The organism is Paenibacillus sp. SAF-068 (assembly GCF_051967555.1).
Classification (GTDB): domain Bacteria; phylum Bacillota; class Bacilli; order Paenibacillales; family Paenibacillaceae; genus Paenibacillus.
The window spans coordinates 3,126,489-3,241,831 of sequence record NZ_JBQCJX010000001.1; the positions used below are offsets into that span (position 1 = coordinate 3,126,489).

The 115,343-nt window shown below is 44.8% G+C and carries 98 protein-coding genes, 1 pseudogene and 1 riboswitch (1 of these 100 only partly in view); of the genes and pseudogenes, 10 read left to right on the plus strand and 89 right to left on the minus strand.

The annotated features are described in order from the left end of the window. From ACTHPG_RS13560 to ACTHPG_RS13775, 44 genes are all read right to left on the minus strand, one after another. On the minus strand, positions 1-2,087 hold a 2,087-nt coding region (locus ACTHPG_RS13560; protein ID WP_440389924.1), incomplete at its 3' end, for a collagen-like repeat preface domain-containing protein. A 193-nt stretch (positions 2,088-2,280) separates the two neighbouring features. After that, positions 2,281-3,678 (minus strand): ATP-binding protein, encoded by a 1,398-nt coding sequence (locus ACTHPG_RS13565; RefSeq protein ID WP_440390245.1) that lies wholly within the window; start codon positions 3,676-3,678, stop codon positions 2,281-2,283. Positions 3,679-3,733: 55 nt separating this feature from the next. Beyond that, positions 3,734-4,450, minus strand: coding sequence for a response regulator transcription factor (locus ACTHPG_RS13570; protein ID WP_017687664.1), 717 nt, complete (start codon positions 4,448-4,450; stop codon positions 3,734-3,736). Positions 4,451-4,589: 139 nt separating this feature from the next. Next, positions 4,590-5,852: a cytochrome c biogenesis protein CcsA gene (gene ccsA, locus ACTHPG_RS13575; RefSeq protein WP_440389926.1), complete on the minus strand. Its 1,263-nt coding sequence runs from the start codon at positions 5,850-5,852 to the stop codon at positions 4,590-4,592. Continuing rightward, entirely contained in the window at positions 5,849-7,522 is a 1,674-nt protein-coding gene (gene resB, locus ACTHPG_RS13580) for a cytochrome c biogenesis protein ResB (RefSeq protein WP_440389927.1), read from the minus strand. The genes ccsA and resB overlap by 4 nt, the downstream gene beginning before the upstream one ends. A gap of 14 nt (positions 7,523-7,536) precedes the next feature. Further along, positions 7,537-8,064, minus strand: coding sequence for a redoxin family protein (locus ACTHPG_RS13585; protein WP_124116191.1), 528 nt, complete (start codon positions 8,062-8,064; stop codon positions 7,537-7,539). A 134-nt stretch (positions 8,065-8,198) separates the two neighbouring features. Next, positions 8,199-8,948 (minus strand): pseudouridine synthase, encoded by a 750-nt coding sequence (locus ACTHPG_RS13590; protein WP_124116190.1) that lies wholly within the window; start codon positions 8,946-8,948, stop codon positions 8,199-8,201. Positions 8,949-9,144: 196 nt separating this feature from the next. Beyond that, positions 9,145-9,963 (minus strand): S1 family peptidase, encoded by an 819-nt coding sequence (locus ACTHPG_RS13595; RefSeq protein ID WP_440389930.1) that lies wholly within the window; start codon positions 9,961-9,963, stop codon positions 9,145-9,147. 63 nt (positions 9,964-10,026) lie between these two features. Beyond that, complete coding sequence (locus ACTHPG_RS13600; RefSeq protein ID WP_440389932.1) at positions 10,027-10,560, minus strand: spore maturation protein; 534 nt, start codon at positions 10,558-10,560, stop codon at positions 10,027-10,029. A 6-nt stretch (positions 10,561-10,566) separates the two neighbouring features. Further along, positions 10,567-11,193, minus strand: coding sequence for a nucleoside recognition domain-containing protein (locus tag ACTHPG_RS13605; RefSeq protein WP_440389934.1), 627 nt, complete (start codon positions 11,191-11,193; stop codon positions 10,567-10,569). Between the two features lie 31 nt (positions 11,194-11,224). Next, positions 11,225-12,412 (minus strand): D-alanyl-D-alanine carboxypeptidase family protein, encoded by a 1,188-nt coding sequence (locus ACTHPG_RS13610; RefSeq protein WP_440389936.1) that lies wholly within the window; start codon positions 12,410-12,412, stop codon positions 11,225-11,227. A 165-nt stretch (positions 12,413-12,577) separates the two neighbouring features. After that, on the minus strand, positions 12,578-13,381 hold the full coding sequence (locus ACTHPG_RS13615) for a sigma-70 family RNA polymerase sigma factor (protein WP_440389938.1): 804 nt from the start codon (positions 13,379-13,381) through the stop codon (positions 12,578-12,580). A gap of 142 nt (positions 13,382-13,523) precedes the next feature. Continuing rightward, positions 13,524-13,739, minus strand: coding sequence for a hypothetical protein (locus ACTHPG_RS13620; RefSeq protein WP_440389940.1), 216 nt, complete (start codon positions 13,737-13,739; stop codon positions 13,524-13,526). Further along, positions 13,736-14,110 carry a hypothetical protein gene (locus ACTHPG_RS13625; protein ID WP_440389941.1) on the minus strand — a complete coding sequence of 125 codons (375 nt, stop codon included), beginning with the start codon at positions 14,108-14,110 and terminating at the stop codon, positions 13,736-13,738. Before ACTHPG_RS13625 ends, ACTHPG_RS13620 begins: the two co-directional genes overlap by 4 nt. A gap of 67 nt (positions 14,111-14,177) precedes the next feature. Then, positions 14,178-14,576, minus strand: coding sequence for a hypothetical protein (locus ACTHPG_RS13630; RefSeq protein WP_440389943.1), 399 nt, complete (start codon positions 14,574-14,576; stop codon positions 14,178-14,180). A 135-nt stretch (positions 14,577-14,711) separates the two neighbouring features. Beyond that, complete coding sequence (locus ACTHPG_RS13635) at positions 14,712-15,278, minus strand: sigma-70 family RNA polymerase sigma factor (RefSeq protein ID WP_440389945.1); 567 nt, start codon at positions 15,276-15,278, stop codon at positions 14,712-14,714. 612 nt (positions 15,279-15,890) lie between these two features. Next, the gene (locus tag ACTHPG_RS13640) at positions 15,891-16,307 is read right to left on the minus strand and encodes a Na-translocating system protein MpsC family protein (RefSeq protein WP_440389947.1); all 417 of its coding nucleotides are present in this window, start codon (positions 16,305-16,307) and stop codon (positions 15,891-15,893) included. A gap of 234 nt (positions 16,308-16,541) precedes the next feature. After that, complete coding sequence (locus ACTHPG_RS13645) at positions 16,542-16,739, minus strand: hypothetical protein (RefSeq protein WP_440389949.1); 198 nt, start codon at positions 16,737-16,739, stop codon at positions 16,542-16,544. After that, positions 16,708-17,031 (minus strand): hypothetical protein, encoded by a 324-nt coding sequence (locus ACTHPG_RS13650; protein WP_440389951.1) that lies wholly within the window; start codon positions 17,029-17,031, stop codon positions 16,708-16,710. Before ACTHPG_RS13650 ends, ACTHPG_RS13645 begins: the two co-directional genes overlap by 32 nt. 159 nt (positions 17,032-17,190) lie before the next feature. Next, complete coding sequence (locus ACTHPG_RS13655; protein ID WP_440389953.1) at positions 17,191-18,105, minus strand: hypothetical protein; 915 nt, start codon at positions 18,103-18,105, stop codon at positions 17,191-17,193. A gap of 14 nt (positions 18,106-18,119) precedes the next feature. After that, positions 18,120-18,515: a hypothetical protein gene (locus ACTHPG_RS13660; protein ID WP_440389955.1), complete on the minus strand. Its 396-nt coding sequence runs from the start codon at positions 18,513-18,515 to the stop codon at positions 18,120-18,122. Beyond that, complete coding sequence (locus tag ACTHPG_RS13665; RefSeq protein ID WP_440389956.1) at positions 18,512-19,072, minus strand: hypothetical protein; 561 nt, start codon at positions 19,070-19,072, stop codon at positions 18,512-18,514. Before ACTHPG_RS13665 ends, ACTHPG_RS13660 begins: the two co-directional genes overlap by 4 nt. Before the next feature lie 14 nt (positions 19,073-19,086). Beyond that, positions 19,087-19,878 (minus strand): hypothetical protein, encoded by a 792-nt coding sequence (locus ACTHPG_RS13670; RefSeq protein ID WP_440389957.1) that lies wholly within the window; start codon positions 19,876-19,878, stop codon positions 19,087-19,089. Between the two features lie 16 nt (positions 19,879-19,894). After that, positions 19,895-20,848, minus strand: coding sequence for a hypothetical protein (locus ACTHPG_RS13675; RefSeq protein ID WP_440389958.1), 954 nt, complete (start codon positions 20,846-20,848; stop codon positions 19,895-19,897). Between the two features lie 3 nt (positions 20,849-20,851). Then, positions 20,852-21,916, minus strand: a complete 1,065-nt coding sequence (locus ACTHPG_RS13680) for a hypothetical protein (RefSeq protein WP_440389960.1) — start codon at positions 21,914-21,916, stop codon at positions 20,852-20,854. Between the two features lie 13 nt (positions 21,917-21,929). Continuing rightward, positions 21,930-22,271 (minus strand): hypothetical protein, encoded by a 342-nt coding sequence (locus ACTHPG_RS13685; RefSeq protein WP_440389961.1) that lies wholly within the window; start codon positions 22,269-22,271, stop codon positions 21,930-21,932. Positions 22,272-22,284: 13 nt separating this feature from the next. Continuing rightward, positions 22,285-24,051, minus strand: a complete 1,767-nt coding sequence (locus ACTHPG_RS13690) for a hypothetical protein (protein ID WP_440389962.1) — start codon at positions 24,049-24,051, stop codon at positions 22,285-22,287. Between the two features lie 59 nt (positions 24,052-24,110). Then, positions 24,111-25,244 (minus strand): hypothetical protein, encoded by a 1,134-nt coding sequence (locus tag ACTHPG_RS13695; RefSeq protein ID WP_440389963.1) that lies wholly within the window; start codon positions 25,242-25,244, stop codon positions 24,111-24,113. 16 nt (positions 25,245-25,260) lie between these two features. Beyond that, positions 25,261-29,910, minus strand: a complete 4,650-nt coding sequence (locus tag ACTHPG_RS13700) for a hypothetical protein (protein WP_440389965.1) — start codon at positions 29,908-29,910, stop codon at positions 25,261-25,263. Between the two features lie 45 nt (positions 29,911-29,955). After that, positions 29,956-35,754 (minus strand): hypothetical protein, encoded by a 5,799-nt coding sequence (locus ACTHPG_RS13705; protein WP_440389966.1) that lies wholly within the window; start codon positions 35,752-35,754, stop codon positions 29,956-29,958. Positions 35,755-35,855: 101 nt separating this feature from the next. Beyond that, positions 35,856-36,992, minus strand: coding sequence for a hypothetical protein (locus ACTHPG_RS13710; protein WP_440389967.1), 1,137 nt, complete (start codon positions 36,990-36,992; stop codon positions 35,856-35,858). A gap of 13 nt (positions 36,993-37,005) precedes the next feature. After that, positions 37,006-38,961, minus strand: coding sequence for a hypothetical protein (locus ACTHPG_RS13715; protein ID WP_440389968.1), 1,956 nt, complete (start codon positions 38,959-38,961; stop codon positions 37,006-37,008). 11 nt (positions 38,962-38,972) lie between these two features. Then, the gene (locus ACTHPG_RS13720) at positions 38,973-39,383 is read right to left on the minus strand and encodes a hypothetical protein (protein WP_440389969.1); all 411 of its coding nucleotides are present in this window, start codon (positions 39,381-39,383) and stop codon (positions 38,973-38,975) included. Between the two features lie 18 nt (positions 39,384-39,401). After that, a complete protein-coding gene (locus ACTHPG_RS13725; protein WP_440389970.1) occupies positions 39,402-39,818 on the minus strand; it encodes a hypothetical protein in 417 nt (138 codons plus the stop codon). Then, positions 39,818-42,958 carry a M23 family metallopeptidase gene (locus ACTHPG_RS13730; RefSeq protein WP_440389971.1) on the minus strand — a complete coding sequence of 1,047 codons (3,141 nt, stop codon included), beginning with the start codon at positions 42,956-42,958 and terminating at the stop codon, positions 39,818-39,820. The genes ACTHPG_RS13725 and ACTHPG_RS13730 overlap by 1 nt, the downstream gene beginning before the upstream one ends. A 15-nt stretch (positions 42,959-42,973) precedes the next feature. Next, complete coding sequence (locus tag ACTHPG_RS13735) at positions 42,974-44,311, minus strand: hypothetical protein (protein ID WP_440389972.1); 1,338 nt, start codon at positions 44,309-44,311, stop codon at positions 42,974-42,976. Between the two features lie 115 nt (positions 44,312-44,426). Further along, the gene (locus ACTHPG_RS13740) at positions 44,427-45,077 is read right to left on the minus strand and encodes an S-layer homology domain-containing protein (protein ID WP_310341049.1); all 651 of its coding nucleotides are present in this window, start codon (positions 45,075-45,077) and stop codon (positions 44,427-44,429) included. Positions 45,078-45,100: 23 nt separating this feature from the next. Further along, complete coding sequence (locus ACTHPG_RS13745) at positions 45,101-48,928, minus strand: hypothetical protein (RefSeq protein WP_440389975.1); 3,828 nt, start codon at positions 48,926-48,928, stop codon at positions 45,101-45,103. 67 nt (positions 48,929-48,995) lie between these two features. Then, the gene (locus tag ACTHPG_RS13750) at positions 48,996-49,328 is read right to left on the minus strand and encodes a hypothetical protein (protein WP_223199730.1); all 333 of its coding nucleotides are present in this window, start codon (positions 49,326-49,328) and stop codon (positions 48,996-48,998) included. A gap of 20 nt (positions 49,329-49,348) precedes the next feature. Further along, the gene (locus ACTHPG_RS13755; protein WP_076331342.1) at positions 49,349-49,828 is read right to left on the minus strand and encodes a hypothetical protein; all 480 of its coding nucleotides are present in this window, start codon (positions 49,826-49,828) and stop codon (positions 49,349-49,351) included. Positions 49,829-49,955: 127 nt separating this feature from the next. After that, a complete protein-coding gene (locus ACTHPG_RS13760) occupies positions 49,956-50,777 on the minus strand; it encodes a hypothetical protein (protein WP_440389977.1) in 822 nt (273 codons plus the stop codon). Between the two features lie 212 nt (positions 50,778-50,989). Continuing rightward, positions 50,990-51,628 (minus strand): hypothetical protein, encoded by a 639-nt coding sequence (locus tag ACTHPG_RS13765; protein ID WP_440389979.1) that lies wholly within the window; start codon positions 51,626-51,628, stop codon positions 50,990-50,992. After that, complete coding sequence (locus tag ACTHPG_RS13770) at positions 51,612-52,703, minus strand: glycosyltransferase (protein ID WP_440389981.1); 1,092 nt, start codon at positions 52,701-52,703, stop codon at positions 51,612-51,614. The genes ACTHPG_RS13765 and ACTHPG_RS13770 overlap by 17 nt, the downstream gene beginning before the upstream one ends. Beyond that, positions 52,681-53,340, minus strand: coding sequence for a glycosyltransferase family 2 protein (locus ACTHPG_RS13775; RefSeq protein ID WP_440389983.1), 660 nt, complete (start codon positions 53,338-53,340; stop codon positions 52,681-52,683). The genes ACTHPG_RS13770 and ACTHPG_RS13775 overlap by 23 nt, the downstream gene beginning before the upstream one ends. Positions 53,341-53,530: 190 nt before the next feature. On the opposite strand from ACTHPG_RS13775, the gene ACTHPG_RS13780 reads away from it, so the two are divergent. The 4 genes from ACTHPG_RS13780 (at position 53,531) to ACTHPG_RS13795 (ending at position 55,504) form a co-directional block, all read left to right on the plus strand. Continuing rightward, positions 53,531-54,271 carry a GT-D fold domain-containing protein gene (locus ACTHPG_RS13780; protein WP_440389985.1) on the plus strand — a complete coding sequence of 247 codons (741 nt, stop codon included), beginning with the start codon at positions 53,531-53,533 and terminating at the stop codon, positions 54,269-54,271. Between the two features lie 185 nt (positions 54,272-54,456). Next, positions 54,457-54,726 (plus strand): hypothetical protein, encoded by a 270-nt coding sequence (locus tag ACTHPG_RS13785; RefSeq protein ID WP_036607821.1) that lies wholly within the window; start codon positions 54,457-54,459, stop codon positions 54,724-54,726. A 174-nt stretch (positions 54,727-54,900) separates the two neighbouring features. Then, the gene (locus ACTHPG_RS13790; RefSeq protein WP_105599493.1) at positions 54,901-55,128 is read left to right on the plus strand and encodes a hypothetical protein; all 228 of its coding nucleotides are present in this window, start codon (positions 54,901-54,903) and stop codon (positions 55,126-55,128) included. A 187-nt stretch (positions 55,129-55,315) separates the two neighbouring features. Next, positions 55,316-55,504: a hypothetical protein gene (locus tag ACTHPG_RS13795; protein ID WP_440389987.1), complete on the plus strand. Its 189-nt coding sequence runs from the start codon at positions 55,316-55,318 to the stop codon at positions 55,502-55,504. A gap of 24 nt (positions 55,505-55,528) precedes the next feature. Here ACTHPG_RS13795 and ACTHPG_RS13800 read toward each other — a convergent pair whose 3' ends face one another. The 17 genes from ACTHPG_RS13800 to ACTHPG_RS13880 form a co-directional block, all read right to left on the minus strand. Beyond that, positions 55,529-56,296 (minus strand): peptidoglycan recognition protein family protein, encoded by a 768-nt coding sequence (locus tag ACTHPG_RS13800; protein ID WP_440389989.1) that lies wholly within the window; start codon positions 56,294-56,296, stop codon positions 55,529-55,531. Continuing rightward, complete coding sequence (locus ACTHPG_RS13805; protein ID WP_440389991.1) at positions 56,293-56,718, minus strand: phage holin family protein; 426 nt, start codon at positions 56,716-56,718, stop codon at positions 56,293-56,295. Before ACTHPG_RS13805 ends, ACTHPG_RS13800 begins: the two co-directional genes overlap by 4 nt. A 160-nt stretch (positions 56,719-56,878) precedes the next feature. Next, positions 56,879-57,367, minus strand: a complete 489-nt coding sequence (ytfJ, locus tag ACTHPG_RS13810; RefSeq protein WP_440389993.1) for a GerW family sporulation protein — start codon at positions 57,365-57,367, stop codon at positions 56,879-56,881. A 150-nt stretch (positions 57,368-57,517) separates the two neighbouring features. Next, entirely contained in the window at positions 57,518-58,246 is a 729-nt protein-coding gene (locus ACTHPG_RS13815) for a DUF2953 domain-containing protein (RefSeq protein ID WP_440389995.1), read from the minus strand. A 216-nt stretch (positions 58,247-58,462) separates the two neighbouring features. Beyond that, entirely contained in the window at positions 58,463-59,119 is a 657-nt protein-coding gene (scpB, locus tag ACTHPG_RS13820; RefSeq protein WP_440389997.1) for an SMC-Scp complex subunit ScpB, read from the minus strand. Further along, positions 59,088-59,888 (minus strand): segregation and condensation protein A, encoded by an 801-nt coding sequence (locus ACTHPG_RS13825; RefSeq protein ID WP_440389998.1) that lies wholly within the window; start codon positions 59,886-59,888, stop codon positions 59,088-59,090. Before ACTHPG_RS13825 ends, scpB begins: the two co-directional genes overlap by 32 nt. Before the next feature lie 104 nt (positions 59,889-59,992). Continuing rightward, positions 59,993-60,460, minus strand: coding sequence for a 6,7-dimethyl-8-ribityllumazine synthase (gene ribH / locus ACTHPG_RS13830; protein WP_017687651.1), 468 nt, complete (start codon positions 60,458-60,460; stop codon positions 59,993-59,995). Between the two features lie 102 nt (positions 60,461-60,562). After that, positions 60,563-61,795, minus strand: coding sequence for a bifunctional 3,4-dihydroxy-2-butanone-4-phosphate synthase/GTP cyclohydrolase II (locus ACTHPG_RS13835; RefSeq protein WP_440389999.1), 1,233 nt, complete (start codon positions 61,793-61,795; stop codon positions 60,563-60,565). Positions 61,796-61,827: 32 nt separating this feature from the next. After that, complete coding sequence (gene ribE / locus ACTHPG_RS13840) at positions 61,828-62,496, minus strand: riboflavin synthase (protein WP_440390001.1); 669 nt, start codon at positions 62,494-62,496, stop codon at positions 61,828-61,830. Positions 62,497-62,522: 26 nt separating this feature from the next. Then, complete coding sequence (ribD, locus tag ACTHPG_RS13845) at positions 62,523-63,626, minus strand: bifunctional diaminohydroxyphosphoribosylaminopyrimidine deaminase/5-amino-6-(5-phosphoribosylamino)uracil reductase RibD (protein WP_440390002.1); 1,104 nt, start codon at positions 63,624-63,626, stop codon at positions 62,523-62,525. A 324-nt stretch (positions 63,627-63,950) separates the two neighbouring features. Continuing rightward, a riboswitch (FMN riboswitch) is annotated at positions 63,951-64,117 on the minus strand. Between the two features lie 164 nt (positions 64,118-64,281). Beyond that, on the minus strand, positions 64,282-65,586 hold the full coding sequence (locus ACTHPG_RS13850; RefSeq protein ID WP_440390246.1) for a hypothetical protein: 1,305 nt from the start codon (positions 65,584-65,586) through the stop codon (positions 64,282-64,284). 182 nt (positions 65,587-65,768) lie between these two features. Further along, complete coding sequence (locus tag ACTHPG_RS13855; RefSeq protein WP_433744884.1) at positions 65,769-66,200, minus strand: peptidylprolyl isomerase; 432 nt, start codon at positions 66,198-66,200, stop codon at positions 65,769-65,771. 250 nt (positions 66,201-66,450) lie between these two features. Continuing rightward, positions 66,451-67,782, minus strand: coding sequence for a diaminopimelate decarboxylase (lysA, locus tag ACTHPG_RS13860; protein ID WP_440390003.1), 1,332 nt, complete (start codon positions 67,780-67,782; stop codon positions 66,451-66,453). Between the two features lie 104 nt (positions 67,783-67,886). Next, positions 67,887-69,554, minus strand: coding sequence for a spore germination protein (locus tag ACTHPG_RS13865; RefSeq protein WP_440390005.1), 1,668 nt, complete (start codon positions 69,552-69,554; stop codon positions 67,887-67,889). Between the two features lie 24 nt (positions 69,555-69,578). Next, the gene (locus ACTHPG_RS13870; RefSeq protein ID WP_440390007.1) at positions 69,579-70,007 is read right to left on the minus strand and encodes a stage V sporulation protein AB; all 429 of its coding nucleotides are present in this window, start codon (positions 70,005-70,007) and stop codon (positions 69,579-69,581) included. After that, entirely contained in the window at positions 69,988-70,644 is a 657-nt protein-coding gene (locus ACTHPG_RS13875) for a stage V sporulation protein AA (protein ID WP_440390009.1), read from the minus strand. The genes ACTHPG_RS13870 and ACTHPG_RS13875 overlap by 20 nt, the downstream gene beginning before the upstream one ends. A 445-nt stretch (positions 70,645-71,089) precedes the next feature. Further along, positions 71,090-71,998, minus strand: coding sequence for an AraC family transcriptional regulator (locus ACTHPG_RS13880; RefSeq protein ID WP_440390011.1), 909 nt, complete (start codon positions 71,996-71,998; stop codon positions 71,090-71,092). Positions 71,999-72,105: 107 nt separating this feature from the next. On the opposite strand from ACTHPG_RS13880, the pseudogene ACTHPG_RS13885 reads away from it, so the two are divergent. Further along, positions 72,106-73,019 (plus strand): annotated as a pseudogene (locus ACTHPG_RS13885) (DMT family transporter). A gap of 101 nt (positions 73,020-73,120) precedes the next feature. Here the strand turns inward: ACTHPG_RS13885 and sigF are convergent. The 11 genes from sigF to ACTHPG_RS13940 all read right to left on the minus strand — a co-directional run bounded on the left by sigF (position 73,121) and on the right by ACTHPG_RS13940 (position 81,851). Beyond that, on the minus strand, positions 73,121-73,876 hold the full coding sequence (gene sigF, locus ACTHPG_RS13890) for an RNA polymerase sporulation sigma factor SigF (protein ID WP_036607856.1): 756 nt from the start codon (positions 73,874-73,876) through the stop codon (positions 73,121-73,123). A gap of 14 nt (positions 73,877-73,890) precedes the next feature. After that, positions 73,891-74,346: an anti-sigma F factor gene (gene spoIIAB / locus ACTHPG_RS13895; protein ID WP_421886473.1), complete on the minus strand. Its 456-nt coding sequence runs from the start codon at positions 74,344-74,346 to the stop codon at positions 73,891-73,893. Next, positions 74,343-74,696, minus strand: a complete 354-nt coding sequence (gene spoIIAA / locus ACTHPG_RS13900; RefSeq protein ID WP_017687636.1) for an anti-sigma F factor antagonist — start codon at positions 74,694-74,696, stop codon at positions 74,343-74,345. The genes spoIIAB and spoIIAA overlap by 4 nt, the downstream gene beginning before the upstream one ends. Positions 74,697-74,839: 143 nt before the next feature. Beyond that, positions 74,840-76,015: a D-alanyl-D-alanine carboxypeptidase family protein gene (locus tag ACTHPG_RS13905; RefSeq protein ID WP_440390014.1), complete on the minus strand. Its 1,176-nt coding sequence runs from the start codon at positions 76,013-76,015 to the stop codon at positions 74,840-74,842. A 247-nt stretch (positions 76,016-76,262) separates the two neighbouring features. Further along, complete coding sequence (locus ACTHPG_RS13910) at positions 76,263-77,087, minus strand: purine-nucleoside phosphorylase (RefSeq protein ID WP_062835238.1); 825 nt, start codon at positions 77,085-77,087, stop codon at positions 76,263-76,265. Between the two features lie 178 nt (positions 77,088-77,265). Continuing rightward, the gene (locus ACTHPG_RS13915; RefSeq protein ID WP_440390016.1) at positions 77,266-78,156 is read right to left on the minus strand and encodes a tyrosine recombinase; all 891 of its coding nucleotides are present in this window, start codon (positions 78,154-78,156) and stop codon (positions 77,266-77,268) included. 75 nt (positions 78,157-78,231) lie between these two features. Further along, positions 78,232-78,474 (minus strand): DUF4227 family protein, encoded by a 243-nt coding sequence (locus ACTHPG_RS13920; protein ID WP_017687632.1) that lies wholly within the window; start codon positions 78,472-78,474, stop codon positions 78,232-78,234. Between the two features lie 159 nt (positions 78,475-78,633). Beyond that, a complete protein-coding gene (gene fur, locus ACTHPG_RS13925) occupies positions 78,634-79,101 on the minus strand; it encodes a ferric iron uptake transcriptional regulator (protein WP_090922447.1) in 468 nt (155 codons plus the stop codon). A gap of 107 nt (positions 79,102-79,208) precedes the next feature. Continuing rightward, positions 79,209-79,838, minus strand: a complete 630-nt coding sequence (gene spoIIM, locus ACTHPG_RS13930) for a stage II sporulation protein M (RefSeq protein ID WP_124116446.1) — start codon at positions 79,836-79,838, stop codon at positions 79,209-79,211. A 196-nt stretch (positions 79,839-80,034) separates the two neighbouring features. Further along, complete coding sequence (locus tag ACTHPG_RS13935) at positions 80,035-81,255, minus strand: endonuclease Q family protein (RefSeq protein WP_440390019.1); 1,221 nt, start codon at positions 81,253-81,255, stop codon at positions 80,035-80,037. 2 nt (positions 81,256-81,257) lie between these two features. Continuing rightward, a complete protein-coding gene (locus ACTHPG_RS13940) occupies positions 81,258-81,851 on the minus strand; it encodes an NUDIX domain-containing protein (protein WP_440390021.1) in 594 nt (197 codons plus the stop codon). 123 nt (positions 81,852-81,974) lie between these two features. Here ACTHPG_RS13940 and ACTHPG_RS13945 point away from each other — a divergent pair, with 123 nt between their 5' ends. Next, positions 81,975-82,109: a Z-ring formation inhibitor MciZ gene (locus ACTHPG_RS13945; protein ID WP_278294300.1), complete on the plus strand. Its 135-nt coding sequence runs from the start codon at positions 81,975-81,977 to the stop codon at positions 82,107-82,109. Positions 82,110-82,255: 146 nt separating this feature from the next. Here the strand turns inward: ACTHPG_RS13945 and ACTHPG_RS13950 are convergent, their stop codons facing one another. Then, positions 82,256-83,389 (minus strand): M20/M25/M40 family metallo-hydrolase, encoded by a 1,134-nt coding sequence (locus ACTHPG_RS13950; RefSeq protein WP_440390023.1) that lies wholly within the window; start codon positions 83,387-83,389, stop codon positions 82,256-82,258. A gap of 78 nt (positions 83,390-83,467) precedes the next feature. On the opposite strand from ACTHPG_RS13950, the gene prli42 reads away from it, so the two are divergent. Then, positions 83,468-83,569 (plus strand): stressosome-associated protein Prli42, encoded by a 102-nt coding sequence (gene prli42, locus ACTHPG_RS13955; protein ID WP_017687624.1) that lies wholly within the window; start codon positions 83,468-83,470, stop codon positions 83,567-83,569. Positions 83,570-83,595: 26 nt separating this feature from the next. On the opposite strand, the gene lipB is transcribed toward prli42, so the two are convergent. The 5 genes from lipB to lpdA all read right to left on the minus strand — a co-directional run bounded on the left by lipB (position 83,596) and on the right by lpdA (position 89,531). Then, positions 83,596-84,303 carry a lipoyl(octanoyl) transferase LipB gene (lipB, locus tag ACTHPG_RS13960; RefSeq protein ID WP_440390025.1) on the minus strand — a complete coding sequence of 236 codons (708 nt, stop codon included), beginning with the start codon at positions 84,301-84,303 and terminating at the stop codon, positions 83,596-83,598. Positions 84,304-84,413: 110 nt separating this feature from the next. Then, entirely contained in the window at positions 84,414-85,865 is a 1,452-nt protein-coding gene (locus tag ACTHPG_RS13965) for a dihydrolipoamide acetyltransferase family protein (protein ID WP_440390027.1), read from the minus strand. Positions 85,866-85,949: 84 nt separating this feature from the next. Further along, entirely contained in the window at positions 85,950-86,936 is a 987-nt protein-coding gene (locus tag ACTHPG_RS13970; protein WP_210108620.1) for an alpha-ketoacid dehydrogenase subunit beta, read from the minus strand. Positions 86,937-86,938: 2 nt separating this feature from the next. Beyond that, positions 86,939-87,967, minus strand: a complete 1,029-nt coding sequence (locus ACTHPG_RS13975; RefSeq protein ID WP_440390029.1) for a thiamine pyrophosphate-dependent dehydrogenase E1 component subunit alpha — start codon at positions 87,965-87,967, stop codon at positions 86,939-86,941. A 139-nt stretch (positions 87,968-88,106) separates the two neighbouring features. After that, positions 88,107-89,531 carry a dihydrolipoyl dehydrogenase gene (gene lpdA / locus ACTHPG_RS13980; RefSeq protein WP_440390030.1) on the minus strand — a complete coding sequence of 475 codons (1,425 nt, stop codon included), beginning with the start codon at positions 89,529-89,531 and terminating at the stop codon, positions 88,107-88,109. Positions 89,532-89,755: 224 nt separating this feature from the next. Between lpdA and ACTHPG_RS13985 the strand changes: the two genes are divergently transcribed. After that, a complete protein-coding gene (locus ACTHPG_RS13985) occupies positions 89,756-90,073 on the plus strand; it encodes a DUF2627 domain-containing protein (protein ID WP_278294295.1) in 318 nt (105 codons plus the stop codon). A 63-nt stretch (positions 90,074-90,136) separates the two neighbouring features. Beyond that, positions 90,137-90,484, plus strand: a complete 348-nt coding sequence (locus ACTHPG_RS13990) for a potassium channel family protein (RefSeq protein WP_278294294.1) — start codon at positions 90,137-90,139, stop codon at positions 90,482-90,484. A gap of 8 nt (positions 90,485-90,492) precedes the next feature. On the opposite strand, the gene ACTHPG_RS13995 is transcribed toward ACTHPG_RS13990, so the two are convergent. Beyond that, the gene (locus ACTHPG_RS13995) at positions 90,493-90,705 is read right to left on the minus strand and encodes a hypothetical protein (protein WP_440390033.1); all 213 of its coding nucleotides are present in this window, start codon (positions 90,703-90,705) and stop codon (positions 90,493-90,495) included. Positions 90,706-90,880: 175 nt separating this feature from the next. Here ACTHPG_RS13995 and ACTHPG_RS14000 point away from each other — a divergent pair, with 175 nt between their 5' ends. Then, entirely contained in the window at positions 90,881-91,480 is a 600-nt protein-coding gene (locus ACTHPG_RS14000; RefSeq protein ID WP_339307205.1) for a thymidine kinase, read from the plus strand. Positions 91,481-91,597: 117 nt separating this feature from the next. On the opposite strand, the gene ACTHPG_RS14005 is transcribed toward ACTHPG_RS14000, so the two are convergent. The 10 genes from ACTHPG_RS14005 to ACTHPG_RS14050 form a co-directional block, all read right to left on the minus strand. Further along, positions 91,598-92,074 (minus strand): hypothetical protein, encoded by a 477-nt coding sequence (locus ACTHPG_RS14005; protein ID WP_440390034.1) that lies wholly within the window; start codon positions 92,072-92,074, stop codon positions 91,598-91,600. 532 nt (positions 92,075-92,606) lie between these two features. Continuing rightward, positions 92,607-93,257: a hypothetical protein gene (locus ACTHPG_RS14010; RefSeq protein WP_440390035.1), complete on the minus strand. Its 651-nt coding sequence runs from the start codon at positions 93,255-93,257 to the stop codon at positions 92,607-92,609. A gap of 205 nt (positions 93,258-93,462) precedes the next feature. Further along, positions 93,463-94,500 (minus strand): NAD(P)/FAD-dependent oxidoreductase, encoded by a 1,038-nt coding sequence (locus tag ACTHPG_RS14015; RefSeq protein ID WP_440390037.1) that lies wholly within the window; start codon positions 94,498-94,500, stop codon positions 93,463-93,465. A 160-nt stretch (positions 94,501-94,660) separates the two neighbouring features. Next, complete coding sequence (locus ACTHPG_RS14020) at positions 94,661-96,631, minus strand: AraC family transcriptional regulator (protein ID WP_440390039.1); 1,971 nt, start codon at positions 96,629-96,631, stop codon at positions 94,661-94,663. A 516-nt stretch (positions 96,632-97,147) separates the two neighbouring features. Next, positions 97,148-98,131, minus strand: a complete 984-nt coding sequence (locus ACTHPG_RS14025) for an alpha-ketoacid dehydrogenase subunit beta (RefSeq protein WP_440390041.1) — start codon at positions 98,129-98,131, stop codon at positions 97,148-97,150. Positions 98,132-98,152: 21 nt separating this feature from the next. Beyond that, on the minus strand, positions 98,153-99,160 hold the full coding sequence (locus tag ACTHPG_RS14030) for a thiamine pyrophosphate-dependent dehydrogenase E1 component subunit alpha (protein WP_440390042.1): 1,008 nt from the start codon (positions 99,158-99,160) through the stop codon (positions 98,153-98,155). Positions 99,161-99,265: 105 nt separating this feature from the next. Beyond that, positions 99,266-99,976 (minus strand): thioesterase II family protein, encoded by a 711-nt coding sequence (locus tag ACTHPG_RS14035; RefSeq protein ID WP_440390043.1) that lies wholly within the window; start codon positions 99,974-99,976, stop codon positions 99,266-99,268. A gap of 90 nt (positions 99,977-100,066) precedes the next feature. Then, on the minus strand, positions 100,067-103,210 hold the full coding sequence (locus tag ACTHPG_RS14040) for a non-ribosomal peptide synthetase (RefSeq protein ID WP_440390045.1): 3,144 nt from the start codon (positions 103,208-103,210) through the stop codon (positions 100,067-100,069). Continuing rightward, entirely contained in the window at positions 103,150-107,103 is a 3,954-nt protein-coding gene (locus tag ACTHPG_RS14045; RefSeq protein WP_440390047.1) for an amino acid adenylation domain-containing protein, read from the minus strand. Before ACTHPG_RS14045 ends, ACTHPG_RS14040 begins: the two co-directional genes overlap by 61 nt. A gap of 123 nt (positions 107,104-107,226) precedes the next feature. Continuing rightward, positions 107,227-115,343, minus strand: partial view of an amino acid adenylation domain-containing protein gene (locus ACTHPG_RS14050; RefSeq protein ID WP_440390049.1) — the 3' portion only. 1,633 nt of this gene lie beyond the right edge of the window; 8,117 of the gene's 9,750 nt are visible here — the last part of the coding sequence; its start codon lies beyond the right edge, outside the window; it ends in the stop codon at positions 107,227-107,229.

Sequence of the window (115,343 nt, forward strand, 5' to 3'; positions counted from 1 at the left end):
GTAACTCCGGTACTTCCCGTTACCCCAACTCCGGTGGCTCCTGTAATACCTGTCGCTCCTGCACCTGCAAGCAACGTGTAATCCGGCGACGTACCCGGCGTTCCCGTGGGTGAAGCTACATTTGCAATATACGTACTGCCATTGAACGTTACAACTTGACCCGCGGGGTACGTTGGGGCTACCGCTGGATCAAAAGGTAGGATACCACTCAAACCTACACCCGTCGCTCCCGTTACACCTGAAGTCCCTGTAACTCCGGTACTTCCCGTTACCCCAACTCCTGCGGCTCCTGTAATACCTGTCGCTCCTGCACCTGCAAGCAACGTATAATCCGGCGATGTGCCCGGCGTTCCCGTGGGTGAAGCTACATTTGCAATATACGTACTGCCATTGAACGTTACAACCTGACCCGCTGGATAGGTTGGGGCTACCGCTGGATCAAAAGGTAGGATACCACTCAAACCTACACCCGTCGCTCCCGTTACACCTGATACACCTGTAGCTCCTGTAGGTCCTGCACCAGCAAGCAATGTATAGTCGGGTGAAGTATCTGGTGTTCCCGTAGGAGAAGCCACATTCGTTATATACGTACTGCCATTAAAGGTAACGACCTGACCTGCTGGGTACGTTGGAGCTACTGCCGGGTCAAACGGAACTGTACCATTGAGGCCGATCCCCGTAGCTCCAGTTGCACCTGTAACTCCAGACCCTGCTAACAACGTATAATCTGGCGAACTGCCGGGTGTACCTGTTGGTGATGCAACATTCGTAATGTAGGTACTGCCACCAAACGTGACGATCTGACCTGCGGGATAGGTTGGTGCCGATGCTGGATCGAACGGGACGATACCACTTAATCCTACGCCTGTGGCTCCAGTTGCCCCTGTTGTTCCTGTTCCCGTCGCTCCTGCCGCCGCAATCAGTGTGTAATCCGGTGAGCTTCCTGGCACTCCTCCCGGACTAGCAACATTCGTAATATAAGTACTCCCGTTATACGTAACGACCTGGCCAGCTGAATATGTCGGGGACTGAGCTGGATCAAAAGAAGTTACTCCAGTTAGGCCAACACCAGTTGCACCTGTCGCCCCCGCAGCAGCAATTAATGTATAATCCGACGAAGTTCCCGGTGTCCCCAAAGGACCAGCAACACTTGTAATGTAAGTACTCCCGTTATACGTAATTACCTGACCTGCAGGATAACTCGGTGCGAGCGCTGAATCAAATGCTAAAGCACCCGTTAAACCTGCTCCGGTTGCTCCTGTGGCTCCGGTCGTTCCGCCTGCCAACAAGAGAGTGTAATCTGGGGAACTGCCGGGTATACCCACGGGACCGTTTACATTGGCAACATAAAGATTGCCCTCATAACTGACGACTTGGCCCTGAGCATATGTCGGTCCAAGTGCAGGATCATAAGCAGTAATATTGTTCAAGCCAACACCAGGTACACCTGCCGGACCTTGTGCTCCCTGTGGACCAACGGGTCCGACAGGCCCGACGGGCCCAACGGGTCCAATGCCTCCCGCAGCTCCAGTAGGCCCTTTCACCCCAGGAACGCCTGGTACACCTGGTACACCCGGAACTCCTGGTGCTCCCTGTGGTCCAGCAGGCCCTGTAATGCCTCCAGTTCCAAAAGTCGCCGTCGCCCGACTTAGGGACAACGATATCGATCGGATTAACCCCACAAGTTTATCTTTTTCTGCAGGAGGTACTTCCAGAAGTAGCGTCACACTTAACAAGTCATCCAGTAAGTTTTGCAGGTTTCCTGAGAGATTAATAAGAGGAACAGGAACAACCTCTGAAGCTGCAATCGTTAATTCTAATACTGCTTGTAATTCTGCCTTTACCCCGGCACGAAAACCAGATTGATTTACAAAATTAAGTAACTGACGTAATCCGTTCTGCAATGACTGTATATTGGCAGAGGTTGGCTGACTTACTGCAGCAGGAATAGCTACAGCCAAAGAACGAAGTATGGATTCAAACTGCTCCAGTTCTCTCGTGGTTATCGGAATAAATGGAGAGCCCGCTCTAAAAGACCTGCCTTCCAAAAAAGCTTTAATATTGACCCTTTTTCGATCATCGGACATGCTTAGCTCAATCCTCCTCTATGTTACTTGCTTTTCAAGCTTATGTAACATCGGAAGGAAAATTATCTTGGACACTCTTTTTAGTCAAAAAAAACCATTCATGTTCCACGTTAAACAAGATTAAACGGTACTCTTCAACAAAAAAACACCCTCCATAAGAGGGTGTTTTCGCACTTTTTGTATGAAATTCAGGCTATTTCGAAGAATCCAAGGGAAATTGCAAAATAAACTCTGTTCCTTCGCCAAGTACACTATTGACGGTAATCATGCCTTGATGCGCATCAACGATATTTTTCACAATCGCTAAACCAAGCCCGGTGCCTGCACTTTCTCCCCGAACACGAGCCTTGTCTGCTTTGTAGAATCGTTCGAAAATAAACGGCAAGTCGGATGAAGGGATACCCACACCCTGATCCTTCACAGAAACTCTGACAAATGGCGCACGAAGATAAGTAACCCGTTCAGCTGAGATCATTACATTTTTGCCAGTAGGCGTATGCCTGAACGCATTATCCAGTAAATTCGTAAAGACTTGCTCAAGTCGATCCTCATCTGCCTGTTGAAGTACGATGGTTGGCTGTTCAAACTCAAAGTGCAGTTGTATCCCCTGTTCCTTCGAACGCACCGAAAACTTCCGATATACACGTTCAAGTAGTTCTCCGAGGTCAACTTCCTTCATCACCATATCCGTGTGACCAGCTTCCATCCGGGCAAGATCAAGCAAGTCTTTAACAAGTCTGCCCATCCGCAGGGACTCATCATGAATGACCTGAATCAGTTCTTCGCTCTCTTCCGGTGAGGTTGCCATGCCGTCCAGAAGGGCTTCACTGTAGCCTTGCATCATGGATAGCGGAGTTCGTATCTCATGGGACACGTTAGCCACGAAATCACGCCGCATTTTCTCCAGACGCACTTCTTCTGTGACATCTCTCAACACAGCCACAGCGCCTCTGACAACACTGTCAGCATACAACGGTGCCATTTGAACAGACCAGACGCCTTGCTGTACATGAACATTGGAGTTCTGGTCCCCACCTTGTTCCATAACCATTCTGAATAAAGGAAGGAGGGGCTCAGGTACATCACGCGAAGACTTGTCAGACTGCTCGAAATCTTGTCCTTCGTCCACTTTCGCCCAATCCAGATCATACCAAGTCTGCATAATCTTCTCTCCTGGCGGATTCGTCAGAATAACTTTGCCTTCCCCATCAAAAGTAACCACAGCATCGGTCATGCTGCGCAGCACACTCGCCAAATGTTCCTTCTCATGGTTAAGGTTTCGAATATTATCTTCCAGTTGGGCAGCCATATGATTAAATGTGTTGGCCAGTTCACCAATCTCATCGCTTGTTACCAGGGACAGACGTGTTCCGTAGTTTCCTTTGCGAATCGCATTGGCTGCCTGAATCAATTGCTGCATCGGCTGCGTTATTTTGGTGAATAGAAACAATGCAAAAAAAGTGGTTAAACTGAATCCAATAATACAGATATAGGTGAACAATCGCTTAATATCTCTAGATTCGGATTCTGCAAAGTTCGTATCAATGTAGGGCAGCAAAAAAAGACCCAGCGCTATAAGTACACAACCCACAAGGCAGATAATAGTGATCCATAACTTCCCGACCAGTGATCTCCAGAAACTAAAACTACTTCGGTACTTCCAGTTTATAACCCACACCCCACACCGTCGTAATCATGGCCGCCGATTCAGGCGATACCTTGTTAAGTTTCTCGCGAAGACGCTTTACGTGCGTATCCACGGTACGAAGATCGCCAAAGAATTCGTAATTCCATACATCTTTGAGCAATTCTTCTCTGGAGAAAACTTTGTCGGGAGATGTTGCCAGGTAGTGCAGCAATTCATATTCTTTTGGTGTAAGACTAATCTCTTCGCCACCAGCCGTTACCCGGTGGGCATCATGCTCAATAACCAGATGCGGGAACACGATGTTGTTACTCGAATTGCTCTCCTTGGAGAGATAAGCTGTCGCGGAAGATCGACGTAAAATCGCTTTGACACGATAAATCACTTCACGTGGACTGAATGGTTTTACAACATAGTCATCAGCGCCAACTTCGAAGCCTTGAACCCGGTTAATCTCTTCACCTTTTGCAGTGAGCATCAAAACCGGCGTTGATTTTACCTGACGCAGACGGGTACATACTTCAACTCCATCCATCCCAGGCAACATCACATCCAGCAAAATCAGCCCGTAGTCCCCTGCTGTTGCTTTACGCAGCGCAGTTTCTCCATCCTCGGCTTCATCGATTTCATAACCTTCTTTTTCAAGATACATTTTCAGAAGCCTGCGGATTCTCTCTTCATCATCCACGACCAGTATTCGGTTCTCATGTTCAGCCATGCCTCTCCAGCCCCTTTACAATAACTCCTCAGTACTTCTATTATGTTCGATCTGGCGAACAATATTTGAATACCCTTCAATAAAAAGGTACGTTTGTGTTTCCCGTTTCTAAACCCAACCTTTGCAAGACGAGTCTGTCCTAGTCCGCTCCAGCGTATGAGTGTAATCCGGCAATAATCAGATTCACACCAACCAGCGTAAACATGACGACCAGGAAGCCGAGAACTGCAAGCCATGCAGACTTTTGACCTTGCCAGCCTTTGGATAAACGCAAATGCAGATACACACTATAATATAGCCATGTAATTAATGCCCACACTTCTTTGGGGTCCCAACCCCAAAAGCGACTCCAGGCAATCTGAGCCCAGATCATGGCAAAGATCAATGCTCCCAGTGTAAAGATCGGAAAACCAATGGCTATCGCACGATAACTAATCTCATCGAGATCATCGGCATCAATTCCGTCCATCATCGGCTGTAATGCTTGTCCGAGTGGTCTGCGTACAAGAAGTCGTATAATTCCATACAGGATCAGACCTACAATAAGTGACCAAACCACCGTATTCAGCTTGCGCCCGGCATTAACCCCGTTCATCCAGGAAGGCGTCTCAAGTAAAGGTTTTTTCATGCCAAGAAACGGTGTCATGCTCTCCACTTCGCTATTATATGGTGCAAAAATTGGTGGCATGCGATAAATCACTTTCTCTATTGTACTATTTTCCTGTACCTCTGTGTCAATGCTGACCGTTTTCTGTACAAAAACCGCCTCGTAACCAGCTGAACGAAAGGCAAATACCGTTCCAATAAATCCGATAACTACAACGATCGTAACAAGGGTGAATTCAACCCATCCTCGTTGCCGTCTTGAAGACTTGTCTTTACCACTGAAATCAACCGTGCGGAGCAAATACATGAACCCTGCGGCAAAACCGACAGCGAAGAATGCTTCACCAAGCGCGGCCAACGTGACGTGAATTTTCAGCCAGATGGACTGCAGTGCCGGAATTAATGGTTGTACCTCCTGAGGAAATACAGCAGCGTACGCCATAATAATAATGGTAAGTGGTAGAGCAAACAAACCCAATAATGACTTGCGGTATATGGCATATACAACAATAAATGCAACCATGATCATCATCGACAGAAAAGACATGAACTCATACATGTTACTAACCGGGATATGACCTGCCCCAGCCCATCGGGTTACAAAAAATATGATATGCGCCGCCAAGGCGACAGTCGAAGCGATGAACGCTCTTTTACCCCAGCGATTCATATGGTCCAGAGGATCACGATTACTCCATTTTTTGCCCATTACCGCGACAGCATATAACAAGAATGCAGCACAATAGAGAAAGAAAGCTACGATAAATGCGTCGCTGCTGAAATCCAATAAATTCATGCCTGGTTCCCCCCGTTATCCAACGACTTCTCTTCCACTTCCAGATTCATCTGTTTCAACACAGCCGCAACTTCACGCCTGAAACCAAACCAGTTTTTGTTGGTATGTCCACCCAAGGTAAGCTGTTTATCGTCAAAACGAATCCAGATACGGCGATGGTGCCAATAAAAACCCATGACCAGACCTAACATGACAATACCTGCTCCTACCCACACAAAAGGCATCGCCTTATCCACTCTTATATTGAGATAACTTACGGACTGAATAATATCGACCTTGTCCATGCTGTCTACTTCAAGCTGTAAAGGTACCTCAGCACCTATTAGCTGTTGGTTAATCGCATCTTGTTGAAAACGTTGTTTATCAATCTGCTTCGCAAAGTAAAGATATTGTATCCCCTCGTCGGGCAGATCTGGCCCCTTAATGAGAAAGAGAAAAGCAGGCGCATTAGGTGAAGGTGATTTTGATTTTGGCTCACCATTCTCGTCCAATCCAAAGTCCATAAACTTTTCTTTTACCGTTAGGTTATACGGACCCGCTTCGAATGTTCTTTGGGTATCTACCATATCGATCTTAATGGCCCCGTATACTTCACCCGTCTTGGTATTGACCAAATCAGGCGTTACGGATCGAATGGTAGGTGTCAGATCATAATCAAACTGATAGGCTTTCAAACCGTTATAATTTAATGGATGATTCACGCGTACATCATGTCTGGCCACCTCAGCTAACTGAGGTTTCTTCGAGAGATCCGAACAATCTGCTGTACATTCATACAAAACAACTTTTGTTTCGAACAGTTTTGGAACGGTCTTATTCAGGTTACGGAATTGTTCAGGTACTTCTTCCTCACTGTAGAATTCAACATTAAACTGTTCATTTTGCAGATACATCGACGTATTCGGGATCTTTTTGATCTCACCTTCTGGAAAAGCGACATGCTCATCCAGATTCAGTCCAGGTAGTCCTCGTGCCAGCACCGCCAGCAGAAAAATAATGAGTCCAATATGGATGACATATGGGCCCCATCGACTGAATCGCTGTTTCTCGGCGAGTAATGCATCACCCTGGGTGTGCACGCGGTATCCTTTCTTTTTCAGCGGCGTAACCGCTTTCTTAATCCAGTCTTCTGGTACCTCTTCGATAGTCCCTTGGTATACCAGACGCTGTCTCGTCAGGAATTGCGTATGTTTACGTATTTTCTGTTTATTCAGTGCTTTGTAGAGCGGTAGAACGCGATCCAGACTGCATATCACCAATGATGCTCCAATCAGCACCAATAATAAGATAAACCACCAGGATTCGTATGTATGGGATAAACCCAACAGATAATAGATATGACCCAACTGACCGTATGTTTCTTTGTAATATACGGAAGGATCAATATTCAAGAAGGTACTTTCTTGCGGATAAACCGTACCAAGCATGGAACCTACAAGCGTGAAAACAATCATATAGACAGCAATTTTGACGGATGAAAAAAAATTCCATATGCGGTCAATGATGTTGGGATTACTACGCTGCGAACGGCGCGCCATGCCATCATAACGCATTTCCAGCACTGCATTCGATTTAGCTTCAGACTCCTGTAGCGGTTTCCCACATGCTTCACATAGGACAGTGCCAACCGGATTCTGATGTCCGCACTCACATTTGGTATTTTGGAACACGAATAGACCTCCTGTCAGGGCTGCTTCGCCAGTTGCGAAATTTGAGCGTCAAGTGTGTCCAAATCAAGTTGCCCGATATGAATGGTAGAGATTTTGCCCGTGTCAGACACAAAGAATGTCGTTGGCATCGGAGAGATCCCGAAATCACGAACCGAGTTTTTCTCACGGTCTAACATGATTGGAAACGTAACCCCAACCTGCCGAACAAAATTATCCACGGTCATCTGATCTTCTCCAACATTAATTCCGACAAATTGTACTCCCTGATCCTTCCATTTGTCAGCTTGCGCCTGAAGTGCAGGCATTTCCTTAACACAAGGCTCGCACCATGTGCCCCAGAAATTGATCACCAAAGCTTTTCCTTTGTACTCGTCAGACGTATGAACTTGACCATCCAGGCCCAGCAGTTCAAAAGAAGGAGACTTGTCCCCTTCCTTTGGCTTGCCATTCGAGCCGGATACCGATGTGGTAATCGCATATCCGCCCAACACCAGGATCAATGTCAAAATGACGATTTGCACCGTTCTTCTTGATTTCCCCATGTGCTGCTCCCCTTTTAAGTGACTATAACACTCGCATATCATTGAACTAAGACAACTGTGAACATCCTATGAACAATTATAGCGAATTTCGTCACAAAACTGCGGCGGTTTTATGAAAATTATGTGTCCTCACATTACCTTTTTTTCATTTTTCTGGCTGGTTCTGATTGTGCGAGGGTAATCAGGTTGTTGACTTCTTCTTTGGTCAGATTACGCGTCAAACCACGTTTAAGGTTTTGTAGCAAAATGCCACCAAACGAAATCCGTTTCAACCGGGTTACTGGATGGTTAATCGCCTCGAACATGCGTCTAACCTGACGGTTACGCCCTTCATAGATCGTAATGGAGATCACCGACTCATTCGCCGCTGTATCCACATCTTTGTACTCCACCTCTGCAGGAGCAGTCATGCCGTCATCCAGCATAATGCCTGTCTTTAATTTTTCCAGAGCCGAACCATGCGGCACACCTTTGACCGTTGCATGATACGTTTTGGGTACGTGATGCTTCGGATGCGTCAACAAATGTGCAAACTCACCATCATTGGTCAGAATCAACAAGCCCTCTGTGTCATAATCCAAACGACCCACAGGGTATACACGTTCCTTGACACCTTTCAGGTAGTCGGATACAATTTTCCGACCTTCCGGGTCAGATGCACTTGTAATTACGCCTTTTGGCTTATTCAACATCAAGTACACTTTTTTCTCACTGCGGATCGGTTTTCCATTAACCGTAATCATATCCTCTTCGGGGTTCGCTTTCGTACCCAGTTCGGTTACGACCTCCCCGTTAACTTCTACTTTGCCGGACAGGATCAGTTCCTCGCTCTTGCGGCGGGATGCAATGCCTGCCTGTGCGATAATTTTTTGTAATCTTTCCATGTTTGTCATGTCACCTCACACTAATGATACCCATCACGCAAGGAAATCACAAGGATAATCCAAGGATTTTGTAAACTGGGGACACGAATATCCATTTTAGACTCCCTTACCCTTTAAGATGGATGCAAAAAAAGCCTCCCGTTACACGACCTGTTGTACACAGATAGCGCAAAGGTAAGCCTTCTCCTCAAATCATTTAATTAGAAACCTTGCCGGCAACTGCAACCTGTTTTTTGGCAGGCGTAGCGCTTTCTTTAATGAAAGACTGCAATGTTTTGGAAGTAATATAATAGGTACGTCCACCGTATACAAATGTCATCATACCAATGACCCGGTTGTTCTGATCCAGAACAGGGCCACCTGAATTACCTTGTGCCATGGATTTTACAATACTGCCGATCCCCTTCTTACCCGGAACATCCGAGGCTTGAGAACTGAACACTCTGCTTTTGGCTATTGTATTGTAGGTTGAAGGAAAATCTTCATCCAGGATGACAAGATCACCAGCAGGATTTTTGGGGAACCCAATCGTATAGACAACCTGGTTATCCCTTGCATTTGCAAATGAGACCGGTTGGGCGTCTATTTCCTTATCCAGCTTCAGTAGTGCCATGTCTGTCACCGGATCGGTCTTCATAATCTTTGCCTTTACTGGCTTACCTAACGAGCCTGGACTCGCAACAGTCAACGTACCTTCATCACCATCTGACAATTCAGCATAACTCTGAACAACATGGTAATTCGTTAGCACTTCATCCTTCGAGATCAGGATCGAGGTACCTACATCATAATATACCATATCGGGTTCATCCTGCTTGACAACACGCACATTCACGACTGGAAAAGAATCCGCTGTGACTGCCATTTGTGCACGCAGCTGTTTGTCAAAGTAACCTGTAAAATGTATCGTCTGAACGGCTTGAGCCGCCACCAGCCCCGTTGACCCTGCAAGCATTGCAATGGCAAGCACGCCAGACATTCCAACACGGAGTATTCGTTTCCAACTCTTCTGCATGACTCACTCTCCTCCGCTATTATTCTAGCATATCTAATATATCGGAAGGAAAGGAGATATCGTTTAACCAAAAACGAGCAAACAAATGGCGAGGGCAGCAATAAAACCAACGACATCGGAAAACAACCCTACTTTGAGTGCATACCGACCGTTTCTTATGCCTACAGCCCCAAAATAGACAGTAAGTACATATAACGTGGTATCTGTACTCCCCTGAATCGTAGATGCCATACGTCCAATCATGGAGTCAGGGCCATGGGTTTTGATCAGATCGGTTGTAAACGCCAGAGAGCCTGTCCCCGTCAAAGGACGCAATATTCCAAGTGGCAACACTTCGCCCGGAACACCCATCCAGGACACCAACGGAGTAAATAGGCTAATCACAAAATCCAGTGCACCTGAGGCACGAAATACACTAATTGCGACCATCATGCCCACGAGATGCGGAATAATACTGATTGCAGTAGAGAATCCATCCTTGGCCCCATCAACAAAGGATTCGTAAACCGGGACCTTTTTGGTAAACGCATATAATGGAACAAACGCGATAATAACCGGGATGGCCCAGACGGAGATCCAGTTGATGAAGGTTAACAAAGGTGCTCATCCTTTCATGCCGGGATTGCCACTTTTCTGTATACGCGGCGGTTTGTGTAAAGCCCTGTTCCGATACCAGCGATCGGCGATGATAGCAGCAAGTGTAGCGATAATGGTAGCCATTAATGTTGTTCCCACGATCTCTGTTGCATTGGCGGAATGATAGTTTAAGCGGATGGCGATCAGCGTTGTCGGAATAATCGTAATGCTAGCCGTATTCAGAGCCAGTAATGTGCACATGGCCGGAGAAGCGGTCTGTTTATCCGGATTAAGCTCCTGCAGTTGTTGCATGGCTTTGATCCCCATAGGTGTAGCCGCATTTCCCAGTCCCAACAGATTGGCACTCATATTGGAAAGAATATAACCCATTGCCGGATGATTTTTGGGCACATCAGGGAACAGGAAGCCCACAACCGGACCCAGCAGCTTCGCAATCCGGGCCATGAGGCCGGCATCCTCAGCCATTTTCATCATACCCATCCAGAACACAAGCACACTGATCAGTCCAAAACAGACTGTGACTCCCGTCGCCGCTCCGTCGAAAGCAGCTTGCGTGACCACTTCAATATTGCCGTTGACGGCTGCAAAAGCAAAACCGATTAAGATCATAAGCAACCAAATTAAATTGATCATTGGTTATATCCTCCCTTCAACGACGATTTAACTAAGGAGACAACAGGTGACTTAACACCAAACGCCATGCTGCTGCCCAGGAAGAGACGTCTCCGATTCCCCCCATCGTTGCCTCATCTGTCTTCGGTTCAGGAGGAATATAACTGCCTTTGCGATATACGGGAATCGAGCCAACAAGTTTACCGTCGAGTTGCATATCGATGCGTCCTGCCAATCCAAACGTAGGGTCTGTTAATTGTTTATTGTCTTCCGTTTCCGACTGGGTGCGATTTGCGTACAGAATCAACTTTTTGGTCAATGAACTTTTCTCACTCTCAGCCAGTGGGTACCAAAATCCCCTTCCTGTAACCACATCTGTATTTTGCACAGGTTGTTCTTGCTTCGCAATCTCTAACAATGGGAAGAATTCAAACCCGAAATCAAGCATCCGAGCATGATCATTCCAATCGTTTCCATCATTTAGCGTTACCGCGGCCAGCTGCTGTCCGTTGCGTGTAGCCGAGCTGACCAAACATCTGAAAGCTTTCTTGGTATAGCCGGTTTTCACTCCATCCGCGCCTTCATACATCCGCAGCATTTTATTTTTGTTATGCCAGGAGTATTCCCAGCTTTCATTGGGATTGGGTGCGGATTTATCCTCCGTGGCTACGATGCGTTTGAAAACAGGATTGTGTAGCGCATATGCCGTTAATCTGGCCAAGTCATTGGCTGTGGAATAATGCCCTTCTGCATCCAGTCCGTGAGGGTTCATAAAATGGGAATTGGTCAGACCGATTTGCTCCGCTTTTTTGTTCATCAACAGAACAAACCCTTCTTCCGAACCACCTACATGTTCCGCGATTGCAGAGGCCGCGTCATTGCCTGAACGGAGCATTAACCCGTACAGCATGTTCTCAAGTGTCATTTCTTCACCTAACTTCAGATAGAGGGACGATCCTTCTTTGGCAAAAGCCGTGGGGGACACTTTCACTTTCTCATCCAGCTTGCTGTGTTCGATAGCTACGATCGCTGTCATGATTTTGGTCAGGCTGGCAATTCGTAGTTCCTTATCCCCATCCTTGCTGTATAAGATCCGGCCTGATGTGACATCAATGAGCGCAGCGCTTTGCGCATGTGTAGACGGACCTTGAATTGTTGCCTGGGCTTGAGTAGACCCTAATGAAGACAGCAAGAAGACAGGTATAAGCATGCATGCAAGAACTTTCGTTATTTTTCGCATCAATTCATTCCTCCGGGTCACTTGGAATCTTGTACTATCTTATGTTCGGACAACTTGGAGTATGTCCCATAGGGCAAAAACAGCAAAAATCCCTCACCGCTGGAATGCAGAAGGGACGTTATGTATGAGACACGTTATATATGATACGAAGGGCTATGACGACGATCACGCCTGTTTCGGTTTCTCCAGCATTTTAGCCACTTTTCGCATAATTCTGGAGACTCTCATCTGACTGATGTCTTCCATATCTGCGGTCTGGGTTTGATTAAATCCGTCTACTCGATGCTTCAACACAGTTACTTCTTTCTCACTAAGCTTGCGCTTGACTGAATCAATAATCGCATCCACGTACAGCTTGTCCAAAACACCTTCTTCAATGTTCTCCCCACTATAGATGGTATCCATCAACGTCACGGATTGAGTTTGTTGATCATCAGCACCGACAGGCTCGTCCAGGTACTTCACACCTTTACCCACTTGAAGCGCTTTGTTGATCTTCTCTTCTTCCTCATCTAACAACAATGCAATTTCATGTGCTGGTGGCAGATAGCCCATATCGTGCTCAACTCGATTGATTCGGTTGATTAATTCCGTAGCTGTGCGAGTTGGACGAATAATACTTGCACTGTCTCTTAGGAAACATCGGATTTCTCTGACAATCGCAGTGACGGCAAACGAACTAAATTTCACGCCACGCCCAGTATCAAATGCTCTAATCGCTTTAATAAATCCCAGACGGCCAAGTTGAAGAATATCATCCTTTTCTACACAATGATTTTTAATAATCATTTCGGGCTTTCCAATATACTTATGAACGGAATGCCAAATCAGGTTCTCATTGACCAGAATACAATCTCCGAGGAAATATTCATCGAGCTTACAACGTTCAATATTCTCTACGTCATCCATAGTGTAATGTTTCTTGTCTACTTTCAATTTCGTGCTAATATGTTCTGGAAATTTTCCCATTTGGATCTCCCTATGTAAAATTGATAAACGAACTTTTGGTATTCCAATTCTATTGTTAACTGATGTTTATTGATCTTTTCATATTTCAAGCATCTCGGTATGGTGTTCCTACACTTGTTAGAAGAAATACTCTCGTACACAGTTAGGATTGGTCATGTTCACTTGGCTGATATACGATGATTGCTGCAAATTCCAATATGCCGCTGAGTGGATCAACAGTGGAGGTAAATTCCAGTCCGGTAACGAATGTGTGGGGTTTGGATAACATCCATGCGTTGATCAATTCTTCCACACCTGCAGCGCTAGCGGACACAAACGTTTTTACAGCTAAATCCGAGGCGTAGTTTAACACCTTCATTGCTCTTCACCTGATGAATCTTGTTCCTCTTCCTTTTTCTCTTCAATGAGTTGATTAAACTCCTCTTCGGTAAGTTCATGAATCTCCAATTCGTAGGCACTTGTCAGAATGTAGCCCATACCATCCGTTAAATGAACGTTATAAAATGTTTGTGGTTCTTCTTGAAAGACACCCTCTTCATAATTGAATCCAATAACGGCTTTTTCGTAACCTGCTACACTGCCAGCAAACCATACGTTAGCCTGGGTTGTTGCTCCGGTTGGCGTCTGGACCTCATGCATATTGGTTGGTGCGTGAATATACTTTCCAATCATACTTGCTACGATTTCTTCCGTTAATGTATCTTCTTTTGCTTTGATCATATGTGTCATCGAATTATTCCTCCATTAAGTTAAAGTTTAGTACACATTCTTAGCCCTACATTCTCTATACGTGTTATCAGAGCGGTAGTTTAATTCGAGGCGCAGATGAAGTATTAGTTCCGCTGCTTAGAACCATATAGTTTGTCCGCATATGGAGTACAGCCGTGTCCAGATCAGTCACCCGTTTGACGATAAAATCTTCAATAACAGGTTCCAATGGCCTGAAACCAACACCTATGATCGGTTTTTTATGTATATAAGCAAGATGCATGATTACAATATCAGTCGAAGTCAATTGATCCATATCCAGATTAACCAATACGGCATTAGCCTGTACAACTACTTGTTCAATGATCAAGGCATACTCCCTGTTGCTTAGATCAGAAGCTGTCGAAGAATCATGACTTGCCCAAGCGATATCCGAATATCCCTCCATACGCTCCACAGTAAATCCTAAAACCACCACACTAAGCATCTTGTTCCACCTTTCTCTCTGTACTAGTCTCTCTATACGACATAAAAAAGCACCCAGTTAAGGGTGCTCTCTCTGTTCTATGTAGGTTACTGAATCTATCTTCATCAAACTCAGGCTATTAATTGCCACTTATGACTACAATGCTTCGTATTTCTCACGAATCGCTTTCCATAACTGGGATATACGTGCCTTGGATACACCTAACATTCCTGCAATCTCTACAAATTCATACCCCGAAGTCCGAAGTTTAAAGATCTGCTTCTCACGTTCGTTCAGCTTCATATTCTCCATAATATCAGTGACAAACTCAAAATTTTCATATGCAAACCCAGTGTGACCAAGCGCTAATGCTATATCGGTGCCTTCTGATTCATCACCACCAGTCTGATCCGTACATATAATCTGTGAAGCGTTAACCACACTGAGATTTTTTTCAGACATGCACTTGCGGTACATGTCCTTGATTTTATTTTCGATAAGATGATCAATAAACGTCGACATTTTGGCTTTTTCTGCATCATACTTGTCCAGGGAGTTAACTAATTTGATCATAATCTCCTGGGTCACATCTTCTTTCTCCATCCCGGCAAATGTTTTCCCTCTAAGCTTGTGACGACACTTCTCCTGCGCTTTATTCAGGAACATGTCTATATCCCCAATCTCAAATAAATCATCAAAACCCATAGCAGTTGTAGCAGACATTATACATTTCCCCCATTAACTATTTAATGATTAGTCGGTCGTATTCTTTCTTCACAATCTATTTGCTATCCAACATGATCTTACTCTACATTCTCGCTATTACTCTCGAAATCTCATATCCCATATGTAGTCTTATTGCATCAAATTGAAACTAAGTAAGTCTATTATATATATATGTACAATCAAGCAATCTCCCTTTGATCCGCCTCCTCATTCCCATCCTATTACATTCAGAATAACAAATACGAACTAATGTTCGCAACATTTATTTATTTCGTTCGCTTATAGTCCTTTTACGGACTATATACGAAGTAGACGGTGAAAGGTAAAGCACCATTTTTAAACAAACAAACAAAAACAAAAAGACCAACACAGAGCGCACCACTGGAAAATACCAAAATGGTGGAATGTGTCGGTCTTGGTCTGACATCTATTTCGTCCCAATTACCGAAGATATGGCCTTCAAGTTCTTTAACAAGGTTATAGGCTTCGTCAAGATTATTAATCTATTCAATCGCCATAAGGGTAGTATAAGGAAATATGTAGGATATTGTCAACAATAAAATTAGTTCCTAAGAACCTGTCCAGTATTTAAACGTCTGTTAATAGGTCTTAAGGCATGTTTATCTCATCGTTTTTAAGCAGCACTTCAACATCCTTGTTCATCTTGAAGACTGTGATCTGTTCTGTAAAATCATGGCCAAAAAATGTTGTTTCGATGTCTTCAATCTTCAGACCCATGTTGATATAGGAGAAAACGGGGTTGAAATCTTCTCTCATCATATGTGCAAGTTTCATCTTGTATTCAGCGAAAATTTGACTTGAGTGTGATTGCATATGTTCCAGCATGAATGCTTCAGGCTTGGTGAATTTTGCTGTAAACTTTAAGATGATAAAATGATTCATGATAGAGACTCTGGTATCTACCGGCCCGCGTTCAGTAAAATCTTTTCTTATTCTGGATGCCAGCTTTGCGAGCTCTCTTTCCAAGTCTTTTATCTCAATGTCCCATCCCTCCTTGCCAATCATCCTGATCCCTTCTACTGCCCTTGAACATATGAATTCAACCTAGTTTAATCAAAACTGCTTGTGCAAGACAAGTTTCAATGGAAGCATTAAATCAAGTCACTATCAAATTTTCATGAAAAAGGAATAGACCCCAGAACTAGACTTGGGGTATATCACTTTATTAACTATATTTTATATTTTTTCAAATAGATTAGAAGTTGGTGCTAAAAAGCTAACACTAGTTAGCGCGAACGCTTAATTTTTCTTTTCATTGGTAAGCTCTATTTTGAGCAAGCTAAACGCAACCAGGTTCAAAGCGACATTGGCTCCATAGTTTCTTTCAATCCAATCGAATGCTTCTTCCGTCGCTCCAACCAGGTCCTCCTTATCCGAAGTGATCTCGGTAGTGACAATTTCCTCGTCATTCAGTGCGAAGGTCAGCCTGTACAGCATTTGTATTCCCCTCCTCAGAAGTCAATTCAATATTTCGGACATCGGTAAGATCAATGATATGAACCACATCGTCTGTATCTTCCAACGTGATCGATTTCCCCTCGTTCTTGTGTTTGGTGAAAAGTCGTCGATATTCTTGCTTAACCTCATCCGCAGTTAAAGGGATTTCGCGTACGACCTTATCCGAATCTTTCTCTTTCTGTTGTAATCTAGGATTATCTTCTATCCAGTTCACCGTTTTCTTCTTCCCACTTCCCTTGAAATAGAAATGAGCAGTCAGTTCAATATTCATCGTGCACTACCTCCCGATATAATTACATTCTCATACTACTTTCTCTATACGCCTTGATCAGCCGACTGTTAATGCTAATCTAATCTTCATATGTAAATGTGGGCTACATAAATTATCCGTTGTTAAAAGAAAAAGGATAGCACATGCTATCCTTAGGTATTAGTATTTCTTAACCGCTATGCGATTGCCGAATGAGTCATATATATATTGGAAGTTGGTTTGTACAGGTGTTGATCCCATCCTGGCGATGGACTTTGCCACCAATCTTCCCTCACCATCATACTGATAAATGACATCAACCAACGGTGGAAGCTGCACAAAGTCCAGACCATCATATCGATATATCTCACCATTGGAAATGACCAAGAAGGAATCATTCTGTGCGTAGCCTTCTGAAGAAGTCGGCATGGTCAGTACAGGTCCTCTAACCAGCTGCTCGGTGTACTTGTCCGTAACGACTTGTCGAATAACTCTTCCCTGTATATCATAAGCAAAATATGTAACCACATCTGTATAATCCACCAAGTCGCTGATCGATTCCCACGGATCAATGACATGAAGGCGTTTTCGTTCACTCCAAGTCATGCTCACATGTGTTTCTCCATCACTGATCATATCAGCACTATGTGTATCAGGATGTGTGTAATGATTGGCGTCACGATCGATATTGGACAATTTTTCACGTTCGTCCAGAGTCATGATAACATTATGAATTCCATCTGTTATCATATCAGCACTGTGTGTATCAGGATGGTTATAGATCACCGTTCTGGTGCCGTTAAGATTAATGGTTCCATTCTCCGGATGGTTCGAAACTCGATCCCCACCCACCTTTACATATTCCCCTCTGCTGTATGTATAGGTCGTTGATTCATTTTGATTGCTTGAGTCTTGGCGCACCAGATATAATCTTCCTGATTCACCTATGGTGGGCAGTTCTGTTTTGAGCCCAACCGAGACCACGTTTCCCACTGACACCGCATTCAATCGGCCATCAAGTGAGGCATAAGAATCCCTGGCTTGTTTAACTTCACGTTCTATTTTGGCAGCTTTGCTGAATGAAACAATATCCATGTGGTGCCCCCCTCCTACCTCGTAGTCAAACCAACGACCTCAATATCGAAGTTGGTCACATCTGTACCCAGATTTTTTAACGACAAGTGAAGTGTTGAAGTCCCATCTACGTCCTCATATGGCAAATCGATCATATCATAAATTCCTTCCAAAAAATTTCCTGTTGAGTATTGGGCATTGTTGAAATAGAGAACTTCTGGATGTGGACCCGCACTGTTCAACACATGGACTTCCACATTCGTCTCTCTGGACGGAATGACTCTGATCGTTTTGATCATGAATCGAGGATGTTCCATGGGAATATCAATCATTGCCTTCGCCCCACCGCCAACATACTCTATTCTTTGGGCAAACGATACCGGCAATAGCACTTTTCTCATCTCCTCCATCAGTTTCCATGTCCTGTTCAAGCGTCTTCCCTCCTTCTAGGAATATGTGTATCCGGATACCGCCGTGGACGAAGATGATTGCCAGACGTGTTGCCACTTCCGCTGTAAGACCAATCCCCCCACGTTTTCCCTGCTAATCCCGCCTGCTGGACAGGAATCTTGACCTTAATACACCAATCGAGCCCCGCAAAATTTTGTTTTGCTTTTAGTCCTCTTATGGTGTCTCGAATTAAACCTACTCCACTGGATTGGGTCAAAAATTTATGCTTCAATATCCTATTTTTTTCATTAGGAATTCCCACTCTGGTTCGTGGTCCATAAATATATTTATCCGTAACGTATCCAATTAAAAGATCGTTATGGTTATCCAGCACCCTCCAAGTACCCCAACGATAGATGTCAATTAATTCAGCCGTAGTGGATAACGTTCCTAATGTATAGACCATTTCTTTACCCTCAACGGTTAACGGAACAGCATCCAGATCGTATCCAATGCCATGGAAGACCACCGCCTTATTCTGGGTAAAAAGAGAACCGCTCTCGTCGGTCCCTACAACTTTCCCTTGATGTATTGCCATGTCCATTCACCACCTTAACTCATCAGGACAGCAACCGTAGCTCCTGATAAGAAGCTTTGTCCACCAATCGACAGAGAGTATACCTTATATGTTTTGGTGCCCACTTTGATCTCATCTCCATGAGAAACTCCGGCAGAAGGTACCGCATAGATATCCATAAGTTCGCCTCTCGGGCCTTCCACCCCATTACACATAATAACCGGAGCAAGATGATAAAGAGACCCCCAGCCTGGATTAACAGGAAGCATGGCAGAGTAGGCATCATAAATGTTATTCACCATCTGTTTATCTTTATCACGCAACGTCCGAATCCCGTTATCTCCGTTGTAACTGAGCCCTACACTCAAACTCGAGGAATCTGTCTCTGTGGCATACCTGTTCAGAATTCCGAAGTAACCCAGATTGGATATACCGGTAACCGAGTTCACATCCCCCTGCAAATAAATAATAATACGGTTTGGTTGAACTGAAACTTGGTAATCAATTAATAGATTCGTATCAACGGCACTCGTATGACATAGGAAGTCCTTCTTCACTTCAGCTCGGCCTATAGGAATACTGCCATCTGTTGCCATCACATCTTCAGCCACACTCACGGTCAATTTGTTTCCCGTAGTTCCCTTCGTGTTTCCAACCTCTAGTCTGAAGAACAGTTTATCTGAGCCGGTTGTGCCCACCGATTTCAGCACGATCACACTCGCTGTCTCGTAAAAAACGGACCAGGGAGAACCCGCAATCGTTTTAAATCCCTGAACAATATTCGCGAATAATTCATTCATCTTCACTTTACCTGTGAAATTAGCCATCCCTCATCGACACCTCCTATATTTGGAAAAGTAAAGCTCTTTGCCCGCCACCAAGCAGTCTGGCTCCATGGAAGAACTTTGGCCTTGAATACACTGGAACTTGGTTCGAGTTGTAGTAATAACGTCCATAGTCTGTATTCGGGTAATCCTGATCTACGACATGAAATACGTAGTACTTGCCATCATTGCCAAGATCGAGGATCGATCCGTCCGGGTGCTGTGCACTGTTTTTAAATACAATGGAGCGCATACCCTTGAATTCACCCCTAGCCCCTTCAGATGGATGATAGACCATGAAAGGTGTAACATAATATCTGGAACCCACACCTGGGGAAGGAATCGACTCTGTTCCAAAATTATAAAGTGCATACTCCGTTCCATTCCGTGAAGTCATAACCACACCCCTCGGTGTATCATATTGATCTGCTATGTTGTTATCCGAAGCGGATAAAGGCATATGTGGGAAAACGCCATAAAATTTATTGGCAATCGCCGGGTCTTCTTGCTCTAGTGGCTGGCATTTGCCTAGGAATATTCGTACTGGGTACGCTCGTTCCGGGTAACTCAGACTTTCTCCATGGATAAACAGGATGTCCTCATTCGTAATTACAGACCACTTATAGTTCACATTGTACTGCACGTTATGACACAAAAATGGCGTTTCCGTCATGAATTTATCTGTGTCCACGGGCGGATTTACGAATAGATCTGGTGATGCCACATTGCTTCCCAGGTTCTTCAGTCCCCAGCGAATGTTGACTCCTCTGGCGTGTGCCCAAACACACATGGTAAAACGCATGGATGTATTTTTTTTATTGGTCAGCAGCGCATTTCCCCAGTTGGCATAAGTCGTTTCGGCCGTATGTAGGGTGTCCCAGTAAGGATCAAGTGCATCTTTCAATGTGTTAACAAGTGTTGAAGTAAATAAGCCTAGCGTACTGGTAAACTCGTGTCTGCGAATCATGGTCATGCCCTACACCTCCTTCTCAATTTCGAAAAGCAGCACCCGCTGCCCACCACCGAGGAGTAAGGCTGAATCGAAGAAGTAGGGTTGGCCCTCAATATATTTCCCGCCAGTTGTAAACCACCCCTGAAAAGTAGAAGGATGAGCTTGAGAATTGGTATGAAATACATAATATCTCTCATCTCCGAGATCTAAAATGGATCCGTCTGGATACTTGCTAGCGTCTTTTAATACAGCAGTTCGAATTCCATAGAATTCGCCTCTAGCACCTTCTGTATCATGCCAAACATAAAAAGGGGAGATGAAGAATCTACCACCTACTCCAGGTGATGGTACCTGACTACTAGTGGCTAAATTATACAAGGCGTTAGGAGTTCCATTACGAGAGCTCCTAACATAGCCACCACCTGCTCGATACTTCAACTCATCTGCTGAGTCATTCAGTCCCATTGGAAAATGACTAAAAACACCAACAAAATCATTTGAGATTAATGGGTCCTCTTCTTCAAAGGGCTTCAGTCTTCCTAGGTAGAGTCGAATAGGATATGCAACCCCTATATTGTTTTGAGGTTCCCCATATAAAAAGATATATTGTTCACTGGTGAACAAGGTCCATTTAAAATAGACATTTGTATGAGAGCTTGTTGTATTGCTGCTGGCTATGTATGAATCGCCTGTATGTAATGGAATTTCACTTAGATGACCAACTTGTGTATATAAATCAGGAGTTATTATATCACCGTTATTACGTAAACCTGCTCGTAATACATAATTTTTGTAATATACACGATCGGACCATGCATTCGTTTGTGCAAGATTAGTGCAAATTGTGAAAAACATACTAGGATCTTTTTTATTTTTCGCTGTAATAGTCCCATTGTTTGCTGATGTGTAATTGGAATTATTCCAAGCTCTGGGGGTAGCGTAAGTATTATTGTTACTGAACGTCCACTCCCAGTGAATATCTCCATATAGATCCTGTGTCACCGTATCATATAATGTTTGAATAAAAGTTGTACAATACGAATAAAACTCATATCTCCTCAAAGCACCTAACAAAATATTTTCAGCCAACTATCTCACCTCCTTAAGCACCAAATCGGATTTTCATTTCGTGAAAGATGTTCTCTTTAAGTGCGGTAAACAAGACTGTTTTCACCATGTCGCTTCTCTCGGTTATGAGATCTTCATAGTAAGACTGCTCTTTGTCCCCAACTCCATCCTCTGTCTCCACGCCACCAGCAGCAGCCTCATGAATTTCAGGTAGCCCTTTAAGTGAAGGCAGAAATTTATGAGCCACATTATCAAACAGGATATTGCTTTCAAAAGCGAAAATCAGGATTTCAATGTCCTCTGTACTGAATGGCTCTGAGTGATTGCCCACTAATTTATCCATAATGGTATGTAGAGCAAATTTCACATCCTGCACGGTCCTCGTCACGTCAAATCACAACCTTTCTAATTTTTACTTGTTTGATGTTACCGCTAGCATCGTATTCAAATGCCTTCTGAACTCCCTGGCCGTCATAGATCATGGTTTCGGTCTTAACGGTACCATCTGAATTGTAAGTAAACGATGTTTTTTTCAATAGCTGCGGAGTTAGATCTGCGGAGAACACTTCTTCTGACTCGATGTCACCATTAGAGGAGTAGTTATACACGACATCAAGCTCAAGTGCACTTCCTTCAAGAAAGACTAGCCTTCTCCGGATATCCGTGTCATCGAAGGTAGCACCTCCTTGAAGCACATAATACTCTGCACCATTGTTAATTTCACGCAGTACTTTACCCGTAATGTCACGCTGATACTCAATGGACTTAATCTGTCCGTTACTCTCCGTAACCTCTTGTCGTTCCAGATTTCCTTCCGGGCTATAGAAGTGCTCAATGGTACGGTTAATCCCTCCGTCAATCTTCTCAGTATGTACTTTTCCATCTGGATAATAGGTATACTCGGTTACGGAAGTGGTGTTAATAATAGACCCACGACCTATGACCGTTACTCGGGCTTCCTTGGGCACATCAAAATTAAATCGTATAAGCGTATCATTATATTCAATGTAATCGTCTCCTGCATCCATGCGTATTCCATCCAGAAATACCTCTGCGGAATTCGAACCAATCACATATCTGGGCACTTGAAAATCTCTAGTCGTCGACAACCTGCTGTTAGGAGCAGAAGTGAAATGGAAAACGGATTGATGCTCCATCGTGCCTCGACTCTCAGCAAGTTCAAGACGGCTTTGCATGTTGTCGAGCCTGTCCTTGAGAGCATCATAGACGACTCCGTTTTTATCTTCTCTTGAACCCTCAACCTCTTCAGCAGTTGCTTCTAATTGAGCTTCCATCGCTTCGATCGCCGTATGATGTGAAGCAATTGTTGCGGATTGCTCACCAACGGTTTTTTCCAGATCATCTACACGAATTCCCAATAGAGACATGTCATTTTCAATAGAACCCTTTGTTAAGAAATACCTGAAATCCAAAGCCGTGAGTGAAGTTGTTGGAGAAACTCCTACATCGAGTCCACCAATAATCATGGCATCCTTGGGTTCTTTTTGATTTGAACTGTAAGAGTACTCCCCATTCTCATGAAGAAAAAGATAATATGTCGTATTTGCCACAATGTCTGGAATGCGGAATGTCTGAGTAAACTGATCCACAATAACCTTGTTGATACTGGCTCGTCCTGCATTAATCGTAACTTGAACACTGTTATTTGTATCTAGATATGTGGGGTTGGTAACACTGAGATCCTGAATGGGTTGCTTCTCAACAACTCCAATCGCTTTCTCCAACGTGTCAAATCGATGATCTATGGATGCCTCTGCTCCACGTGCTTCTTTTATTTCCGTCTCAGCGAGGCTCAATCTCTTCTCATGGTCATCCTGACTCTTGGAAAGGGAATTGACATCTGCTCTTGCTGTCAGAATATCCTGCTGAACATCATCCAATCGTGAGCTGTTTGAAATAACCTTTGTCTCGACATCGTCTATCCTCTGTTCATGATCTTTTACAGCTTCTCGGCTATCACTTGCAGACTCTTCTATGACAGTGATTCGTTCACCTAGACTGAGTGCAGACCCTCTGGCTTCATCCAACTCTGCAAGATAGGAATCAATCTCATCATGCGTATGCTCCCCAATATCCCTCAGTTCCTTATGACTCTTGGCGGATGATCGATGAGACTGGTTAATTCTTACTGACATGTGGCCACCTCCATTCATGCCTTACTTGATCTATACGTAATTACTCCCATACGATTAAGTCATATGTATGTCGAATACATCTGTAGCGAAAATTTGACCTGAGAAGCATACCTGTCTTGAGATTCTTCCCTTTCCATTCGCAGCCAGAATCGATAGGACGCTCCTGGTAAAATGGTAAACGCGGTAATTGAATGGCTGAAGGAACCAGGAATGCCTTCAACATCAGGCGCAATCTGCACTTTATCCGTCCCGCTTGTGAGCGCAAAAGTTACATTTTTGAAGTCTCCTGATATCATGGGGTTTTTGGCAAACATTCGAACTTCTTGTGTAGCAGAACCACCTGCCGTTAAATATCCTAGAAACCGATCCGTATTGGGATAGAGAAGCACATCGAAATCTTCTCCTGTTTCAGGATTTGACTCTTTGTAATATAAGTCTGGTGTAACCTCAAAATACATTAGATCTCCCTTATATAACTTTATGGAATCCATGGCCTGAAACCGATTTTCATCCGGAAGTTTAATCCCAAAATTGCCTTCAAACGGATATGGGTATCGATCCATGTTAAAATGTACAACCGTTTCTTCAGATCGGCATACCCTGGACTCAAGCACAACACCATTCTGATCGATTAGATCAACTACAGTTCCTTTGATTAGATTATCTACGGCAATAGATGTTCCTTTGTTGATTCGAATATACTGAACATGCATGGGATGATCCCCCTCACCCTTCAGATAGAGACCAATTTTAGGAGCTCCCACCAGTTCTACAGAACCAATGATGTTCCACATCGCGCCATCATCCGACCAATACGCCGTGTAATAGTTGTAATCTCGAATCAGACGTATCCACGGGTAGGTCTTTAGCAAAGGCATTGGCAAAGACACATCCAAAAACTCTTCAATCTCCATGTAATTATGTTCGTCTATCAAAACAATAACCCCACCATAGCATCCCTCTGTATCGGGATTATAATTGTTCTTCACATCCATGACGAATTGCTTCATATCTGTCAGCGGTTTATAGAACATATACAGTGGATCTTGACCATGTTTGAGCACTAAACTGCCACTACCCGCTTCATAGCGAGTAGCATCGTTAGGGAGTACTTCCCATTTGGAATCCAGGTTGGAGCTTGCGAACGCATCCTCATATATCCTGCCTGACTCTTTCAATCTCGCAACACCCATACAGCTCCTCCTTTCTTTACGTGAATAACCAGATGCGTTTACCGATTACACACATCTTAGGCCTTGCTTTCCAAACTTCCAGCAAGCATTTAATAAGCGCTTCAACACACTTGTCTCCCCCACCGCCTTCGCAGTAAGGAATGACATAGACGTCATCACAGATCCAGTTGGTCAGTTCCATCCAGTCCAGATTAGCGTATTCGTAACTACGCGTGCCCACTTCCTGAAGCGAGGTGAACACCCATTTGAATTCATGTTTGCCTTTGGGCACTGGATGTGAAAATGTATAGTATCCACCCTCCTGAGTGAATGTTTTGATCAGTTCATCGTCAATGAAGAAATCCAGTTGACAATCAAACGGCTCTGGTACCCACACCCATCTTTCGTAGGCTTTGAAGTCATGCACCCGGAAAGTGGTCAGATATCGTTTTCCTGTCCAGTTGCTGATCTGTCCCTTCTGATCCGTTGTAATCTCCACCTTATACTTGCTATATGGCTTGGGAGCCAGATCATTCAGTTCGAAGCCACGATATCCGTCACCGTAATACTTTTCATCCCATAACACTTTTCCGTCCTCACGTGTAATTTTCACGCGCATATTACTGTTATCGCAGCCGCCCATCCAGATGGGTTTGTTATTCCAAACTTCGAAGTGGGTCACTTCTGCCCAGGATGGATCTAATTTGCTAATATCGTCAAGTTGCATCGATCCGCCCCAGATCATGGCGCCATCTCCAGGGCAGTCCTGCTCGAATCGAACACGCACCTCGTAATTTTTTTTCTGATCTGAGGTATTCTCGACTTCAATGGAGATGATCTGATCATCTTCATTTGTAACTTCTCGTGGTGGAATTAACAGTTGACCATTCTCATAAGTTTCAATGACAATTTTGGTTCCTCGACAAACCCTATCTTTATTCTCGTACAATCGAATAACGTCGAGCCAGGCATGACTGCCACCATCTGGCGCAGTCGTGCCTGGGCCAGGTGGATTCCATGTATCCTCCCCAGGATGTGGTGATTGTCCTTCCAAATAGAAACGTCCCTGTGAATCTGTACAGTACGCATTCCAATATTCTCTAAAACGTCCTCCACTAAGTGTAAATCCTCCAGCATCCAAGCCACTACCGCCAGCTGCACCTGATGCTTTATGCAAACTGTATTGAACTGTGTATGCCTTACCAGGTATTGTATAAGGAGTAAAATCCATATTGTATGTCTGTATCTGTCCATTACTTGCTGGGTAGCGATAGGAGTAAAGCGTTGAACCTGCAGTTTTATCGATTAAATCAACCAATACATACGTCTCACTATCCGTTCTGTTAGGATAAACCAGATTGCCGCCGTTCAATCCAGCAGAATCTTTTGTTTTAATGGATAGATTCTTAATAGAAGCATGGTAGAGAAACCCATCATTATCTTGATCACTGTCATCAAAAGTATCCGTAATGCCAATGCAGATATAGTAATATCCTGCTTTCAAATTAGGAACTGTCTCAGAAAAGGTCGCTGCTGTGTTCCAGTCTGAAGCACTTATGTTTTTGTAATTTACTTTCCCGTTATTTTTACCCCTGTTATTTTTTTCATTTAATATTATTCGTTTTGTACCAGATTCAGGATAAAAGTAAACTCTAAATCTCGCTTTTTGTTGATTCCGATCTTTTAGATAACAAATATATCTAAAATCAATACTAAACTCGCCTTCACAGTAAAAACGTTGATAAATCATTTTTGTATGTGGACTATTAAACTCCGTCTCCGGTTTCCCAGGAGATAGATTTTTCACATTTAATCCGTAATAATTATTTTCTTTATTTTGATAAATGGTACCTGGTTCTGCATAATACTGTCTCATCATGTCCGAAGTTCGAAGGGGGCGTAAACCCGTGTTGTTTAATTTCTTTATAGGATATACCTTAAGTGTCTCAACATAATCGATTTTACCAATGTGAGGAGCATAAAAATCCCTGGTAATATATTTACCTTCATCCAGAAGTCTGTGACTACCATCGTAAGTTGCTCCTTCATTTTTCCATCCCCACAGACTCGTCTGGTCAGACCGTCCTGCATAAGAACTTTGTCCATACTGAATTTCATGATTTTTCATTCCACCAGGAAAACATACTTCTCCAAATGGACTTGTAGTAGTCGAACCATTAGACTGAGCATTTCCTGTACCGTTTCCGCCTGGATTTGCCGATCCGCTGCCAGATCCACCCGGGTTACCGTCGCTAGGCACATAAGCCTTACCATCCCGGTATATCCAGCGAAAACGGTGACTGCCTGAAGGAACTGGATACATGCAGTTAGTTCCCTCGTTTCCATTCGATTGATTTCCTGTCCAGACGGTAATACCATCTACTTGAAGCTCCAATTTCTCTCCGGGATCGAAATCTCCACCATACTGCCAGAATATATAACCGGGCTTATTTAAATGTGCTTCGAGTTCGCAGATGAACTCCTGATTGTGTCCCTGAGCCCACATCACACCATCACCAGCAATTAACTCCTTCCATTCCCAGCTTCCTGTAAATCTTAATCTTGAATCAATCTCATCTTCTTTATTGAATAGTTCATCAAACAACATTTGATCTCTATTCTCACCCGTCTCTGGATCATAATCGAAATCCATCGCGGGATAAATACGCATATGCTCTTTAATATTTAATTTGGCCCCCGGATTTAGCTCTGCACTGTATGTAATTGTATCCCCGCTTGTTTGCGTAGTTGCTCCAGCATCCGTTACATCCCACCCGCGTGTCACATCAACATAAGAGCCTAGCGGAGACGTTGTGCGATATGTATTACCTGTGTTATTGCCATAGGTAAACAACTTGTCCAACTGATATTTAAAGGGTTCCTCCGTTAAACTATCTCTGATTCGAAATTGGATAACGTTGTTTCCAGCTTGCAAAGGAATACGTATTTGTTCGCCGTCACCATGCATCGTTGTATAATGAACAGACATACCGTTTACCGTTACCTCAAACGCTTCAGTAGGCCTTAACAGATGCTTATAACTGAATATGAACCACCCTTCATCCGGCAAATTCACTGAAGTTTCAGCGATCATATCCCCTACTTTTGGCTCCTCTAGACGCAATACATCTCCTTGATCAATCCATCTCGGATTTCCCGACATATACCATTCATATTTTCCAATTCCTTGTCCATAGTGAGACGGTTCCCAATGATCAATTTCTCGCGGAGGACAAGTTACTTCGAGCGCACCTCTCAAGTCCACCGTCGTATCCGGCCCTGCAACAATCTCATATTCAATTTTAGCCTGGTTAGTCTCCGTTTCTGAATATTCCCCATTCAGTCTCCACTCCACACCATGTACTGACGTAGCATAACTGCCATGATCTCCATCCCCGCGCTGAGTGCGTTCAAGCATTTTATCATCAAAAAACAACTGATAATCATGATCGGGATACGGCTCTTCATCCACACCCATTTTGTATGCAAATGAAACCGTACCATCACATTCGTTATCCAGATCCATCGTCATGGTTTTCTTACGCAAATCATCCGTAATGAACTGTCCTTTAAAATGGGCCTGTGCCACACTTTGTGGGGATCTTACAACCCAGTTTCCATACTCATATACGTCCTCACCATCCAGATCGTAATCTTTCGGCGCAGGTGGCTTACGTGTATCCACAATCTCAACGACTTCAACATCCTTGATATAGATACCATTGTTCTGCCATACTTCAGGTCTCATTTTGCGAATTAACCAGTCGAACTTGTACATCTGCCCTGGCTGCAAAGTAAATGCTGCTTCCTGCCATCCGCTGTTCTCGCTCCATTCACCTCCGACTTGCTGACCATTAATATAGAACAGCATGCCATTACCGCGCTTGGCACTAGCCAGGTACTTGAACCTGATCTGTCCATAACGTTTCACACGCCAGTTGAATGTAATTTTGGATGAGTTCCCAATCTCCAGAAGCCCTAAGTCCAGTTTCAAGATCATCTCTGAACCAGATTGTTCATTTCGGCCTACGGAGTGGACAGCTACCCATTCCTGATCCTCCGTTGAGGATACATATCTGAAGAAATCAGGGAATTTATTCGAGAACGGGACATCCTTTTTCATCGAAAAGAGTGGAATCTCATATACAGTTGCATCAAAATGATTGAAGTAATTCCCACTAAAATGATGGTAGTAGGGTGCCGGACAGATCGGCAATGACACACCATGATGACTACCGCCAGGCTTCTGGGCGTTTTCAAGAATTTTGTGAATACAGTCTTTCACCATTTGCAGAACTCTCTGATATTGTGTTTTATCTGGAGGTTGCTGCTGTTCTACCCACCATTCAATCCTGCGATACATATTCCACAGTGCTTCACGGCATCGTACACTCGCATACCAGGACTTATCTTTCAGGTATTGCTCAATGATCTGATCAATACTGTTTTCCAGTGCATCCAATTGAACCGTCTGCCATCGTCCGATCTGACCGTAACCTGGATCACCCAGAATAGGATTATTTTCTTCGCCATGCCGGTCCGTTTCACTCCTCGGTGCATTGGGACTCTGCGGTAAATACGCAGGGTTATTGGGGTTGCCGTAACTTTCGTCCGCAATCTTCGCTCTCATATTGGCGAACAATACACCTCTCTGTGATTTGGAGAACAAACCAAATGTATGACCCATACCAATCACCTCCCAATCTCTCTATACGACAAAAAGAGCACCGAGTTAATCGGTGCCCGTCAGATCATATTGCAATTTCGAATCTGTGTAGATCTGGATTTTATTTTTCATGACCGACACGGACAATGTATACCACTTATCCTTCTCCCACTTAAAGGGTTGCATCGGAGAACCCACTGCAGTTGGATTGCCAGCAACGATTTTATATAGCTGCATCGGCGTTCTCATATCCAGACTGTTATCGCTGTCTCCTCCATGAACCATAAACATCCAATAATTATCTTCATCAAAATATTTGAAAATAATTCCTGCGCCATCCCCATCCGTACTTGTATCTACCTTGAAATCAACTGAGAACTTATACGTCTCGGCCAGGAAATTATTGCGATACCATCCACTGATGTCCTTCGTATCTTCTTTGTAATAAAATTTTCCAAGCAATTGATCTCGATCCCAATCGCCTTGTCCGAATTTAGTCCAATCATCGGACTGGGACAACTCCAACGCATCCATATCCTTGGAATACGGATAGTACACATTAAACGGATCATTCGGATCGTAGTCCTCCGGCACACCCAACCCGCCTTCCCAGTCCTCAGGATCCATTCCTCGATCCAGCAAATCTTCCGAATAATCGAATATGAGACCCTGCGCCATGGTATCCATCATCGGAATATAAGCATCAGCGGATTCACGTTCAGCCACCAGATGATCATTCAGTGTGAAGCTCTCACGCGGTTCCATCTTGGCTTCGTGATACATTTCCATAAGATGAGCTGTTCTCTCGGGAAGGAACGCGTGCAACTGTTCCAGATAATCTGCTCTTTTCTCAGGTCTTTCAGCGAAAATAAAACCTGTGATGACTTGAGAACAGCGTTCTTCGAATGAAGCCATGAGAGAATCAGGATCTTCGATTTCAGACAATCTGGCGTTCGCTATACCAGTTGGCAACTCTCTTTCTATACCGGATTCACGTCCCTCAGTTATCCCTTTTAAATCATCTTCACTAAGATAACCCTGGTCTATTAACTTACTGCCAAAACTCTCCCCGTCATTAACAACGTAGCTTGTGTACGGAAGACTACTTCCGTAACTTAACTCGTCACCTGAGAAAGCAAACCTCTGGAATGTGGTACCATATATCCCATCAAAATGCTCACCGGCTCGCTCACCCCCAACGCCCCTTTCCATTTCATGTGAATGACCATATCGATCCATTTTCCCCGCTGCGAATTGCCCCCAATCCAGAGTCGTGCTTCTTAACAAGTTCATTCCAGAATCCAATTGGTGGTTATACGCGTCATAAGAACTTCTGGAGCTCATGAACGAGTTATCTTCAATATGAAGGTCTCTCGCTTTAAGGTAAGCATATTCGCTTTGGATCAGGTCTATCTGTTTATATTGGAAGCCAACCAGTTCCATGTCCAAAATGGATTCATTAAATTCCTTGTTTCCGTAGAACATGTCCTGATCCAGCGTCCCGTTACGCAGTTTCACTACATCATTGATCGTCTCATGAGAATGTGCCCATCTTTCAGCTTTTACCCCAAAAAGGTTGTCAGGCAGGAATGCTGATCTATCCTCTTTATTTAACTCAAGCGTTTGGATCAAATCAGCTTCATTACCGTTTTTAAACGCATGAATTTGCTCATCCATAGTGGAATCTTTGGCATTTTTCAGACCGTACATGTTCTCTTCTAAATATCCATATTGCGGTTTGTCGGCGAGCAGATTCTCTTCCATATTGCCGTACTGGGGTTTGTCCGCTGAGAGTACAATCTCTGTTGTTCCATACTTCAAGTTTGTTCCACCAACAATCTCAACCGGAACATCACCGTACTTCAGATTCGTTCCGCCAACAATCTCTACAGGTATATCGCCATAACTGAGCCCCGTCCCACCCACGGATTCCACTGGAACATCTGCATATTTAAGATTTGTACCGCCTAGTGGTAACGTGAGGTCAAGGTAACCATTTTGCGGTTTATCCGCTATAAGTTGTACTTCAAGATTGGAAATTTTTTCAATCGTGCTATCCGTTGTCTCATGAAGGTAAGCATCGTGAGTATGCTTGTAGGCAAGGATCACATCACGATCCGATGACGAATCCTTTTTATTTTTTATCGAATCATAGATCAGTTCGACCAAGTCAGTATCTCTGATACCTTTACCGCCATACCAACCCTCACCATGCAATTCACTCAAGCGTAACTTGACAACTTCACTCTCAATCTCATGGACGGATGCCTCTTTCAAGATTCTTGTAGAATGGTTTTCTTCAAGCATAAGAGACAATCTGTTCATATTATCCGAAAGGATTTCAACGTTGAATTGCCCTTTGCGCATGACGGAATGAGCCGTCTGCATATTGTCAAGATTTGCAGACTTCATGACAGTAGTGGCTAGGGATATCTCAACTTGAACCGATCCATATCGATCAACCCTAATCGCTTCAGAAGCATTATTTATCAAAGTGGATTCCCTAGCTTGCAGCATACCTGCATTAAACTCAATATCCATCGCACTTTCTCTTACCCACGATGAACCCAGCGTATATTCAATCTCAGCTACTCCATTTCGATATTTCGCGCTGCTTACGGAATAATCGTCGCTGAGCAGTGCTGATCTCCATTCCATAGTCCCCAGTGAGTAATCGATATCGATAGCCGCCTGACCTGGTTCAATCATGCCAATAGAATAGCTCTCATTCAAATACAACTGTCTAATCTTGGCTGTGCCTATGGAGTATTCACCACTGATTAAACCTTCTCTTGTTGGATTAGTAGAAGTAGGTTGTTGATCATATGAGTATCCCTCGCGAGTCTTTGATGTTCCAATAGCATACTCGCTGTTCAGAAGCATCTGGCGCAAGTTCATACCACCCATGGTGTATTCCTCATCAATCATGCCATAGCGATCGCGGGAAACTCCACCCATATTGAATTCGGTATGAATCACACTCTCACGGTTCATGTTGGAACTCACGATATGATGGTCAAGAGCCATTCCTTTCCGTTTGTCTTTCTCGCCTATACTGTGCTCATCAAAGGCTTGTCCTCTACGTTTAACTTGACTTCCTTCATACATTGGATCATCGGGGAATAGTCCCCCTTCATGTTCCAACCAACCTAATGAATCTTCAAACTCAATAATAGCCGGTCTTGCATTAAAATCTGCGCCGTAAATGACTTCCGTGATTTCGCCATGCTGATCTTCTTTTATTTTCACTCCCTCGAACACGTCTATATCTAGTGTGGAGTTACGTCTGTTGAGTTCGGCCACTCGAGATTCATCTTCAAGTACTGTTATGTTCAACTCTTTGGATGCTTCTGCAAGTTCCGTTCCGATATCACCTGGCTTAAATTCCTTCGCACCTTCGAAATTAAAGGAAATGATGCCTGATCTGGTTCCGTCTATATCAGCTGTTAAGATCCCACAATCGATTAACGCATCTATCCGCTCTCTAACCCCAGCCAAAAACGGTTCAGCAAAATAAACCGAGGCGTCTGCATTATTCACAGCTTCCATCATCATCTCCAGAATGACTGCCGGGCTGTTCTCCAAGATCTCTCCTACGATAAATTCCTCATCCAGATATCCAGGGTATGCTTTATTTCCCAACCATCCTCCTCCAACCAGTTTGTCCAGAAGCTCATCCCGAACTAAGGCTGGTCGACTACGATCTCGGATGGATTGCAGAATCGTTTCCAGATGTAGCTTTTTACGTTCTCTATGTAGTACAAGTGGTTTCTCAGTCAAATGTACATGCTTCTGTTCGTCGTTCTTTCCATACGAATTTAGTTTTTCGAGCATGGTCGAACGGAATAATTCCTTGTCACCCAAATGGTCCTCAGACTCAGGTAACCATAAATCATGAGCCAACGCTCTTTCTGCCGTTGTTGAAGCAGCCGTATAGCTTTCAAAGGAGGCTTCTCTTTCTGCACCTTCCTCGCTGTTCGGGATGAACAAATTCCTTTTTTCTGTTTTTGCAGTATGGAACTTGTCCTCAATATAGCTATCGAACTCGCTTTTCCTTTCACCAAGTGATGGCTTATTGAGTATTTCAAGAGCCTCTGCAGCCACTCGTTTGCCTAGCCTACTTTCCCTTTCTACATACCCAGGAACCTTACTGATCCTTCTGCTCTCCTGCAAATCTCTGAAAACAAAACCGTGCTCCGCACTCTCCCGATAAGCCTGTTCTGCATGACGGTCTACCTCACTATGAACCACATAAATCCGTCGTGCCTTAGGACGCTCATGCTCAATATACATTTTCTCCAAATAAACTCTTTGCCCCGTAGTCAGATCACCTAAGACGTTCATATCTTTCGCTTGATCCCGAACAGCCCAAGGAAACTGCCTCTCCACATCCGTAATAGTCCCTATATCTCTGGCTGCCAAAATGATACCGGATGCTGTAGTTGCCGGATGTTTGTCTATCATTCTGTGAGCTTGGAGCGGATGCCACAGAGTATCATTCGGACGAAAGACTAACGCATTTTCATGTTGATCACGGCTGCTTTGACTGAGATCATCATGAAAGTATAGTTGCTTGTCGACTTCTCGCGTACTTCTCATTTCGGTATGTAGAACAGTCGGGTACTGACGATCTTTCAGTTTGGCAAGTACATTCTCATGAGTTGTCAATTCATTCTCAATAACCCGCGTAGCCTGATTCAGTTGCGAAAGAAACATGTTCTCTTCAATGTCTCTGATTGCTTGACCAATTCTGCCTGTAGTCGTTCCGGCAAAGGTTGTTTCTCGCATAGCTGTCCCTAGTGTTTGCATGAGAGCCAATTGTGAAGTGTTATACACTCTTTGGGATAACGGCAACATGCGATCAAGGTGCATATACTTTATTTCCTGAAAGCGACGTATATAAGCAGTCGACATATCCGAGAGAACGGACAATTGCTGATGATCATCTACCCTTTTCCCAATCATGGCAGCTTGTTCAGCAAATGTTTCTTTATGATCATCACGGAAACCTAGCAGGTCCTGATATATAATTTCCACATCTTGTTTGCTTACTTTCCGGGACTGATGGCTTCTCTCCAGTTCTGTATTTCTGAAGTGGTCCTGAATGGCTTCTAACAAAGAATCATTTTGTGTCCGGCGTCCAATGATCTTCTGCACTTTCTCGAAAACCTCTGCCACATCCATATCCGGTTTATCGTTTCGAACAGCGTGTATCCATTGCTTAATTTCCAGTTCAGAGTTTTTATCTTGCTCTGCACTATCTGCATAATCCGCAATCATCCCAAATTCACTAACCCTGAAACTGATTTTTCCTGGCTCCAACTTATCCAGATTCTTCACAAAGTTACGAGTTAGACCCAAATTACGGACAATCTTTAGCTCTTTATCGTTATCTACGCGCCAGCCCTCTGACATATTTTCATGAATGAATGAATCCTTTAATCCTCCGGGCCTGTGGCCTTCATCTTGATGATCCATCTCCAAAGCTTCAATTAACGCAGATCGCTCCATTTCGAACGAAAATTCCATGACATCGCCTTGCTTGGTAGCAGAGCTCGACCCTTCCATGGAACTGTGTAAAAGTCCTTCTTTATCCTGTTCAGCATCACTTAGAACAATAAATCGTTCTTCTCCTTCCAGATCCTTGCGAATCGCTTCCACAAGTTGATGATTAAATCCATGAGAGATCGATCTTGCCATGTAAAAATCAAGCATCAGGACACTTGGATACCGGCTGTAAGGCATATATATAAATCGATAATCCTCAGGCCTGCTTCCTGTAGTTCCGACTGTAAACAGGTAACCGTACTGAGTTGTCGTGTAATCTATAACGGTGAAATCAAACTTGTTGACTACTTGATTCACGTCACTGCCCCCTTCCAACTAAAAAAAGGGAACCCCTGAGTGGAGTCTCAGAAAGTTCCCTCTCACTGAATCTATACGACTCAGCTTTGATTCAGTTTAACTTACGCCGTATAACGGACTTCCTTCAGGATAGCTACACCCATACGTTGGTTGGCAGACAGATTCATGAAATTCTGTGCTGTATCGGTATCGAAGTAACGATACACTTCTTGGTCCCAAGACTTGCCCTCCACATCAATGATTAACTCATCCAGGTGAAGGATATTATGCTTCGTAACCGCGATACAGTTATCGAATTGACCACGGTAGCCCTCATAAGGATGCACCACGTAGATCGGTGACAAGTGATATTTGGACGTCCATTTGGATGCCTGGAAGCCCTGTGGCTCCAGTTCCAAACCGGTATCACCCAATTCAGGATCTTGATAAGCTTTTCCTTTCGGTGGAGCTTGTGTGATAAAGGAAGGATAGTGCTGCTGGAATTCAATACCTGACTTGGTTTTCAACATCTGAAGTGTGTTGTTACCTGCAGAGGTATATTGACCATAGTAATACGTTCCTGTTGTGGCAATCTGAGAGATATCCGGTTCCTCAATTACCGCTCCGGCTGTCAGCATTACATTTCCGTCTACATCATTCAGGTTGTATTTGAACGGTTTCAATGCACCTGCATACAAGAAGGACTTTTTGTAATCAAGGAAGTTTACTGCTGGGTCGGCGACGAGAACCATCGCCAAACGATTGTTCATGACATTCACATACATGTACACAGGTTTTTCTTTATTTCGATCCGTTGGTGTGTAGTTTTCCAGTGCCCATTGGTAGAGTACCGGATGTCCTGTAAGCTTGAATGTTGGGCGAGTAGTTACCGGTAGTGTGGTTGGTTCACTGCCTTCGAATCCTTCAAGCAACTGCACAGTCAGCGTACTATGCTCCTCATAGGCTGGAACAGGTGCAACGACGCGTGGTACCAGAGCATGATTGATGAAACTTACATAGAAATGCTTAGTAATCGGTGTAGCTTGTGTTCCAATGGTCATCATTCCGCGAAGAATAAGTTCCTGAATACGGTCACTACTGTCCTTTTCTTCGTAAAATACTTCCCACAGATTTTGTTCCTGAGACTCGCCTGCAGTGGATTCAAACGGGAAACTCTTAAACCCTGTAACTTCCTCTTTCAGTTTTGTTAACACATCCTGTGAAGTAGTGATTGTTTCTACATATTTAAAATTTGCCATTATGTAATCCTCCTTATTTTATCTCTTTCAAAAATGCAATCGTAATTACATCTGGGGATGGGGAATGTTTGAATAGATTCAACGGACTCTTGATACTGAAAAACTTGTAAACCTCTGTCCATGTACCCAATGCAGGTTTGGAAGGATCTTTCAAAATTTCTGTATCTACGATTAATTCATCGCGATTGACCAAATTATGGTCGTATATCGCAACTACACCGTCCATATAACCCCGATATCCTTCTGCTTGATGAACAAGGTAGATTGGACTCGCATGATACTTTCCTGTCCAGAGAGATTTCTGGAAGCCATCCGCATCTACAATCAATTTCGAAAGGCCCGGGGGAAGTTTACCCACAGAAGGGTAGTTCGGAAGATGCGAAATAAATGCCGGGTAATACCGCTGGAACAAGACATTACTGCGTGTCTTCAACATGGACATGGAGTCCATACCATTTGAAGTATACTCACCGTATCTGGCATAGATATCCGGATTAAGATCTGTGAGAATGTCATTTTTTGTATAACCAGTCATATCTGTTCGCAGATCACCCATGCCTACAGTGACACCAAAGTTGCCTCCATGGTCGTAATCATTGAACGGAACGATCTTGCCTATGTATCCAAAACTGCGGTAATAGCTGTGAATATTCGGTGAAGGATCACCTTCCAGAACAAGAACTACTCGATCATTGTTTACCGATAAAGTGTAAGCTACCAGGTAATCCGGTCTTCGTTTTTTGTTAGGCAACCATGAGGTTGTAGAATGTCTGCCGTGGAAAAACCGAGCTGCCGGGCTTACGATCTCTGTCTTGCCGTCATAATCCAGCTTCCACTTCGTGGATGGTGGGATGAAAGGTTTAATGGCGGATGAATCATTCCATGTCAAGTACATATAATGTGCCTTCAATTGGTCTATGACTGTAGGTGCCTTCCCAATCGTTATAGTTGAAGGATCACAGATCCCATCATACGTTTCCCTCTGGCTTCCTTGAGCAACTTTCCCTTCGAAGCCTTCTCCATAGTAGATGTTAATGTAATTCCAGTCATGAGCTGGCTGCTCAAACATGACATAATAATCACGAACTTGAATTCCTGTGGGAACCGTAGGAGTTGCTTTCACTACGGTCTGAGCAGTTACATTGTTCAGTACATCAGCTGTATAGAATAGTTCATCAAACTTGTATAGTTGCTTTACAGGTTCATAAGAAGTATCAACAATGTTTGCCCATATCCAGTAGGGACTGTATCCATAATCATTTACTTTTCTTGAAAAATTATATTGATATTTTCCTTTGGGAGCTAATTTGATAGCATATGCCCAATCTGTCGGCATTTCAGTGACTATTTCAAACTGATTCCATTCATTTGACGATTTAGTCGTTCCATCGAGATTTCTAATCACCTGATGTACCAAGTATGCTCTATACCCGTCAGGAACTGAATCATCTACAACAACAGTTACCAAACAACCAGGAATATCTACGTACTTTGTTTCATTGGTTTGACCATCTTGGTAAGTGAATTGAACTACCTGAATTTTACGTCCTGTTCTATAGTTACCGTAAGTGATTCCTATGTTTGCTCTTCCCGGTTGGGCCATGCCTTCAATGGTGTCATCAAAATAGGTTTGCCTTACTTCCCATAGACAGCCATCTGCATCCAATGCAGAATCACCAGTATGACTTTTGGCTTCAGTCCAATCCGGAATTTTGTAAACTTCGTACTGATTTCCGTCAGAATGGGCGTACATCCCAATAATACCCTTGTTATAGCTTTTGCTGTAGGTTACCCACTCAGCTCCATCAGATTGATAGACTTTCTCCCAGCGATTAGCGTCAATCCCGCCCTCTACTCTGGGAATATCAGCACCTACAATTTCATCGGCCAGCGTGTTGATCAATTTTTGTGCTTCCGACTCTCCGTCAATATAAGCGGCAAAGTTCGTCTGCGGTTTTTGCAGTGCCATCGTCACCCTCCTTATCTCAAAAATTTGATGTTGTACCAGACCGACTTGGCTTCAGCCACCGCGTTGTAGAAGTCAAACGTGATGGTCGTTCCCGCCGGAATCGGGTAGACAATTCCGAAACTGTTCCCCATGGAAACTGATTCGGGAAGTTCCTTCGTATAGATGGTATGACATACCTTCTCTGTCCCGATCATCAGTTCCCAGTAATCGCCGACACAGTAGTGGCTCGCAGCAAACGCAATGCTCAGAAACTCTGTGTCATACGCCAAGGTGAACGTATCCGACTTGGTGGTCTTCGCCGCGGGAATGTCCAACATCTGTCCCCGAATGAACGGGATCGTCTTTTTACTGAAGTGTGGGTACGGCAGCTCGCGCACTTTGTCGATGACGCCACCCGCGATGTAAGATACATTAAATGCCATGGAACCACCTCCTACATGTTATATACGACTTACGCTCGTTCCAGTTAAGCGTCCTTCGTCATCATAATTTAGAGCAATATTGTAAGTGAACATCGACTCTCCAGATGCATCATATGTACGGGCCGTCACCTGCGTTAGCCTAAAATACTTATAATAATCATAATCCGGGTGGGAGTAGCCCACCCCGGAAGGAAAGTCTTCCTCATCCTCTGAGCCAAACTTCATCCAGATCGAAACCTTCCATGCCGATTCATACAAGAGGTCTGCTCCAGTCACCCGGTCCGGGTCCTGCATGTGCTCCCGATATAATGTAACGGAAGGCTCACCTTCAAGAGGGGAAACATTCGAATTGGTGATACTGCTATATTTGCGAAGCTCCCGGTGGATGAGATCCAGCACGGGAAATACAATATTTTCATTTACAATGCCGGCCATTACACCATCACGCCCTTTCTTGCCCACATCATATCAATGACCTGTAACATGCCCCGGTCGACTGAATAACTGGTTTTAATACTTTTAATCGTATATACAGCTCGTGTGGTGGTCGTTTTATCCGTCACAATAACGTTGTCGAGCAGATCAAGCGCAGGATTCGCAGGAATGGATACCTGAAGCGTACGGCACATCCGTTTCATATCAAAAAAAGCTCGCTCTGCCACCTGCCTTTTGGCTTCAACCGTCTTCGCCCAAGGAACGGCCAGCACCATGGTTCGGATCTCTCCTTTGAGTTCGAGCAAAATCTCCTTGTCCACGAAACTGCTCTGACTGCTATTCGAGTCGATAACAACGATGTGACTTCTTCCTCGGGACCAATCCGTGGATTTGGTAATGGAGATCAGATTGTCATTCTCGGAAAACTCTGCCACGACAGGTTTGTCATAATTCAAGCGTTCCAGTCGGTATGTACCATAACGGTCACAGTAGCTTCGATACGGTATCTCCGAGATTACCTCCTGCACAGCTTCTGTAACTTTGGTGGACCATTGCTCAAACGTCCTGCCATATTCCTCAATAAATGGATTAAGCCATCCGTTCGGAGTCAGCACTGTACTTGCATCCTTGACTTCAAACTCACCTTCCTGACCCGGTACCGGGACAATGACCCTGCCTGTCTTCTGGTTCACCTCAATCAGATAGGTCTCATCAATCACATAGTCAGGATAAGAACGATCCTCACTGGTTGCCCTCCAACCGACCATACCTGCATGTTTAACCAGATCCAGTACAACGGTTGATTTGACCCAAGCCGGCTTTTCAAATTCTACAGGCTGAGCGGGTGTTGGTGTAACTGTCGGAGTGGAGGTTGCTGTAATGGTCCAGCTTGCCGGGTCTGCGAGCATCTCCTGATAATAGGTCCATACCTTGTCCACCCAATTCTCCCGATCCTGACTCCAGGTCATGGGGGCAATGTCTCCACCATTATGGAAATAAAGTACATCTGCCTTGGAAGTCACTTTTTTCCCTCTCGAAGCCAGTGCCTTGGACATCCGTTCTGCTCCGCGCTTCATTTGCTCCTGAATACCTCCGTATTTCTCAGTACACGGTCCCTCACTAGGACAGCCGTATCCAAGAATAAAGCTGCCGTTCTCATCTTTACCCTTACCTTGTGTTCCGAGAACGGTCTCATGCCTGCATATCGCAAGCAAAAACTTATGATCAGGTACACCATACGCTGCAGCTTGAGCCTGTGCGGCCTGAATGATAGATGATGTCCGATCCGTGCCAACTGCTGCAGGCGGCACCGGATCTGGCACATTATCTATCTCATCCACTTCCGGATAGGCTTTTTTCTCGGAAATGACTTTCTCGATAATACGCTTGTACATATCTCGAGCCGTGATCTCCAACGTGGAGCCTTCGCCATTGATGTCCACCTTATCAATCAGTCCCGTAAATACCCGCATCATGTGCTGACCATATCCCATATATATGCGTATCGGTGTGTTTTCACTCAGAACCCCGATATGGAATCCGTTTGCGAAATACGACCATGGAGACGGTACGCCCCCAAGCTCAGGAAAATGAGCAGGATTATAATCGGGGGAGAAAAATCCTCTCGGATTAGAGATCGTCAGCCGTGCTTCCCGGGCTTCAGAATCAAACTGATCATCGATTTCGGCACTAATGATATTGGGAAGAACCTGTGTGTCCATATAAACAAAAGACCCGACCTGAATAACATCCGTCTCGACCCTTTTATTATTGATAAAATCTGTGTAGCTGTTCGTTTGATAATATCCTTTAGATGGATCGAGCCCTTCTTCACTCTTTTGATTCTTCAACGGAGCAGGCAACAACTCTTGAATGCGAATATAATCAATGGCGAATTTTTTATACTTCTTACTTGAAGCAGGAACAGACCCGGTTGGGACAGTGGAGTTTTGTTTGCCCCCATACGTCACCTTAATCTTGATACTCTTGGCTTTTGCAGGGATCACAATATTATTCAATTCCGTCAGTTTGGTCAGATCATATGCCCCGTTGAATTTATTGACATAGGCATACGTTTTACCATCAATCACCACGGCGAAAGAATCCCCTTCCGCTTCACTGAAATTAGTCCCCATTCCAATACTAAGCAACCCTTGTGTGGGCATACTCAGTTTCGTCACGTTAATTTCGAATTCAGCTACGGCAGCTTTGCCTTCAAACGTATATAGCAACTTGCCTCCTGAATCAAACATTGTCCAGCCCGATTCAATCTTGGCATAATCCGAAAATTTCAATCCGGTTGTATAAACGTCTTTCTCATGCCAATTTCGCTTGTCGAACTTCTCATTCAGTTTAATCTCTCCGGGATATCCCTCGACCTGAACCGGCTTTACATCAGTAAATGTTGTTGTGGCATTTCCGTGCATTTTACGCTTTCCGCTCAGATATAATCGGGGATCGACCGCCTTACCTCCCTCTCCAGTCTTAGACGTTGGACTAACCCCTTCCCAAATTTCAAAATGTAGATGTCTTCCTCTGCCAGCGGCACGTTCAGCAGCTGAAACCTTGTGACCATTGGTGTACACTCCCCCTGTGTTACCTAGAGTACCAATCACTGCTCCCTGGGCCACTTGATCATCCACCGAACAGAGAATGTCTTTCAGATGAAAGTACTTGGTGAGTAAACCACTGGCATGCCTGATCGTTACGGCATTCCCCGCACCCTTTGTTTTATTGCGAGCTGTATGTACGACCTTACCAGCCCAAGCAGCCAAAATCGGGGTTCCGATCTCATCCCACAAATCGATGCCTCTATGGCTTCGAGACCCCCCATCTCTGGCTGAACCAAATTTATCTGTAACTGTAATGCTATCAATCGTTTTACCCTTGACAGGAAAAAAAATCTCTTGGCTATTCGCTTGAGTCGAACCGTTATATGTACCATTACTCGACTCATCCACCCAAACGGATTCTGTACTGATGATGGGTATCTGCTCGGTTACGATATGCCTGAACTCTTCTGTCCGTCCCGGGATAAAGGCCAGCCGATCTACTTCGACACGGATATTGGGAAGCGCTCCTTCCCCCAGCTTCAGACGCTGGGACAGCACATTCATAACCTCATCCGAAATTGGAATCATATTGTAATCTCCCCCTTACTTGAATCGCTCGATGGTCCATTTCATGAATCGGTCCAGGAAAGCTGCGGCTTCAGCCCGTGTCATAGCGGAATTTCCAAGGAACCATATCTCTTCTTCGTCTGTGCCATTTACAGGTCTCCCCATTTCCGTAACTACTGCCGCACCATCCATCTTTTTCTTGATAGGAATGCCATTAATTAGTGGATCATTGTTCGCAAATGTTTCGTCTTCCATTTCTGAGACGGCTATCTTCCAGAAAGCATCCTTGTTCTGTACGACTCTTTCCTCTTTGTCCCGATAATAAATGGCCGAATCTTTGCCGACGTCTGCGAACCTTTCGCTCTCATCTTTGAGATAATAGAACGTCACTTCGTCGCCTTCTGACAAAGGTTGGTTAAATACAACCGTGTGGTTGTCAATTTCCGAATACCCCGGTGTTTCTGGGACGTTATCTTTTTTTTCGTCTTTAAATTTCACTGTAATTTTAAGTTTCTTTTTACCTGCCGGATAATTGCCGTTAAGCCTAAACACCCGTTGCCCTTGAAAAGCAGATATGGTTTGATTAATCTCTGTCGTTGGTGCTTTCATGTCCGTAAATCTGGCATAGAACACCTTGCGCAACTTGTTAATCAGATGAAAGGCTTCTCCCCGCTGTATAATGGCATTAGGAAAAAAACAATTGTTGTATGCTGGTTTGAGGGTTGTCGCTTTGATATTTTCACTCATGAACTTGTTATTCTTCGTCCAATAATTGAACTTGCAGGTAACACCGTTCAGATTAAAAGGAAGAAACACCGAGCCTCCCGGGCTGACGCAATATACATCCGTTCGGTAACCAATTGCCTTTGTTGCAATTTTGGTTACCGCCTCTGCATCTCCCATGGTGTCTGCCCATACCTCGGAAGGAATACTGAGTCTGCGAAGCGGTTGGCCTGCTGCATACAAATATTCCTGATGATTACGACTGAATGGATCGTAAAAATAGGTCGTCGCTGCACTAAGTACAGCTCTGGGCAGATCTCCAGTCCAGGACACGGGTGGCCTTTTCCAAGCACTGTCCAGCAACGGTTCACCATAACTACAGAAGGACACCACCTGACCTGCTTTCACACCGGTATACAACTCCACATCGGTTAATCCCTTAGTATTGGTTTCAGCCGTTTGGTAGATCGTTTGAACACCATCAATAAACACATACAGTGGATTGTCATCTGTTGGTTTAATCAGCACAGGCAGACTAAATGAAGTTTGCCCCGTTTGCCCCTTGATTTCTTCATATACAAATGGTTTGCCTTCCTCAAACTTGTTATAGTTGATCCCTGCAACAAAGACTTCACCATCATCCAAAACCATATTCGTGGCTTCCATAACATCGTTATAGAACCAGTCCCCTTCGTTTACATCAACCCATTTTCGTATGATAAACACCTCCTATCTTTAGAATAGACAGAAAAGAGAGTAGGTCACCCTACTCTCGAATTGTTCGTTCCAGCAGACGCTTGGTGCGCATCAGGAAAGTAACAAACTCTGCTCTGGTTATAAAGTTTTCCGGTCTGAAATATAGAATGGGTGTGCCATCCAATTGGGTTACAACCGTCAGGCCCAAATCAGCCAAGCGTTCAATGGAATCTCTTGCCCAGTGGTCCTTCCCTTCTGTCGTCTGTAAATCCTGAAACTGTATTGCGCTCTTACGGTCATATCCATCTTTTTTGATCAGGGTCATGGTCAACTCGACCTTGTACCCCTTCTGATCTTTATCCATCGTATCCTGATGGTAGAAAATAGGGTCAACTTTGATGGACTCTACAACACCAACATAGATATTGCCCTTCTCATCATAAAATTTGTGTGTCCAGCCTACGTACATGACGTAGTCGTGATAGGATTGTTTATCTTTAAACAGGATGTTAATGATCGCCTTGTACGAAGAAACACCCATCTGATGAAAATGCGAGGGAGCATTAATCATTTTAATTTCCCTCATTTGCGGATTGGGCGAAGGTGAAGAGTACGGATCAATGATTCTTCCGTTCACTGGCTCGAACTTCATGCCTGTATCTACCAACAGCCTTCTTTTATACCGGTCATTTACTAAGCCAAACGGGTCTTGCTGAGTCATATCAGATGCCCTCCTTACCTATTTTATCTGGGGATATGATTGCTTCCCATTCTTGCACCTACATTGCTGGCCATGTAGTTCACCATACCCGGGTTGTTCTGCCGTAGTGTCTTGTCCAACGTAGATGTCAGTCTCTCCACATCTTTTGTGCTGCCTGTCATATTATCGATGTTCACATGAACCGTAACATCACCTGAACCAATCATCACACTTTTATGTGTATTGTTCGTGGTCATGTAATCAAAGTAATCCATAACCTTAAGACCTGCTGGAATGTTGAATGTGGATATCGGTTTATCCATTTTTTTGCTAATTTCAGCCAAATTTTTGGACTGTTCTACACCCAAGGACTGGATCTGTTTAAAAATATCCATATATTCATTGGACCCTGGTTTAAACACACCGCTATTCAGCAGATTCTTCCACTCTTGCTTGATCGAACTTATTTGTGAATTCATTTCAGATGCACGGGATTTGTTCAATGCAATTAATTCGGGTGCATCTTCCTTCCCCCCATTAGCTGCCAGGAGATCATACATTCGTTTATCATAATCCAACTCCGTCAACTCAAACTGATCATTCATCTTGCGTCTAAGCTCATCAATTTGGCTGTTTTTGACACCATTCAGTTCAAGTTCTGACTGCGCCTTCTGCTGTTTTTTCTCATTGATCTCCAGGCCTAGTTCATCTTTTTCCTTACCTTCAGCCATCTTGTCATACGTCTTCTGTAAACTTGCAATGGCCTTATCGAAGAACTTGATATTTTCTTGCAAATATTTCTCCATTAGCGCGCGCATTTGACCAGAATCTTCGCGAACACCACTAATCAACAGACGGGATCGAGTGAATTGGTAATTGGTTTCGTTATCACTTGTCGATTTGTTAAGCTGTCGATTAATCTTGGCGATCATTTCATCAATACCGTTGCTTTGCGGCTGAGGCTTATACCCATTTGCCACGGCCCCTATTCCGCCCGCAGCTGGAATGTACTGCATTTGGGGTGGTATGTATTGTATCTGCGGTTGTTGTTGTTGTTGAGTGTTATCCCCAGACGGTTTTCCAGACTCTTTATCCATTTGAATCTGAGCTTCTTTTTTCTCCTGCTTGTAGTTGTACTCTTTGGCCAGTTTCTTCTCGACCGCATCTCCGCCGTCTTCGGACCATACCGCTTTGAACCCCTTCCAGTAGTCCCCGAACTTGTTATTCGTTGCACTATCTCCGAATATTGAACTCATTGTGCCGGATACAGCGGCATCCATCCCCAGGTTTAATCCTTTCCAGACCTTCCCTACAAAAGATGACTGCTCCATATCCTTGAAATCTTTGGCCAACTCTTCCTTATTGGTTGCGCGAATACTCTGCTTCTCCGCTTCTGACTTCCCCATGTTGTTCAATGGATCGACAAGACCAGAGACGACATCCATGGCGGTCATCGCTAACCCAAGTGCTGGCACAGCTTTTAAAGGCCTCAATAATCTCCCACCGGATTTGACTAATTTCGATAGTTTTCCAGGTGTTTTAATCCCACGGGCAGCTTGCTCCGCATTGATGTCACGCTGAGTAATTGAATTGCCTTGTCTATCACGAAGAATATTTCCATCTTTATTACGGATCGGGGCATTGTTGTCAAAAAATGCTTTGCGATTGCCCGTGTCTTTCATATCCTTAAACCTGGAAAGAAGGCCTCTTTTGGGTGTATTTTTATTCTCTTTTTTCGAGTCGCCCCCCGGTTTGAATTCATCCATTATCGCGTCTTTCATGACATCTTTGATCAGGTCTTCATGACGAGCTACAAAGGTTTTATTTTTGCTATCCTTTTTGTCATCCTTCACAGGAGATCCACCGCTCCCTGCACCTGGAACAACTAGTAATCCTCCTGGACCACTCATCAGGCTCGCGAGTTGAACTTGTTCAAGTTCCTTCAGTTTGGATATGTATGCTGTAGCATCGATCATGCCCTGTCTAAAAGAAGCATTCAACTCATTGACTTCGGATCTCAGTGTGGAGAGAACATCATTTAATAGCGTTGACTGCTTACGCAGCTTCTGAATCTCGGATTCGTAGCGCTGAACATCGGTTGAACCGTATGTAAACTCAGCATTAAGGAAATACAACTTGTTACGTAGTTCAACTGCATCCAGGTCCATATCATCCATCGCCATCATTAGTACTCTAGCTTGTTGTTCAAATCGCATCATCGCTCTACTCGTGTCATCCAGTTCTCGGCTTAGAAACTCAAGACTTCGCTTCGTCTTTGCAATCTGATTATCGAGTGAATGCATTTCTTCTCGCATCAGAAGAAGTTCTCGACTATACGTTTTGACTCGCTTCTCAGCTTCGTCACGTTCTTCTGCATGAATGGAAGAAGCTGCTGTATCCCCATCCTGTAGAGCCTGATTGTACATTTCATGTTGATGATCTCGGTTAGTCTGAGCCTGGAGTACATCATCTTGCTTGGCCACAGCCCTGCTATGAATCTCTGTTCTGCGATGATTCAGAGTCTGTAGACGACTCTGCTGTCTATCCATTTCCTGCGCTACACCAGCACGTTGCACATCCGTGACTCGAAGTCGCTCGGGAACATCGCTTTCCGTATTTCCGACTTTCCCCGGTTCTGATGTTGTAGCAGCATATCGTTTCTCATCGCCTTCATTCATCACTTCACCGAACTTATCCCAGGCAACCTGAACTCCCGCTTCATCCATAATTCGGTTAAGCAGTTCCATATGATCAACAATGCCACTTGTACGATCACCAATTAATCGCATGACTGCGATCAGATAATCGCCCAGCTCGGCAAATTCTTCTTTCAATCCTTGCATCGCCTCATGCGTTGCAATCTGAAATGCGATCTCGACCTGTCTTTGTCGGAATTGCAGATGATCTCCACCGCTCCGTTGATGGATCGAAGTGTTTGCATCCGCAGTCTTCAATTGTTCAGCAAGAAGATCAAACATGACTCGATTTGATGCAAAAGCCTGCTGCGGAATCATATCTCCTTTGTCCTGAGCCTCCAATGCAGCCTTGCTAATCCAGTTGGCCAATGTGTCCTCTTGTGCAAGCGTTCCTTGTGGGGCACTGGCCACTGGAATAGTTTGACGCATCATATCCATTAAGTCCTGAATGCCAATATCCAATATCGTTGAAGCCCTGATCATCATGTCTGCAACTTGGGACAGATCAAAGCCACTGCTTCCCGAGGCCAAAGTAACAGCTTCCAGACTTGTTGCGGTCTGTTCCACATCCGTATTGCCCACTGAATGCAGCTTGGCTACTTGTTCTGCAAACGAGACAGCTTCAGAGGCATGATCATAATTACGGGAACCAATACGGTAGGCAAGACCTACATCTTCCTGATCCATACCATGTTGCAGTGCAATCTGTTGGAGATTTTTGACCGTTCCGGCTTGTGTGTATTGCCCACTGTCTTCCGATGTTCCAGACAATCTAAGCGCGAAATTCTGGTCGGCCCGGCTCATCTGTTTATCCATCTGCTGTGACGAATCAAAGGATTGCTTGAGCATTGTTGATGAATATCCCTTGGTTTCACCTGCTGAAATATATTTCATCGTATTCATCACGGAGTCTAACAACTCCTGTGCTCCAGCTGCAGTTACATCCTTCATTTCACTGAACGCTCCACGATAAAAGTGCTCCAGATCGTTAGTTAGCGTTTCAATCATTTGCGACTGCATATCACTTCTGAACGTCTCCACACGTCTAACTAGCATGCTAACACCTGATAAGTAGCTCCCTTTTAGTGCTGCATTTTGTCCAGTTAATTGATCTCTATCCGTTAATATTTCTTGTGTTAAGGAGTGTTTGTCCCCTTGTCCTTCTGTTTCAGTCAATAGAATCACCGCCTTTATGCATAAATCCCGTTCTACCATCAGTTAGGCAAAACGGGATGTCTCTCTCTTATCCTCCGAGCGCTTGTGCAAGCATACCGATATCATCTTCTGATATCTCCGTGTAGTCCTCGTCATTGAAGGTTCTTTTACGTCTGACGGTCCCATCTTCTTCGACTTCCTCGCCCCCACCGCCACCGAACATGCGAAGAGGTGCTGTCATAAGTTCAACCTCAAATTGAATATATTTCTCGGCTGACTTGCACAGTTCCGCAACCTGAGGGAGTGTGTACTCCCAAATCTCCCACTTGTTCAGCCCACAGTGTTTATGGAGGGTGAAGAAGATTTCTCCCCAGTGAACGGGTTCCTGTGTTTCCGTATCACGGATTTCGGTTCCCTCCAAAGACTCCCCCTCGGTGCGTTCTACTTTTTTAAACCATTGAGTCCAATGAGCATATCAATGACTTTGCGAGCTGTGTTCAGATCAAGATACTCATCCAGATATTCTCGATTGATGATATACTCACCATGCTCATCTTTGGTCACGATATGTGGATAGTTTTTGAATGCCATTGCCAATACATCAAATAAATCCTGCTGACGCTTTTCGTCCAGTTCATCATTCTCCGTCGGGATGAAGTTAAGAATAATGGCATCGATATTCACCGTCTTCAGCAATTTCATCAGACGGCGGGCATCCTTCAGGTTACACGGCGGAATCCGATATTTCCGCCGATCCCGCAGCGTAATAATCTCATCATCTTCAAAGAAGGCACGCTCAGCCGCTTCTACTTCCTCCGGCGTCACTCGTTTGTTTTCCGGATCATCCTTGATTCGTTTCGCCGCTTCCTCATTCAGCTTTTCCGCAAGCTCACGCTCAGCTTTTTCTTGTTCTGTTTCCATGAAATTAAAGACCTCCCCAGGACATTCTCCCCCATATAATAAAAAACCTGGCAAGGCAAGGCGCTGTGAAGGGGAGGACACAGTGCCGTTTGATACCTTGCCAGGAGCAATCAACCTTATTCAGATATTAGATCTTGCTTGGTGCACTGAAGCGTTTGATACTGCCGATTTTTCCGTCAGCACGTTCTGGATCAAGAATCTGCAAGGAGATTGCAGATGCAGAGGCAGCTGCGCGCTGGGCATTAATACTGAATGTTCCTTTTGCACGGCACATGTACAGCTCGGTTTCAACACCGGCATACGAACCATCTTTTTGCTGGAACGTACCGTGATGAATGACAGAGATCGGGAATGGAACTTCATCAACCAACAGATCAACCATGTCTACAATTTGGTCACGCTTGTAGTTCAACACAATCTCTTTACCGATATGGGCAGCATTCAGGATAACTACACCATTCGCTTCGTCGTAGAAGAACGCATTGGGTTCTACTGCCGTTCCTTTGGAATTGAGTTGTTTCAGCAACGTGTTGGAATCTTTGAGACGAACCGTAATGTCACCGTTACTTCCATAGATATCACCTGCATGCTTCGGTTTGGCTTCGGCAAATCCAGAATTGGATACGCCAGCAGCAACTGTAGATTGCTCATTCAGCACCCATACATAAGACTTCACTTGCTCTTGTACCGTTGAACCCATCATCAGCTGGATTGCATCCAGATCGAACTTGGCGTCTGTTGCCGATACTTCGATCGATTTCGACTTCACCAGTACATCAATCGCGAACAGACCGTCACCACCAAAGATATCCTCAAGCTCCACGTTAAGGTCAATTTTCAGATCTTGCAGGGTACCCAGGGTAACGACCTCAATTTCGCCCATCGGATCTTTTGGAAGGCGTTTAGCCATAAACGTACCTACACCTTTGATAATCATTTTTTTAGCCATTGAACAGTCCACTCCTTAGGATAGTATGTATTTTTAGCTACGGAGACTTGCCTTGAGCCGGGATCAGGTTAAAAGACGTGATGATCGGGAGATCCTTCGTTTAACCCGTCAGGCTGTTTGCTGTCTCTGCTTTTTATAGTGTAGAACGCTATCTTCATTTCCTAACGATAATGCAAAAGAAATCGTTCTACATATGATCAAAGAAAAGCCCCCTACATCAGAGGGGCCGTTCTGTTAGGCAAAGCATCTATAATTTGGGCTACCTGTTCTGCACGTTCCTTGATCTCGAAATGATCGGCAGTAACCAGATGAACATGCGAGCAATATTTGCCATGCTCATAGATTCTCTCAGGTGTAATGAAGACAACATCAGCAACAGCTTCCATCTTGTGCTTATGCTTCTCATATTGATCCGGATCGGTCAACGAATCAAATACGACCAGATCAGGATACGCTGTCTCGACCGAACTTGCCAGCCGGCTATCGTTCACCCAGTAGATCACGCGATCTCCCTGAAACAGCGGACGTACATTCTGACCCACACGGGCTACGACAAAGTTTGGAAGCTCCGGATGAGGGTACTCCAAGGCATCAACCTGATAGAACTCATCACTCGAGTTGATATATATGACATTGTAGCCAACTTCCGCGAGTGCCTTTAACAGCCGCTGCGGACGGCGCCCGAATCGTTCACTATGGAAATCGATCGCAGGCAGATACACGATCGTTGTATCCATATTTGGGGTGTATGTCGTAACATTGAACTCCGCCGCGTCAATCTCTATTTCTGCAAGCTTAATTGTCGGTGTGGTCGACTTGCTACCAAACATTCGTTTAAATATCTTCTTCATGATTTCTGCCCCCCATGACCTGATTAATCATCTTCACGGCATCCATTGCCCTACCATCCCAACTATTAGACTTAGCCACTCTAACTCGTGCTGCAATTTTGGAAGCACTATTCTCACGAATGGCTCTCTCCAACATCACACCGCAATTATGCTGATTCATAAAGTAAGTTACATCGCTGTACTTATGAACAATTTCCTCCATACGCGTTGTCAATACGGGTTTGCCCGCAGACAAATATTCGTAATACTTGATCGGATCACAGCCACGGATCATCTCCGTCAGCTTGAATGGCACAATACAGACATCGAATTGAGCAATGTAAGCGGGAAGTACTTTATAATCTTTGTGCGGAAGACAAGTCACATTGGGATGTACAATGTTTTTTTGATAGAGGACATTGTTTCCAATCAAAACAACACGATACCCTTTATCTGCAATAGCGGTAATCAGCGAATAATCGACCCACGATGCCATTGCCCCATGGAAACCCACAACCTTTTGCCCATCATGAACCTCCGGAAAGTCCGCCGGTTTGGGGAGCATTGCCCGCGCTTTCTCAAAATGTTGGTAATCTGCCCCGTTAGGACACATAAAGATTGGTTTACCGTCATGTTTATGGGCCTCATACATCACCTTGGCAGTCGTCGCTACAAGATCTGCACGGTCGAAACATTTCGGGATGCAGGATTTCCACACAGCAAATTCGTCAGCCGAATTATCCAGGTAATCAAATACGGTAAAATCAAACTTCCGTCCATCCGAATAGTTATACTGACCCGGATTCGAGAACCAGAGTACCTTCTTTCCTTTCACCAGATGATCATAATTCACACCTTTTTGCACAAGGAACAGATCCTCATTTAACTTTTCAATTGGACGGCTCTGCTTTCTGTACGTTTCTTCATTGATAAAGATAGCCCGTATACCCGGAATATGGGAGAAGGCCGTCATCAATTGCTGAGGTCGTTGGAACAAGAGATTCCAGTCGAGTGCTGGCGGGTAAACGATCGTCATTTCTATACTTTCAAAAACCGCATTTTCTCGTTGCTTTCTACGAAGCAGCCAATTGAGCAATCAACTCCACCCCTTCCGCGTAGACATGAACGGGACGCAGTCGGGTGTCTACGTATAGTTCAAACCCCAGTCTTCTTGCTTGCTCACAGAATGGAGCATCTTCACCTGTTGGATGCACTCCATATCGCACGCCTGCTTCAATCACTTCACGCTTAATCAAATATACGGCACCTGTCAGATCTACCGGGAATATGCCCGCCCTGAATTCAGGTATATGTTTTCCACCGATCATAGCGTTATGAGCCTTCAATTTAGGATGATTCCGTATAAGCATGGCGCATACATCCTTGTCATTATCCATTAGCTGCTGCAGGCTATACTCAGGAACGATGATATCCGTATCAATCGAAAACAGATAATTACAGTCCGATTTAAGAAACTCATCCAGGAGCATATTTCTCAACAATGCCAGATTGTGATAGGAATATTGCCCACGCATATGACCGTATGTTCTCCCCAGATGATGAGTCAGATAAGGAATCTGGTGACGATCAAGGATATGTTCCGTCTGATCTTCACTATCATTCAGGATGTACATATACTGCTTCTGCACAGCTTGTTGCTCAAGTGATTGCAAGTGCCTTTCCATAATCCAAGCCCGATTTCGCACAGGACTACCTATATATACCTTTTTCACAGTCCATCCCCTCTCCCTTTTTACATAGTCTAGACTGTTCCTCCGTAAGCTTCGCGCGTTGAACAAAAAAGGAGTAATTCCTCAAAAGAAGAGAGAGAACGAAGCATTTTTCCTATTCTAGTACAGAAGGAGTTGATGAATATGTATACCGAAGAAACCATTATTCACACATGGGAAGAAGGTGACATGCATGCTGGGGAGTGTAGATCTAATCCGCAACTGGTTCCAAATGGCCTCTGATGGAGTAGCCCATGCTTCCGTTCGATTTGGGGATGCTTCCAACACCATTCTGGCTCATGATACCGTTCTGACTATGGATTTCATCAAGTCTCATTATGGCTGGTTGAACGATCCTACTTATTGCGGGATAACCTTACCCAATGCGAGTGCGAGAGAAATTATCGTACACTGCCTGCGACAAGCGGATTACGTCGGGCATCTGATTCAGACAGATCACTGGTATTTCAAACCGTTATTTGATATGTGCCTTACCTATTACAAGGTTGAACCCAGGGAGACCTTCTATGCTTTTGAGAATAATTACATCGCCCGATTCCAGTCATTTTATGAAACATTCAAGACCATGCCTGTTCTGATCTGTGGAGCCAAGGCCGAGCAATACCGAGAAGTTCTGGAGCGAAGATACGGTTGGACAAGCATCGTGGGGACCGTGGACTGCCCCTCTTGGTCTCATGTGAGCACTGCATCCAAACAAATGGAACATATTTACCAACATACACCGTGGAAGCTTGCTCTGGTGTGTGCAGGTGCACCCGGAAAGGTACTGGTTATTAAGGCCAAAGAACTGCAAACTGTAGGTGTTGACTTTGGTTCCGGAGCAGATGTTGCGATTCAAGCCGACAGCGAAAATCTGAACGCCTGGGATTACAACGGATTCCCCGATTATTGGGAAGGCAGACCAAAAAATTGACCCTCTCCGGGTCTTTTTTCATTGAAAAAAATATGTAATTCCAATCCGATTATATTGACTTAGTGGCTGTTGATAAATTAAACTATCTGCCTTATTATTGTTAAGATAACTCCTAATCTAACCTGGTTTAAACTTGCATGAAGAGGAGCTCTGCTAAGATATTCGAACCGTTGGAGGGAAATGTAATGGCGTACTCGCAGTCAAAGACCGAAATAGTAGCAACTCATTTGAGAACAAGATTTATGGAAGGTAATGTGGAGGGACATGAGATCGTTGTTGCCTTGATCAGTATGGTCAAAGCGGAGAAGATTAATCTAGATGAGGTTGCTCCTATACTCTCTACAGTCTTTTTTGAACAACCGCAAGGTATTCTGTTGGCACTCGAAAAAGCTAGCACGCTGATTGATGATGAATTGATTGATTCCATTCTCCACGAAGTAAACGAAAAAGCTTAATCTTACATACAAGGAGAGAGCTTATCATCAGATTTTAACTATATCAACCCATTATTCTCTCCACATTTTTAGATTGAATAGATTCATTACTGAGAAATTGGATTTTCTCGTTATTTTCCGTCCCCCTCCGCTTATTCTAGTAGTATTACAAAGGAGGGGACACCCATCGAGACAGTGAATAAAGCCATTTTATTTTTAGTAGTTATTGAAACCATGCTTGAAGCGCTCCACCATACAGAAGTAGATCAGACAGAACTAGTGGATTCGCTTGTTATGTTAGGTTTTGATCCCATTGAGATGTTGTACGAAACGAATACGATTAGATCTTTCCAAAAGATATGTAGGGCTTTTGCAGAACTCCATCTTACCGATGAGGCCCTGGACACTTTCTCAAAAGAGTAGTTACATAAGCAGAACCCCACATCACATTCGACGTGGGGTTCTGCTTTTCAATATTTATGAATTTTGAACCAATTTTGAACCGGATCAGCTTAACCTTCCCCATCCTGTCTCGTATAGGTCATCTAGGGACCACGGACATCTCCGTTGCTCCCGTTGACTATGACTTAATATATGAAAGGATGGTAGTATGAGCTCACCCACAACAACACATGTGATCGAAACAAATCAACTCGCGGTTATTGGAGTCGTCGATGAATCCTCGATTCAGGCCCAATATGAACTTGAGTACCCTGATCATATCGTGATTATACAACATTTTTATTTTTTGAAAGATCCGGCACACTTTAACGCCTGGTTAACTGGCAGGCATCCTTAGCTCCTAATCCATATTCTCTCACGGTTAGGACCTTTTACGTCTGCGCTCATCAATTAAGACCTTCAGCAGCAGCAACTCTCCATAGGTTAACTTCTTCTTGCGTACCTTCTCTACCCATGCCCAATCGTCAATGACTTTGTCGTTGTAGGCATCCCCAATGTATTGATCCAGTTCATTCCAGGCCCATTGTGCGTAATCCAGGACGGTATTCATATCATCATCCTCCGTGACTGCTATTTGTTGCAGCAGGTTTAGTTTGGTATGTACTGCTTGCTTGAATCTTTCATATTCACTTGGCTTTTTAATCCATGGAAGTGGGCATTCCTTCCATCCAACCACTTCTTTATGTGTAAAGAAGACAGGTGGGAAGCCCCGTTCCCTGACCAAATATACCGCGAGGTCTACAACGTTATTAAATGTATCTTCATGGATACTGCCATCCTTCTCAATGCACATCTCAATGCCTACTGTACTATTGTTCGGATATGTCCCAAGCTTGGCTAGAGCTTCCTTCGTGTATGTTGTGCTCCCGCAATGGTAGGCCAGTTCATCATCCGGCAGACTGTGATATATCGAAGTTCGATCTACCGAGTAATGTGCACTTGCATAACGGCCTTTAACTGCTTTATTGGAATCTTGGTGTGCCAGGCTTGCAAAGTATTTGCTAATATTCTTCGCGGGTGCTCCGGGAGAAGCCGTGTAATGCAGCACAATTCCACGTTTTGCTTTTAATTTCAGTCCCGCTCGACTGAATTTATTAACAGTTATGTAGTCCTTGGTGATCTGTATCATGACATCTTCTCCTTGTCTTCAACTTGATCTTCATTGCCTCGAAGCTTGAAAAGAGCTGAAGTGATAAACTTCGGTACAGGCAAGCCTAGTTTCCCCAGGTTCTCCAATATACTGATTCCTTCCGTACCGATAATGAACATTAACATTGCATCTCTCATAAAATCATTGGAATTGCCTGCAACCACATCCAGTTGATGTGCAATAATGACAAAGATAAATGTCAATGACTTACGAGCAAGCCCCCACCACCCTACCCTGCTGGATAACTCCTTCCTATACCATGCAGACAGCACCCCTGTGATGTAATCCAGTCCCACAAAGATGGTTACTGCAATAAACAGGTGATCAATTCCCCCGACCAAATACACGACTGCCGATAACAGCCAGCCAAACAAAACCATAAAAACGGTGTCTCTTTGCATTAATGCTCCCCCTTCAATAACCTATTTCATGTCTAGGTTAGGCGGATCATAGACATAAGTCTCATTCCGTATGGAAACCTGCAAAAAAACATTCACCATTCGCAATGTAAACAGCAAAAATCCCTCACCGCTTGACGCGGGAGGGATCATGACGAAATGTTCAGCTATACGTTGATGGATCTGGTGTAACCCGTACATCTGTTGTATCCGTCGATGTTGTATTACGTTGGAACATGCCTTGAATTCGATCCAGAACATAAGGGGTAGAGTCAATTAGCTTCTCAAACAGATGTGTGGAGTTATCGAGCGGTACAATATGTACCCCTTGTTTACCAACCACCAGGAATGCAATAGGACGTATGGATACACCGCCACCACTACCACCACCAAATGGTGAAGCTACTTTAGCTGAACTGGCATGTTCAGCAGAGGTACCCGTAGCACCACTTTTGCCACTACTTTCTTTTTCTCCATTAATGTGAAAATCGCTGCCACCAGCAGCAAAGCCGAATCCCACTTTACTAATAGGTAAAATCACGGTACCATCTGGTGTTTCAACTGCATCACCGACAATTGTATTGACATCCACCATGGCCTTGATATTCTCCATAGCGGTTTCCATTAAGCCTTGAATTGGATGATCTGACATTTACATTCCCTCCAGTTTCAATGTAAGCTAGTTTGATCTAACCATATCATCCCCAAACTTGAAGGGACTTATGTAAATATGCATTTTAAGTACACGCACTGAACTCCAACCTCATATTCCCAAAATCAGACCGACCAAGATGGACATCTACTATGCTGTCCCACTAATCTTTTTCTTTTGCTTCTCCTTACGCCTGCGGCGCTGTTCCTGAAGAAGTTTGAACCACATCCGCCATCCGCCTTCGACTTGAAGCACACGGGTAAGCAGCGTAATTCCAGCAATTAGAAGAGCAGTGATCCGAATCTTCACTCTGCAATCGAGCTCTGTTCTGAATTCCATCTCGTCTGACCATACCGGCATGACCTGAAGCACAGGTGGCTTATCGAAGCGAATCTGATAGGTAAGAAAACCAATAATAATGGACTTGATGCTCCAGACCCAGCCCGTCACAACTGCTGTATAGGCGGCATCTCCAACACCGATGTGAGTAGCCCAGGACAGTTGCGTCATATGTACGCGCGTGAGTGTTTGCTTAAGCCACAGCTTGAGTGCATCTGTCGCCCTAAGCATAATTTTCACATCTTTAGCCCACTTCTTGACTTTGCGTTTGTTGACCCGCTCGCTTCCCTTGGCCTCCCCTCTGGAATGATTCATGGTCTGTTCGGTTTTAACCAGAAAACCTTCCTTCATATTGCGAAAAACAATACTTGGGATCTCATAGTTAATCCGCACAATTCCATAGAGAAGACGGACATTAATATTGGCGTAATCATCACTTTTATGTTTGTTAAATGTAAAGTGTACATGAACATTTGAGATGAGGACTGCGGCAATCAGCAATGCGAACAACAAACCGATTCCTCCAAGCCAAATCCACACAGGCCTTACCTCCAAGCCCTCAATTCTTTTCTCGTCTAGTATGGCACTCTGAATAGGAAAAAATTCACGTCTGACCTAAAAATCCCATTTCAGATATGTTTGGATGAACCGGTCCGTTAATTTTTCGTAAATAAATGGACATTTGGTTCCAACTTTTAAAAAAAAACACAAAAAACCGACCCCACTGATGGGTGTCGGTTCGTATGGACTTGCAAATTAGAGTGATGAATCCGTATTGTCATCCTCGCTGTCGATATGATTTGCATCATCTGTCGGATCAGCACTATCCGGTTCCAGTTGTTGCAAATCCAATTTGTTGAATAACAGTTGTGTTTCTTCCTCCAGGTTTTCCGAATCCTCGAACAAGCCTGGTTCCGGAAGGTCTTTAATTGAAGCCAGTCCGAAATAATCCAGAAATGACTTGGTCGTGCCGTACAAAATGGGGCGTCCGATTGCCTCAGCTCGTCCCACTTCAATGATCAGATCCTTATTCACAAGCGTATGAATAGCCCGTTCCGATTTTACACCGCGAATTTCCTCAATCTCAACCCGGGTGATGGGCTGCCGATACGCCACAATGGCCAACGTCTCCAGTGCCGCCTGGGATAAGGAAGTCCGTGCTGGAGAGTATGCCAATTTCTCAAAATAAACAGCATGCTCAGGCAAGGTGCCCAACTGAACTACACCAGCGATCTTGAGAATCTGTACACCTCGACCCTGCTGTGAAAATTCATGAATCATCTCCTCAATCGCGTCCGTTACAAGCTCCACTCGCTGGTCGACGATCTCGGCAATTTGTTTGATACTTAGACCCTCTTCTCCGGACAAAAACAGCAGGCCTTCAATAATCGATTTCAATTTCGGAAAATCCATGATTCTTTGTTTCCCCTCTCCACTCCATAACGATATCCTCAAACATCCGTTCCTGATAACAGACAATCTGCTTCATCTTCATCAGTTCCAGCACTGCCAAGAAAGTCACGACAATCTCATGGCGATAGATATGCTCATCCATCAACTTGGAGAATAACAGTCTGCCTCCCGGCCCCATACTTTCCAAAGCGCCGATGACATCCCGTATCCGGTCCTTAACCGAGATTTCATCGCGTTTGATCCGGGTTACGGTTGTACGCTTCTCAGCCTTGCGTAGCGCCTTCTGAAATGCTGCAATCAGGTCAGAGGTATGCAAACCCTCAACCGGGTTCGAAGGGGCTTCTACAGGCATATAAGGGCGCAGATCCTCGGGCTCTTTGGAAAATATAAGGCTGCGTTCCCACTCCCGTTCATGAAGATGACGCGCAATGCCCTTGTACTTGCGATATTCTATCAGACGTGCAATTAGCTCTGCACGTGGATCATAATCTTCCTCTTCCAAATAATCATAATCCTCGAAGTCCTCAATTACCGGTGGTTTGGGCAGTAAAAGTTTGCTCTTGATCGACAGCAGTGTTGCTGCCATGACCAGAAATTCACTCGTAATATCCAGTTCCAGTTCCTGCATCGAATGCAGATACGCCATGTACTGATCGGTAATATCGCTGATGGGAATATCCTGGATATGAATTTCAGCCTTGTCAATCAGATGAAGCAGCAGATCCAAAGGCCCTTCAAAAGTCTCCAGTTTGTATGTAACTACCGTCACTAGACGAATCCTCCCGCCAGAAAAATACAAAACCCTGCTAAGCCGTCCGAATCCGGTCTCCCGTTTTCGTCTGCGCAAAGCAGGGCACTACTATTAAATAAGCACTATTTTAGCTGTTTCGTCAAGTTTGCCATTTCAATTGCTGCCGTAGCTGCATCCCAACCTTTGTTACCCGCCTTGGTTCCGGCACGTTCAATCGCTTGTTCAATATTTTCTGTTGTAACCAGTCCGAAGATCGTAGGCACGCCTGTTTTGAGGTTAATCGCCGCCACCCCTTTAGCCATCTCGTTGCACACATAATCGTAATGCGTCGTTGATCCACGAATAACGGTTCCCAGGGTAATCACTGCATCATACTTGCCGCTCTCTGCCATTTTCTGCGCAATCAAAGGGATTTCGAACGCTCCTGGAACCCAGGCTACATCCACTTCATCATCCTGCACGCCGTGACGTTTGAATGCATCAAGTGCTGCACTAAGCAATTTGCTCGTAATGAATTCATTGAAACGTCCAACAACAACTCCATATCTTGATCCTTCTGATACTAAATGTCCTTCAAAAAATTGTGGCATTCAAGTCATCTCCCTAACGGTATAATATAATGTAAGTAACGGAATTTCGGAAGGAATCACTTCCATAAATTACATGGTGGAATTAGTTATTCTACAACCCATTTACTCTTCGTTCTGCTCGATATCATCGAACTTGAGCATATGCCCCAGCTTGGCTTGCTTCGTATGGAGATATACCGTATTGTCCTCGTTCTCTTCCATCTGGATCGCAACACGCTCTACAACTTCAAGTCCATATCCTTCAAGACCTTTAATTTTACGAGGATTGTTCGTTAGCAGTCTGATCTGACGAACACCAAGGTCTTTCAGAATTTGTGCGCCAATTCCATAATCACGCAAATCTGCAGCAAAGCCCAACTTCAGGTTTGCATCCACGGTGTCCAGACCTTCCTCTTGCAGCTTGTATGCTTTGAGCTTGTTGATCAGCCCAATGCCCCGACCTTCCTGTCTCATATAGAGCAGTACGCCATTGCCTTCCTCATTGATCTGTCTGAGTGCCGCATCAAACTGAGGGCCACAGTCACAACGATGTGAATGGAATACATCGCCAGTCAAGCATTCAGAGTGCACCCGTACCAGGACGGGTTTGGAACCATCAATCTCACCTTTGACCAGAGCCACATGCTCCTTGTTATCCACTGCGTTTGTATAGGCCACTGCTTGAAACTCGCCAAAGTCTGTTGGCATACGTACAGCCACTTCACGTTGAACCAGCTGCTCTTTTTCGTTACGGTAACGAATCATGTCCTGAATACTGATCAACTTCAGATCATGCTTGCGTGCAATCTCCTGCAGATCCGGAAGTCTGGCCATTGTGCCATCTTCCTTAATCACTTCACAGATAACACCTGCTGGATATGAACCACACATAATGGCCAAATCTACCGCCGCTTCCGTGTGTCCAGCACGACGAAGTACACCGCCGTCTTTTGCAATCAACGGGAACATGTGACCAGGCTTACGGAAGTCCCCGGCTTTCGCCTCAGGATCGATCAGACCTTTCACGGTAATAGAGCGTTCATGTGCCGAGATACCTGTTGTCGTATCTTTGTGGTCCACAGAGACGGTGAATGCAGTTCCATGGAAATCCGTATTTTGTTGAACCATCGGTTTCAGGTTAAGTTCGTCCGCACGTTGTTGTGTAATTGGAACACAGACCAGACCTCTACCTTCAGTGATCATGAAATTAATGACTTCAGGTGTCGCCTTTTCGGCCAAAGCGATAAAATCACCTTCATTCTCCCGATCTTCATCATCCACAACAATGACCGGTTTGCCACGCATGAGATCATATATGGCTGCTTCTATCGTGTCCAAAATAGATTGTTCTGACATTGTCCCACCTCCAGTTTATTTCTGTTCTCTATTTATGCAAATCCGTGATTGGCGAGAAAATCTTCACTGATACTGCGCGGCTTGCCAGCATCAGTCTCTCGATGTCCTCTCCCATACTGGAGCAGATGATCCACATATTTGCCCAAAATATCGCATTCGATATTAATGGTATCCCCTGTCTTTTTCACATTTAGTACAGTTTCACCAATGGTATGCGGGATAATGGAAACCGTGAATGCGGTATCCGTTGTATGGACAACGGTCAAGCTAATGCCATCCAGTGTAACCGATCCTTTGGGGATCAGGTATTTGAACAACTGGTGATCATCAGGCTTGATCTCAAACACAATCGCGTTCTGATCACGTGTTATACTGCCAATCACTCCAGTACCATCGACATGGCCCTGAACGATATGTCCGCCAAAACGGCCACCGGATTGCATGGCTCGCTCCAAATTGACTTTGCTGCCAGATTGCAGCTGACTGAGATTGGTATGGCGATAGGTTTCAGGCATGACGTCGGCGGTAAAACCTCCACCTTCCAGCGTTGTCGCAGTGAGACATACTCCGTTCACTGCTACACTATCACCAATCTTCAGGTCATCCATGATGGCGGAAGCTCCGATATTCAGGACCATCGCTTCGCCTTTCCGACCAATACGCCGGATCTGACCAACTTCTTCCACCAAACCGGTAAACATGCTGCCGCCTCCCTTGTTTAATCTATTTATTCAGGCCACACCGGAATACCGCCAATGCTGATATTATCTCCAACTTGTTCGATCTCCAACTGATTCAGTTGAATCGCCTGATTCATACGTTCCACACCCTCGAAGCGGAAGCTTCCAGGTGTATCATAACCGCCTACAATCTTCGGAGCGATAAACATGAGCAGTCGGTCGACCAACCGTGCCTCCAGCATGGCTCCATTCAGAGTGCCTCCGCCTTCAAGCAAAATCGAACCAATCTCACGTTCACCCAACTTGCTAAGTCCGTTTAACAGATCCACGCGCGGTCCGGGACCACAGCGAATGATTTCAACGCCGGATGCTTCCAAACGCTCAGCAGCTTCAGGGCTGGCTTCGTCCGTTGTCAGTACCCATGTCGGAGCAAGTCCATCTTTAACCATTTTGGCACCTACAGGCAGACGTAACTTGGAATCCACCACGATACGCACCGGACTAATGCCTTCCACTTGCAAACGGGTTGTAAGCTCCGGATTATCGGCGATCACCGTGTCTACACCAACCATAATCCCCTGGTGACGATGACGGAGAGCATGCACAATCTCACGAGCGGGCTCGTTGGAGATCCACTTGCTGTCTCCGCTGCGAGTGGCGATTTTTCCATCCAAAGTCGTAGCCGTCTTCAGCGTCACAAAAGGGAGACCTGTTGTAATAAATTTAATGAATTTTTCATTCATGCGTCTTCCACGCTCACGCAATACGCCAACTTCAACTTCAATGCCTTGTTGACGAAGCATGCTTATGCCTCTGCCGGATACTTGCGGATTTGGATCTTCACAACATACCACAACACGTTTTACCTTTTCATGAATCAGGCGTTCACTACAAGGTGGCGTCTTGCCATAATGACTACAAGGCTCAAGTGTAACGTATACCGTACTGCCTTCCGCATCGCTGCCTGCCATGTTCAGTGCATGCACCTCCGCATGACCGGTCCCACGTTTTAGATGGCTCCCCAGGCCTACAATACGTCCTTCTTTCACAACTACACATCCAACGACCGGATTAATTCCCGTCTGTCCTTGTGCTCGTTCTGCCATATCCAATGCCAGTGCCATATAAAATTCATCATTGATCATTTCCAAATCCGTTCACCCCGCGGTTTAAAGTCTTGTTTATTAAAAAATCCCCATCGAACAATCAAGTTCGACGGGGATGATGAGAGACTAATGTCAACAACAGGAGTGAATTGAATACAGCACGCCAACACTTTGCCTCAAAACTTCATTTCGGGCAAGTGAAAATAGACACATACCTTAATGAACATCAATTACAGGTAAAGAGCTTCTATTGTGTGGCATATGTATGGAACTGCCGGCGTAACCGGATCTTCCCTGCACAGTACAAAAGATCACAAATCGTGACTGTGCAGCAATACTCCTGCTGAATGCAGACCTGTTGGGTCTGCACCTCTCCTTCTCCCATCCAGACTATACTGTCGGTTCTGGAATTACACCAGATCAGCCATCTGCCACAGGCAGACAGGTCACGGACTTTGCATTAAGTGCTGGACATCTGTCCTTACACTTCCTGCATCACCGCCGGTAGGGAATCGCACCCTGCCCTGAAGGATTGCTTTCGTTATTAATTGGATGTTAGCACTTTAATGCCAAAAAATCAATTGTTTTTTGTTCCTTTTTGTCACATACTAACTTTTAATAAGCTAAGATACACCAAAAACCGCATCTCACTAAGAGACACGATTTTGGTTTACACCCTTCTCAGATCCATCACCGCATTCTACATATCAGGAAAACACCAACGCACCATATGCTTCAAATCTTTGGCATTGTGAAATGGCAAGCGGTCGGGTTCTGGCAGCGGCGAACCGGGAAGCGAAACACCTCTTGCTACTCTTCTGACCCAACTTGTGGAATCGATCGCGATAGCCGAGCATTGCCAGCGTCCATTCGCTCTCGGTCGAAACGTCCCATGCAAATCGGCTTTTCCCGGCATGTCTGGAAAGACACCATCCAAATATTCGACGATGACGCGCTTGTCTTTGACTTCATGACAGTATACCGTCACCCATACGCCCTCCCGGACCCGAACAGCATACACATCTCCAGCCTGTACCTCCCCGGTGCCTGCATCAGGAGAAGCCTTGGGTACTTTTCCGCGGACACTTCTCATCTTCTCCAAAGCTCCAAGAATCGTTTCCTTTACAGGTGGGATTTCTCCAGGCTTATCCGTAAGAGATATATTGCTCAGATCAAAATCATGGAATATTTTGTTCAGGTTCTTCTCATTGATTCCGATAGAAGAGTCCCACCACGCCAGAGGCGCCTGTACTTCAACCCGCACATTGGGGCGCTGATCACGTTGTATGTAAGAAGTGAATTCCGTAATCATTCCGGGATGTTCCGGCGTATCCAGTATGCCAATTAGAGCTAACGTTTCGAGTAAGTCCCGATAGACATATTCTTTTTGTGTAGTCAAAAGACGTTCCTTCTTCAGTGCTACTGCTGCCTTGCTGTAACGTGTTTTGGGTGGTAATTCGCGAAGCACCGTTAACACTGCACGGAATACCCATCGGTCGAATTCATTGGGTAGTGGAGGCTCCTGAGCGCCAGCCAGCTCCCGAAGTGCCAGTACTTGTCCAAAGGGATCACCATCCAAAGGGGTTCCGTTGGTCATCCGCCAATACCATTGCAACGTCGTGTCGGTTGCTTGATCTACGCTTAATCCGCAGATCTGACAAGTGCTCGAAGATGGATACGGGGTGTGTTCATGGTCTGGCATGCTGCTTGCAATAAGTTTGCCTGTAAGCAATGACCGCCAGAGCATGGGTGCTGACCACATTGATGCGACAAAAGCCTGTGCGGCATCCTCTAAGGTCCATTGGTTCGCAAGTTTTTTCAGCTCACTAATCGTTTCATTATGCCCCGGACGTACAAATCGATTCGGTTCATGCCCGGCTGCCTCAAGAGCTTCTAGATCCTGTGAGGATATACTCTGAGAAACATCATGTCGGGATGCCTGTAGTTCTTCGTCCCATCGTGTGGGCCCGCTATAGACTTGTTTTAACAAACGTAATTGATCCACTGTATTCAAAGGTTCTTCATCCTCCCTTGTCGCTTCGTCTAACGCCAGAATAACCCCAGACCAGAACTTCCGCCAGATCCATTATGCTCATTTTGCACTATTTCATGATGAAAATAAAAAAAGTGCTTCTATAATAGAAGCACTTCGAGTTTAGATCAAGTAAGTCAAAGTTACAAAGCGTATTAAGCTTCTACCACTTCAACTGTTTCCATTTTGTCTTTACCTTCCAAAGCATCCACGAACTCCATACCTTTAGTTACTTTACCAAATACAGTATGTTGTCCATCCAAATGTGGTTGCGGTTGGTAGCAGATGTAGAACTGGCTTCCACCTGTGTTACGGCCAGCATGTGCCATCGCGAGTGTTCCGCGTTCATGTTTGTTGGGATTAATTTCACAGTTAATTGTGTAACCTGGGCCACCTGCACCTGTACCGTTAGGACATCCGCCTTGAGCTACGAAGCCCGGGATAACGCGGTGGAATGAAAGACCATTGTAGAAACCGGAGTTAGCCAACTTTTCAAAGTTTGCTACTGTGTTTGGAGCTTCTTGATCGAACAGATCGATCAAAACTTCTCCGCCGTTTGCCAATTTAATTTTCGCTTGTTTCGCCATATGTAAATGACTCCTTTCGTATTGACCATCGTTAGTGGTGCCAGAACGCATGACCCTGGGCCAAGCATTACAGCACTTTTCTTAGTGTACACCGAAAATGTCCGGATCGCAAAAAAAACGGCAATTTTTTTCATAATTTAGCTCAAATACACAAAAAAGCAGACGAAAAAGGAAGTGCCCTTTTCATCTGCTTCGACTGTAAAAATCCATATATCCTGAATAATGCAAAAACGCATTATCTTTTGACGAATTAGCGAGTGACGGGCTGTTTGCCAATACGCGCTGGTACTAAGTCATTCTGGATGATATCTTGATACGTCTCACGGCGTACTACGACATCTCCTTGACCGTCTTTGACAAATACCACAGCTGGACGACGAATCCGGTTGTAGTTGCTCGCCATGGAGTAGTTATATGCGCCTGTGCAGGCTACAGCGAGCAGATCGCCGCTCTCCACTTTTGGCAAGTCCAGATCCCAGATCAGCATATCGCCACTTTCGCAGCATTTACCCGCAACAGATACCGTTTCTTGAACAGCCTCATTCGCACGGTTGGCAAGCACAGCTTCATATTTGGATTCGTACAAAGCAGGACGCGGGTTATCGGTCATACCACCATCAACGGCAACGTATTTACGCACGCCCGGGATGTCTTTGCTTGTTCCAACGGTATACAGCGTTGTTCCCGCTTCACCCACGATACTGCGACCTGGTTCAACCCAGATCTCAGGTACGGCATAGCCGATTTGGGCAAAATGGTTTTTAACTGCGTCTGTAATAGCCTTCACGTATTGCGCAACTTCAAGCGGTGTATCTCCGTCGATATAACGGATTCCGAATCCACCACCGAGGTTAACCACTTTGAAAGCAACGTTAAGACGCTCATATACGCTTGCTGCAAATTCAGCAACACGTTGAACAGCCATCTGGAAACCTTCAACTTCAAAGATCTGGGAACCGATGTGGGAATGAACACCAAGCAATACCAGGTTAGGCTGCTTGGAAGCCAATTCAATCGCTTCAAATGCTGTACCATTGCCGATGTCGAAACCGAATTTGGAATCTGTTTGACCTGTGGAAATATATTCATGCGTATGAGCCTCAACACCCGGCGTCACACGAAGCAAAATGTTAACTTTACGATTTTTGTCCGCTGCTACAGCCTGCAATAGATGCAATTCATTGAAGTTGTCAACAACAAAGCATCCGATCTCGGCATCAAGAGCCATTTCGATTTCTTCCAACGTTTTGTTGTTGCCGTGGAAATGAATACGCTCAGCCGGGAATCCTGCTTGCAGTGCAGTAAACAGTTCACCATCAGATACAACATCCAGCGAAAGTCCCTCTTCAGCTGCAAGAGCACACATCGCCATTACACAGAATGCTTTACTTGCGTATGCAACCTGGAAGCCCAATCCGGAAGCACGGAATGCTTCCATGTACTCTCTGCAACGCTCGCGTACCAATTGCTCGTCCACAACGTATAGCGGAGTTCCGAATTGTTCTTTCAGATCTGTTGCATCCACTCCGCCAATCTCCAGATGCCCTTGCGCATTTATTTTACTTGTACCATGTAAATACATAATCTGCATTCCTCACTTTTTTGTATACTGGAACAGTTGCTATTCCAATGATTTTACACCAGTATATCAAATTAAACAGCGAGATGAATGGATTTTTCGGAAGATCATTTGTGTTTTTTACTTTTTCGCAGTTCACCGTCCGGATCATCGGACATTTTGGTGTTGTCACGGGTTTTGTTGAATGATGGACGTTTTTTACTTTCCAATAGCGGGAGCCGGAATAAAAAGTTGCCCAGGGCCTTTGCATTAAACGGTATAAAAGGCCATAAATACGAAGAATTGTACGACCGGTGAACGGTAAGCGCCAATATGAGCAGTGTACTGCCCACGACCAGTCCCGGTACCTTGAATATCGCAACAGCGACTAGTAGAGCCAACCTGACCAACCTGTTGGCAAGTCCAAGCTCGTAACTCGGCGTGGCAAACATTCCGATGGCTGCGATGGCCATATAGAGTACAACTTCATTGACAAAGTAACCTGTTTTCACCGCGATATCCCCGACCAGAATGGCCGCAATCAAGCCCATTGCCGATGCCAGAGGTGTAGGCGTATGAACCGCTGCCATCCGTAATAAATCAACGCCCAGTTCGATCAGTAGGAACTGTAGAATCAGCGGCAGTTTTACATTTTCCTGCGGACCAATGAAGTCGAGTCCCATGGGTTTAATTGAAGGATCAATTACCATGAGAAGCCATAGTGGTAGCAAAAACAACGATATGAGAATCCCTGCAAAACGCACCCAACGCAAATACGTTCCCATCAAGGCCGTCTGTCTGTTCTCCTCCGCATGTTCACACAGGTCAAAGAAGGTCGTCGGCAAAATCATCACACTAGGGGAAGTGTCCACGAAAATGACCACTCGTCCTTCCAACAAATGCGAAGCTGTAACGTCCGGTCGTTCAGAATACCGAACGAGTGGGAACGGATTCCAACCCTTGTTGATTATCGCTTCCTCGAGCTGCTTATCGGCTGCGGGAATACCATCGATATCCACTCGCTGAATTTTTTCACGAACGGAATCCACCTGCACTTTATCCACAATATCATCAATGTACACCACGCAGACATCGGTTTGTGTTCTGCGTCCGACCTGCATGATCTCAAATTTCAGTCCGGGGTCGCGTATTCTGCGACGGACCAAGGTCACATTGGTCAGGAGTGTTTCGGTAAAGCCGTCTCTCGAACCCCGGACTACCCTTTCCAATGAAGGTTCTTCCGGTGAACGAACCGGATAACTCCGGGTATCCATAATTAAGACCGAGCGATCTCCCTCAACGAACAATGCACTCATACCGGTAAGAACCTTGTTGATGACCGCACTCATCTTCTCAACTTTTTCTACCTGAATATGGGGAATGTAAGATTCGAAATAAGATTTTAGCGCGTGCTCGGATACCTGATCAGGCGTAAGATATGTTAACCTTTTTAATACTTCCAGTAGAATCTCATCTTTGGCGAAACCGGTGATAAGAAGCAAGCCTACATGCTTGCCGCCCAGTACCATTTCTCTCATATCCACGTCAAAGGATTCCCCAAGTCCGAGAACTTGCTTGAGCGTGTTCTTATTTTCACTCATGCGTGGGGAAATATCATCGTTTTCCTGCCAATACTGTACGGATTCCTCAATGCTGTCGGACATCTCATTTTGTTTTTTCTTATTGTACGCTCTCTCCTCTTCTTCCTTCTGAATCTCATAAGCAGACTTGTGTAACATCTCTTCGGTTATCCCTTCACTATGTTCCTGGCCTGCGTGCTCCGTTCGTTCATCCATCTTCCATCCTCCTATGGCCGCGAGTTACCGTTGATATATAAAGAAATCAAACAGGGAACCTGTCATTTTACCCAAAATCATGGCGAGCAGTAATCCAAACAAATAAGGTTTCATGCCTAATCGTTTGGCAAGCACGGGCAGTACATTAAGCACCTCGGTGAGTGCCGCCGCGAGCAGACCGATGAACACGCCACAGAATAACCCAACGATCGGGCTGAGCAACATCACCCCATGCATTTTCCAATGCCAGAAGTCAGCCACCGTCCCGAGCAGTGAACCACCGATTAGCGCCCCTTCGTACCAGTGAGTTTTGTCATACGATTGGGTAAGTTGAGCCAGCCTGGGAATCATATCGAGCACCAGAATGAGCGCAATAACGCCGCTTCCTACTGCAATTCCGCCTGCGACACCCAATACAATGCTGATTGCTCCATTAAGAACGCTCATCCGCATTCATCTCCCTGCGTACCTGCTCATGCATCCGTTCGCTTTCCTCAATTACCACATATTGATCTACATTTTGCTGGTAGAGGAACATCTCCACTTCCAGCGGAGTAGGCTCCTCGTTCCACTTTTTCTTAAACAAGTGATTAAAAAATACGGCCATGCCGAATCCAATGCCAATGGAATACGCCACTTGGAACAGATAGGGATGTTCGTCCCGATGCCCGGTCAGCATCTCCACAATTCGAATCTGTACTTCCTGCATGTTCACATCGGCATGAAAATTCATGATCGTTAAGGCTGATCCGAAGAACAGCAGCAGCCACACCAAAATGAACAGGGACTTGGAAGGTTGGCCATTTCCTGCGATGACTTCGACCAATGTATGACCTGATCCCATCAGTTCCACGGTTACCTCCGGCAAGATCTGCCGAATTCGGGGAATAATCTGCAAGATATCAATGAGAATCAGATTGCCATCCTTCGATCCAGGGCGCAAAAGTTCAAGCTCCAGCAACCTTTGCTCCTGATCTTCGGAAGAAGTCAGCACATGTGCAATGTCTCCAAGCTTGACTGCTCTGCCCCTCTGGATGCGAATACGGCTGCGCAGTCGAACGTAGACCACTGGAGTGGGTGTCTGGGACATCCATAGCACTCCTTTACTGCGTAATTTAGGTTAGTATTTGAAGAATGTGCAAATTTATTACGAATTGGTTGGAAAAGATCGTGAGGTGGGTGGTGGCGCTGCGGGATGGAGAGGTCATTGGTCGCTGTTATCCCCGGATTTCTTGAACTCTCCTTTTCAAGGAGGAAATCCGGGGATAAAGGCGAACGCTTCGCTCCTTTTAACCGATTCCATCCCTCCGCTGCCATCGCCCTCCCGTTTCCAAATGGTTGAAATAAATATGCTGGGGAGGGGGTAGGAAGGGATTTAAAAGATTTTTGGAGTTTATTTTTACTTTAAGGGGGGAGTGACTATGAATAGGGTAAGGGGCAACGTGTGGGCATTATTTCCATATAAAAAAAGTCGCCGTATGAGCGACTCTTGGGTATAGCTTGATAGGTTTACGGATTCATGAGTATGAACAAACTCAAAGATTTTGATTTTTGTCTCTTTGACTCAATTTCCTTCTAAATTGTAAAGGGGTTGAATTCATTGTTTTGCGAAACTGATTAATGTAATAACTCGTGCTGTTAAAACCGACCTCATAGGCAATTTCGGTGATACTAGGTTCGGAAAGCTGTAAAAGTTCAATGCTTCTTTGGATGCGGTACTCTAACACATATTGCATGGGTGTCGTTCTCAGTATTTGCTTGAAGTAACGACATGTCTCCGATCGACTCAACTGTCCAATCCTCGCAATATCTTCCAATCTGATCGGAATAGCATAGTTAAGATGAATCCATTGCAACATGTCTTTTATTCGCTTGTTCCTGCTCATCTCCGATGGATCATGTTCCAGGGAATATCCGTTCATAATCAACAATTTCCACATATTCAGCACGGCAGAAGCAACATTCACTTCATAATACGGAACTTGGTCCACAAGCTCTCTTCTAATCCGTGCAATCGCGTCCAGGATCTGTTCTCCCCACACATTCGTTCTTTCGATATACAGAAAAGGCAAATTCGTTGCTGTTACATATGGATGTACGTACGTTACATACAAATCCGAAGGCATGATAACATGCGGGGACAAATTCAAACACAGATAAATGCAGTTCTCATTTACACCATGATCTTCGGCCATATGCATCATTCCACTGTTGATAAAAATCCCGTCACCCTGGGGTACTGCTATTTTTTGATCGTTGATATGGAACAGGGCCTTCCCCTGAAGAACAGCAACAAACTGCAATTCATCATGCCAGTGAAGAGGAATATGTCCGTGAACATTATGAACGATGGTTGTCTCATAACAAGCTACGGATAATGTATCGGTGCGGTGTTCCGTCATTTCTTTCAAATTGTGATCAATGATAAATTCAATATTCTGCATGGGCCTCATCTCAATATCATTATATTTTTAAGTGTAATATTGATATTAATGTACTTCATTTCCCCTTAATATAACACTATTCTTATATTTAAGGTGAGGCGACAAGCATGACAACTTTTGCAAAATCCAAATATTCAGGTATTCTACTCGTCTTGACGGGAGCCATATGCTGGGGAGTTGGAGGTACGGTATCTCAAAAACTGTTTCAACTGGATGGCATTGAAGTCAACTGGTATGTAACCGTTCGACTGCTGATTGCTGGGCTACTTCTTCTGGTTATTCAATCGTTTACACGTGGGCGAGTTCAGATTTTTGATGTGTGGAGAAATAAGAAAACAGCAATGCAGCTGATCATTTTCGGACTGGTGGGCATGCTTGCCGTTCAGTATACCTACATGGCATCCATTAAACACGGCAATTCCGCAGTAGCTACACTGCTGCAATACCTGTCCCCTGTCATGATCATGATATACCTTGCACTACGGAGGCGGTCTTCCCTCACACACAATGACCTCCTATGCGCTATTCTCGCTCTCGGTGGCTGTTTTCTCCTGCTGACGAATGGCTCACTTAGGCAATTATCTGTCTCCTGGATCGCAGTGATATGGGGGTTGTTATCCGGGGTTTCCGCTGCATTTTATACGCTGTATGCCGTGCAACTGATCAAAAGGTTCGACTCACTTGTTGTGGTCGGCTGGGCAATGATTATCGGTGGTCTGGGAATGAGTTTTATTTACCCGCCATGGAAAATGAATTTTGCCAGCATCACGCTCGAAACTTACGGTTATTTGATATTTACGATCCTTTTTGGAACCATGTTTGCTTTTTGGTTTTATATTGCAAGTCTCAAAGGCTTTCTCCCAAAGAGACCAGTCTACTCGGGAGCGCAGAGCCCCTTGCTGCTGTTGGAACAACCGTCCTATGGCTTCATGAACCCTTTGGCATCTATCAATGGATCGGTATGGCATGTATTCTCGGCATGATGCTGGTCATGCAGTCCAATCGTTCGGGATCTCACTGAATTAACAACAAATAACCTCCCTCGCCATAATGCGCGATAGAAGGTTGTTAGTTGTCGTATATTGGTGTATAAACGCCAATAATGTTGTCGCAATTCCCGAATCACTGCGCGATCTGATCGCGGATGGATTGCAGTATTTTTTTCTCCAGACGGGATACTTGCACCTGAGATATGCCCAACCTGCTGGCAACTTCGGACTGAGTCTGATCCCGGTAATACCTTAGATAGACGATTAATCGCTCCCGCTCGCTGAGACCACCGATGGCTTCATTCAGCGCCAGTTTGTCAAACCAACGTTCCTGAGACTCGTCGGCAATCTGATCCATTAATGTAATGGGATCCCCGTCATTCTCAAATACGGTCTCATGAATAGAGGTCGGTGGTTTGTTCGCTTCCTGGGCAAAAACGACTTCCTCCGGGGTTACTCCCAGCTCTGCGGCAACCTCCTTGATCGTTGGCAAACGATCCAGATGTTTGGACAGTTCGTCCCTTTTTTTGCGGACTTTATTCGCCATTTCTTTCAGTGAACGACTGACCTTCAGGGTACCGTCATCCCGCAGGAATCGCTGGATTTCTCCGATGATCATCGGCACCGCGTAGGTTGAGAACTTCACGTCATAACTAAGATCAAATTTGTCCACTGACTTGAGCAGACCGATACAACCAATCTGGAACAGATCTTCCGGATCATATCCCCTGTTCATAAAACGCTGTACGACGGACCAGACGAGTCTGATGTTGCAGTTCACCAGCGTATCCCGTGAGACATGGTCCCCCGACTGACTGAGCGCAATCAGCCGTTTGACCTCGGCATCGTCCAAATAGGTCTGTGAAGATGGTTTCACTTCAGCATCCATAAGAACACCAACCCCTAATTATACAATGCTTTCTTGGATTCAATCCTTTTTTTCATCTTGATGGAGGTGCCTCTGCCGGGCTCACTGCTGACTTCGAATTCATCCATGAAGTTTTCCATAATGGTAAAGCCCATGCCCGACCGCTCAAGTTCGGGTTTGGACGTATATAGCGGCTGTTTAGCCAGTTCAAGATCTTCGATTCCTTCACCGCGATCTTCCACAATAATCGTAATCATGTCTTCCCGAATCTCGGCCTGGATGGACACAACACCTTCGGCGTTGTTGTTGTATCCGTGAATGATGCTATTGGTTACGGCTTCCGAAATGACCGTCTTCAGGTCACTGAGCTCGTCCATCGTTGGATCAAGCTGGGAGATAAACGCAGCAACGGTTACCCGTGCAAACGACTCATTCTCTGACTTGGCCGCAAATTGCAGATTCATGAAATTTGTCCCTGTTCCTTCATTCATGAGACGACCTCCAGACCTGAGAGAGCAGTTCCCTCATTTTCGTATATCGGCATAATCTTGAACAGACCCGACATTTCCAACAAACGGTACACCGGCGAATTGACGTCACAGACCACCATCTTGCCGCCTTTATTCTTAATGAGTTTGTATCTTCCCAAAATGACACCCAGACCCGAACTATCCATAAATTGCAGATCTTTCAGGCTGAGTACGAGATGCTCGCTTTGTCTCCGCTGGATGGCTTCATCCATCTGCATCCGTACCATGTCAGCTGTATGGTGATCCAGCTCCCCGGATAATCGTACAATCAGAATCCCGCGATGATGTTCCATTTCCACATGCAAGTTCACGTTTGCTCACTCTCCTCCCTGTCTTGAACAAGGATTTCTACGCTTCCGAAGGCTTTTCCTGCCCCCCGACAAAACTAGAAGAAAACCCCTATTTAACTACAAAATACGTTCGAGGGATACGCGCAACTCGCAGAAATCGCCGTTTAGTCAAACAGGTTGGACGTTGTCCGCTTGAACAGCTTCCACCAGCCAGCTTTATTTACATCCTGCGGAGCCTGAATGTCGAACTCCTTAATCACGTCGTTGCCTTGATAAACCACAAGTTTACCAATACTTTGCCCGGCTTTGATCGGGGCTTTCAGTTCTTTGGCAACTAACAATTCATGCCGGATGTCATTGGATTTGGCTCCTTTGCGCATCAGTACACTGTAATTTTGTGTGGCATTCAGCGGCAACTCGGCTACTTCGCCTTTTTCGATTTTCAGACTGCCCAGGAGATCCCCTGCCTTATAGAGAGCTTTCATCGTATATTGACTAAAAGCATAGTCAAACATCGAAGACACTTCGCTATTCCGTGTTTTGGTATTCGGTTCACCAAGTACCACCGAAACGACACGCAGTCCACCCTTGGACGCTGTTGCAGACAGACAGAATTTCGCTTCGGACGTGTAACCCGTTTTCAAACCGTCTGCCCCTTCATAAAAACGAACCAGCTTGTTCGTATTCACCAGCCAGAATGGCTTTTCCGAATCTTTGCGAAGGTAATCCTGATAGGCACCGGTGTACTTTGTAATCCCGGAATGCTTCAGCAGTTCACGGCTCATGACGGCAATGTCATGTGCGGAAGAATAATGATTATCAACCGGAAGACCGTTACAGTTGGCAAAATGAGTATCCTTCATGCCAAGCTCCTTCGCACGCTCATTCATCAGCTGTACAAAGGCTTCTTCCGAACCAGCAATCTTCTCGGCCATAGCCACTGAGGCATCATTGCCCGAGGCCATCGCGATTCCTTTTAACATGTCATCGACTGTCATCTCTTCCCCAGGCTCCAGAAAGATCTGCGAACCACCCATGGAAGCCGCATATTCACTCGTTCTTACTTTGTCCGTCAGCTTCAGCTTACCCGAGTCGATCGCTTCGATCGTAAGCAGCATGGTCATAATCTTCGTAATGCTCGCCGGAGGCAGCTGATCATGACTGTTTTTCTCATAAATGACCGTTCCGGTGTCTGCATCCATTAAGATCGCAGAACGCGCGGACGGGGCCAGATCCGTTCCTCCCGCTGCCTTCGGTGTTTCTTCAGCCAATGCTGATGATGCCAAAAGGGACAGCAGAATACAAAGGGTCATGAACGATGCCATTATTCTTTTCTTCACAAGGTTACCTCCTCAAATGACTTGCTTACTGCATGTTCCATACATGTACTGCTAATCATTGTCGGCCCGTTTCCAGTAAATTATTCCATGTAAAGCATGATTTCCCGAACTTTTATTGAAAATGTGATCAAAGCGAAAAAAGCACTGCACTCATTCAATGAGTAACAGTGCGCTCAACACAACAAGAAAAAGGTTACCTCTGATGATTTCTCACTCAAAGAGGTAACCTTCTCTATTTAAACCATGCTTACATTTGCGGAATAACAGCCAATACCAGCGCCAGGAACGATTCACGAACTCGTTCCGTCGTTTCCATCACCTCATCGTGTGAAAGCGGCTGGTCCAAAATTCCGGCAGCCATGTTGCTGATACAGGAAATGCCGAGCACTTCCAGGCCTGCATGGCGTGCCACGATCACTTCAGAGACCGTGGACATGCCCACTGCGTCTGCGCCCAAAGTACGCAGCATTTTGATCTCTGCTGGTGTCTCGTAGTTCGGACCAAGCATACCTGCGTATACCCCTTCACGTACGTTAAAACCTTGTGATGCGGCCGTATCCTTCGCGAGTGCACGCAAACGGCGGCTATAGGCTTCAGAGAGATCAGGGAAACGTACGCCCAGTGCAGCGTCATTGGGTCCGATCAGTGGATTTTTGCCTGTAAGATTCAAGTGATCAGAGATCAGCATCAAGTCTCCAGCTTCATACGACGTGTTCACGCCGCCCGCCGCATTGGTGACAAGCAAGCTACTTACACCCAGTTCTTTCATTACTCGTACCGGAAAAGCTGTCAATTCCGGACCATATCCTTCGTACATGTGGAAGCGGCCTTTCATCATCACGACCGGACGACCTTTGATGGTTCCGACCAATAGCTCACCTTCATGTCCTTCTACAGTGGACACCGGAAAATGTGGAATATCCTGATAAGCGATGCTTACGCCATCTTCAATCAGTTCTGCCAGTACGCCAAGACCCGAACCCAAAATCAAACCGACTTCCGGCTTGATGGAGCTTTTGCTTTGGATATAAGATGCTGCTTCCGAAATCATTTGTTGGTTTAATGCTGTCATGCGATGTATGTTCCTCCTTGAATTGAAACGATCCGTCTATAGACGCATTTTGCAAAATCTATTCAATCCGAATTTATGCAAACTGCTTATGTATAACGGCGTTTGGATGTATTCAATTTATTTTATCCTAAATCGGCCCGATGTTCCGCATTTATTTGTGAATGCCATGCGTCAAAATCTATCTTGCCCTCGGATGATGGGTTTCATAGATTTCTTTCATCGTTTTGCGACCATGATTGCCATATTGTTGTCCAGGCTGCTCCACGTGACCCAGCATGTCTTGAACCGCACGTGTATCCGCCCCATTGGCAATCAAGTGTGCCGCAAAGGAGTGACGCAGCGTATGCGGTGTAATTTCTTCCGAGATTCCCGCGTCCACCGCTGCTTTTTTGAGCAGCTTCCAGAAGCCCTGCCGGGTTAAACGCCTGCCTGTTACATTGACAAATAGTGCCTGCTCGTCCGATTCGGTTTTGAGCAACTTGTTGCGGAATTCCTCCACATATACTCTTGCCCAATGTGCAGCTGGTGCACCAATGGGAAGGATGCGTTCCTTGCCCGCCCCACCGCATCGTATAAAACGCATGCCTGGCTGCACATCCCGAATGTCCAGCGCAATCAGTTCCGAGACCCGAATGCCTGTAGCATATAACAGTTCAAGCATCGCTCGATCTCTCACACCCTGCGGTGAACGAATATCAGGCACTGTCAGCAATTGCTCAATCTCCTGTATGCTTAACACCTGTGGTGGCGACTTGTCCGCCTTGGGAGCTTCCACATCAAACGTAGGGTCCTGTATAATATCCCCCCGCCGCATCAAAAAATGAAAGTAGGAGCGCAGAGATACGATGCTGCGGGCAATGGTTGCATTGGCCCGACCTGCCTGTTTGAGGTGACCTGCAAACAGGAGGACATGCGTGCGTCTGACCTGATCGGCTTCGCGTATGCCATATTCCTTATCTGCAAATTCAATGAACTTGTCCACGTCTCGGAGATACGATTCAAGTGTGCTGCTCGACATCCCTTTATCATCTTCCAAGTATAAGGCGTAGGCGTGTATCGTCTGTTTCATGTACAACGCTCCTCAACTGACAGATCTGCCGCTCCGGCAGACTGCTCCCGTATTTGCATCCCTGGCTGTTTGAAGCTACTCTCCGTACCAATAGAACAGACGGAGACGCTCTGCCATCGTAGGACGTCCTTCTCCATTACCCGGCCAATCCGTTTCCTGAAATACTTTGATTGCATTGCCAGTCGGCATCTGATACTGGTCCACAGGTGAGATCCAACCATTGAACAGATCCAGAACATGATAGAACAGATAAACTAATGCAGCAAAAAATATAATAAATCGAATAAAACGGAGCCCTCTCCGCACTGATATAATCATGGGTATATCCCCCTTCCGATTCAAACCCGGTAATGCCCTTGAATCAGGGTATGTCCATAAACACGAGTTTATGCCATTCGGTGGGAACTCCAGATCATGTCCGGTGCCAAAAAAGCTCTCCCGTCAAAACCGCCGGTGAGAGCTTGAAGATATGCTATGTTATTCTTCATCTTTGGGTTTCTGTTCATTTTTAGCTTTGCAACGATAACAAATTCCATGAAAGTCCAGTCGGTGATCTACTACCGAAAAGTTGAATTCACGCTCCAAACGCTCTTCAAGCGGTCCAAGCCAGTCTTCACGTATTTCATCCATACTTCCGCATTGAACACAGATTAAGTGATGATGGTGATGCTTGGATGTATCTCCGCGCAGATCATAACGCGCTACACCGTCGCCGAAGTTGATTTTCTCTACAACATGCAGCTCACTCAGCAGTTCGAGGGTACGGTACACGGTTGCCAGACCGATTTCGGGAGCCTTTTCTTTAACGAGCATGAATACGTCTTCTGCGCTCAGATGATCTTCTTCATTCTCAAGAAGTACTCTTACGGTGGCTTCCCGCTGGGGCGTTAATTTATATCCTTGGGACTGTAGTTGCTGCTTAATTTTATCAATCCGTGCTTCCATTTTCTCCCTCCCCCTAGGAAATCACTGCACACTGCAACTTAACCCACTCTTTTCATTATAGGGGGAGTGCGTAATTAAAGTCAACATTTTACACCATGCGATGCACGTTAGGCCGGTAGTAGCATTGGCGTGACCCAACGCATCATCGCAGGTGTAACCCATGTTTCAAAAGACGCCACGCCGAGAAGCAGTGCAGCCATGACCAAAGTTAACACTATATATGAAGCAAAAGGCCTTTGTCGACCAGGTGTTCGCTGCATCAAAACACGATTGCGAATGATGTATAACGAGAATGTCATCGCCGCCACACTGCAGACCAGGAGGATCGGAATGACAAATAGATTATGCGGTGCCACGGAAACCAGTGCAAATAGCAGCCCTTTCCAGGAGTACTGCCCTACAAGGTACCCCACTGTGAATCCAATGAGCACACCTTTGAGAAAATCCAATACCAGTATACCCGGCAGTCCAACGACGGATAGTCCCAGAATAAAGATCAGACCTACCCATTTCAGATGAAGCATGGCAATGTCCCAGTAAGCCCCGGTCTCAGTCACCTGTGCGCTGTGCTGCACGGTCATGAAGAAATTGCCGAGATACCCTTCCAGATCCTGACGTTGCTCAAGAGACAATGCGTTCACCATGAGCGCGCCAAATATAACGCCGACCAGGAACAAGACAGCCACGAATACATATAACGAAGTCTGACCTTTAAATGTGAAGTAGGAAGAGCGCATACAGATACGAGTCCCCTTTCCGGTATCATGCTGCAAGGATTCTCAGTTACATCCTCACACTCATTCTTATGAACCGGAATGCACCTGTATGACTTCTTGTCCAGATTGACTCTACGTGAAGTGAAGCTATATCAGCTGAAATAAAGAATATTTACACGGGTCACTCCGATGACAGAACAACCTTTCGATCACTGATCTAATCTGACGATTTTACCTGAACAGCAACCTTCCCGTACGTTCCCCCACCTCCGGAAGACAGCTCCAGTTGACCATTCCGTGCGGCCACGATAAGTCCTGCCAACACAGGTCCAACCACCGCAGCAAGTTCTTCCTCATGCGTACGATGAAGGATGTTCATCTCTGTACCAAAATGGTCCAGTAGCTGGCGCAGTTTGGCTTTGCCAAGTCCAGGGATGAACTCCAGTGGTACCTGATACTGATAGGCTGGTCTGTTTGCAGGCACATGAGGACTCTCCCGATCAGAGATTGCCAGAATGCGGTCGAGTACCCCCTGCACCAGCTTCAGACTGCCGCAGTGAGGGCAACGTTCTGCCGACATCGCCTGCTCATCCATAATGCTGCCACACGCTGCACAGTAGGTACGATGGTACTTGCCCAGTCTTGGATTCAGACCATAATTGGCGGCAATTCTTCTACCTGATTCTCCTTTGAGAGCCATATGGAATTCATCAAATGAAGGTGCCGCAACCTGCAGCTCGTTATACTCCCGTCCAATCTTACCGAGGGAGTGAGCATCCGAATTCGTCAGGAACGGAATATGATCCAATTCCCGAATATAACTGGCCATGGATGAATCAGAGCTTAACCCAAGCTCAACAGCATCCACAAGGCCAGTATCCAGTACATCGCGCATACGGGGAGCTGTACTGCCATATATTCCTTTGTGTGGTGTAAATACATGTGCAGGCACAATAAGTCCACCACGTGCCTTAATCTCGGACTGCATTTCTAGGGCGGGCACGTATACCCGCTGAGAACTGAGATTCACATTTTTCATATAACGTTTCATCCAGTCCGTGAAGGACTTCATCGTTTTCAGATCACGGAAGTACGCCAGCATATGAAACTCGCGCATTCCAGGCTCACGCAGCTCAATCTCTGTCCCCAACAGAATGGTCGTGTCCTGATAAGCAATACCGCCGCCCTCGATCTCGGACATGGTACCACTCTCCAGCAATTGCTCGATATCCATCTGTACAACCGGAGAATGACAATCAATAACACCAAGCAAATGAATTCCTTTGCGTTCCGATGCTTCCCGGGCAATATTCTCAAATGTCAGATCGCGACTGCCACTGATTTTCACGGCCTCACCACGAGAGGTTCGTCCGATGTGAATATGCAGGTCTGCATAACAGGGCTCCCACACCATAGACGTTTCCAGTTGTTGTTGCATGCCTAGAACCGTCCTGTCGTTCTGTAGAGGTCCCACGCATACACAGCCATCATCGTTTTGGCATCACTAATCCGATTCTCGTCCATGAGAGCGTACGCTTCCTCCAGTGTAATCTCGGATACTTCAAGGAATTCATCTTCGTCCAGTTCCATATCTCCGGCTTCCAACTCTTCCGCGATGTAAAGGTGAATGACCTCATCTGCGAACCCAGGTGAGGTGTAGAAGGAACGCAAATGACGCAGCGACTTGGCTACATATCCCGTCTCTTCCCGCAATTCACGTGCTGCAGCTACTTCCGGCTCTTCTCCCGGGTCCAGCTTTCCCGCAGGAATCTCCACTTCCGTGCGTCCCATCGCCTGACGATATTGATCCACTACAAGCATGCGATCCCCATTCAGCGCAAGTACTGCTACCGCTCCGGGGTGCCGAATGATCTCACGTGTAGCTGTCTGACCATTCGGCATCTTAACCGTATCGACCTGAAGTGAAATGACTTTCCCCTCGAAGATTGGCTTGGTGGATACGGTCACTTCATCCAATTTTGGATTGGCAGGTTGGGCTGCATGGATGGATTGGGCAGATTGGTTTGATTTCATTCGTTCTTCAACTCCATATCGTTAGATTATATATTCAGCTAATGTATAATTCTCTGATTTTGGGCATATGGTGAGCTTATAGAACTCTCACAGCAAAATATAAACGAATCAGGGGGACATTCAATGAATAGTTATTTGACGCCTCAATCCGTACACGTGGTAGGACAAGCCCGGCAAGTACAGCTCATACTCAAGCAATGGTTGCGTGAGTGGGGCCCGGATGCCAAGTTAAGCGATCTGCTCGCTGGACGCAAATGAATGAGGCATTGGATCTTTAATCCGTTCGCCCATCGATGTAATTTGACTCTAAATTAACGAAACTTCTCCCTTGAAATATAACATGAATTTGCAAAAAGTCCGAATCCGATCAGACCGGATTCGGACTTTTGTCTAAGAGTTACCTGTTATTTCTTGTCGGCTGCCGTTTCCTGAATAATAGCCACGACTACCTGGGACAACTTCACAATGTCTTCGGCACGAATGCGTTCTTTGGTTGTATGAATATCCTCATACCCTACCGCCAGGTTCACAGTTGGAATGTCGAATCCGTTAAAGATATTGGCATCACTGCCACCACCGGAAGCAAACGTACTCGTCTCCAGACCAATACTACGGATGGCACGCTGCGCAAGCTGTACAACTTCGTGTTCATCATGGAAACCAAATGCAGGATACAGAATCTCGCTTCTGAATTCAGCCGTTGCACCGTATTTGCGACATGTTGTTTCGAGCGCGTCACGCATCTGTGCAACCTGCAATTCAACTTTCTCCTGCACGATACTGCGAGCTTCCGCTTCAAGTTGTACAAAATCACATACCACGTTGAGTGCTGATCCACCCTGGAATTTGCCAATGTTTGCTGTTGTCTCATCATCAATTCTGCCCAGTGTCATCGCTGCAATTGCTTTGGCTGCAACCTGAATGGCGCTGATTCCGTCTTCCGGGTTCACACCCGCATGTGCGGACTTACCATAGATGCTCATTTGAATTTCAGCTCTGGCTGGTGCAGCTACACAGATCGTGCCTACAGCCCCATTAGAGTCAAGCGCATAACCGAACTCGGCATCGATATCCTTCGGATTCATCGCACGTGCGCCCACCAGGCCAGACTCTTCGCCAACTGTAATGACGAATTGAATTTTACCATGAGGAATCTTGTTTTCCTGGATCACACGAATTGCTTCGAACAATGCCGCAATCCCTGCTTTGTCATCTGCTCCCAGGATTGTTGTTCCATCACTGCGAATCCAGCCATCTTCACCCAGTTCAGGCTTAATGCCCTGTCCCGGCGTTACAGTGTCCATATGACATGTGAAAAAGATCGGTGCAACGTCATCTGTTCCTTCGGCTTCCCAAGTAATAACGAGGTTTCCGGCGCCATGTCCGGTTTGCTCCATGGTGTCGTCCTCATAGACATGTAGTCCGAGGTCTGCAAACTGTTCTTTTAACACCTTGGAGATGTTCTGTTCATTTTTCGTTTCACTATCAATCTGCACCAGTTCCATGAACTGATCAATAACACGTTGTTGTTTAATCACAGGACTTTCCTCCCTCTCGTGGATACGGTACAATACAATTACTATGGCTTACTTTATGTTGAAAGGAGTTCTCTCATCATGCAAAAAAAGAAATGGTTCAAAATTATCATCTATCTCATGCTGATCGCCATGATTGGGTCCACCCTTTTCATAGCTCTCGAACCGTTACTGTTCGGATAGCAACAGGAAGCCTTTCGACGGTCTGTTTACAGACGTTGAAGGGCTTCTTTTTCGCTAATCCAGTTGATTTGGTATGGAAAAATGCGATTAAAGTACAAGACAATCTCGCTTGCTACCTGCTCCACTGTATAAGACTTACCCGTTATATCCTCCAGTGACGTTACGCCGTACTGCTCAATCCCACAAGGAACAATCCCCTGAAAACCCGCATGTTGAATACCCGAGCTGATATTAAAAGCAAACCCGTGACTGGTTACGAAACCGCGGCGGTGTTTGCAACGATTAAACTTGATGCCGATTGCAGCAATCTTCATATCGCCAATCCATACACCCGTGTACCCCTCTTTGCGTCCGGCTGTGATGCCTTGGTCTGCGAGATAATCCATGAGTACCTGCTCAAGTTTTCGTAAGTAGCCGTGTAGATCCAAGTCTTCATCCCGACCAAGAATCAATAACGGGTACCCTACCAGCTGGCCCGGGCCATGATAAGTAATATCACCACCGCGGTCAATTTGAAACAAAGAAATCCCTTGCTCACGCAACTCTTCCGGACTGAGAAGCAGATGCTCCGGATGATTTTGTGAACCAATCGTATACGTTGGCGGGTGCTGTAAAAGCAGCATCTGCTCCGCTCCCTCGCCCTCGTCCAATTGCTGCACAATCGCTTTCTGGCGGTTCCAAGCCTCTTCATAATCAAGCATCGGTATGTATGCAACATCCAGCGGCTTGCTCATGATTCCCCACACCCTTCTGCTTCAGGTTCAATGTACAATTGGGCACTAGTCTATAAACAGCAGGAAAAGTGCACGGCCTCCGGCACATACACTTTCCGTCAACTATTGACTTAATACACCGTGCTCTCCATGGTATATCCTTCAAGGTTTTCTTTGACACGTTGCAAGAAACGTCCGCTGATTACGCCGTCCAGGATTCGGTGATCCAGCGACAGACATAGGTTAGCCATCGAACGAACAGCGATCATATCATTAATAACTACTGGCTTCTTGACAATCGACTCGAATGTAAGAATCGCTGCCTGTGGATAGTTAATGATTGGCTGGGACAGGATCGAACCGAATGAGCCTGTGTTGTTCACCGTGAACGTGCCACCCTGCATATGGTCCAGCTTCAATGTACCTTCACGTGTTTTGCGAGCCAGTTCATCCACTTCCCGGGCGAGACCTGCGATATTACGCTGATCGGCATGTTTGATTACGGGTGTAAGTACGGAATCTTCGGTTCCTACCGCCATGGACAGGTTAATGTCCCGTTTGACGATAATTTTGTCCACTGCCCATACCGAGTTCATGATTGGGTAGTCTTTGATCGCGTTAACGACTCCCTTCATCATGAAGGACAGATATGTCAGATTGATACCTTCCTTGCGCTTGAACTCATCCTTGAGTTTATTGCGCAGCATCACAAGGTTGGTTACGTCCACTTCAATCATCGTCCATGCATGCGGAATTTCCGATACGCTCTGACGCATATTCCGCGCAATCGCATTACGCACAGGGGTAACATCGATGAAATACTCCGATCTTCCCTGGCCGCCGCCTTCCACTTCGATCTGTGGAATTTTCGGACTTTCGGTTAGATGAATGCCTGAATGTCTCACAGGAACGCCTGCATCGGACGCTGAGATCGCTTCTCCAGCGGTTAATCCCATCTCTCCATTTCCACGATTCACTCCGCTGAATGGAGAAGTAGACGGCACACCAGAAGGTGCATGCTGAGCTACTGGAGATGATGCTGGTGCAGACACAGACGATCCAGCAGCGTTACCTCCCTGTGCAACAAATGCCAGCACATCTTTCCGGGTAATACGCCCACCTGCTCCAGTACCCTGGATGCTTTGCAAGTTCAAGCCATGCTCTGCCGCCAAGGATTGCACTGCCGGGGAATACCGATTACGCATCGGCTGGTTGGCATCATGTCCTGCTGTATTTGAGGCGGTAACAGGAGTATGGCTTACATGTTGCTGCATTTGCTCCTGTTGCTGCGATACTTGTGTTATCTGCTCAGCCGCTTCTTCGTCAGAAGCTGCAACCTGCATGCGACATATTGCTTCACCAACAGCAATTGTCGTGCCCTCTTCCACCAAAAGATCACCCATAATGCCATCCACAGTGGATGGAATCTCGGCATTGACTTTGTCCGTGATTACTTCACAGATCGGCTCGTACTGTTCCACACGGTCGCCCGGTTTTTTCAACCATTTGCCTATGGTAGCCGAGACCAGCGATTCCGCCAATTGCGGCATAATGACCTCGATCCATTTCATACGTTCAGCCATTTGATTATCACTCCTAACTTGGCTTTTAACCTTTTATCAAACGATTACTATTCTCAAAAAGGGTATTTACACTACCTTCACAAATTAATATTCGGCAAGTGCACGCATCGCTTCTTTCGCTTTATCCTTGTTCAGCATGTAGAATTTTTCCATGGTTGGGCTAATTGGCATGGCCGGCACGTCAGGTCCACAGAGACGCTGAATCGGTGCATCCAGTTCAAAGAGACATTCCTCGCTAATAATCGCGGCAACTTCGGCACCTACACCACCCGTTTTGTTATCTTCATGTACAATCAGCACTTTGCCTGTCAGACGAGCGGAAGCAATAATCGCTTCACGATCCAGCGGTTGTAATGTTCGCAGATCCAGAACGTGTGCTGTAATGCCTTCTTCACGTTCCAGCTCCTCAGCAGCCTGCATTACAAAATGCAGCGGTTGGCTGTAGCCGATCACCGTAATATCCGCACCCTCACGAAGTACGTTGGCTTTACCAATCGGAACGATGTAATCATCCTCAGGCACATCTTCCTTGATAAGTTTGTAGCATTTTTTATTTTCAAAAAAGAGGACCGGGTCCGGGTCGCGAATGGCCGCTTTGAGCAATCCTTTGGCATCGTATGCCGAATAGGGCGCTATAATTTTCAGACCAGGTGTACCGAAGAAAATCGATTCCGGACATTGGGAGTGATACAGCCCACCGAAGATTCCGCCACCGATTGGCGCTCGGATAACAATTGGACAACTCCAGTCATTGTTGGAACGATAACGGATTTTGGCCGCTTCACTAATGATCTGGTTTGTTGCTGGCAGCATGAAATCCGAATATTGCATCTCGGCAATAGGCTTCATGCCATACATCGCTGCACCAATGGCAACACCTGCAATAGCTGATTCGGACAACGGAGTGTCCATGACACGCATATCTCCAAACTGATCCTGCAACCCTTTGGTCGTGGTAAACACACCACCTTTGACCCCTACATCTTCACCGAGAATAAAAACATTTTCATCCCGATCCATCTCTTCCTTCATCGCGAGACGGATTGCATCAATATATTCCATCACTGCCATACTTACCGTCCCCCTTCTTCGCTGTCCGCATAAACGTGCGTCAATGTGTCCTCAGGTTTCGGATATGGTGCGTTGTCTGCATATTCAGTTGCTTCTTTCATTTCCAGCGCAAGCTGGGAAGCCAGATCCACATCCCGGGCTTCGTCCCAGATGCCGCAATCCATCAGATAGTTCTTCATGCGAAGTACGCCGTCCTTCTTCCAATTCTCTTCAACTTCTTCCTTGGTCCGGTATGCCAGATCATTGTCAGAAGTGGAGTGAGGAGAGAGACGATACATCATTGCTTCAATTAGTGTAGGTCCTTCGCCAGCTATGGCACGTTGACGTGCTTCCTTCACAGCAGCGTATACTTCGAGCGCATCGTTACCATCTACGCGCAATCCAGGGAATCCGTAACCGAGTGCACGATCCGATATTTTACCGCTAAGCTGCTTGTGAATCGGAACCGAAATCGCGTACTGGTTGTTCTCGCACATAATAATGACAGGCAACTTGTGTACACCTGCAAAATTGGCTCCCTCGTGGAAATCGCCCTGGTTGCTTGATCCTTCACCAAACGTAACAAAAGAAACAAATTTCTGCTTCTTCATTTTGGCTGCCAACGCAAACCCGACAGCGTGCGGAACCTGCGTTGTAACCGGGCTGGAGCCCGTCACAATCCGCAGCTTTTTGTGACCGAAGTGACCCGGCATTTGCCGACCGCCACTATTCGGATCTTCCGCTTTTGCAAAAGCAGACAGCATCAACTCACGCGGAGTCATGCCTACCGCCAGTACAAAGCCATAATCGCGGTAATAAGGTAAATAATAATCGTGATCCCGATCCAGACCAAAAGCGGCGCCTACTTGCGCAGCTTCCTGTCCTACACCGGATACGTGAAAGTTAATTTTGCCAGCCCGTTGCAAGAGCAAGCAACGCTCGTCAAACTTGCGTGCGAGCAGCATGTATTTGTACATATCCAATACTTCACCATCGCTAAGTCCCAGCTGTTGATGCCGATGGACCGTGTCTGCAGTACCTTGTGAACTCATATGAGGTACCTCCTTTTAATCAAAGCCTGTGCCACTCTTACTACCCGATCTTATAACCTGGTACTAAGACTTGGCTTAACCTTATTATAATCCCTTTTACCCAAAAAAGGAAAGAACCTTTCTTATAAGCCTGTTTGGCTTACATTCCAATGGCCTTTCCATCGACCGCCAACATGGCTTCACCCATGATTTCCGACAGAGAAGGGTGTGGATGAATGGTTTGGCCGACTTCCCATGGTGTAGCATCCAGCATCTGAGCCAGAGAAGCCTCCGCGATCAATTCCGTCACATGGGTTCCAATCATATGTACCCCCAATATATCATTCGTCTTGGCATCTGCGATCACCTTCACGAATCCATCACGACTTCCATGAATGAGCGATTTACCAATCGCCTTAAATGGGAACTTGCCTGTTTTGATGTCATAGCCACGTTCTTTCGCTTCATGCTCGGTGAATCCAATGCTGGCTGCTTCCGGACGTGTGTACACACAACGCGGAATACGGTGGGATTCAACGGCATGTACCGTTTCCCCCGCCAAATGATTGACAGCGAGAATGCCTTCATGACTTGCCGCATGCGCGAGCTGTAGACCACCGATGCAGTCGCCAATGGCGTAGATGTGACTTTCACCAGTCTGTAAATGTTTGTTCACGGCGATAAAACCACGTTCCAGTTTGATATCTGTATTTTCAAGTCCGATATTTTCGACATTAGCCTGGCGACCGACTGACACGAGCATTTTCTCTGCTCTCAGCGTTTCCTGCTTATCATCACCAAGCTGCACATCAATCTGGATGCCCTCTGTATCCGTGCTATACGTTTCTGTTAGAACCTTGGCTCCTGTCAGGAAACGAACCCCCCGCTTGCCAAGCAATCGTTGCATTTCTCTGGCAACATCCTCATCCTCGGCAGGCAGCACGTGAGCAGCTGCTTCGACCACCGTGATGTCTACACCAAAGTCATTCAGCATGGATGCCCACTCCAGTCCAATCACACCACCACCGACAATAATAAGTGATGCAGGAAGCTCATCCATACGCAGTGCTTCGTCACTGCTCATAATAAACCTGCCATCCGGTTCCAGACCAGGCAGCACGCGTGGACGTGAACCAGTTGCAATAATAAGATTGGTCGGCACCACCGTATCCATTTCCCCATCTTCGAATTCTATAGCGACCGCTCCGCTCTGCGGGGAGAAGATGGAAGGTCCAATAACGCGCCCGTTTGCATGTACGACCTGAATTTTATTTTTTTTCATCAAATATTGAACGCCCTGATGAAGCTGCTCCACAATCGCATCCTTGCGCGCCTGTACCTTGGGAAATACAAGCGTGGCTCCATTAGTCTCGATACCATACGTCTCACTCTCCTGAATTTCGGCGTACACTTCCGCGCTCTTCAGCAAAGCTTTACTTGGAATACAGCCACGATGCAGACATGTTCCACCCAGCTTGTCCTTCTCAATGATTACAACCTGTTTCCCCAGCTGTGCAGCCCGGATCGCGGCAACATATCCACCGGTCCCTCCTCCAAGAATTGCAACATCACATGTAATTGGCATCTCTCATGCTCTCCTTTATGAATCAATTTTCAATATAATTTATGATGGCTTGAATCATGGTTTGTCTGATACCCTCTATATGCCATTGTACTCTCCTTAAGCGGTCAACTCAAAGTTTGAAGCAATCACACATGGACAGCCTATGCATTCCAAGCTATGATGGAATGAGGTATGATCTGTAAGCGTAACCTTTATTTAATGTCGACTTTGGCAGAAAGGGTATAATGCTCATGAATACAAGATTGGTCTTTGCGCGATTCCTGGCAATTGTTGTTCTGGTCATCCCCGGTTTAATGGCAATGAAGGGTTTTCTGATGATGAAAGATGCCCTGTTCCTATATTATGCCGAGCACGGGAACGAACTGATTTCACCAGGGTTTCAGTGGCTTTCCTTTGGCGGTGGACTTGTCCTGTTTGCCGCAGGTATGAGTTTTCTGGGAGGCTGGATCCTGTTCCGTGACCGCAAGCGTAATTATGTAGGTCCCCGTTTCCGGTCCAAAAATGTACCCGAAAAAGCAGAGACGCCCGGAAGGACTCCATGAGTCCGGGCTTTTTGTGTGTTTATACAACACAACGCCTATTTTACATAGACAGGATGGATCATCATGGTATCATTTTTAATCACGTTACAACGACTGCTTAAAGGCATTTTCCATGCGTTCAAAGACCCCAAGTTTCTGGCTCTGTTCGCGTTAACGGCAGCAACGTTGCTGTCAGGCACTTTGTTTTATACTCGCGTTGAAGGTCTGCACTGGATCGATGCGTTATACTTCTGCGCGGTTACCCTGACTACGGTGGGACATCCTGAATTTGTGCCATCCTCCGGATTCAGCAAAGCCTTTACCGTGATCTACATGTTTGCAGGCATTGGCCTCACTTTTGCCATGATTGCCAGAATTACAGCAGGTATTCTATTCCCTCGCAAATTAAAGACAGAAGAGGACCCGGAGTAAGCCCCGGGTCATTCGTATAAGGCATCCCGCAGTTTGGTAGACATACGTGATTCTTTGGAAGAAGACTTCAGGATCGTTCTGCGCAACGTCAGATTACTTGCTTGCAGTCGCTCCGCTTCTGCGAACAGTTCTGCAATTAACGCTTGTGTCGCTTCATCCAGAGAGGCCTGCCCTTTCAAGCTTTCATATCGCTCTTGAAGTGATGTTAACACTTCACTCATCGTAAACACCTCTTTTCATAACTCCTAGTAACAGCTGCCGGAACCAACGGCTTAACATTCCATATAGTAACACAAAGCTGCACAGATTAGTTCTGGCTCTTACCAAAGATTTTGTGGTACTCTGTAATGGTCGCTTTTTTTGTTGAATCCCGTATGTGAGAGGAGTAGCAGCACCGTGCAAACAGGACGTATTACCGTAATTACTGGACCCATGTTCAGTGAAAAGTCCGGTGAACTCATTCGCCGTTGTCAGAAATTAATTCAATTTGGCCGTAAAAAGGTGGTAGCCTACAAACCAGCCGAGGATGATCGGTTTGCCCAGGACGAGATCGTGAGCCGAATTGGTTATCGATTACCTGCTCATTCCATTCCCCGGCAATTAACCACGGAATCCGTAGAAATGATCTTGAACCAAACTATAGATGCTGATGTTGTTGCATTTGATGAAGTACAATTTTTCAGCAGTGCCATTATGGAACTGGTCTCGGAGCTAGCGTATTGTGGCAAACATGTCATTGTGGATGGACTTAATATGGATTACCGTGGTAAGGAATTCGGATATATTGGCGGTTTGCTTGCCATGGCAGATGATATCGAGAAACTCTCGGCTTTCTGTGCAGTATGCGGTAGCCCGGACGCGGCCTTTACGCAACGTATCGTCAATGGGGAGCCCGTTACTTTGGGTCCGGTTGTTATGATTGGCGATTCAGAAGCTTACGAGCCGCGCTGTCGTTGCTGCTTCATTCCTCCTCACAAAGTTGAATGTTCATCATAAATTCCTAAAGATTTTGATATCTTCCAAAAAGGCCCCTTGGGGCTTTTTTGTTATAGAAGCAAATCAATCGCACAAAAAAGCACCGCTTCACAGCGATGCTTCCAGAGTCACTTCCCGCTAGTCCCGGGAAACAAAATATTTGTTGGTCATGTAGTAAGCGTCACCACGCGACGTTTCCACCATTCCTTTTTTGGCATCCAAAAATACAATCTCTTTACACTTTGTGCAGTACCATTTTGTGCGTTTGTATGGAGATTCTGTCACATAAGCCGTGCCACATTTACAATCAATCTTCATTAATAACTCGGTTGATTTATAAGCACTGGACAAGCGTTCCAGGTTATCCTGCTGCTGTGTAGGCATAATGGTCTGCTGATAATCCGATAAATGATTCTGTACCTTGAAGTCTGCTACCAATGCTGCATTCAATCCAAAAAACTCCTTGCCGATTTCGGTCACGAAGCGCTTCTCATTTCTGTAGCAATCCAGCCACTCAATAATCTGCTTATTAGACAGTGGAACCGTACCCTTGATACCGCTGTTTAAGGTGTAGGTCATGATGTATAAAGTATCGTCTTGTCTACCTGAGTACATTAGAATCCTCCTTCGAATACATTTGCTAATGTACTACAAAAACGCGCATAAATCAAAGAATTGTTATTTCCTGAGCGCATCTCTTCTTATTAAATGGGAAACATTCCTCGTTCATCCGCCAAAGACTTACAAGAACTGCATACACCTGAAACATTTCCCTGTGGAGCCGCATAATGCACAACCGATTTAACGTTTTTCTTGCATATGGAACAGTAGTGCCTCCTTTCCTTTTTTGGGGTATAGTCCGATAGCTTCACTACGTTTTTGTTCAGTCGGAATCGTTGTAAGAAGACCGGCCATTTCATCTCGCTTCACTCTTTCTCATTCGCCTACTTCGTCGTCATTTGGTTCTCTGGGCTAAAAATTATCTCGTCTTTTTTATGTATACGATTCCAAGTTGTGCATGCCTATCTCATAATCTATTCGACGTTTTGAGCGTTTTTCCTGTTTTTAATCTCTACACATATAAAAAAAACCGACAGAACCTGCTTTCCTTCATTTCGGAAGAACAGTAATTTAGTCGGTTCCAACCTTATTTATAAAAAGTTCCCAGAACGTCCAGCTCTGATGAACGCTCAATTCGAAATGGATAGATATAACCCTGATTCATTCGGGTAAATTTGCGACTCCACAGATCCAGTCCGGATGTGAACTGATAAGCCTGATATATAAACTTGGAGCAGTAATTACGCTCAATGCTGCGCAAATTAGTCTGCAAACGGTAGAATTTCACCTGCTTGTAATGGTCCTGTACCCACCCGGCTGCTTTTACGCCTGCCTCATTCAGTCTGGAACGGAATACAATGAAGCGATCTCCTTCATAGAACCGCGTGAGATACCACTCTAATGAATCAGCAAATACAGGCCCATAAGGGTGCACATGATACACCTTGCCGTCGAGACCGATAATACCCATATGCCCGGCATAATACGTTGATTCAGAGCTTGGCGTGTACACAATATCTCCCGGCTCCAGCTTCATCTCGCCCAATGCGTTAACGGGCAAGTCCTGTTGCAGCCGCTTGGCTGCTGTACGTTCACGCCGTCCTTCAACCAACAAGCGGTGAAGCGCCCCGGCAAGTGCGAGATATATTTCAGACCATTTGATCTTTTTTTTATCAGATCGTTTGAACCACCGCTGAATGAAGGTGAAACCTCGCTGTGGCTGTGATCCCTTTTTCATACGCTGCACTCCACTCTGATCTAGTTATTGTATGTTGATGTCCTTCTCCTGTATCTCTGGCTTATTATAGACATTTGGTAGTACATGTTCAATTCGGGGCCTACTCCATCTTGTGCAATTATGCCTTCTTATTACCCACTTTATGCAAAAAAGATGACTTCGGGATTAACCCGAAGTCATCTTGATCGTATCCAAATGTAACCATTTATTCTTCTACCACACCAAGAGCTTTATTCTTCTCCTTAAATCGACTGTTATGGGAAGATACATAAGCCACTTTTTCCGCTTCAGGGTCCATGTAAAGCTTTGCACTATTCACCGCAAGAGCAGCATCAGTGAAAGTACCCGCAATCAGATACAGTTTACTACCATAATCTACAAAATCACCTGCGGCAAATACGCCCGGTATATTCGTTTGTAATCTCTCCGTTGTAGTGACGTGCCATTCGCCGAGATCAAGACCCCAATCCCGAATTGGACCAAAATCACTCTTCATGCCATGGTTTACAATGACTGCATCGACCTCAAGCAGTTCAGTTTCGCCTGTCTCCACGTGTGAAATGGTCACCTGCTCAATCACATCGCCACTCAAACTATGCAATGTCTCTACCGCATAAGGTGTACGGACATCTACTGAGGATTCTCTCATGCGCAGTACATTACGCTCCAACCCGCCAAAACGGTCACGACGATGCACAACCGTCACTTGCTCTGCCAGTGCTTCCAGTTCATTCGCCCAGTCTACAGCAGAGTCGCCTCCACCCGAGATCAGTACGCGTTTACCCCGGAATGGCTCGAGTTCCTGCACGGTATAGTGCAGATTGCTAACCTCATAACGGTCTGCACCTTCAAGCTCCAGCTTGGCCATTTTATATATGCCATAACCGATTGCCAAAATGACGGTACGTGTCCAGTGTTGTTCACCTGTTGTAGAAGTTAACAGAATTGTGCCATCAGGTTGACGCTCAAATCCTTCGATCTGTTGTTCAAATACAAGCGTCGGCTCGAAAGTGCGTGCCTGTTCTTCCAATTGTTTGATCAGATCCTCACACAGGATTGGCGTCACACCCCCGACATCCCAGATCATTTTCTCCGGATAAAATAACATGCGACCGCCCAATCTGTCACGTGCTTCAATCAATTTGGTCTTCATGTCCCGCATGCCGCTATAAAAGGCAGAGTACATGCCCGCAGGGCCACCGCCGATAATGGTTACATCATAGAGTTCCAACTGCTGATTCATATTTAAAATACCTCCGTTAATTCGATCCAGAACATCGAGTATTTGATATCGATTCTCATTATCACTTAAATCCTAGTGTACTGGTAATCTTATCAAAATACAATGGCTAAAAAACAAACATTTCTTGGACAAAACATTTAAGAGCAACTCCGCTCTTTCACTACTGCGCTCTTGGAGCCTCCAACAGCTTTTCAACGACAAAATCAAGTTGTTTATTGATTGAATAGATATCTGAATAGTAGAAGAAATCAAAATCAATCTCAATCAGACGACCTTCCTTAATCGCAGGGATGCTGCTCCATATTGGATTATCCGTCAAGTTATCTGCTCCATCATATACAGAGCGAAACACATAATCTCCGATATATTCAGGCAGTACTTCCATGGAAATACTGGAGCCGGCTTCCTCCGAAACCACATCAATTTTTTTCTGTACAACCTCAGGCGCTTTCATTCCCAAGTACTCATATACCGCCTGAGATCCTCGGCCATATTGTTTGCTCTCTGCAATGTTCATGCCTTTCAAACCACCCTCCACAATGGAGATCGTTTTGTCCAGTATGCCTGCATCTGCAAGAGTCTTCTTACTCTTTTCAACTTTGGTGTTCAGATTGGTGATTAACGTCTCGGCTTCCTGCTCTTTGCCAAAAATACTCGCTATACTGTGCAGTCTTTCTTCTGTAGACAATTTTTCATATGGAATATATACCGTAGGTGCAATATCTTTTAATAACATATACGTCTCTTCTGAAGGAACAATGATCAAATCCGGATCAAGATCAATGACAGCTTCAGGATTTGGTTCAAACCAGGTACCGAGTGCATTTACACCTTCAAGCTCACTCTTGTAGGCAGCCCCGTCATACACATCTGAGGTAGCGATTGGCTTAATTCCAAGTGCAACGACATCTCCCTGGAGATACAGAACAACAACCCGTTTAGGGTTCGCTGGAACAACGACGTCGCCCTTAACGGTCGAGACCGTGCGTGTTTCATTGTCTTTGTTGGTCTGGCTTCCTGTGTCTGATGACACGGACGTGCTGCTGTTATTGGAACTGGCACCCGTTCCTTCGCCAGCTGTTGGTATGGTTGTACCTGAAGAGCAGGCTGAGAGAAGCATCGTGATGCTCAATAAAGCGACCATAATCATACTTGAACTTGTTTTTCTTCTTTTCATTGGTGTAGACCCTCCGTCAATATATTGATAATGATTCTCATAATCAATATATCCCGACATCCATCTTCGGCCAATGGACGATTCAGATATTTGCAATGGACGATCCTCTGTTTTCGCTTCTTCTCTCATCTTTCGTTGATACAGGATCGGAGAGATCCCCACATGTTTTTTGAAAATACGACTAAAATAGTACATATCCGAATAACCCACTTCTGCTGCAATTTCACTCAGCGTTGCATCAGAACGTAGAAGCAGAGTGCGCGCCTTGGCGATTCGAGTCTGAATTAAATAATCAATCGGACTGTAACCGGTTTTTCGTTTGAATTGCATGGATAAATGACGAGAGCTATAGTTGAATTGTTCAGCCAGAGAATCGAGTGTGACCTGTTCCCTATAATGGTTCTGTATGTAACGTAGTGTTTGTTTTACCGGGTCAGCAAGTTCTGTTTTGATCTCTTGCTCTGTTAGCTGAACCATCATTTCATGAATGAATTGGTAAAATAAACTCTTTGTGCGAAGTAAATCCAGACTCCCAGACTGTGCCCATGCTTCTTCAATCTCGTCAAGGTAACGTAATAGTCTAAGCGGACTATTTGGCGTAAAACCATATTGCAAAGAGAAAGGTGTAGCCTCAGGCTGTGTCAATAACCACTTTTTGCGATAACTCGGAAAGGCAAGAAAGGCTCTGTAATAGAGCAGAATATATTCGAAATCTTCAATGGTTTGGATATCCAGCGAAGTTCCTTTAGCCCCATGAAGCATGTAAAATCGCTCTGCGTTATGTGTTCGCCCATCCAACTGAAGCACAGCCGATCCTCGTATCGTATATATAAAAACATTTGCCGGAAGCGTATAGGAACTCAGTTGTTCACCTTCCTCCATAACAATCCGGCGTATATCCAGAACCTTAACAGCGGAAAGATTCCAGCATTTCATCTGTTCGTCTAATTGCATTGAATACTCTCCAATCCTGACCTCAATCATATAACAATCTTCTGACAAGTAATTATCTTTGTTAAGCATCTTTCAACATTATGTAACAGGGATTCTCTTCTCTCTCTTGATTATAAATGATAATAATTTTCATTATCAACTACTTTATTTCATTAGTTATTGGTAAAACTGCTTCAAAACACTTTAGTTATTACAGGACTTTTCATACGTGTTATGGTTCAAAATATCATTTCCTGGACGTTTAGCGTGAGATTTCCTTTTGACGAGAATAAAAAAAAGCATGCCGTCGGCAGCTTTTTATTCAACATATGTTTTTCTGCTTTTTCTTTTTCTCTTAAACTCCTATAGAAATACACTTAAATATGGATCGCAGGCTCACAAATCGTAATACAGAAAACCTGTTACATTATTATTTCCTTGTAAGTAATGTTTTTTTATTTCTATTCTTTGTAAATGTACGTTAGTATAATATACGCAACCAATCTAAAGTTGAATTCCTAAACCTTGAAAATCCGGTTAAAAAAGAGCAAGTTTTCTCATTGCCTCTTTTACTTTATCTTTGTTCAATAAAAAGTATTTTTCTCCTGGTGCGTGAAAAGTTGTCGCTGGAGTATCCGGGCCGCACAGTCGCATGATGGGTGCATCCAATTCGAAGAGAAGTTCTTCGGCAATTATAGCCGATACTTCCGCCCCAACGCCTCCTGTTTTGTTGTCTTCATGCACGATCAGCACTTTTCCTGTCTTTCGAACAGCCTCAAGTATTCCTTCTTTATCCAAAGGTTGAAGTGTTCGTAAATCTAGCACATGTGCAGAGATCCCTTCTTCATTAAGTTCTTGTGCGGCATTTTCTATAAACATAAGCGGCATGCTGTAACTTATTACTGTTATATCAGTTCCATCACGAAGCACATTGGACTTGCCAATCGGTACCGTATAGTCCTCTTCCGGAACTTCACCCTTCACTAGCATAAAGCATTTCTTATGCTCAAAGTACAATACAGGATCAGGATCTCTAACTGCGGCTTTCAGCAATCCCTTTGCATCATAAGGTCTATAGGGAGCTACAATTTTAAGACCTGGGGTGCCAAAAAACACCGATTCTGCACATTGGGAATGATAGAGTCCACCAAATACCCCAGCTCCAATAGGAGCACGAATTACAATCGGACAACTCCAATCGTTATTTGAGCGATAACGAATTTTGGCTGCTTCACTGATAATCTGATTGGTAGCCGGAAACATGAAATCAGAGTACTGCATCTCAGCTATCGGTTTCATTCCATACATAGCTGCCCCGATCGCTACACCGGCGATGGCGGACTCAGCAAGCGGCGTGTCCAAAACCCGCTCTTCGCCAAACATATCGATAAGTCCTTTTGTCGTTGTATAGACCCCGCCCTTGACTCCGACATCTTCACCTAAAACAAAGACGTTCTCATCCCTCGCCAATTCTTCCTGCATACCAAGACGAATTGCTGATACATAATTCATGATTGCCATTGACCGTACTCCCCCTCTAATTTATTCTGCATATACATGGTCCAACGAAGACTCAGGCGTTGGTAACGGGGCTTTATCCGCATAATTTATCGCATCATCGATTTGTTTTTTAACTTGCGATTGCAACTCTTCCTCATGAGCAGCACTCCATACTCCACAATCGATTAAATATTGTTGGTACTTGGGTATTCCGTCCTTAGCTCGGTTCTCCTCTACTTCTTCCTTCGTTCTGTATAATAAGTCGTTATCCGCAGTGGAGTGCGGAGAAAGTCGATATAACATGGCTTCAATCAGCGTCGGTCCTTCTCCGCGGATCGCTCTCTCCCTGGCTTCTTTTACGGCTTTGTATACCTCGAATACGTCGTTTCCATCGACTCTTACACCCTCAATTCCATAGCCCCGGGCGCGATCAACAACCCGTCCGCCAAGTTGCTTGTGGATGGGCACAGATATGGCATACTGATTATTCTCACACATTAAAATGACCGGAAGTTTGTGGACTCCCGCAAAATTGCAACCTTCGTGAAAATCCCCTTGATTGCTGGATCCCTCACCAAAGGTTACAAAACTTACCAACTTTTGATTTTTCATTTTCGCCGCCAATGCTATACCAACCGCGTGGGGTACTTGCGTAGTAACCGGACTAGAGCCGGTGACTATCCGAAGCTTTTTATATCCAAAGTGGCCAGGCATTTGACGACCTCCACTATTGGGATCTTCGGCTTTTGCAAATACTGATAACATTAGTTCTTGGATACTCATCCCTAAAGATAAAACCAAGCCATAGTCACGATAATACGGAAGGAAGTAATCTGTAGACTTGTTAAGGGCATATGCAGCAGCAACTTGTGCTACTTCTTGTCCAATACCTGAAACATGAAAGTTTATTTTACCTGCACGCTGAAGCAACAAATTACGTTCATCAAATTTACGTGCCAAGACCATGGTTTTATACATTTCAACAGCTTCTTCATCTGTCAACCCAAGGGAATTATGAAGATGGCGTTCTTCTATACCAGCTTCGCTCATAGAAAATACCTCCTTTAATTGCATTTAAGTGCTAATATATCAATTTATTATACTACTATTTCTGTATGACAAAATCAAATTTTTGGAATTAAATGAAACCTCTCACTATTTTAGGATTAGATCAATTTTATTGTTAACAACTCTCAACAGCTCTTTCATTTGTTCATTGATAAAAAAATGACCACCTTCGAACTCAATCAACTCACATCTTCCCGAAGAATGTTCCTCCCATCCCATTAATTCTGAATATGAAATCTCATCAGTCTTACCATAAAATACAGATATGTCACATTTTAAATCAGTAACTTTTTTCTTATATTCATATGTTTCAACGATTTTATAATCATTTCTAATTAATGGTAGGAATAAATCACTCAACTCTTTGTTTTCCAACACTTCCGATGGTGTGCCACCCATAAGTGACAACTCTTTCTTAAAAGCTGTTTCAGGCAACAGATGCTTAGGCAGGCCCTGATTTGGGCATTGAGGGGCTCTTCTACCCGAAAAGAAAATATGTTCCGGTTGTAACCCTTTTTTTTCTAGAACTTCATGAGCCAGTTCATATGCAACTAAACTGCCCATGCTATGCCCAAAAAAAGTAAAAGGACCTTGGTTCAAATAAGATTGGATTTGATGGTATGCGTCATTGGCCGCATCTCTAATGGAAGTGTATGGTTCATCCTCTATTCTCCCCCCTCTACCTGCCAGTTCAACAGGCACAAGATTAATTTGTTCATGAATGTCTTTTTTCCATTTGGAATAGATCATTGCCGAACTTCCAGCGTATGGGAAACAAAACAAGTTAACCTTCTTCATTCTTCTATACCTCACTTGGGTTATTACCTTGTGAAAAAAGCCTCATCTCAAATAGAAGAGGTGAGGCTACACAGGGTTTTAGTTATTGCATCAAGGCTTCAGTGCAAGACTGGTTTCTTGCATGATTATTTTTATTATTTCTGTATTGTTGTATATATGTTGATCATTCAACATTTCCATATGGATACCATATGCCGGATACTCCATCACCTTCCCGGAGCTAGAATTTGACCAGGAATTCACTTGCTTTATTGTTTCGTTGCAGTCGGATGCGTTTTGCCGGGCTCTGAGAAGATGGATGTCCGCCTGTACCCTATCATCGTCAACTCTGCTGTTAATATACGAAATGTACGTTATCATCTTTTGGCGGATTTTACTGCGTAAATCGGAGCTGCTTAGATACATATTAAGCGAATCATCGTTGATGAATTGAAACAGATGTTCATCCAACGCATTTAAAGCCTGATCCACCGTTCCTTCGATCTCACGTTGTACATCATCTACCACATGTTCCATTCTCTCTGAATCGAGCATTATGATTCTAGAGACTTCATAACCTTGTTCCTCCATTGCAGCGGCAACTTTAAAGGCCAAATTTCCACCCGCAGAGTATCCCATGAAGGTATAAGGAGAGCACGGTTGAACATCCGTAATTAACTGAATGTACTCCATAACTCTATTGTCATCCTCTATAAAGTCCAAACCATACAAAGTGTATTCATCTTGGAGTAGGTCGGCTATTCCCTTGAATACGATCCCCAAGCCAAGCATGGGTGGAAAACAAAATACGGCCTTATGGCCTCTGGCATTCAGAGGTACAATATGTCCCTTGTCGCTGCTTAAATTCTCCCTTCCTTCTATAAATTTGGAGACCCCCTCAATAGTAGGCGTTTCGAAAATAACTTGAAGAGGTACCTCGATACCCATTTGAACCTGAATGGCATTCATTAGTTGAATGGCTTTAAGAGAATGGCCCCCTATTTCAAAAAATTGATCGGTAATCCCCACCCGCTCGGCATTCAGCAGTTCCTTCCATATTGCGGAGAGTTTCATTTCCAATTCAGTAAAAGGAGCAACATATTCTTTGTTTGTTTTCCCCTTCAACGGCACATGCTGCATTAAGGCTTTTCTATCAATTTTCCCATTTACCGTAAGAGGCATGGACTCGATGAATACGAATTGAGAAGGGATCATGTAGCTTGGCAGATGTTTGAGGAGCAAGCTCCTCAAACTCGAGGTCTCCATATCCTTTTGAGTAACTAGATATGCAGATAAATATTTGTTCCCATCTGTATCATCCTGTGCCAAGACCATCGCCTCATCAATATGCTCAATGGATAATAAATGTCTCTCAATTTCGCCAGGCTCAATTCGGTAACCCCTGATCTTGATTTGATTGTCTGCCCGCCCTAGATATTGAATATTCCCATCATGAAGCCACATTACAATATCTCCTGTTCGATACATCTTCTGGCCAGGCAGATATGGATTATCTACAAATCGTTCATTATTTAACTCAGGCCTTTTGAGGTAACCGGGCGATAAGCCTATTCCAGAAACACAAAGTTCTCCAGGTACGCCTATTGGAACCAAAACATCATGCATACCCAATACAAAAACCTTGAAGTTGGACAAAGGCTTGCCAATCGGAATGTTCCCACCATGCGTCTTGCCAGTTTCATATTTGTATACAGTTGCACAAATGGTCGTCTCCGTTGGTCCGTATCCATTAACAATCTCCATTTGTGGATTCAGTTCCAAAAACCTTTCCAACATGTAGTCTTTAACTGGCTCAGCCCCAACAAACAATTTATTTAGCGGAATTTTCGCACTATCTTTTTTGAGCAAAGAATATAAGTCCCCCAATATCGTAGGAGGGATAAAGGTAAAGGTGATTTTTTCCTCCAACAACACTCGAGCCAATGTCTGCAACTCTACCATGTGGGGTCTAGGGTACAAAACCAGCGTTGAACCGAGAACAATTGGCATAATCAATTCGCAGACACTGGCATCGAACACAATATTGGATAAGCTAAGGCAACGATCCTCCGTAGAAAATTTGGAACTATACTGTGACTCCATCCCGAAAATAAAGTTTACTAATGAGCGATGTGTTATAGACACACCTTTGGGTCTTCCTGTCGAACCCGAAGTAAAAATGACATATGCCGTATTCTCAGCAGTGGATGCTGGTTCCAATTTTCCATAATCTTCGGCTTCAATGCTCTCGTCCTCAAAATCAATAATCATCAATGAACGATTTAATAGATCTTTGCCCCAATGTTCAGTGTTTGTCAGGATAATGTCTACGTCACTATCTTCAACCATATGAACAATTCTTTCATTTGGGAAAGTCGGATTGATCGGCAGATACGCGCCACCCGCCTTCATGATACCAAGTATGCCAATGACCAGTTCCAATGATCTATTCACCAATATCCCGACTACGCTAGACTTCGTAATTCCCCTTTTTCTCAACATTCGAGCAAGCTGGTTCGAGCGTGCATCCAATTCACGATAAGTCATCTCGCTTCCATCATGCACAACCGCCACATGTTCGGGTATTTTTCGAGCCTGCTCCTCAAACAATTCGTAGATCGTTTTATCCTGCGGATACTCTCTTTCTGTTGCATTGAATTCAAACAATATTTGCTCGCGTTCCACTTCTGATAACATCTGTATTTCACATAACGAATCATCTGGATTGTTTAGTATTTCTTGCAAAATATTCACATAATGCAGATGCATGCGTTCTATCGTTTCTCTTTTGAATAATGCCGTTCCGTACTCAAAAATAACTTGAATACCATCGTTTTCTTCAATTGCATATAGCGTCAAATCAAATTTAGCGGTATTGTTCAAAAGTTTTATCGGGGACGCAGATATGCCTTCCAGGTGCAACTGGTTTTTCTCCATATTCTGGAGCACAAACATTGTGTCGAACAACGGGTTACGGCTCATATCCCGGCCTACGTTCAGTTCATCGACCAGTTCTTCAAACGGGTAGTCTTGATGTTCATAGGCTAGAAGAGCATTGGCCTTCACTTCCTTCAGAAACTCCTTAAAGGTCTTGTTACCTTCCGGCTTGTTTCTCATTGCAAGTGTATTTACAAACATCCCTACAACTTTTTCGGCATCCGAGTGCTGTCTTCCCGCGATGGGAGAACCCACGACTAAATCTTCCTGACCACTGTGTTTGGATAAGAGTATGCTATACGCCGACAACATAACCATGTATAACGTGCTATCCGTATCCGCCCCAACCGTTTAAGTCCTTCTTTCATTTCTAATGACAACTTATAGTTTATCTGCTCTCCATGATAATTTTGCACGGCGGGTCTTGGGTAATCTGTCGGCAGATCAAGTACAGGCAAACTTCCTTCGAAAGCTTTTAGCCAATAGTTTCTTTGCTTTTTGAGCAGATCGGACTGAGACAGTTGGTGTTGCCATTCCGAGTAGTCCTTATACTGAATTGGGAGTTCAGGAACCTTCTCACCGTTATATAACGCAGTTAGTTCCTTCATGATGATATTCAAAGACACCCCATCTGAAATAATGTGATGCATATCAACCAGTAGAATCTTCTTTTCCCCGATGGTAGCCAATCCCGCTCTTATCAATGGGGCCGCGTTCAAATTGAAAGGACGAATGAAACGTTGAAGAGCCTGCTCTTCATTTTCATCATCTAAAACTTCCCATTTCTCCAAAAGGATTTTTGCTGTAGAATCCACTCTCTGCATGGGTTCGCCCAGCACCGTTTCAAAAGAGGTCCGAAGTGCTTCATGCCTGTCAACAAGCAACTGTAGCGCCATCTCCAGCCTGGAAATGTCCAAATCTCCTTCTAAGATTGCTCCTCCTGGCATATTATAAGTCTGTCCCATTCCCTCCAACATACTTAGAACGTATATTCGCTTTTGGGCAGATGATACTGGATAATAGTCTTTTTGAGCCGCAGGTGATATTGTCGTGTGTAGTTCTTGCCGATCATGTTGTCCTCGGATCCATTCTGCCTGAGCTTTAACCGTGGGACGCTCAAACACTACTTTAATAGGCATTGAAATATTAAATTCTTTTTGAATGCGGGAAACTAATGAGGTTGCCTTGAGAGAATGTCCTCCCAATTCAAAAAAGTGATCGGCGACTCCTATTTCATTGCGCCCCGTCAACTGATGCCCTTCAGACGTCGAGGACTTCAGAATACTTTCCCAAATTCGCACCAATTTGAGTTCAATTTCATCTTTCGGCTCTTCATATGCAGACAGAGACTGAATAATGCCATCGGGGTCGGGCAACGCCTTCCGATTGATTTTTCCATTTGGCGTCAAAGGCATTTGGTCCAACTCCATAAAATATGAAGGAACCATGTGATCTGGCAGCACCCCCTGCAGGTAGTTACGAATAGCTTTGGGATTTAAGGATATGTCCGTGGTCAAATAGGCAACAAGATAAGGAACATCCTGGTTATGCTTCGCCACTGCAACACATTCATTAATTCCGTTGAAACGAAGCAAGTTTCGTTCGATTTCTCCCAATTCGATACGGTGTCCCCGGATTTTGACTTGAAAATCCATTCTACCCATACAGATAAATTCGCCACTTGCCAACCGTTTACCCAAATCTCCAGTTCGGTAGAGCTTCTCTCCAGGAATATAAGGATGGTCGATAAACTTTTCGCTTGTCAATTCAGGGTTATTGAGATACCCCCTGCCTACCCCCCTGCCCGAAATGCAAATCTCTCCCTCGACTCCAGTAGGCTGGATCTTATTAAATTGATCCAAAATAATTATGTGTACATTATCCAGAGGTTCTCCTACGGTGATCGAGTCCGCTGAAACCATAGATTTAACGGTAGACCAAACCGTTGTCTCAGTAGGGCCGTATACATTGTAGATGTCGGCGTTTGGTAGATTGCGCAGCCCTGTGTACAATTGCTCTGTAAATGGTTCTGCACCTACTAATACCTTTGAAATTTCGGTTAACTCTCCAAAATCCACATTCATATTCATTAACATGCGGATTGTGGACGGCGTTGTTTGTAGAATTGTAACTTTATGCTTTAATAGACACTTGTATAATAGATTGGCATCATTTTTAACTTCGTCTCCAGCCAATACGATTCTCACACCTTTGGTCAAAGGAAGCAGTACCTCTGTAACAAACAAATCAAAAGATACCGTGGTTAAAGCTAATATGCTGTCATCAGAACGCACACCAATTTTTTCAGCAAAACTGGATATATAATTTATCACGTTTCTATGCTCAATCAGTACGCCTTTTGGGTTGCCGGTTGAACCTGAGGTATAGATTACATAGGCTAAACTGTCCGTTCGGCAGTCGGTACTTGGATTCACGGATTCTTCGTCAAGTGTTTCAAAACAAGCTGCTATTATTTTCTTTCCTTGATAATTCGTATTCTCCAACAAATGCTCCTCAGTAATCAAGAATTCCACTTTACTGTCTCGGAGCATGTACTCCCTTCTCTCAGTAGGATAGGAAGGATCAATCGGAACATACGCCCCTCCCGACTTCAAAACTCCCAAAACGGCCACAATAAGCTCGGGTGAACGTCCAAGCATTACCCCAACCAAACTTTCAGGTCCAATGCCCTGCTTGATCAAGTGATTAGCTACTCGATTACTGCGTTCGTTCAATTCGCTGTAGGTCATTCGGACATCGCCATACTCCAATGCTACATTCATTGGATACTGCTCAGCCTGTACCTGAAACAATTGGTGAATTAACATGCCCTCTGTCTCTACAAAAGTTCTTTTATTCGTATCTTTCAGTAATACTTCCCTCGAAGCAGCATCCGTGAGTTCTATCTCTTTCACCCGAATCTCTGGATCTTGTAAAACTTGATGTATAATGTTCAACAAATGACTGTAATTCTGCTCAACATCCGCTTTTTCATGAATTTTGGCATTGTACCTGAACAATATTTTTATGTTCGTTCCGGGAAGGATCATAATGTTAAAATCATAACTTGTCTGTTCATGTACGTTCATATTTTCCAACTTAAAAGGTGCCGAGTCTTTCCCCGCCTCCAGAGATGTGGCTGGATAATTCTCAAAAACCATAATATGATTAACCAAACCTTGTCTCATATCAAGTTGGGACTGTATTTCGAATAATGGATGATGCTCAAATTGTACCGAATTTAGCGCTTTCTTTTGGTTGGCATATACGCAATCGGAAAAACGATCCTCACCCGCATTCGCTATTCGCACGGGAATGGTATTAATGAACAATCCAATCATTTGCTCTATATTAGGAATTGGTGCAGACCTTCCTGAAACCACGCTGCCGAAAACAACATCGTTGCAGTTGTTATATTTTTGAAGCACAATTCCCCACATCGTCTGGAATAACGTATTTAATGTCACATTTAACCTTTTGCTCAGTTCCGTTAACCTTTTCGTTTCCTCTTCCCCGATAGAAAACATGGCATTTTCAGGTTCATAGGCTCCATCGCTTTCCAGGTTACCCAATGGCAATTGAACCGCTTGATCATATCCCGCCAAATAATCCTTCCAGTAATTTGATGCTCTAGACTCATCTTGCTCTTGCAACCATTCGATATAGTTCCCATACGAAGGTGAAGTAGGTAAATGAATTTGCTCTTTGTGCATCAATCGACGATAAATATGATTAATTTCTTGAAGAACGAGAGGCAGGCTCCATCCGTCCATTAATATATGATGAAAGCTCCATACAGAATGATAAACATCTGGTCCTGTCTTCAATAAACTGATTCGCATAAGCGGGCCACGTTTCAGGTCAAAAGGCTGTTTCCTGTCCTCTTGCAGAAATTCTTCCAGGTATCGTTCTACTTCATCCTTTCCCATATCTTCGATATTTTCTACATGAAGCTTAAGCGTTCTTTCCCTCAACACGACCTGAAGTGGTTGTTCGGGGACAGACAAACTGTACACACTGCGGAAAATATCGTGCCTCCCGATCAAAATGTTTATACTTTGTTCGAAGATATCAACTTTGAGATCACCTACGATATCAAAATGGTTCTGCACGAAATAAGCCGTAGAGTTTGGATTGGCAACACTTTGAAACAGCATGCCCTTTTGCAACGGTGTTAAAGAATATATGTCCTGAATATTAGGATTACTCAAACAATCTCCCCCGGTTTGCATATTTAGAAGGAGGGCAGTTATTGAACAAGCGCCCTCCTTCCTCTTTCCCTGTTTCCCATGCTTCAAGTGCTCGAATTCTTTATCTTGTTCCTGAAGTCAAACTTAAAAGATATCTTCCATTTCGGCTTCTAGCAATTTTAATTCGTCCATACTCAGGCCTTTAAAACGCATATCGCTTGGTGTAACCTCAGATGTCTCCTTTGATTTGCAATGATCGATGATCTTAATAAGATTATCCTTAAAGAGGTTTCCTATATAATCTATAGTTTCCTGTTTGTACAACTGTGTACTGTAATCCAACGTTAGTTGGAGTTTTCTTTCCACAACCCGACTATTTAAGTCTAGCTTGTACAATGTATGGTTATCAGGGCTTACAGACGTTCCCACGTTGTACGAGGATAACTTCATGAAATGGTTAGGTATATCCTCATCGAATTGTCCCAAATAGTTAAATGTTATTTCGGGCTTCAAATGTTGAACCTTTTTGCCTTCGTTGCTCAAATACCGCCAGATCCCATATCCAATTCCTTTGTTAGGCACTGCGCGCAAGTTTTCTTTGGTGCTCTTGATACAGTCTGCCAACGAGCCGACAATACTGCGCAGTACAACGGGATATTGCGAAGTAAACCATCCGACCGTCCTGCTAACGTCCAATTGTTCTTGTATAGTCTCTCTTCCGTGTCCTTCCAAGTTGATTATCGTTTCGGAATTACCCGTCCACTTTGTTATCGTCATGCCGAGAGCAGTTAACAACAAGTCATTAATTTCGGTATTGTATGCGTGGTTAGCTTCTTTCAGCAACGCATCCGTTTCAGCTTCTGTGAAGTTAATTGTCACCTGACTGTTATCTCTCAATCGCAATGATCCGCTCTCCATAGGAGAGTCCATTTGGTAATCGGTCGGGATCGGGACAAGGTCAAGTGTTTGCTTATCACGCCAATAATCAATCTCTTCGCCTTTCATGTCATTGATTGCAAAATGTTCAAGCTTGGCGGACCAAGTTAAGAACGAATCCGTCTTCGGAGGAAGCACTATTGTTTTCCCTTCTTTTACCTGCTTATATGCTGAATGTATATCTTCGAATAGTATTCTCCAGGATATTCCGTCTACAACAAGATGATGAATTGTAATAAGAAGGTGATCGCCAAGAGAGGTTTTGAAAAGTGACACTTTGAATAATGGACCGCTGTCCAAAATCATGGATGCCTGAAGCTCATCCGCTTTGCTTTCCACAAAAATCCGTGTAGACTCCTCGTCCTCATCCTCTAAATGATACACGTTCATGGAGTATCGCTGTCCTTCGTTAACTCCACGGTTTCGGCAATCAAAAAGGCCTTTAGTTTCCGAAACCACAATCCGAAATGCGTCGTGATGTTCTGTGATACTATCGAATACTTTACGAAGAACGGCTTCTTCAAAGCCCTCCTCCCTAAACAGCATGACTGCCTGATTCCAATGATGCTGGTTCACAAAACGCTGTTCAAAAAACCATTGCATGATAGGAGAATTGGTAATCGTTCCAACAACTTCCTTCTGTTCAGCGGTATATCCCGCAACTTTGACATAACTGCTCAGTTCCGAAATTCTCGGAAAGCGGAATAAGTGCTTCATCTCGAGTTTATATCCGGCTTGATTAAGTCTGGAACTAATTTGAATTCCTTTGATGGAATCCCCCCCTAGTTCAAAGAAGTGATCATGAACCCCAATTCTTTGTATCCCAAGCACATCTTGCCACACATTAGCGATGATATTTTCTACTTCGGTTCGAGGCCCCTCATAATGCTCATTCTCTATTACGCTCTGAGCAATAAGAGGAAGGTTCCTTTTGTCCAATTTGCCGCTTGGTGTCAAAGGTAATTTCTCCAAACCAATGAAATGGGTCGGAATCATGTATGAAGGCAGTATTTCTGCTAAGTACGACCGCAGCTCCGAAGGCTCCAACAATTCTGTTTGGGTGTAATATGCAAATAGCAATTTGGCTCCCACACGGTCTTCCCTAGCTACAACAACAGCTTCTTTTACTCGCTGATGCTTTAACATCTGGCTTTCGATTTCGCCTAGTTCAATTCGGTACCCTCTGATTTTAACTTGCTCATCCATTCGGCCGATAAATTCGATATTGCCATCCGGGAGCCATCGCGCAAAATCTCCTGTCCGATAGAGCCGTTCGCCTGGCGTAAATGGATGTTCAATAAATCTTTCCTTTGTAAGTTGCTCAAGGCCGACGTATCCTCTGGCCAAGCCATCCCCACCGACGAAAAGCTCCCCAATGACATTTACCGGCTGGAGTCCCCTCTGCGCATTCAGGATATAAGCGGAAGAGTTAGCTATTGGACGCCCAATAGGGATAACCTGTCCCGCATAGTTCAATTGAATCGGATAGAACGTTGTAAACGTTGTATTTTCAGTCGGTCCATACATATTGATGATGGTTAGTTCAGGATTGTGTCTGCATACTTCAGTCACATGGGAAGCTGTTAACACATCTCCGCCAACTAACAATTGCTTTAAGTGCTGGAAGGCTGACGGGTTAACCTGTGCTAGCTGATGATACAACGGGGTTGTCAACCACAATATCGAAATACGGTATTCCTCTAATGCTTCAGCAAGCAATTGTGGGTCTACAATGACGTGCTCATCCACCAATATCATGGTCAAGGCATGAAGTAAAACTCCCCATATCTCAAAAGTCGAAGCATCAAACGAAAGCGAACCTGTCTGTAATACGCGATCTCCCTCATGGAATTGTATATAATTCGTGTTACACACCAGACGGGATACGCTGCGATGCTCAACCATAACTCCTTTCGGTTTACCCGTGGAACCAGAAGTATAGATGATATACGCCAAATCGCTTGCTTCTGCACCGACATGGAGATTCTGAGTTTCTGCAGAACTTTCTGAGCAAATCGCTGCGTCATCCAAAGAAATTTCTTCGCACCCCGTTGTGACTCTACCAAACCATTCTAAGGGAGTTAGAAGCATCCGAGCCGAGCTATTCTCAACCATATACTCAATTCGTTCCTGAGGATAGGATGGATCAATAGGAAGATACACACCCCCTGTCTTCAGAATACCGAGTATGCCAATAATCATCTCTATCGACCGGTTAGTCATGATTCCTATGACGGTGCCCTTTACAGCTCCTTTTCGCCTTAGTAATCTGGCAAGCTGGTTTGCACGTGCATTAAGATCACGATAAGTCAACTCATGGTTCTCATACACTACGGCAATTTGATCAGGATGAAGAGTAACCTGCATCTCGAACAATTCATGAATGGTTTTATCCCTAGGATACTCTGTTCGAGTTGCGTTGAAATCTACAAGTAGTTGCTTCTGCTCTTCCTTCGAAAGCATACTTATTTCGGACAATTTGCAATCCGGACGCTCCGTAATTTCTCCCAGAACATGGACATAATGTTGGTAGAGGCGTTCGATTGTTTCACGCTTGAACAGGGATGTCGCATACTCAAGAACAATTCGAATCCCTTCTTGATCCTCGATCGCATGCAAAGTTAAATCGAATTTAGCTGTTTTATTTTGTAATACTACGTGTTGGGCTTCAACGCCTGTCAAATTAACTCTAGCTGTTTCCGTATTTTGAAGAACAAACATGGTGTCGAACAACGGATTTCGACTCATATCCCTTTCCAAGTTAAGTTCTTCCACCAGTTTCTCAAATGGATAATCTTGATACTCATAGGCTTGAATCGCAGTGGCCTTGACTTCCTGCAAAAAGGCTTTGTAAGACTTGCTGCCTTCAGGTTTATTACGTATAGCTAGTGTATTTACAAACATACCGACCATTCTCTCCGTATTGATATGCCGTCTGCCGGCAATGGGAGAGCCAACCACAATATCCTCTTGCCCTGTGTATCGCGACAGTAGAATGTTATATGCAGATAATAAAACCATATATAACGTGGTACTTGTGTCCGAAGCGAGCCTATGGAGTCGATGCGTAAATTCGGGAGAAAGCGTAAACTCTAAACTTTGTCCAACAAAACTTTGCACAGACGGTCTTGGGTAATCGGTTGGAAAATTAAGAACAGGCAGGTCTCCCTCAAAGCTCTTTAACCAGTAATTCCTCTGCTCGTTAATATGATCCGATAGAAACCACTTACGCTGCCATTCGGAATAGTCTTTATAATGGATTTCAATTTCAGGGAGCTGCTGCTCCACATTATACAGCGAGGATAACTCCTCCATAATGACATTAAGAGACACTCCATCAGATATGATATGATGCATATCCACCAATAATAGTTGTTTCTCTCCAGCCTTCGCCCATCCGAGTCTTAATAACGGTGCTTCGTTCAAGTTGAATGGACGGACAAATCTCTCAAGCAACTCTACTTCATCTTCATCAGCAAAAGATGTCCAATCCTCAAAGTCAATGTGAACAGACTCTTTAATAACTTGCACCGGCTCTCCCTCAACGGTATCAAAAGACGTCCGTAATGCCTCATGCCGTTCTACCAGCATTTGAAAGGATTTTTCCAGCTTAGCTTTGTCCAAAGGTCCCTCAAAACTTAAAGCCCAAGGCATGTTATATGTTTGTTCTCCGCCTTCAAGCATGCTTAACACATATATTCTCTTCTGAGCGGAGGAGACTGGATAATAGGCTTTCTTTTCAGTATGTTCAATGGCACGATGTGCACTTTTGTCTGATTGGCGCAACCATTCCGCCTGTTCTTTAATCGTAGGATGCTCAAATACCGCCTTCAGTGGCATCATGATCCCGAACTCTTTTTGGATGCGTGAAACCAGTGTTGTTGCTCTGAGAGAGTGTCCTCCCAATTCGAAAAAATGATCTGAAATACCAATAACGAGATGATCGTTATCTGTCTCCTTACTGGAAGAAACAACACTCAGCACATTCTCCCATATGTGCACCAACGTACGTTCCGTGTCATTCCGTGGGGCTTCATAGATCGCATCCGATTGCTTTGACATGTCAGGCTCAGGTAGTGCCTTTCTGTCGATCTTCCCGTTCGCCGTTACAGGCATATGGTCTAGTTGCATAAAATAAGAAGGAATCATATGGTCAGGCAGAACAGACCTCAGGTAGCTGCGAACATTCCCCGCTCCAAGAGTTAAATCTGCCGTAAAGTATGCTACCAGATAGAATTGGTTCTGTTTATCCGTACGATCCATTACGAGCACTTCTTTGATGCTGGGATGCTGAAATAGCAGGTTCTCGATTTCGCCCAATTCGATGCGATATCCCCTAATTTTAACCTGATGGTCCATTCTTCCTAAGTATTGCATTTCTCCACTTGGCAACATTTTCACCAAGTCTCCCGAACGATATAATCTGTCACCATGCACATAAGGGTTCAACACAAATCTTTCGCTCGTCAGCTCGGGACGGTGCAAGTAGCCCCTGGAAACACCAAGCCCTCCTACATACAATTCGCCCTCAACGCCGAATGGAACCAATTTTTGATGTTTATCCATTACAAAAGTAGTCGTAGTAGGAATCGGACTTCCAATTTGGCTGACGTTCTCTTCAACATCCGAATCCGTAATTTCTTTGTACGTAACATGTACGGTTGTCTCAGTAATTCCATACATATTGATCAGTTTTACGGAAGGATATTTCTCACGCCAATCCTTTAACAGAATTGGGTTGAGTGCCTCTCCCCCAAAAATAACGTATCTAATAGATAGATCCGACGATGGCTCCAATAATTCCATGTGCGCCAAATTATAAAATGCAGTTGGCGTTTGATTAAGGACGGTAACCTTTTCCTTTTTCAGCAAATTCAAAAAGTCTTTCGCATGTTTGGCTATAAGCCCCGGAACAACAACGAGTTTTCCGCCATACAATAATGCGCCGTACATTTCCCAAACGGAAAAATCAAAACACATCGAATGGAACATCGTCCAGACATCATTCTCCGAAAAATCAAACATCATTTTGTCATTACATAGCAAACGTACCACGTTTCTATGTTCAATCATGACACCCTTGGGTTTACCGGTTGAACCGGAAGTATAGATAATATAAGCCAGATTGTCGGGACGTGATATTGACTTCAGGTTACTTCCACCGGCACGCTGTCTCTCTGCCTCCAAATGTTCATAAACGACGATATGGTTCCCTGGCTCGAAATCCTCGTTAGATTGCTGGAGCCGATTAAAGACATCGGCAGTCACAAGCACCTGGCTTGCCTCGCTGTCTGATAACATCGTATTAATTCGATCCATAGGATAGGCGGGATCAATAGGTAAATATGCAGCACCTGCCTTCAGAATCCCCAAAATGCCTACCACCATCTCCAATGACCTATCCATCATGATTGCTATTATCGTATCGGGTCCAACACCTTTGCTTCTTAACACGTGGGCTAGAGAATTCGCTTGTTCATTTAGCTGCCGGTAGGTCAACGTTTGAGTTTCATATACAAGGGCTGTACAATTTGGAACCCTTTCCGCCTGTTCTTCAAATAATTCGTGAATCATTTTGTTCTCTGGATACTTTGCTCTCGTTTCATTCAAGCGGAATAACATTTGCTCTTTCTCATGTTCGGTTAACAGTTCAATGTCCATCAGTTGGACGGTAGGCCGGTCGACAATTTGCTCCAGTACGTTCTTGAAATGTGCGTGAAATCTCTCCATCGTTTCTTCGTGAAAAAGATCCTTGCAATATTCAAGAATAAATTGGATGACATCGTCTTTCTCCACCGCAATCAAGGTGATGTCAAATTTCGCAGTACCACTTTTCAGGTAATGTGGCTTGAGTTGCTGATTCCCTAATGACAGGACGTCAAACTCCATATTTTGCAAAATAAACATTGTTTCAAAAATCGGGTTCCTTCCTAGATCTCGAGGTAAGTCCAGCTCATCCACCAGTTCCTCAAAAGGATAATCCTGATTCTCAAAAGCAGACAAACTCTGCTGTTTCACTTCCTTTAAAAATGCTCCAAACGTCTTCTGGGCTTCCGGATAATTTCTGATGGCCAATGTGTTCACAAATATCCCCATAATATCGGCAAGTTTAGCATGTTGCCTTCCTGCTATAGGCGAACCGACTACAATGTCTTCCTGGCCGCTGTATTTAGATAACAAAATATTGTACGCCGCCAGCAAAACCATATACAGCGTAGATCCGGTTTCAACAGCCAGTTGATTCAACCTATTTTTCAGATCCAGATCGATTGTGAAAAAAATGCTATTCCCCTTATAACTCTTCGTTTTAGGACGAGGATAATCTGTATGCAAATTCAATAATGGAACCTCATCCGAATAAATTTCCTTCCAATATTCCTTCTGTGTATCATAGGATCCACTTTCCATCAAACGCTGCTGCCACGAACAATAATCTCTGTATTGCAGCTCTAATCTTGGAAGGGAGAGATCGTTATATGCCGCAGACAGTTCCTTAAAGAAGATCGTCATCGATACGCCGTCCGTAATGATATGATGCATGTCCACAACCAAGACACTCGGATGTTCAGAAGGAAATTGAATGATGGCTGCCCTGAACAACGGTGCAATGGACAAATCAAAAACGTCAACTACCCTGGACACTTCATTCTCGATATCTTCCGACTCGGCTTGTATAGTTTGAATATGCGGTTCCACATGTTCATGTATCCTTTGCAGGACTTGATCGCCAAGCTCTTCAAAACTGGTGCGCAATATATCATGCCGGGCAATCAGCGTTGCGAAGGCTTTTTTCAATTTATCCATGTCCACCTTGCTTGTGAAAGAATAAACAAATGGCGCGTTATAGCTTGTCTCTTTTTCCTGAAGCTGGTGCAAGAAATACATCCGCTTCTGAGCCGGGGATGCCGGGTAATAAGGTCTCGGTTCAACAGGAACAATGGATACATGCTGCTGTTCATCCAAACTTTGAATATAGGAAGCAAACTTTTGAATGGTAGGATATAAGAACAGATCTCGCAATGAAGCTTCAATTTGAAATTCCTGCTTTACGTCAAAAATGAACTTGGAGGCTTTTAAGGAATCGCCACCGATTTCAAAAAAGTTATTATCTCGTGCCATATCCTGTTTCTTTAAGATGTTTCTCCAGATTTGGAACAGCTTCTCTTCAACCCCGTTGATTGGGTGTTTACCAGCCTCCAAGCTCTCATCCTTCAGTCCCAAAACATCGAAATCGCTCATCTCATTCGGCATTGTGTCTACTTTCACAACACTTATAGGGCTGCCCTCTTTATAATCAATCCCATCGACTTGAAGTGACTCTATAA

Excerpts from the sequence above, each read along its gene's own strand:
- ribE (WP_440390001.1), bottom strand. The coding sequence starts at position 62,496 with ATGTTTACCGGTTTGGTGGAAGAAGTTGGTCAGATCCGGCGTATTGGT.
- lpdA (WP_440390030.1), bottom strand. The coding sequence starts at position 89,531 with ATGCCAATTACATGTGATGTTGCAATTCTTGGAGGAGGGACCGGTGGA.
- ribH (WP_017687651.1), bottom strand. The coding sequence starts at position 60,460 with ATGCCACAATTTTTTGAAGGACATTTAGTATCAGAAGGATCAAGATAT.
- ACTHPG_RS13990 (WP_278294294.1), top strand. The coding sequence starts at position 90,137 with ATGGTATCATTTTTAATCACGTTACAACGACTGCTTAAAGGCATTTTC.
- ACTHPG_RS13585 (WP_124116191.1), bottom strand. The coding sequence starts at position 8,064 with ATGGGGAAATCAAGAAGAACGGTGCAAATCGTCATTTTGACATTGATC.
- ACTHPG_RS13880 (WP_440390011.1), bottom strand. The coding sequence starts at position 71,998 with ATGCAGAATATTGAATTTATCATTGATCACAATTTGAAAGAAATGACG.
- ACTHPG_RS13670 (WP_440389957.1), bottom strand. The coding sequence starts at position 19,878 with ATGGCTAATTTCACAGGTAAAGTGAAGATGAATGAATTATTCGCGAAT.
- ACTHPG_RS13625 (WP_440389941.1), bottom strand. The coding sequence starts at position 14,110 with ATGACACATATGATCAAAGCAAAAGAAGATACATTAACGGAAGAAATC.
- ACTHPG_RS13835 (WP_440389999.1), bottom strand. The coding sequence starts at position 61,795 with ATGTCAGAACAATCTATTTTGGACACGATAGAAGCAGCCATATATGAT.
- ACTHPG_RS14030 (WP_440390042.1), bottom strand. The coding sequence starts at position 99,160 with ATGAGCGAAGCTGGTATAGAAGAACGCCATCTTCATAATTCCCTTGGG.
- ACTHPG_RS13970 (WP_210108620.1), bottom strand. The coding sequence starts at position 86,936 with ATGGCAGTGATGGAATATATTGATGCAATCCGTCTCGCGATGAAGGAA.
- ACTHPG_RS13620 (WP_440389940.1), bottom strand. The coding sequence starts at position 13,739 with ATGAAGGTGTTAAACTACGCCTCGGATTTAGCTGTAAAAACGTTTGTG.
- ACTHPG_RS13920 (WP_017687632.1), bottom strand. The coding sequence starts at position 78,474 with ATGATTATATCAGTGCGGAGAGGGCTCCGTTTTATTCGATTTATTATA.
- ACTHPG_RS13665 (WP_440389956.1), bottom strand. The coding sequence starts at position 19,072 with ATGGCAATACATCAAGGGAAAGTTGTAGGGACCGACGAGAGCGGTTCT.
- ACTHPG_RS13915 (WP_440390016.1), bottom strand. The coding sequence starts at position 78,156 with ATGAAACAGACGATACACGCCTACGCCTTATACTTGGAAGATGATAAA.
- ACTHPG_RS13760 (WP_440389977.1), bottom strand. The coding sequence starts at position 50,777 with ATGGCTAAAAAAATGATTATCAAAGGTGTAGGTACGTTTATGGCTAAA.
- ACTHPG_RS13935 (WP_440390019.1), bottom strand. The coding sequence starts at position 81,255 with ATGCAACAACAACTGGAAACGTCTATGGTGTGGGAGCCCTGTTATGCA.
- ACTHPG_RS13675 (WP_440389958.1), bottom strand. The coding sequence starts at position 20,848 with ATGACCATGATTCGCAGACACGAGTTTACCAGTACGCTAGGCTTATTT.
- ACTHPG_RS13605 (WP_440389934.1), bottom strand. The coding sequence starts at position 11,193 with ATGATCAATTTAATTTGGTTGCTTATGATCTTAATCGGTTTTGCTTTT.
- sigF (WP_036607856.1), bottom strand. The coding sequence starts at position 73,876 with ATGGATGCTGAAGTGAAACCATCTTCACAGACCTATTTGGACGATGCC.
- ACTHPG_RS13700 (WP_440389965.1), bottom strand. The coding sequence starts at position 29,910 with ATGGGTCATACATTTGGTTTGTTCTCCAAATCACAGAGAGGTGTATTG.
- lysA (WP_440390003.1), bottom strand. The coding sequence starts at position 67,782 with ATGTATTTACATGGTACAAGTAAAATAAATGCGCAAGGGCATCTGGAG.
- ACTHPG_RS13855 (WP_433744884.1), bottom strand. The coding sequence starts at position 66,200 with ATGGCGAAACAAGCGAAAATTAAATTGGCAAACGGCGGAGAAGTTTTG.
- ACTHPG_RS13870 (WP_440390007.1), bottom strand. The coding sequence starts at position 70,007 with ATGCGGATGAGCGTTCTTAATGGAGCAATCAGCATTGTATTGGGTGTC.
- ACTHPG_RS13865 (WP_440390005.1), bottom strand. The coding sequence starts at position 69,554 with ATGGATGAACGAACGGAGCACGCAGGCCAGGAACATAGTGAAGGGATA.
- ACTHPG_RS13695 (WP_440389963.1), bottom strand. The coding sequence starts at position 25,244 with ATGGGTGTTGCGAGATTGAAAGAGTCAGGCAGGATATATGAGGATGCG.
- ACTHPG_RS13710 (WP_440389967.1), bottom strand. The coding sequence starts at position 36,992 with ATGGCAAATTTTAAATATGTAGAAACAATCACTACTTCACAGGATGTG.
- ACTHPG_RS13785 (WP_036607821.1), top strand. The coding sequence starts at position 54,457 with ATGGCGTACTCGCAGTCAAAGACCGAAATAGTAGCAACTCATTTGAGA.
- ACTHPG_RS13715 (WP_440389968.1), bottom strand. The coding sequence starts at position 38,961 with ATGGCACTGCAAAAACCGCAGACGAACTTTGCCGCTTATATTGACGGA.
- ACTHPG_RS13875 (WP_440390009.1), bottom strand. The coding sequence starts at position 70,644 with ATGTCCCAGACACCCACTCCAGTGGTCTACGTTCGACTGCGCAGCCGT.
- ACTHPG_RS13985 (WP_278294295.1), top strand. The coding sequence starts at position 89,756 with ATGCTCATGAATACAAGATTGGTCTTTGCGCGATTCCTGGCAATTGTT.
- spoIIAB (WP_421886473.1), bottom strand. The coding sequence starts at position 74,346 with ATGAATGAAGGAACAGGGACAAATTTCATGAATCTGCAATTTGCGGCC.
- ACTHPG_RS13650 (WP_440389951.1), bottom strand. The coding sequence starts at position 17,031 with ATGAATATTGAACTGACTGCTCATTTCTATTTCAAGGGAAGTGGGAAG.
- ACTHPG_RS13975 (WP_440390029.1), bottom strand. The coding sequence starts at position 87,967 with ATGAGTTCACAAGGTACTGCAGACACGGTCCATCGGCATCAACAGCTG.
- ACTHPG_RS14040 (WP_440390045.1), bottom strand. The coding sequence starts at position 103,210 with ATGGTTATGTTGTCGGCGTATAGCATACTCTTATCCAAACACAGTGGT.
- ACTHPG_RS14005 (WP_440390034.1), bottom strand. The coding sequence starts at position 92,074 with ATGTACTCAGGTAGACAAGACGATACTTTATACATCATGACCTACACC.
- spoIIM (WP_124116446.1), bottom strand. The coding sequence starts at position 79,838 with ATGCGCTCTTCCTACTTCACATTTAAAGGTCAGACTTCGTTATATGTA.
- ACTHPG_RS13995 (WP_440390033.1), bottom strand. The coding sequence starts at position 90,705 with ATGAGTGAAGTGTTAACATCACTTCAAGAGCGATATGAAAGCTTGAAA.
- ACTHPG_RS13630 (WP_440389943.1), bottom strand. The coding sequence starts at position 14,576 with ATGCTTAGTGTGGTGGTTTTAGGATTTACTGTGGAGCGTATGGAGGGA.
- ccsA (WP_440389926.1), bottom strand. The coding sequence starts at position 5,852 with ATGAATTTATTGGATTTCAGCAGCGACGCATTTATCGTAGCTTTCTTT.
- ytfJ (WP_440389993.1), bottom strand. The coding sequence starts at position 57,367 with ATGTCAGATCATCCAATTCAAGGCTTAATGGAAACCGCTATGGAGAAT.
- fur (WP_090922447.1), bottom strand. The coding sequence starts at position 79,101 with ATGGAAGCACGGATTGATAAAATTAAGCAGCAACTACAGTCCCAAGGA.
- scpB (WP_440389997.1), bottom strand. The coding sequence starts at position 59,119 with ATGGATTTTCCGAAATTGAAATCGATTATTGAAGGCCTGCTGTTTTTG.
- ACTHPG_RS13655 (WP_440389953.1), bottom strand. The coding sequence starts at position 18,105 with ATGGATATTGTTTCATTCAGCAAAGCTGCCAAAATAGAACGTGAAGTT.
- ACTHPG_RS13765 (WP_440389979.1), bottom strand. The coding sequence starts at position 51,628 with ATGAAGAAGATATTTAAACGAATGTTTGGTAGCAAGTCGACCACACCG.
- ACTHPG_RS13570 (WP_017687664.1), bottom strand. The coding sequence starts at position 4,450 with ATGGCTGAACATGAGAACCGAATACTGGTCGTGGATGATGAAGAGAGA.
- ACTHPG_RS14035 (WP_440390043.1), bottom strand. The coding sequence starts at position 99,976 with ATGAAGAAGGTTAACTTGTTTTGTTTCCCATACGCTGGAAGTTCGGCA.
- prli42 (WP_017687624.1), top strand. The coding sequence starts at position 83,468 with ATGCAAAAAAAGAAATGGTTCAAAATTATCATCTATCTCATGCTGATC.
- ACTHPG_RS14010 (WP_440390035.1), bottom strand. The coding sequence starts at position 93,257 with ATGAAAAAGGGATCACAGCCACAGCGAGGTTTCACCTTCATTCAGCGG.
- ACTHPG_RS13690 (WP_440389962.1), bottom strand. The coding sequence starts at position 24,051 with ATGTCAGTAAGAATTAACCAGTCTCATCGATCATCCGCCAAGAGTCAT.
- ACTHPG_RS13940 (WP_440390021.1), bottom strand. The coding sequence starts at position 81,851 with ATGAAATCAAACCAATCTGCCCAATCCATCCATGCAGCCCAACCTGCC.
- ACTHPG_RS13595 (WP_440389930.1), bottom strand. The coding sequence starts at position 9,963 with ATGCAGAAGAGTTGGAAACGAATACTCCGTGTTGGAATGTCTGGCGTG.
- ACTHPG_RS14020 (WP_440390039.1), bottom strand. The coding sequence starts at position 96,631 with ATGCAATTAGACGAACAGATGAAATGCTGGAATCTTTCCGCTGTTAAG.
- ACTHPG_RS13720 (WP_440389969.1), bottom strand. The coding sequence starts at position 39,383 with ATGGCATTTAATGTATCTTACATCGCGGGTGGCGTCATCGACAAAGTG.
- ACTHPG_RS13590 (WP_124116190.1), bottom strand. The coding sequence starts at position 8,948 with ATGGAAAGATTACAAAAAATTATCGCACAGGCAGGCATTGCATCCCGC.
- ACTHPG_RS14015 (WP_440390037.1), bottom strand. The coding sequence starts at position 94,500 with ATGAATCAGCAGTTGGAACTCTATGATGTAACCATTATCGGCGGTGGC.
- ACTHPG_RS13800 (WP_440389989.1), bottom strand. The coding sequence starts at position 56,296 with ATGATACAGATCACCAAGGACTACATAACTGTTAATAAATTCAGTCGA.
- ACTHPG_RS13740 (WP_310341049.1), bottom strand. The coding sequence starts at position 45,077 with ATGACTCAGCAAGACCCGTTTGGCTTAGTAAATGACCGGTATAAAAGA.
- ACTHPG_RS13755 (WP_076331342.1), bottom strand. The coding sequence starts at position 49,828 with ATGGAAACAGAACAAGAAAAAGCTGAGCGTGAGCTTGCGGAAAAGCTG.
- ACTHPG_RS13725 (WP_440389970.1), bottom strand. The coding sequence starts at position 39,818 with ATGGCCGGCATTGTAAATGAAAATATTGTATTTCCCGTGCTGGATCTC.
- ACTHPG_RS13635 (WP_440389945.1), bottom strand. The coding sequence starts at position 15,278 with ATGTCTGCTACAACTGCTATGGGTTTTGATGATTTATTTGAGATTGGG.
- ACTHPG_RS13965 (WP_440390027.1), bottom strand. The coding sequence starts at position 85,865 with ATGGCTGAACGTATGAAATGGATCGAGGTCATTATGCCGCAATTGGCG.
- ACTHPG_RS13945 (WP_278294300.1), top strand. The coding sequence starts at position 81,975 with ATGAATAGTTATTTGACGCCTCAATCCGTACACGTGGTAGGACAAGCC.
- ACTHPG_RS13795 (WP_440389987.1), top strand. The coding sequence starts at position 55,316 with ATGAGCTCACCCACAACAACACATGTGATCGAAACAAATCAACTCGCG.
- ACTHPG_RS13640 (WP_440389947.1), bottom strand. The coding sequence starts at position 16,307 with ATGATTGGCAAGGAGGGATGGGACATTGAGATAAAAGACTTGGAAAGA.
- ACTHPG_RS13610 (WP_440389936.1), bottom strand. The coding sequence starts at position 12,412 with ATGCGAAAAATAACGAAAGTTCTTGCATGCATGCTTATACCTGTCTTC.
- ACTHPG_RS13910 (WP_062835238.1), bottom strand. The coding sequence starts at position 77,087 with ATGACAGCATTAAACCAACAAATGATTTCGGAAGCAGCATCTTATATC.
- ACTHPG_RS13730 (WP_440389971.1), bottom strand. The coding sequence starts at position 42,958 with ATGATTCCAATTTCGGATGAGGTTATGAATGTGCTGTCCCAGCGTCTG.
- ACTHPG_RS13735 (WP_440389972.1), bottom strand. The coding sequence starts at position 44,311 with ATGGTTTTGGATGATGGTGAAGTCTTTGTTGCAGGGATCAACTATAAC.
- ACTHPG_RS13805 (WP_440389991.1), bottom strand. The coding sequence starts at position 56,718 with ATGCAAAGAGACACCGTTTTTATGGTTTTGTTTGGCTGGCTGTTATCG.
- ACTHPG_RS13780 (WP_440389985.1), top strand. The coding sequence starts at position 53,531 with ATGCTGGGGAGTGTAGATCTAATCCGCAACTGGTTCCAAATGGCCTCT.
- ACTHPG_RS13645 (WP_440389949.1), bottom strand. The coding sequence starts at position 16,739 with ATGCTGTACAGGCTGACCTTCGCACTGAATGACGAGGAAATTGTCACT.
- lipB (WP_440390025.1), bottom strand. The coding sequence starts at position 84,303 with ATGAGCAAGCCGCTGGATGTTGCATACATACCGATGCTTGATTATGAA.
- ACTHPG_RS13615 (WP_440389938.1), bottom strand. The coding sequence starts at position 13,381 with ATGGGAAAATTTCCAGAACATATTAGCACGAAATTGAAAGTAGACAAG.
- ACTHPG_RS14025 (WP_440390041.1), bottom strand. The coding sequence starts at position 98,131 with ATGGCAATCATGAATTATGTATCAGCAATTCGTCTTGGTATGCAGGAA.